We start from the raw sequence: 115,343 nt of genomic DNA, 5'->3' as shown, positions 1-115,343 counted from the left end.
TGCGTTTAAGCACAGTGTTTTTTTAGATGATATTGATGAGCGCTTTACAGTTAGGTGGTTTACCGAAGACGGTGTAATCATGACTGACGCACATTGGCATGAAAATACGCGTCAGTTTTTAATGTACAGCTTGCTCGATAAGCAAAATAAACATGCACTTTTAATAATATTTAATGCGAGTAAAAAAGTAATGTCCTGCCAATTGCCGCAATCTCCAATAAGTGCGCCTTGGCAAATGGTTTTATCAAGTGTAAATAATGCATCTGTAAGTAGTAACAACGATGCGATGGTTGAAATTTCTGCACAAAGTAGCTGGGTTTTCAGTTCAAATTTAGAGGAAGTCGGTCATGGCTAAGCAAGATGAACAAGTGTGTGTAGTAAAGGGTTGGCAAGAAGGCCCTGTTATTGATGAAAGTACGTTAAAAGATGATTTAACACGTCACTTTTATTACACCCTCGGCCGAGATAAGGTCGGCGAATCACAGTTATATTTATATCATGCATTAGCGCTCACTATTCGCGATCGACTTGTTGCTCGTTGCAGAGAAACCAATCAACAAATTAGACAGCAAAAGCGCCGTAAAACGGCTTACCTTTCTCTTGAGTTTTTAATGGGACGAGCACTGGGTAACGCTATTTTAAATCTAGATTTAGATGATCAAGTTTCTTCTGCATTACAAGAATATTGTACAACAGTCGAAACGCTTGAAGATGCCGAACATGATGCAGGGCTAGGTAATGGTGGTTTAGGGCGTTTAGCAGCCTGTTTTTTAGATAGCTGTGCAAGTTTGGCCCTGCCTGTCATTGGGTATGGCCTTCGTTATGAATACGGTATGTTTAATCAGTCTATAAATGACGGAAATCAAATAGAACAACCCGACAACTGGCTTCGTGAAGGGCATCCATGGGAACTGAGTGCCCCAGAGCATGCAAAGCGCGTTAAATTTAGTGGCTATGTGCAAAGCTATACAGATAAATATGGCCGAGAGCATCGTCAATGGATGAGTTCACACGATGTATTAGCTGTGCCATATGATGTACCAATTCCTGGCTATAAAAATAATATTGTTAATACACTTCGTCTGTGGAAGTCAGAAGCGACAGATGAATTTAATCTAACTGAGTTTAATGCCGGTAGTTACTCAGAAGCTGTAGCACAAAAAAATCTAGCTGAACAAATTACTATGGTGCTTTACCCAAACGACAGTAGCGAAAATGGTAAAGAACTTAGGTTACGCCAACAGTATTTTTTATCGTCTGCGAGTATTCAAGACATTGTTGATCAATGGGTTGCACAACACGGTGAGAGTTTTTCTGATTTTTCTGATTTTCATGTGTTTCAATTAAACGACACACATCCAAGTATTGCTGTTGCAGAGCTGATGCGTATTTTAATTGATGACTACGAACTTGATTGGGAAGATGCTTGGCAAATTACGACTAAAACAATGGCCTATACAAATCATACCTTACTTCCTGAGGCACTTGAAAAGTGGTCAGTATCTTTGTTTGCAAGGTTATTACCGCGTATTTTAGAAATAGTTTACGAGATAAATGCACGTTTTTTAGCCCAAGTTGCACAGCAGTGGCCAGGGGATGTTAACAAACAGCGAGCGCTATCGCTTATTGAAGAAGGTGATGAACCGCAAATTCGTATGGCTTATTTAGCAATAGTCGGTAGTTACTCCGTAAATGGAGTCGCGGCACTGCATACTGAGTTACTAAAAGCAGGCTTGTTTAAAGAGTTTTATGCACTGTGGCCAGATAAGTTTAATAACAAAACAAATGGCGTAACACCACGTCGTTGGCTTGCTCACTGCAACCCTATTCTAAGCAAATTAATTAGCGAAAAAATTGGTAACGATTGGGTAGGCGATTTTAGTCAAATTAGTCAACTACGTCGATTTTTTGATGACCAAACCTTTCATATTCAGTGGCAATCAGCTAAACGCGAAAACAAACAACGCCTTGTTGATTTAGTCAAAGCGCGTTGCGGTGTTGAGTTCGATGTATCGATGATGTTTGACGTACAAGTTAAGCGAATTCATGAATACAAACGCCAACTACTTAATGTGTTGCATGTAATTCATCTATATGACCGTATTCGTCGCGGTGATACGCATGGGCTTGTTCCGCGTTGTGTGTTACTCGGTGGTAAAGCCGCGCCAGGCTATTACATGGCTAAAAAAATTATTAAGCTAATCAACAATGTGGCTGAGGTTATTAATAAAGATCCATTAGCAGCACCGTATTTACGTGTAGCATTTTTACCAAATTATAACGTAACAGCAATGGAAGTTATTTGCCCTGCAACCGATTTGTCAGAGCAAGTGTCTACCGCAGGTAAAGAAGCATCAGGTACAGGTAACATGAAGTTCATGATGAATGGTGCATTGACGATAGGTACACTTGATGGCGCAAATATTGAAATTAGAGATGCCGTGGGTGCTGATAATTTCTTTTTGTTTGGTGCTCAAGCACATCAAATTGATGATATTAAATCACGTTATAATCCAGAGCATTTAATTTCACAAAATAGTGACTTGGCAAACGTAATGCAGCTTTTAGAAAGTGGCCATTTTAATTTATTCGAACCATGCTTATTTGATGACGTGATCAATGCGATTAAGAGCCCGAACGATCCTTGGTTGGTCGCGCATGATTTTGAAAGCTATGTTGATGCTCAAAAACAAGTAGATAAGACCTACACTGATCAAGCCTACTGGACACAAATGAGTATTTTAAATACAGCAGCCAGTGGCATGTTTTCAAGTGATAGAACCATAAGCCAATACAGTGACGACATTTGGCATTTAGAACCCCTCAACATTAGTGCAACAGACTTAACGACAACTAAAAGTCATACCACTAACAGCAAAAACTAAATGGAGAGAGTATTATGCCCAACTACGAAAATCGTTATATAAGCAGCCTAACCAGAGAAACTTACGCACTAATACTGGCTGGAGGTCGCGGTTCACGCCTGCATGAACTGACTGACTGGCGAGCAAAGCCTGCGGTTTACTTTGGTGGTAAACATCGAATAATCGACTTTCCGTTATCTAACTGTATTAACTCAGGCGTTAGGCGCGTTGGTATTGCCACACAATATAAGTCTCATTCACTTATTAGGCACGTTAACCGTGCTTGGGGGCATTTTAAAAAGGAATTGGGAGAGTCGGTTGAAATTCTACCTGCATCGCAGCGTCAAGGCGATGATTGGTATTGTGGAACCGCCGATGCTGTTTTTCAAAATATAGATATTATTCGTCATGAATTACCAAAGTATGTGATGATTTTATCGGGCGATCATGTATATCGTATGGATTACGGTGCTCTTTTAGCTAAGCACGTAGAAAATGGCGCCGACATGACTGTTTGTTGCATCGAAGTACCTGTAGAAGAAGCCGCCGATACTTTTGGTGTAATGACCGTTAATGAGGAAAATCGTGTTTGCCGTTTTGACGAAAAGCCTGGAATGCCAAGTTCAGTACCTGGTAAGCCAGGTACGTGTTTAGCTTCAATGGGAAATTACGTATTTAACACCGAATTTTTGTTTGAACAGCTCAAAAAAGATGCGGAAAATGAAGGTTCTGGTCGCGATTTTGGCCACGATATTATTCCAGCAATAATAGAAGAGCATAACGTATTTGCCTTCCCATTTAGAGATCCAAACCAAGAAGGACAACCTTATTGGCGTGATGTGGGTACGCTAGATTCATTCTGGGAAGCTAATATGGAACTGGTAATGCCTGAGCCGCAACTTGATTTATACGATCCGATGTGGCCAATTTGGACCTATCAGGAACAATTACCGCCCGCTAAATTTATTTTTGATGACGATGATAGGCGCGGAATGGCCTTAGACTCAACAGTTTCTGGGGGTTGTATTATTTCGGGCTCTGCTGTTAGAAAGTCTTTATTGTTTTCAAATGTACATATTCGTTCATTTTGCGAGATAGAGCAGTCAGTCATATTGCCTGGTGCAATTATAAATAGAGGCTGCAAAATTAAGCGGGCGATAATAGATAGAAGCTGTGAGATACCAGCAGGACTAGAAATTGGTTTTGATCGTAAGACAGATGAAGACAATGGCTTTAGAGTGTCTAAAAAAGGCATCGTACTCGTGACCCGTGATATGCTCACTGAGCTTGCAATAAAGCTTGCGCGCCAAGCAAATGAAAATAAAAAGTTAGCTTAAATAAACTAGCTAACTAATTTTAAGCATGACAACAAGGCTTGCTCTTTATTGAGCAGGCTAATTAGGTTAAAGGAAGTAGTAAATTAATGCATGTATTAATGGTTGCAGCAGAGAACGACGCGTTACCAGGCGCTAAAGTAGGTGGAGTAGCTGATGTAGTGCGTGATGCACCAAAGGCGTTGGTAGAGCAAGGTGTAACTGTAGATGTTGTTATTCCTGATTACGGCTTTGCGTTTATTGAGCGTATTTATCTTGGTGAAGTAACGGTTGCTTTTAATGCACAGCCACATATTTTAACACTTTTTAAAGTACGACAAACGCAAAGTAATGTCAGCCAAATTATTATTAGCCACCCATTGTTTAGTGAATCAGGCACTGTTTACTGCAACGATGCACCCGGTAGGCCGTTTGCCACGGATGCAACCAAGTTTGCTTTATTTAATGGCGCAGTTTGTGAGGCTTTATTACAAGGGGTACTTACACGCCCTAATGCATTACATTTGCATGATTGGCACAGCGCGTGTGTTGCTGTTTTAATTAAATTTGAGCCACGTTATAGCGCACTAAATAACATACACATAGCCTACACTGTACATAACATAGCGCTGCAGGGAATAAGGCCTTTTAAACACGATGACTCGAGTCTAGAAGCATGGTTTCCTTCGCTTAGTTATAACGGTCAACATTTATGTGATCCACGTTATCCGCATTGTTTTAACCCAATGCGCAGTGCCATTAACCTATGCGATAAAGTACATGTTGTATCACCAACCTATAGCCAAGAAGTACTTAAACCAAGTAATTATGAACATGGTTTTTTTGGCGGCGAAGGGCTTGAGCAAGATCTGCAAAATGCGGTAGAACAAGGCAAGCTGGTTGGTATTTTAAATGGCTGTGAGTATCCTAAGTTAACAAATGAAAATGCAGACTTAAATACTTTATATAAAAAAATAGAGAACACTTTATTTAGCTGGATGAGTAACCATAAGCAGCTTCAAAGTGGTTATTATATTGCGCACCAGCGACTACAGCAATTTAAAGCAGCAAATAATGGCCCATTAGTAACAAGTGTAGGCCGACTTACAGAGCAAAAAGTCTTGTTGTTGTGCCAGCAGGTGAACGGTACTTTAGCGATTGATAACGTTTGCCAACTAGTTAATAAATACGGTGGTCGATTCATTGTTTTAGGTTCGGGTGACAAAGAACTTGAAAGTCTTTTTACTAAAGCGATGGCACGCAATTCTAACCTTTTATTTTTGCAAGGTTATGGTCAAGGTGTTGGTGATTTAATGTATCAACTAGGTGATTTGTTCTTAATGCCAAGTTCGTTTGAGCCATGTGGTATAAGTCAAATGCTTGCAATGCGAGCGGGACAGCCTTGCTTGGTGCATGGTGTTGGCGGATTAAAAGACACCGTTCAGCATAATGAAAATGGTTTTAGTTTTAGTGGCGACACATTAGCAATGCAAGCTAGTAATTTAATCACCTGTTTAGACGAAACACTCTCAATTAAAAAGCAAGAACCTCAAAAGTGGCATAAAGTAAAAAAGGGTGCTGAGCAAGCCCGTTTTTCATGGACGCAAATCGCAACTGCTTATATAACAACCTTATATAGGTAAATTATTACGTGCTTTGCAAAGTTCAGTGACAATTGTATCGCTTTAATGTTTAATGACTTAGTCTGATGTAAAAAACAAGAAGTAGGTAATGTGTCTGTATTTGTTGCAAGGCAAGCAATATTTAATCGTCGTCAAAATGTAGTAGCTTACGAGCTACTTTTTCGTGATAGCCCTAAAAATTATTTTCCTGATATTGCAGAAGGCCAAGCGACCGCTCGTCTTATTATGGAGAATCAACTTAACTTAGGTACTCGCCATATTACATCAGGTAAAAAAGCACTCATTAATATTGGTCCTGAATCATTGAAGCTCGACTTATGCGCTTTTTTGCCTTGCCAAGATGTTGTAATCGAACTACTTGAAACCATTGAGCCAAACGATGATAACTACGAACTATGCCGAGGTTTATTTCATAGTAATTATAAACTCGCACTCGATGATTTTGTGTATAAACCACAGTGGGATCGTTTTTTAAAGCTCGTCAAATTAATAAAATTTGATATAAGAATGACACCGCTTAACGAAATACAACCCATCGTTAAAAAGCTGCAAGCACATAAACAAATAAAAATATTAGCCGAAAAAATAGAAACACAAGACGACTATAAATTAGCCTTTGATATGGGGTTTGATTATTTCCAAGGTTATTTTTTTGCAAAACCCACTATGATCAAGCAAAACGATATCGATTATAATTATGGGTTAGTTGTCGCTATTTATGCTGAAATAATGAAGCCAAACCCAGATATAAAAGTTATATCTGGGTTGTTTGAGCTAGATGCCGCCCTTGCATATAAACTACTGCGTTTAATAAACAGTGGTGTTTTTCCTATACAAAGTCAAATATCGTCATTAAAGCAAGCACTTGTCTATTTAGGGCATGATCGTCTTAAAAAGTTTGTGAGCCTTATTGTTACCGCTCATACAGCAGGAAAAAAACCTGCTGAGCTAATGCAGGTTTGCGTTGTTCGTGCTCGTTTTTGTGAGCTTTTAGCAAAAAATGTAGCAAAGAGCCAAACTGGAGAGGCTTTTTTAACCGGTTTATTTTCATTGCTTGATGCAATACTTGATCAACCGATGAGCTTACTCGTTGAAAAGCTGCCTTTTCCAGATGAGATAAAAGCGGCATTATTAAATGATAAAAATAACCTTTACTATATTTTAAACGTTGTTAGAGCATACGAAACTGGAAGCTGGTGGGCGCTAGAGCAAGCTGGGCTTTTGTTGAATATAGACGATGCTATACTGCCTGCACTCTACCAGCAGTCGGTCAATTGGGCCGACTGCTATAAGAACAATATTTAACGGACACTAGCTTTAATGCGCAATTACAATATGGACTTCATTCGTGGCATAGCTGTACTGGGCTTAGTTTACATGAATAGCTATGCTTTTGGTGTTTTTGAATTAGGCTACATTGCGCACAGTAATGCCCCTGTTAGTGACTCTATTATTTATATTTTTAGTACCTTATTTGTAGACGGTCGTTTTAGAACGCTGTTTAGTTTGCTGTTTGGGGCTGGGCTTTATATTCAATGGCAACGTTATAAGTCTGATGTGCAGTTAAAAAGTAGGCTTTACTGGTTAATACTGTTTGGTTTAGCACATGGGTTTTTACTTTGGGCTGGTGATATTTTATTTGTTTATGGCATTTCAGGTTGGTTTACTCTGAAATACCTACAAAGCGATAATGCGTTACTTTTGAAGCGAGGTCTTGCATTTATTTTACTGTGTGGCATCACCACTGGGCTGGTTATGTATAGTGCACCTGTGGATATTATTTATCGCGACTCTCAAGATTTTATTTCTTTATATAGCCCACATTATTTTGATTATTTTATTTCTAACTTAGGTATGAATGCATTAATGGTATTTATAGTGCCGATAATGACCTTGTGGATGTGTGCAGGGATTATGCTCATTGGTATTTACTTGTATAAACAGGGGGTATTTAGTGAAGGCTTAAGCACAAAACAGCTAGTAACAATCGTTATTGCAACCACGATCTTGAGTGCATTTAGGCTCTATACCTCGCAATACAGTAGTGGCTTTATGTATGCCATACAAGAGTTAATAAATATGTTTGCGGCACTTGGAATGGCGACGTTGTATATTCATTTAATTGTTAAATTTTGCAATAACAGCGCACACGTTGGCAAGCTTATTCAGCAAACAGGGCGCTTAGCATTTACCTTGTATATTAGCCAAACACTCATGCAACTATTGTTATATAAAGTGCTATTTACACACTGGGTGCTCGGTTTTGATCGTATTGATTACTGGGTGCTGGCAACGGCATTAGTTGTAATGCAGCTCATATTTACCTTTATATACAGCCGCTATTTTAATCAAGGCCCGCTTGAATTTGTATGGCGTAAATTAACGAAAGCAAAAATTAATGCTTAAACACCTATAAATTCTAAATTAGGGGCGAAAAAATAGTGTGGGTGGTTTACACTACTCGCCTTAAAAATTACTACGCTATAAGTGCCATGACCGAATTAAAACGTTTAAATAAATTTATTAGTGAAACAGGATTTTGTTCACGCCGCGAAGCCGATAAATATATTGAGCAGGGTCGTGTCAGCGTTAATGGCTACTCTCCAGAAATGGGCGTAAAAGTAGCCGCTACCGATGTTGTATTAATTGATGGCAAGCCACTTAAAGCCACACCAAAGCGCGTTTATATCGCTTACAACAAACCCGTTGGTATTACGTGTACTACCGAAAGTAAAATTCAAAGTAATATTATACGAGCAGTTAACTATCCTTCGCGTATATTTCCAATAGGGCGCTTAGATAGACCGTCTGAAGGGCTTATATTTTTAACTAACGAAGGCGACATCGTTAATAAAATTTTGCGTGCGGGCAATAATCACGAAAAAGAATACGTTGTTACGGTGGATAAACCGCTTAATCGTCAGTTTGTTACAAAAATGGCTAATGGTGTTCCTGTTTTAGATACCGTCACTAAGAAATGTAAAGTCACGCAAAGTGGCCCTAAAGAATTTAAAATAGTACTTACCCAAGGTTTAAACCGCCAAATACGCCGCATGTGTGAATATTTAGGTTACGAAGTGGTTACGTTAAAGCGCACTCGTATAATGAACGTAACACTAAAAGGTTTAAAGGTAGGGCAGTGGCGTCATTTGTCTGATACTGAAATGGCGCAAATAAACGACTCAATTTCTGACTCAGGTAAAACCCAAGAGCATTCGCTTGATACTAACAAACAATCAGAAAATAATACGCCGTCGGCTCCCAAAAAACGTGATTTTCAGGGTGAAAACCCTCGCCGTTTTAATAAAGGCGAACAAAGTGGCGAGCGTAATACTGAGCGAAGTTCAAATCGCAACTCTGAGCGTAGTAATGCTAATGGCGAGCGCAAAAATGAGCGCAGTAAAGCACCTTATCAAAAGCGTTCTACCACGTATGTTGGTAAGCCAAAAAGTATTAAAGAGAATAAGTCGTCTAATGCTAAATCAGACTCACAACCAAGCTCAGGCCGTATTCTCAGTTTAAAAAAATAATGTGCAGCTAAGTGGTGGTGTTATACCACTTAGCTTAATTAAGTGTGCTATTTTGAGGTAAGAAATAGTGTCGATAACAAGGCAAAAATTTCTTATTTAGTTGTTATCAGTAATTGCCCCTGCATTGCTCTACCTTCTGCATCCATGCAGTCGTATATCAGAAGTTTTTAACACAGTTAGCGTCAGGCTTAAGCCCTCAAATTGATCAAGTATTATTACGGATTGATATTAGATACTAAAATGTCTCTAAGCTGAGTCAGCGTAATTTCACTCTATTACGAATTTAAGGTTTGTCTAAATCTCTATTTTAAATCCATTAAATAGCTTATTTATGTCGTTATATGAGTTATTGTCAAATCTGGTGTATGAGCTCATCTTGATGCTCTGTTTGATCTTGAGTTATTCTTTCGCCGTCTTTAAATTTTACCCCTGTAATTACTTCAGCCAGTAGCTTAAATCCTCGCAAGCGGTACCATTTTTTCTCTGCCGACTGCGCGAGTTTAAAAACCATCATTAAGGTGGTTGTCCGGCTGCCACAACTCTTCACTTTATGCGTTCTCAGCCTTACCGTCGCAAACGTTGACTCTATCGGATTACTCGTTCTTATGTGCATCCAATGCTCAGCAGGATAATCATAAAATGCCAGCATTTCATCTTTATCCTTCATCAAGCAATCCGTCGCTTTTGGGTATTTGACTGAGTAATTTTTAACAAATAAATCATACGCTTTATAAGCAGAAGCTCGACTCTCTGCCATCCAGATATCTTGTAAATTCGCTTTGATTTTAGGTTGCATTGATTTCGGCACTTTGTTTAGCACATTCGCGATTTTATGCACCCAGCAACGTTGATGTTGGGTTGTTGGCCATACTTTGGTGAGGGCATTCCAAAACCCCAGCGCACCATCCCCTATGGCCAATTTTGGTGGTATTGTTAGACCCTGTGAGCGCAGTTGATTTAACACTTCAGTCCAGCTCTGCTCAGACTCACGAACCCCGTCAACCACCGCCAATAGCTCCTTTCTGCCCGTTTCATCTACCCCCATAATTACCAGTAAGCACAGCTTATCATCCATTCGAATTTTACTGTAAATCCCATCGGCCCAGATATACACATATCGACGTTTAGCCAAGGAACGTTTAGACCACTGCTGATACTCCGTTTCCCAGGTGGATTTCAACCGAGAGACACTATTGGCCGACAAACCTTTGGCTTGCTCGCCTAAAAGAGACACTAAAGCGGGCTGCATATCACCCGTCGAAATTCCTCGTAAATAGAGCCATGGGATCAGCTCTTCGATATTTTTTGTCCGTTTCAGATAAGGCGGGATCAAGGCACTATTGAATTTAATGCCTTCCTTTTTTCGATCCCTGACTTTAGGTATTTTGACCTCAATATCACCAAGGCCTGTTTGGATCGTACGCTCAGGCTGGTGACCATTTTTGACGATCCGCTGAAGTCCCTCGACGGTCTCATGCTGGTATTGAGCCAATAAAACAGCCAACTCAGCCTCAATCGCTTGAGCTAACAACTGCTGCGCCCCGCTTTTAAGCAACTGCTCTAACGGATTGTCTGGTTTTTCAATGGAAATAACATTATCATTTTCAGTCATTGCGATGTCTCTCTGGTTAATTGTTGATCCGGTCAAGATCAATTAACAGATTACATCGCAATGACTTTTTCTCATACACCAGAAACGACTATAGCTCTCGTTATATTAGGGCGTGTTGATCTTTGCGGTATAAAAAACAAACAGCATAAGGATAAGGTATAATTGAATTCGCTAAAAAACATTACACGAACCCTCATGCCAAGATTAATGTTAACAGACGCGACATGGAATGTCTTATCAAAAGTAATGCACTTAAGTGGTCGAATTTATAATAAGCCTGAGCATAGAAAAACGCTCGAAGGCATACTCTATAAGATGCGTACCGGTATTCCTTGGCGAGATTTACCGTCTTATTTCGGCTCGTGGAGTGCTATTTATAGACGATTTAATTTATGGTCCAAAAAAGATATTTTGAATGAATTATTTCGAGTGTTATCCCACTATGCTGATATGGATTGGATCTTTATTGATGGCAGTTGACGTGGTCAACTAAATTCAGTCACCCTAGTTAAGAAACCATATCTAATGTTTCGATTCGTTCTTCAAAGTCATTTGGGCTTTGATAATTTAAGTACGAATGTAAGCGACGACTGTTGTACCACATACAGATGTAATTCATTACATCCTGTTGAGCCTCATAACGCGTTGGGTAGTTTTTCCAATGCACGCGCTCTTGCTTCAAACTACCGAAGAAGCTTTCTGCAACAGCATTATCCCAGCAACAGCCTTTCTTACTCATGCTACCAATGAAGTCATTTGACTTGAGCAATTTACGATATTGGTGGCTTGCATATTGAACCCCTTGATCTGAATGGATAATTAACCCTGTTTTGGGCTGGCGTTGCCACATCGCCATAGTCAGTGCGTCACAGACAAGCTGCGCTTTCATTCGTGAGCCCATGCTCCAACCAACGACTTTTCGCGAATATAAATCAATCACTACCGCCAGATACAACCAACCTTCTGCAGTCCAAACATAAGTGATATCTTGTACCCAGGCTTGATCAGCTGCTTCAACGTTGAAGTTTTGCTCAAGTACATTGGGATAAATAGGCTTATTATGCTCACTATTCGTTGTCACTTTGTATCTCTTTTTATAACGCACCCAGACATTTGCCTCTTTCATTAGCTGTGCTGTTTTGTAACGACTCACCGGAAAACCGAGTGCATTTAAGACTTTCTGAATACGCCTTTCACCGTAAGTATTATCACTGAAGTGCGCTATGTCCTTGACACAATCAATCATTTCTTGATGTGTTGGATCCTCTGATTTAGTTGAGAATCGCTTTTGATAACTATAGTAATTGTTACTTTTTACACCCAGTATTCGGCACATTGTCGCCACAGGCCAGGTCTTCTTGTATTGGGTTATGAACGAATATTTCACTTCGTTTCTTTGGCAAAGAAGACCGTCGCTTTTTTTAATATTTCACGCTCCATTTCTAGGCGTTTCACTTGCGCTTTTAGCTCTCTGATCTCTTCTTGCTCAGGGGTTAAATTACCGTTCCCTCTAAAAGCATGCCCATCATCATTTTCAGCTTCTTTTATCCAGCGACCAAGCATGTTGGGATTTACCCCTAAATTTCTAGAGGCTTCTGCTTGTGAGTAGTTTTGCTCAACAACTAATGCGATAGCATCAAGTTTAAATTCTTTGGAATACTTTTTACGTTTTGTCATTATCGATCTCCAGTTAAGTTGATTATCTCTTAACTGGGGTAGTCGAATCCATTAAACCACGTCAAGTATTGTCAGGGCTCACCAGCATAGTTGCGGTGCAAGAACCGCTGACAATGAATCAATCGGTAAGAGTCGAGGTGGTAATTCGACTAAAATTCATCTTGCAGTAGATAGCGGAGGATTGCCTGTTTATTATGAATTATCCTGTGGAAATACGCATGATATCGTCCATGCAGAGTCACTTGTAGCCAATTGCCCAACGAGTAATGTTGTTGTCGCAGATAAAGGCTACGATAGTGAAAAACTAAGAGAGTTTATTCGTGACAATAGCGCTACACCCGTTATTCCACGCAAGGATAACAGTTTAGTGGGTAATGAAGATATTGACTGGTGCATGTACAAATATAGGCACTTAGTTGAGAATGCCTTTGGTCGGATCAAACAATATAGAGGGATAGCCACACGGTATGAAAAGCTTGAGCGGAATTATCATTCCATGCTCGCTTTAGCATTCACTATGATGTGGCTACCAATATGGGCTGATTAATATATATACTACAAAGATCAACAGCCCCTAGGCGTATATACAGTAAAGCCTAATTTATATTGTGCATTAACAAGTACACTTAGTTATATGTTGGGTAAGCTGTTAAGATGCGCCGTCTTAATAATGTAGAAAGGTTATAGAAGTAGCATGTCAAAGTTTTTCTTTATGGGTAAGCCCGATATAATGGGTAAAAATAACAGTAGCGGATTTTCGCCAAAACGTACCGCAAAGGTAGGGACAGAGTTACATCCGCTAACATTAATTGTAAACTCGGCTGAACGACAATCTGAAGTACAAGCAATATTAGCAGAGCATTCGCTGTTTGCTTCGATTGAAGTTAAAGCAGACGTACCAGAAGATATTCGCGAACTAGACTTTGCGCTTAGCAAGTCAACACCACAAGTATTTGATAAAGTACCAGAGCGTAACACACCTTGTGTATGTGGTAGCGGCAAAAAATACAAAAAGTGTTGCGGCTAATTTATTAACCACTCAATATGTGGCCTTTCTTTTTTCATCGGTATTAAATAAAAATGCCACTGACCTTGAGCCAGTGGCATTTTTTTATGTTAACCGATTAGATGTTTAACTACTTACGCGGTTCGTAATCAATTCTAAATATAACCGTGTAAAGTACTGGCACTACAATGAGGGTTAGTATGGTGGCAAAGCCTAAACCGAACATTATGGTTACCGCCATTGACTGGAAGAACACGTCAAATAGCAGCGGGATCATACCTAAAATAGTGGTTATAGCGGCCATAGCAACTGGGCGTACACGACTCACACCAGAGTCAAATACGGCTTCATAAGGCGATTTACCTTCACTCAATTCGAGATTTATTTGATCGACCAGCACAATCCCATTTTTGATCAACATACCGCTTAAGCTTAACAAACCAAGCAAACCCATAAAGCTAAATGGTGTATTCATAATCAATAACCCTGCACTTACGCCAATAATAGCAAGAGGCACGGTTGCCCAAATTACCAAAGGTTGTTTAACTGAGTTGAATAATAATACAGTTACTGCAAACATAGCTAAGTAACCTAATGGTAAAGAGCCAAATATTGCTTTTTGAGCTTTGCTTGATGACTCAAACTCGCCGCCCCATTCCAGTTGGTAACCACGTGGCAGTTCCATATTCTCTATTGGGCCGCGAATACGCGCAAATAGTTTAGCTGGGGTTTCATCGCCGAGTACATTATGATCGGCCATCACAGTAATAGTACGTTTACGGTCGCGGCGCATTATTAGGCTGTCTTCCCATTGTACAATAAACTCGTCTACTACTTGGGTTACTGGTACAAATACACCAAGTACTGGGCTGTATATTTGAAGGTCGTGAACGCTTTCTACGTTTAAGCGCTCGTTAGCCGGGGATCGTGCAATAATAGGCAGCAACTGCGTACCATCACGATATACACCTACTTGCTTACCTGACAAACTGGTGAGTAATATATCATCCAAGTCTGATTTGCTAATGCCTAAGCGGCGTGCTTTTTGTTCGTTAAACTGTGGGCGAATCATTTTGGTACGTGCGCGCCAGTCATTACGAATATTGTATGCGCCATCATCGTTACCAATCAGTTCTTCGGCTTTAGCGGCCAGTTGCCTTAAAATAACAGGATCAGGGCCCGAAAAACGGGCTTCTATTTTGGCATCGGTAGAAGGGCCTATTTCCATTGGTTTAATTTTAAGTTGTGCAGAAAGCGCATACTGATTTGAATAATCACGGACTTTTTGCATTATAGTGGCAACAGCTTCCCTATCGGCAACACGAACAATCAATTGGCCATAAGCTGGGTATGACTTTTCTGGCGCGTAGGTAAGCATAAAGCGCGGTGCGCCTTGCCCTGTGGTACTTGTTACTTCTTCAACGAGTTCTTCTTTTTGTAAAAACGCCTCAAGCTGTTTAACTCCCTCAAGGGTTGAGCGAACATCAGAACCTTGTGCTTGCCAGTAATCTACATAAAACATAGGTGTATTAGAGGCAGGAAAGAATGACTGTTTTACAGAGCCAAAACCAACAACCGCAGTACACAGTAAAACAACCATTAATATAAGCGTGGTTTTTCTAAAGTGTAGAGAAAAATCTAATACAGCCTTATAGCCATTAAAAATAAAGCCTTTGTATGGGTCTTCATCTTCTTGGTCATTTTCGCCTTTGAATTGAGTTTCTTTAAACATCAAATTGGCAAAAAATGGCGTTAATGTAATAGCTGTTATCCAACTTAATAAAAGCGAAATAAACAGCACCCAAAATAAGCTACCGGCAAATTCACCACTGGCATCAGAGCTTAAACCTATTGGTGCAAACGCGGTTACCGCAATGACTGTTGCACCTAGTAAAGGCCACTTAGTTTGTTCAACAATATTAACTGCTGCTTTGAGTTTTGTTTGGCCACGTTTAAGGTTTATTAGTATCCCTTCGGTTACTACTATTGCGTTATCAACCAGCATCCCTAGTGCAATAATAAGTGCCCCAAGCGATATGCGCTGTAAATCGATAGCAAACAACTTCATAAATATAAACGTACCTAGTACGGTCAGTAGTAAAATACCACCAATTAAAATGCCGCTTTTTAGCCCCATAAACAAAAGCAAAACCACAATTACAATCGCAATAGCTTCAACCAAGCTGATAATAAATCCATCAACTGACTTTTCAACTTCTTTAGGTTGATTGTATACCGAACTAATATCAATGCCATGTGGTCGTTGATACTCAAGCGATGCCAAGTGTTCATCTATATGCTTGCCTATATCAACCACGTTAACACCAGAGGTAAATGACACACCTATTAATAATGCTTGTTCATTATTGTAGCGAATAATATTACTTGGTACTTCGGCATATTCTCTGTGTACCTTGGCTACATCACCTAAGTAAATTAGCTCACTTGCGCCTGTTTTTGAAATCAGTAGCGTTTCAAGCTCTTTTACATTTTTAAACTCACCCGTTGGATGAAAACGGATTGATTCATCGCCTACGCGAATTTTACCCGCGTTTGATACCGTGTTTTGCGATTGTAAAAGTTGAAATATATGACTAGGAGCTATGCCTAATTGCGCTAATTTACGAGTCGATATCTCTACCATAACCTGTGCTTGCTGCTCTCCAGCAACGGTAACTTTACTAACCCCCTTAACAAGTACCAGCTCGCGCTTTAAATAGTCTACGTAATCTTTAAGTTCATCATACGAATAGCCATCGCCTGTAACCGAATACATCACACCGTATACGTCGGCAAAATCATCTAAAATTATACTTGGGTAGACACCGGTAGGTAATGAGGGGGAGAGATCATTAATTTTACGACGCATTTCATCCCATATTTGTCGCAGTTGTTCTTTACGGTAGGTGCTTTTCATTTCTACTGTAATTTGCGATTTTCCATTTGACGAAATTGACGTTACATAATCGACATAAGGTAATTGCTGAATCGCATTTTCGATAGGGAAGGTTACTTCTTCTTCAACTTGTTGCGGTGAAGCACCTGGGTACATGGTTATAACCATGGCCTTTTTGAGTGTAAATTCAGGGTCTTCTAATTGCCCTAAATCAAAATACGATACGCTACCACCAATTAATAGCAGCAACGTAAACATCCAGCTGATTACTTTTTTTTCTATAGAGAGTTGTGCAAAGCTCATTGTTATAAGCCTCGCTCTTTATTCCACGCGCGTACCTTCATTCCTTCTTTTATTGAGTGTACACCCGCAGCCACAACTATTTGACCTTCTTTAATGCCGCTTAGTACTTCAATGCCGTCGCGATGAAGTTGACCAATTTCTACCGCTTGCTTATGAACCTGACCTGTTTGCTCGTCGTAAAGCCAAACATATGCATTGTTTTTAATGGTTTCTTGAGGATCAGAAAAAACGGATTCTATAGGTAAAATTGTGTAAGCAACTTGTGAGTTAGTTACTTTACTCAAATCAATTAGTACACTGCCTGTCATGCCAGCAAGTAAATTAAAGTCATCGGGTACAGGCAGAGAAAAAACAACTTTATAAGTAAGTGTTGCAGGGTCTGCTTGCGTATCCCATTCTTTTATCGTTAAGGTGTATTCTTTGTCGTCGTAACCGTCAAATTTAACAGTAGGTTGGTAGCTAGTGCCTTTATTAAAGCGTGCAACTATTTTTTCAGGAACTTGTATTTCAACGTCCATTAAATCGCGGGTTTCTAAACGTAATATATTTTGCTTCGCTTGAATATTTTCAAAGTTTTTAACAAATACTTTAGCGACGATGCCACTAAAAGGAGCACGTAATTCACTGTACTCAAGGTTTGTTTCAGCTATTTTGAATGCTGATTCAGCAACTTGCATATCAGCAGTTGCTTTATCGAGCTCTGATTGGCTAGTAATTCGTTTTTCAAATAATTGTTCTATCCGGTTAAGTTGAGATTTTGCAAGTTCATACCTAGCTTTTCTATCATCATATTGCAATTCAAAATCTTCAGGATCGAGCTTTGCCAATAGTTGGCCTTTCTCTACATGTTCGCCTGCTAAGACAGGAAATTTTACAAGCTCGCCATTTACTCTAAAAGCAAGGTATGACCCTTGGTTTGCAACAACTTCAGCAGGAAAGCTGCGAATGTTAATTTGAGAATCATGACCTATGTTGAATAATTTAACAGGGCGAATGGGCTCTTCTTTAACTTGTTGTTCTGGCTCAGAACAGGCTATTAAGCTAAGTAAGGTCGTTGTTAATAAACATAGACGAAAGAGTTTCATGTCTTCTCCGTTGCAGTGATGGCAAAATAATTAAGTGCAGCATACGCTGCAAACATATAAAATAAAAATCATTAAATTTTAGAAACTCAATAAGTTTTACTTATAATGTTGCAGAGCGGTATATGAAGCTGAATCAATTAATAATTTTAGATGCCATAGTGCAAAGCGCAAGCTTAAGTGGGGCAGCACTAAAGCTACATAAAACGCAGCCCGCGCTTACACTTGCTATTAAAAAACTAGAAGAAAAAATAGGATTTGAGTTACTAGATAGAAGTAAGTACCGATTACAGCTTACTGAAAAAGGGCGTATTTTTCACCGCGAGGCGCAGCAACTCCTGCATGCGAACGGCGAGTTAGCACAGCTTGCTAAAGAATTAGCACTCGGGAATGAGCCCCAATTTAGAATTTGTTACGAACAACTTTGCCATATGCAAAGTTACAACGAGATCATAAGTAATACTTTTAGGTTGTTTACCAGCACGGAATTTAGCTTAACAAGCGGGAAGCGCTTTATTTCGTTAGAGCAAGTAAATAATGGGCAAGCCGAATTAGGCATTGGCCCGTGGTTTGATTTATTCCATGCGACAGGCGATTTAGAAAGTGTACCCATAGGCAGGCTCGATATTGGCATTGTCAGCGCTAAAGGCGTACTTCCTCAAAAGCTAACCTATAGCGAACTGCAAACGTATCCGTGTTTAGCCATGTTTGAAAGTGACTTGAGTATCGACAGTGACAGACTATCGTACTCAAAAGGCTCGGCCATGATGAAAATTGATGATGTATCGACCTTAAAATCGTTTTTACTCTCAGGCGCGGGTTGGGCAATGATGAGCCTAGAGCACTGCGACCCTGAAATAAAAGCAGGCTTACTTCAAGAAATACACATAACTGACCGTGAGCATAAGTTTAGTGCACAAATTAGAGCCTTTAGACAACATGCAGTGCACCATGGCCCTGTAGCGCGCACTATATGGGAGCAATTTAGAGTACTTAGTGAGGCGTATTTAAATGAACGCTGATATTGATAAAGAAACACTCATTTATACTGTTATCGCAGGCATACCAACAGGAAAAGTAGCAAGCTACGGGCAAGTTGCAGCTCTTGCGGGCTACCCGCAAAACTCACGGTTGGTGGGGCGCTTATTAAAAATGATGCCAAACGACTCAATTATACCTTGGCACAGGGTAGTGAATAGCCAAGGTAAAATATCATTCCCTGCAGGTAGCGAAAAATACCAAGAACAACGCGAAAAGTTATTATCAGAAGGCGTACTGTTTAAAAACGACAAAGTGAATATGCGCGAGTGCAGGTGGGAGTGATATGACTATTATTGGCAGGTAAGTGCCATAGCTGACCTCTAGGCGTGAATTGATACTCTGTTGGGTGGCGCCTTCGGCTTAAGCAATCTACCTTTTGACGTAGGTCGGATAAGTGGCTTCGCCATGCCATCCGACACAGTAAAATACCTTGCCAATTATTATCAATATTTTATGTTGTCAACTGGCTGGAGAGTGCCAGAAGCAGACGTTTAACAACTTTCTAAAAATTTGTTTTATGAAGTGCAGCAATTTCCCATCCAGAAAATTCAAGACCATCATCAACTAAAAAGCTGCTTGGCTCGAATTCCATTGGGTTAACACCTGACATTATAAGTTTTTGTATTTTATCTTTTTGTTCACTCGTTAACGTCTTCCACCATAAAGGGGAAGTAAAAGTATTTTCTGCTACTGCGAAAAAGAACCTAATTAGTGCGCTAAAAATTTTACTTTCATCTATGGCCAATAGTGAATTAATGAAGCCTAAAACTTTTTTTGATTCTTTTACCCAACTAAAAACTACATACCCTTTCCCGTCACTAGAAAATGAATTGAAAATCAGTTGCTGAGCATCAACACTTAAATCTCCTAAATCTTGAATAAAGTTGCCAGAAAAATCACTTATTGGTGCAACAATTGATGAAACAGCCACAGGCATAGGTTCTGACGATTCGATAATCAGATGAGATAAATTACCAGTTGTGTTACCAAGAAGTTGATCATCAAGTTGATGCTTTAGCTCGGAAAGCTCCTTGATAGCAGCATTAATACCCAGCTGTTGAACAGCTGCAAACTTCTGCAGGAACATTTGCTCTAATGGTTGCCTACCTCTATCACCACCTTTAATAAACTCAGATGTATTAAGCATGCCCTCTTTAGCATACAGCTCTTTTGCAACTGAACGGTACATCAGAGCTAAACATTGCTCTTCATCTCCAACAAACACCCTGTCTTCTATACAAGCAAAAAGCGTCTTATCATGAGTAGAACAAAACCCTTTAAACGTCGAAGCTTGATTAATTCCGATTTTCTCTGGGATTAATTTACCTTTATTTATCATTATATTTGGTAAGTTTATTTTTAAGCCCAATACATGGTTACTTTCATCTGCAATTTCTTCCAAGCTACCGCTTTTCGATATGGTATGAGCGTTAATAATTTTTTTACTACATTCATGTTTTAAATCAGGCGAAACGTAACATAATTTTCTTGATGAGTTTTTCTTTGTATGCCCAATTGCTTCACCTTTACTAATAGGAGCTTCATTTTCACGACCATAATGGCAATGTTTAAACTTCTTACCAGAATTACACCAACACTTTTCATTTCGTCCTATTTTCATGTATTCCCACTCACTTCCTGTCTGCTTGCAAAATATGTGATGATTGAACCAAATCTCTTACAATTTTAAAATGCGTAAATCGTACATATTTCTGCCGATATCACGCTCATTTTCTACTTTCTACAGTTTAAACAAATTACCTAAGATATTGCTATCAAATGCTATTTAACCAATCAATTAACGACGATATTAAGCAAATCTCAATGTCCGGTTATCGCTCGAACCAGACCATTCTAATTGGCTTTACCTGCCTAATAAACATAATTACTAATTGAAATATAATGGCAAACACACCCAGCAATAACAAATAAGTGCCAAATAGCGTGGCTAAATTGGGTGCTTTTAGCGCTGTAAAAAAAAGTGCCTAAACTATAAAAAATACCGCCGGCAAGTAGCCAGTAAAGTGCTTTTACATCAACACTTGAATAAAGCGGATATACAATAGCCAGTGCAAACCAACCCATGAGCAAGTAGGTGGCGAGTGATATTTTTTTATTGCCGTTTTTTACAAATACTTTGTACGCAACGCCCGCCAGTGCCACAGTCCAAATAAATGTAAGTGTGGCCCATGACCAAGCACCGGTTAATGAGATTAATAAAAAGGGAGTGTAGGTGCCGGCAATTAATAAGTATATGGCGCAGTGATCGCACTTTTTATAAAAAGCTCTTAAGCGTGGTTGAATACTGGCGTGGTACAAAGTGGACGACAAAAACAGCACAAATAAGCTGCTGCCATAAATTGCAGTACTAATATACGCTTTAGTGCTGGTGGCTTGGCTAAATAAATCCCACATAACAAATGCGGCAAATACAATACCAAGTGCATGACTAATTACGTTTAGTTGTTCTTCTTTTTTAGAATAGGGCGCTTCTAACGACATGACAGATCCTACCACTATTTGAATGAATTTTAGTGTACAAGTGTACGCTGAGTTTTTCAATCTTATAATTTTTATATAAATATAATAATTTATTATTTTTCATAAAGTTGAAACATCAATTTAACCAATGCGTAATTAATAAGACGTAAAAAAGTCGTAATAGTTCGTTAGATTACCGGTAATTCCTAAAAACAATTAACCGGACGAACAGTGAAAAACATGAAAAATAAATTAACAACACGGCCTTTTCTTAAACTTACTAAATTGTCTGTGGCGATGATTTGCGTTACATCAACAAATAGTTTTGCAGATCAAACCATAAATAAAGAACTTGATGAAATAGTGGTTGTTGCTCAAAAGCGTGCGCAATCAATACAAGATGTGCCTGTAACAATAAGTGCCTACGATGGCGACTTTTTAGAAAGCTTAGGTATTGGCGAACTCGACACTTTATCTGAAATAACACCGGGGCTTGTTATTCAAGAGCAAAGCCCTAACAACCCAGGCTTTGTAATTCGTGGTATTACGTCTGATAGTGGGTCGTCTCAATCATCCCCTCGTGTGTCTATTTATTATAACGGAGCAGATGTATCACGCTCTCGTGGCTCATACTTTGAGCTTTTTGATGTAGAAGGGATTGAAGTTGTTAAGGGACCACAAGCGACACTGTTTGGAACAGCAGCTTCTGTGGGGGCTATTAGTGTAGCAACACGTAAACCAGAAAAAGGTTTTTCGGCTCAATTAAAAGCATCCGTTGGTAATTACTCGGCCAAAGGTGTTAGTGGTTTTGTAACGGGTGGTAATGATTTAATGCAAGGCCGTGTTGCTTTTACTTATCGTGAACGTGATGGGTTTATAAAAAATATTGCAGGAGATAGTAACTCCCAAAATCCGGCTGGGTTTAAGCAAGATGATATGCATGCTATTGAGCGTTTTTCTTATCGTCCGTCTTTACGTATTACACCTAGTGACGATGTAACGATTGATTTGGTGTATACGTATGAAAAAAATGATGACTCGGGTACATCTTTTAAAAATGGGCTTTATGCACCAACCGGTGGTGATACAAGTCCATATAGTTTTGTTGAAATGCCAGGTAGTCCGTATGCAGAGTCTGTGTTTGGAAAAAAAGACTTAGGTGTAGAGCGCACAGTTAACGATTTAAATTTAACTGTAAATTGGGATGTAAGTAACGATTTAACAATCACCTCAATTACTGCAGGGCGTAATTTTGACTCTTTAGAAGTGTTTGATGCTGATGGTACACAAGCATGGTTTTTAGAATTTGCAGAAGCTGCAGAGGGCGACCAATTTAGCCAAGAATTACGCGCTGTTTATACGCAGAATAAGTTTACTAGTATTTTTGGTGTGAGTTACTTTGAAGAAGAGGGTAGCCAGCGTATTCCATTTAGTACAGAGGAGTCTATATTCTTAAATTGCTTAGGCGTATTGGGTTCAGGTGTTCCTTGTATTAATAATGATGGTAGCGTTAATATTTTAACGCCAGCATTAACAGGTGGTGCAATAAACGAGTTGCCATATTCATTAGAGTTTACAAACTATGGTGAAAACAAAGCGTACTCAGCGTTTGCTGATGTAACTTATGCTGCAACTGAGGCACTGGAGTTAACAGCGGGTCTTCGTTATATAAAAGAAGAAAAGCGCAGTGGTTATAGCTCTGCTGCACCCAATAGTGTTTTGACGCAAGCGCCATTGTTTACGGTTGATACTAATGGTGAAACATTCTATGGCGATGCTGATTATGATGATTGGCTGCCACGTTTTAATGCGCTTTATATAATAAACCCTACTACAAATATGTATGCGACTATTTCAAAAGGGCGTCGTTCGGAAGTACTTGAAGTAAGTTCAGCTAACGACGAACAAGGGAATGTTGAAGCCTCAATATCAGAAGTTCCAGCGGAAATTATTTGGAACTACGAAACTGGTATTAAAGGCAAAGCGCTTGACGGGCGTTTAGATTACTCTGTCGCTGTATTTTATCAAGATTACTCTAACTTTCAGGTTACGCTACAGGATGATGAAGGCGTTGCGTTTTCTGCTGATGCGGGCTCTGCCACTAATGTTGGCGCAGAGGCTGAAGTAAGGGCGTTAATTAATAATGAGTTTGAGATATTTGCCAATGCGGCTTACCTTGATGCTGAAATAGATGATGACAGTAATAACGGTAACCTCGCAGGCAATAAATTTAGATTACAACCAGAGTGGACGTTTAGTACGGGGCTGTTTTATTCAACAGAATTGTCAAACTCATTTAATTTAACGAGCTCTTTAATATATAGCTACCGCTCTGAAGTGTTTTTTGAGCCAGCAAATGCGCCAATATCAGGCTTAGATATTAGCCAATCTGGGCTTGGATTAGTCAGTGCGCGCTTAGGAATTGCAAGTGGTGATGATTGGGCTGTTAGTGTATTTGCCAGTAATTTATTAAATAAAGAGTACTTAGTTGATGCTGGTAATACTGGAGGAGGATTTGGCAACCCAACATTTGTTGCAGGAGCACCTCGCTTTGTTGGTATTGAGTTAACTCTTGGGTTTGGCGAACAATAATACATTTAACTACTTGATATTTTAATTGAGCCACTGCAAAGTGGCTTTTTTTATGTGACCACTTTAAAAAGTATAATTTCTATATTGGATAAATATGAAACCAGATCTTAAAGCTGCTTTACTTACCGCCATTGTTTATCCTGGAGCGGGGCATTTTTCTTTAAAAAAACACCTTATAGGCGCTATTTTTGCGGGTGTTTTTTCTGTTCTTTTAATTTTAACCCTTCAAGATATATTTGCGATTGCACAGTGTACTGCAAATGAAATTGTACACGGAAAAATCCCCATGTCGGTTACGGCTATTTTAAAAGCCGCGCAACAACCATCTAACGCCTGCGCTCAGCTCGCTGAATATAAGTACGTACCTTTAATGATTGTTATTTGGATATTGAGTATTGCAGATGCCTATCGTTTAGGACGTAAGGTGTTGCCCAATATAATTGACTAAAATGTATGCAAGGTGGTGTTTCTCAATCGATGGCTACCTATTTACTCTACTTAAACATTTTATTTTTACCTAATGTAAAAAAAGTGTAAAAAACAATATATCCCAGACAAAATCTTCGAACTTCGTTAAACATGCCTTTTATTCGAGCTATAGTCGTTTCTGGTGTATGAGAAAAAGTCATTGCGATGTAATCTGTTAATTGATCTTGACCGGATCAACAATTAACCAGAGAGACATCGCAATGACTGAAAATGATAATGTTATTTCCATTGAAAAACCAGACAATCCGTTAGAGCAGTTGCTTAAAAGCGGGGCGCAGCAGTTGTTAGCTCAAGCGATTGAGGCTGAGTTGGCTGTTTTATTGGCTCAATACCAGCATGAGACCGTCGAGGGACTTCAGCGGATCGTCAAAAATGGTCACCAGCCTGAGCGTACGATCCAAACAGGCCTTGGTGATATTGAGGTCAAAATACCTAAAGTCAGGGATCGAAAAAAGGAAGGCATTAAATTCAATAGTGCCTTGATCCCGCCTTATCTGAAACGGACAAAAAATATCGAAGAGCTGATCCCATGGCTCTATTTACGAGGAATTTCGACGGGTGATATGCAGCCCGCTTTAGTGTCTCTTTTAGGCGAGCAAGCCAAAGGTTTGTCGGCCAATAGTGTCTCTCGGTTGAAATCCACCTGGGAAACGGAGTATCAGCAGTGGTCTAAACGTTCCTTGGCTAAACGTCGATATGTGTATATCTGGGCCGATGGGATTTACAGTAAAATTCGAATGGATGATAAGCTGTGCTTACTGGTAATTATGGGGGTAGATGAAACGGGCAGAAAGGAGCTATTGGCGGTGGTTGACGGGGTTCGTGAGTCTGAGCAGAGCTGGACTGAAGTGTTAAATCAACTGCGCTCACAGGGTCTAACAATACCACCAAAATTGGCCATAGGGGATGGTGCGCTGGGGTTTTGGAATGCCCTCACCAAAGTATGGCCAACAACCCAACATCAACGTTGCTGGGTGCATAAAATCGCGAATGTGCTAAACAAAGTGCCGAAATCAATGCAACCTAAAATCAAAGCGAATTTACAAGATATCTGGATGGCAGAGAGTCGAGCTTCTGCTTATAAAGCGTATGATTTATTTGTTAAAAATTACTCAGTCAAATACCCAAAAGCGACGGATTGCTTGATGAAGGATAAAGATGAAATGCTGGCATTTTATGATTATCCTGCTGAGCATTGGATGCACATAAGAACGAGTAATCCGATAGAGTCAACGTTTGCGACGGTAAGGCTGAGAACGCATAAAGTGAAGAGTTGTGGCAGCCGGACAACCACCTTAATGATGGTTTTTAAACTCGCGCAGTCGGCAGAGAAAAAATGGTACCGCTTGCGAGGATTTAAGCTACTGGCTGAAGTAATTACAGGGGTAAAATTTAAAGACGGCGAAAGAATAACTCAAGATCAAACAGAGCATCAAGATGAGCTCATACACCAGATTTGACAATAACTCCTTTTATTCTCCTTTTCCTAATTCACGGCAGTGCTTCGTGAATTTTTTTGTTCAGTTAATGTTAATAATAAGTTGGTACTTTTAACTTACGTAAAATATAATGGGCAATTACTTTGTATTGCTTTTGCGGTTTTACTTTATTACATCAGCGAAATGACGACTGATAACTTCAATTTAAGGAAATATTATGGATAACAGTTTAATTAATCACAACAAAAGGAACTTTAAAGTGACGAGCTTATCGTTAGCTTTATTATTAGGTTGTTCAACAATGGCTAATGCCGCTGTTGAGAAATTAACGGTTAGCGGTAATCAAATTCTTGCTGGTGGTGAAAATACGAGCTTTGCAGGTACCAGCTTATTCTGGAGTAACACGGGGTGGGGGGCTGAAAAATTTTATACCGCAGAAACAGTAGCACGTGCTCATAGCTTAGTTCTTAAGGAACACAGACCGTGTGACTTCCTATCTTAAAACGGCAAATATCATTGTTTTTCTCAATGCTTTGCCGCTTACAATTTACCGCTAGTAGCTCAAATACACGATGTATCTTATGGCTGCACCGTGTTTGTTCTATGCAATCCAGAATATCATCCAACCAAAGATAACTGCACTTACTCGCTCTAAATGTCGAGATCGCACACTTAAACATACCCGCTGCACTATGGCAGATAAAACGCTTGATAAGTGTTTGCAGTATGCTCAGCCAAACCAATGATTCGGCAATATGAGGATCTCGTGTGATGAACCCTTTAAGGTTATTCCATGACTTTAGTTCTTTGAAAAACAACTCAATTTGCCAACGAGTTGCATATATATCGAGTAGTTCGTCAAAGCTAAACTGTGCCTCTTTTAAATTAGTAACAAGGAAAACGGGGCGCTTTTCATTCGGTAAATAGATAAGCCTGTACTCGGGCCCATTTTTCTTCCAACGTACTGTTAATTCAAGTGGTTGGCTTGCGAATTTATCGAGTAACGTTTTGATTTTAATGTTCTTTTCTTTAAGTTCTATACCCGCGCAATAAGCTGATGTAACGATTGGGTTAATGTTTTTATTTGCTCTGATCAAAAAATATCCGCCATCTTGAGCTACTTGCTCAAAGTAATCTAAGTCAAAATACCCAGCATCAGCAAGTAATAACGTATCTTCAAGTGTGTGGCTACCTGGTAAAAAGGCGCGCTCAGTTTCAACATCAGGACGAATATCTATTTCGCAGGGTTGTTCATTAAATAGGTCATAGGTAACGTGCAACTCAATTGCGGCAGGACTTACAGCAGTAAAACGACCAGCAAAAACCTGCGCTAATTCATCATGTAGAGCAAATGAAGAACCATCTTGCAATAACACTCGCTGTATTCCTCGCTGGGTAAAAAAGGTTTTATCCAGCGTGTTTACAGTCAATTTAGACATCGCTTGAATAACGAGCTCACGGACAAGCTCAGTCAAGGCTGGTTTTCGAATTTGATTATGAAAGGGTTTATAACTTATCGTGCAATCAGCCTGCGTTCGCAAGTTTTGATGGATATCTGACAAGTTAGCGTCTTGCAGGCAAGATAAGCTTTTAAATACGGCTTTGAGCAGAGAAACGATCGACAGGCAACGGTGTCGAACTTGAAATCCAGAGGTTTTTGCAAGCTCAATGAGGTGTTTTTCTGAGATAAGGGCTTTTAATTGGTTTGAAACTTGGTTAATCTGCATGTGAACTCTGTTTTTAGTCATGTTTTTATTGGCGTAACTATTTGATCATTAACAGAGTTCAACTTCAAGTTTTCTTAAGATCCAACCTATGAGCACGTGCTAAGTCTGAATTTAATGCAACATTGATTCGCGCGGCAATAGGCCATGGGTCAAGTGCTGGTGGTAGCTTAAATTATGACTGGGATGGGAATATGAGCCGTCTTGATACTGTTGTAAATGCTGCTATTAGCGAAGATATGTACGTTATTATTGACTTTCATAGCCATGAAGCACATACAGAACAGGCTACTGCCGTTCGATTCTTTGAAGACGTAGCTACAAAGTATGGGCAATACGATAATGTTATTTATGAGATTTATAACGAGCCGTTACAAATTTCATGGGCTAACGATATTAAGCCTTACGCCGAAACTGTAATTGATAAAATTAGAGCAATCGATCCTGATAATTTAATTGTGGTTGGTACACCAACATGGTCTCAAGACGTTGATGTGGCATCACAAGATCCGATAGATCGCGCCAATATTGCTTACACTCTGCACTTTTATGCTGGCACGCACGGACAATCATATCGAAATAAAGCGCAAACAGCACTCGACAACGGTATTGCATTGTTTGCTACAGAGTGGGGGACAGTTAATGCTGATGGCAATGGTGGTGTTAATGCTAATGAAACAGATGCATGGATGGCATTTTTTAAAACAAACAATATTAGTCACGCTAACTGGTCTATTAATGATAAAAACGAAGGGGCTTCGTTATTCACCCCTGGCGGCAGTTGGAATTCATTAACCGCTTCAGGCACTAAAGTTAAAGAGATCATTCAAGGTTGGGTTGGCAGTACCGTTGCTTTAGACTCTGATGGCGATGGTATAAGTGACAGCCTTGATCAGTGTGATAATACTCCTGCCGATACAGTGGTTGATAGTATTGGTTGTGCGGTAACTGATGCCGATGCTGATGGTATTAGCGATAGTGTTGATCAATGTCCAAATACACCTGCAGGGGAAACCGTTAATGATGTGGGTTGTGCTGTTGAAGTAGTTGAACCACAAAGTGATGCGGATAATGATGGAGTGAATGATGATATTGATCAGTGCCCAGATACACCCGCTGGTACAAATGTTGATGCAAATGGATGTAGCGTTGTAAGTTCAACCGATTGTAATGGTATTAATACATACCCTAATTGGGTGAAAAAGGATTATTCGGCCGGTCCATTTACACACAATAACACCGACGACAAAATACAATATCAAGGCAATGCATACAGTGCAAATTGGTATACAAACAGCCTTCCAGGAAGTGATGCTTCGTGGACGCTTCTTTATACTTGTAATTAAGCGCGTTTTATAAAATATGCGAAGAAGGTAAATAATACATTTACCTTCTTTTTATACAAAATGTTAGCCCTTATAAACACTTTGATGTTGATTAACAATGCTGTAGCTTGAAGTGTTAATGTTATCTACATAGCGCCAATCGGTTGTGATTTGCTCTTTAGTAATAGTCAGCAACATATAGCCACGGTGTGATAAGTCACAATAGTTTAAGTCGTTTATTAACAATGAAAGCGAGTCAGCCATCTGCTTTGCTTGTGCTGTATTAAGCGCTAAATAATGCTCCATACCCGGGGATGTAACACCAGGTGTTGCAAACTCTACTCCTACGCTTTCGCCTTTTGCATTTTTTAATGTGCCATGCCACGCATTGTGCGTATCACCTGCAACCACCACTAATTTTTTATTTAATGCGGTAACGCTTTTGTACAATGCTTCGCGCTCGCTTGGGTAACCATCCCACGCATCTAAATTATAAGGCATTAAAGTATTTACGCGTGCGAGTTGCTCGGGTGTTACCGCTTTATTTGCTAACACGGTTTTTTTAATTGCAACAAGCTCTTTTAATACCATCGGGATTTTAGTGCGATCGGATTGCGAGAATATTTCAGTAGGCAGCCACATTTTGCTCATGAGTACTTGCTGCCCTAATACTTGCCACTTTGCATTTGACTCAGTTATTGCACTCGTGAGCCAGTTTAGTTGTGTTTTACCTAGTAACTGCCTTTTTGGATTATTTAAATCACTGACAAAGCGCGCAATATCCATTTACTTGGTCTCGGGGTTTTTGTAATCGCTGTAGGCGAGTTGTTTATCGCGTGCTATTACGCGAGTATCTAGCATGTGTAAGCTTATTAAATTACCAAAATCAAACGTGCGATATATTTGCGGGCTTTGTTCGCCCATAGGCGGTCTAATTGGCAGCCATTCGTAATAAGCTTGAATAGCCGCTGCACGACGTTTAAAAAAATCACCTTCGTTAGTGTTGTGATTTTCCGCGCCATTTTTGTATGTATCATTAGCAACTTCGTGGTCATCCCATATTGCAATAAAAGGCGCTGCTGCGTGAAGTGCTTGTAGACCTTTGTCTGTTCTGTAAATTGCATAGCGTTTGCGGTAGTCGCTTAAAGTAATAATTTCACCGCTGTTATCGGCGGCTAATTGGCGGCCAATTTTTTCAGCATTTTCAGTGGCGTATCCACCCATTGGGTACTCGTAAATATAGTCTCCTAAATGCAGTACTACATCTAAATCCTTTTGCTTGGCGGCATCAGTGTAGGCATTAAAGTACCCAGCAGGGTAGTTTGAGCACGACACAACAGCCATTTTTATTTGTTCAATATTACTTATTGGTAGTGTTTTAGCCCGGCCAATAGGGCTTTGTGTTTGCAAACCCATAAAACGGTAAAAGTATTCGGTATTTGGTGCAAGATCTTGCACGTCTATTTTTATAGTAAAGTCGCGGCTTTTATCTGTTTGTTCGTAACCGCTGCGTAATATATTTTTAAAATCAGGATCACTTGCCAGCTCCCATGAAACAGTCGCAATGGAAGATGGTTGAGAGGTTGTGGCTCGCGTCCAAATTATTAAAGCATTACTTAGTGGATCACCACTGGCAACACCATGCTTAAACTCAATTGCTGATAATGGTCTGTCAGCTAGTGTTTGAGCGCAGCCTGTTATAGCGCTGGAAATAGCAACGGTAAATACACTGGCTACTGATGTTTTTAAAAAACCACGACGAGATAAGATAGACATACTGCACTTTTCAATTATTTATAGTAATGGAACTTTAACGTTTAGATATGACGTTTTTATAAACGCTAAATGTATTTACTGTGACTTTTATTAACGTGGGTAAATTGATCTTAATTATTAACCAAATATTGGTCAAAAAATAAAATTAAGTGGTTAGATTAATAGAGTGTGAATTTTTGAAATTAATTAAATTTATAAAAAACTATTTAATTACAATACTTTAATTTTTATTTTCATGTTGGCACAACCCTTGATTATATAACTTCGTCTAATCAAACAATATACAAACAAGGAATACCATTATGAAACATTCAATTAAAATCGCTATGGCAAGTTTATTAGTATTAGGTTCTGCGCAAGTACACGCAACAGAAGTGGACCTAGATGTTACTGATATATTAGCTCAAAGTGTAACAAGCTACGTTAAGCAAACAACATTCGAACTTGAAAAGTCATTAAAAGAAACGCTTTATTTTGATGCTAAAACTGTTTTAGTTGGAATATTAGATGAGGCTGTTTTAACCGAGAATACTGCGTCTAAAAATACTGACGCGAGTGTTAAAAACGTTAAATAAACCATTTAAAGGATTAAAACGATGAGCAGTGAATTTGGGTTATTTGCTTTAATGTTAGCGCCAGTAGCCAGTATGATAAGTGCATATTACTCAGTCCAAGTACTAAAAAGCATGGGGAGCTGGTTTAATATTTAACCAATGGTGGAGTAGGTAATTAATTCGATTCATGCAAAGCTGATCGACTTAGCAAAAGCGCACGTAAGTAAAGGCAGAGTGTTTGAAATAAGTAGACTTTATGAAACGTGCGATTTTTCCATTACCCATTTTTATGTTACCTGAAGGTTATACGCGATTACGCATATTTGAGCCTCGCTATTTAAATATGGTTAAAAACGCATTAAAAAATAATACAGGGTTTGTGCTTTGTACATTCGAGCATGACACGCCTTTTAATATAAGTGCGCAAGGTTGTCTTGTTGATATTATCGATTTTGATCAAGACGATAACGATGTATTATTAATTGATGTATATGCATCTAAAAACGTGCAAATTAATGATGCTTACCAAGACGAAGACGAACTGCGACATGGGCTGGTATCGCCTTGTAAGACGCCTTATTGGTACAAGGACATTAACAACTCAATTGGCAAACATTACCTATTACATGATGCGCTTTTAAACGTCTTTGAAAGTAATCCGGAACTTAGTTTACTGTACAAAAAAACTCATTTTGACAAGTTGCCTTGGATTGCAGCACGTTGGCTTGAGCTCCTGCCTATTTCTATCGAGAAAAAACAGCAACTTGCGTTTGAAACGAACTTTGATAACTTACTGAATTTCCTCCATACTGTGATTAATAACGAATTTGCCTAAATTTTATGATCCTAAATTAATTATTGCCCGTATTACTTAATACAAAAGCAATAACGGGATAAATTATTATGGTAAGTCAACAACAGTCACCACGTTGTGAACCTAATACAGGTAAGTACACTGCCATGCCAGATACGCCGAGTAAAGAGCTCATGCAAGCGCTTATAGACGTTGCGCAATCACGCGACAAAAAAGCGTTTTCCTATTTATTTGAATATTTTGCGCCAAAAATTAAACGCTTTGGAATTAAGCAGTTTGGTGTTGAAGCTCAAGCAATGGAGCTTGTTCAAGAGACGTTAACGTCTGTTTGGCGTAAAGCACATTTGTATCACAGTGATAAAGGTGCAGCGACTACGTGGGTTTATACCGTTATGCGTAATGCTTCATTCGATATGCTTCGCAAAATGAAAAGTAACAAAGAAGAAAACATAAGCGAAGATATTTGGCCGTTATTAAACGAATCACAAGATACACATCACGAATACAGTGATCATTTAGAAGATAAGCAAATTAAGCGCTATTTAGACAAGCTACCAATCGCTCAACGTGAAGTGGTAAGAGGCGTTTATTTTCAAGATATGTCGCAAGAGCAACTTGCACATCAACTTAACATCCCAGTAGGCACGGTAAAATCACGGTTACGTTTGGCCTTGCAAAAATTACGTAATGAAATGGGAGAACAGCATGATTAAACATCACCCGAGTGAAACTCTACTGACACAGTATTGCGATGCATCACTTGCTACATCACTGAGTTTAGCCGTTTCTATACATGTAGATATGTGCCCTGTGTGCCAAGCTAAAGTCGCTAAAATTGAAGCAAGTAATGCAGACGCGTTATTTAGTGAAGAGCCAGTCCAATTTGAGACAGTTCAAACTGAGCAATCTGAGTTATTTGAAGACTTTGAATTGAATGTTCTTGATATGATCACATCTGATGATTCTATCGACGAAGTTTATGAGGTAGAGCCTGTTTCTATTAAAGTAAATGAACATAACTACCAGCTTCCACGTGCTTTAACGCGTATTTCTCATAGTAAATTTACACAAGTTGGTAAGTTAGCGCGATCTCGAGTTTCGCTTGATGATGGTGCGCTACGTTCTAGCCTGTTACACATTGATGCGGGTGGTGAAATACCAGAGCACACGCATACTGGATTTGAAGTTACTCTACTCCTAGATGGTGAGTTTAGTGACGAAGATGGTAGTTACGTACCAGGCGACTTTATATGGCAAGATGGTAGTCATCAGCATACACCTTTAACGAAAGACGGGTGTTTGTGCTTTACAGTTGTCAGTAGTGCGCTACATTTTAATAAGGGCTTCAGCAAGTTACTAAATCCAATAGGTAATTTGATTTACTAAGAGAATATATGCACACAGATATAATAAAAATAGGTATAAGCGCCTGTTTAGCAGGCGAAAAAGTTAGATTTGATACGGGTCATAAAAAATCAAATTTTTGTATGGATGAGCTAGGTAAACACGTTGAATACACACGGTTTTGTCCGGAAGTAGCTGTTGGTTTACCGATACCTCGCCCAACTATTCGCCAAGTTAAAGTGGGCGATACTATTAAAGTATGTCGCCCAGATGGCACTGGCGAAGTAGGTCAGCAACTTACCGAATATGGTAAAAAAGTTGCAACAGAACAAGCTAAAGAGTTGAGTGGATTTGTATTTTGCGCGAAAAGTCCAAGTTGCGGTATGGAACGCATTAAAATATACAATGAAGCAGGCACGGGTAATACCTCAGAAGGCGTTGGTTTTTTTGCTGAGCAAATAATGAAGCACAACCCATTATTGCCATGTGAAGAAAACGGGCGTTTAAACGATATGCATTTACGTGAAAACTTTGTAATGAGAATTTACGTATTTAAAAACTGGCAAAAGTTAGTACAAGAGCCGCTTACGGTTCACAAGCTTACTCAATTTCACTCTCAGTATAAGTATTTGTTGATGGCTCACAATTATCAAGCTTATCGTGATTTGGGTAACCTGCTTGGAACGTTTGTAGGTGACGATATAAATGCAGTTGCTGATGAATATATTTTAGGTTTGATGACAGGTCTTAAAAAGCCAGCTTCTCGCAGAAATAATTGCAACACGCTAATGCACTTACAAGGTTACTTTAAAACTGATTTATCGAAGGTTGAAAAACAAGAACTTCGTGATGCGATAGATGAATACCGCGAAGGATTGGTGCCATTGTATGTACCACTTACCTTGTTAAAGCATCATTTGAAAGTTCATCCAAATGAGTACCTCGAAAAACAAGTGTTTTTTAACCCATACCCTCACGATTTAAAACTACGATTTGGTATTTAATGGATACATTATTTTGGTTTAGGCGCGATTTGCGCCTTTTTTCTAACGAAGCGTTAATTCAAGCGCTAAATGATGGCGCTAAACACGCCATTTTTTTTGTGTCTGAAAAGCAGTGGCAACAACACCAAGCTGCGCCTATTCAGATTGACTTACTCAAGCGCCGAGTTACTTATCTTCAATCACAACTTGCTGATTACGGTATTACTTTACATATTATTGAAGCGCCTAGCTTTTGTGATTGTACGCGCGAGCTTATTAACTTTTGTAAAGCAAACGATGTAAAACACGTAATTGCTAATACAGAATATGAGCTTAATGAAGTAAACCGCGATAAAGCAATTTTGCATGAATGCGATGAGCTTTCTATTACTTTTACTTTGTACGAAGGTGATTTAATTGCGCCTGCAGGCTCAGTCAAAAATCAAAGTAATGAAATGTATAAAGTGTTTACTCCATTTAAACGTGCATGGTTAAAGCAGTATCAAGATACACACTTTAGTTTGCCACAATGGCCTTTAACTTCTGACCCTATTGAATTTGACGAGAGTGATTTACTAAAAAGTGATGGGTGCTCAGATAAGTGGCCGGTTGACGACGAAACATTCTCTACCGTAGTTGATAATTTTATATGCGACAAACTTACAAGTTACGACGACCAGCGTGATATTCCTAGTGTAAAAGGCACATCGGGTTTAAGCCCGTATTTAGCACTAGGTATTGTAAGCACAAAGCAACTGCTTATTAATATTCAGCAGCGTTATCCTGATATTTTAACTACATCAAAAAGCAAAACGTTTACGTGGATTAACGAGCTTGTTTGGCGCGAATTTTACAGGCATTTAATTGCTGAATTTCCGAAGCTTTCGCGTGGCGATAACTTTAACGAAAAGTATAACGCTGTAGTGTGGCGTAAAAGCGAAAGCGATTTTAAAGCATGGTGCGAAGGGCGTACAGGTTACCCGTTAGTGGATGCAGCAATGCTACAACTTAAGCAAACCGGTTGGATGCATAATCGTTTACGAATGGTTGTTGCAAGCTTTTTAACTAAGCATTTATTAATAGACTGGCGTGAAGGTGAACGCTTTTTTATGCAGCACTTAATTGATGGCGATTTAGCCTCAAATAATGGTGGTTGGCAGTGGGCTGCAAGTACGGGCTGTGATGCTCAGCCTTATTTTAGAGTTTTTAATCCTATCAGACAAAGCGAGCGCTTTGATCCAACGGGCAAGTTTATCCGTAAGTACTTGCCAGAGCTTGAAAACGTGCCAGATAAACACATTCATTTTCCACACACTTATTTAGCCGCAACAGGCAAAGATAAGGAATGTTACTGGCCAGCAATAGTTGATCATAAAGCGGCACGAGAACGTGCACTTGCTGCATTTAAGGTGTGATATGGATAACCAGTTACCAGTAGATAAATTTGTTGAAATATACCAACAGCTTAATAGCACTAATCTTGATTTATTGAGTGATATTTACTGCGACAACATACAGTTTATAGATCCGATGCATGAAATTAACGGCATTGTAGAATTGCGCAGGTACTTTGCTAATTTATACAGCAATGTTAAGCATTGCCAGTTTGATATTAGTGATTCGTTTAATAGCGGTAACAATGCTTTTATTTATTGGACTATGCATTATGCACATCCAAAGCTCTCATCAGGTAAAACTATTTCGGTAGAAGGTCATAGCAAGCTTATTTTTAAAGATGGCAAAATTATCAAGCACAGAGACTACTTTAATGTGGGCGAGTTGTTATACAAACACATTCCTTTACTTGGTAGCGTTATAAAGCTAATTGATAAAAGGACAGGTTAATTATGATCACACTTATAACGGGTGCTACATCAGGTATTGGCGAGCAGCTAGCAATTAAATATGCGCAGCTAGGAGACACTGTTATAGCTTGCGGACGTAATAGTGAAAAGCTCGCCGAGCTTGCTAAATACGACAATATTCAAGCTTGTAAATTTGATGCAACTAACCTGCAAGATATAAAAGAGTCTACTATTGGCTTTCCTCATTTTGATCGAGTTATCTTAAACGCTGGTAACTGTGAATATATAGATGATGCGCGAAATTTTGATAGTGCATTATTTGAACGTGTAATAAACGTCAACTTACTTTCTATGGGGTATTGCCTTGAGGCGTTACTTCCTAAAATAAATCCAGGCGGCCAGCTTGTTTTAGTTAGCTCAAGTATTACTTATCTTGCGCTACCTCGTTCAGAAGCTTATGGTGCATCAAAAGCGGGTGTAAGTTACTTAGCAAAAAGCTTAGCTGTTGATTTAAATGATGTTGATGTGACTTTAGTTCATCCAGGTTTTGTAAAAACCCCGCTCACTAGTAAAAATGATTTCCCGATGCCTATGGCCGTTACCGCTGAAAAAGCCGCTGACTACATGATTAAGGGTATTCAAAAACGCCGCAAAGACGTTCATTTCCCTTATCGTTTTACACTTATATTAAAAGCATTACGTATTTTACCACTCCCACTTTGGCTTAGAATCGCAAAAGGATTAGCCCGTTGAAAAAAGTAGCAATAATAGGAACTGGTGTATCTGGTTTAACATGTGGGCATTTGCTTCACAAACATTATGATGTAACCATTTTTGAAAAAAATGATTACATAGGTGGCCACACTGCAACAGTTGATGTTGATGTAAGCGGCATCAAATACGCAATAGACACAGGCTTTATTGTGTTTAATGACCGAACTTACCCATACTTTGAAAAGCTGCTAAAGCGTATTGGTGTTAATAAACAAAAAACAGAAATGAGCTTTAGTGTTCACAACGAAGCCACTGGTTTTGAATATAATGGCCATACGTTTACAAGTTTGTTTGCACAGCGACGTAATATTTTCAGACCAAAATTTTGGCGTTTATTGTACGACATTGTTAGGTTTAACAAATTGTGCAAAGCAATGCATGAAAAAGGTGACTATCAATCTGAACAATCATTAGGACAATTGCTTAACGATAACCAGTTTAACGACTTTTTTAAATACCATTATATTCTTCCTATGGGCGCGGCTATTTGGTCTACCAGTATTAAAGAAATGGAAAACGTAGGCGTTGAGTTTTTTGTTAAGTTTTTCTTTAATCATGGGCTTTTAGATGTAACCAATAGACCACAGTGGTATGTAGTACCAGGAGGCTCTCGTCAGTACATTAAGCCGCTGATCAGAGGCTTTGCTGATAAAATTAACCTCAATACAAATATTAAATCTGTTACGCGTCAAAATGATGAAGTAACAATAGAGTTTGCCAATGGTGAGCAAAGTAAATTTGATAAAGTAATATTTGCTTGTCATTCAGATCAGGCGCTTGCACTACTTGGTGATGCTACGGAGCAAGAAAAGTCAGTATTGGGTGCAATAGCTTACACTGAGAACTCAGTGGTGCTGCACACCGATACAAATCTTTTACCAGATAGAAAAGCGGCATGGGCAAGCTGGAACTACCTACTTAATAACAACACTGATAAAGCAGCTGTTGTCACTTACCAAATGAATATTTTGCAAGGTATACAATCGGATACACAGTTTTGTGTAACGCTTAATCATCTTGAAGGAATAAGTCAAAGTAAAATTTTGCGCGAGTTTACCTATCATCACCCTGTATTTAACCAAGAATCTATTGCTGCTCAAAAATTAAAACACAGTATTGATGGGAACAATAATAGTTATTTTTGTGGTGCTTATTGGTACAATGGCTTCCATGAAGATGGTGTACACAGTGGTGTAGATGTGGCTAAACAGCTTGGGGTCGAATTTGACTAGTGCAGTTTATTTAGGCGATGTAAAACATCGCCGTTTTGCTGTTAAAGAACATCGTTTTAGCTATCCTTTGTATATGATGTGGGTCGATCTAAACAATCCTCAGCAATTAAATGGTGTACATAAAAACTTAGGTACATCAGGCTTAAAAGCCTTAAAGTTTAACGAGGCAGATTACCTACAAAGTTTATCAGCTTCTGACCAATCTCACATTATTGAACGTGCTCATAAGCAACTTTCTTCATTAGGTATAAAGGAAACATTTACTCATGTTTATATGCTTGGGCAACTACGCTGTTTAGGGGTTTATTTTAGCCCTGTTAATTTTTACTTTTTTGGTAATAGCGATAATAGCTTTACGTATATGATTGCTGAAGTAAGTAATACACCGTGGAATGAACGCCATTACTATTTAGTCTCCCTAGAAAAAAAAGTGAACTTTAAGAAGGTTTTTTCCGTATCACCTTTTATGAATTTAGATATGAACTATCATTGGCATATTCGACAGTCGTCTGATAAAACATTGATACATATTGAAAATAAACGAGATGAAGTATTATTATTTGATGCAACACTTCGTTTGAAACGTGCAGAGCTTACTAATCAAGAAGTCAGTAAGTTACTAAAACGTTTTCCGGCCATGACGTGGTCGATCTTTAAAGGTATTTACCATCAAGCGCTAAAGTTATTCATAAAGCGAGTGCCTTTTTTAGGTCACTCAGGTAGGCCATAAAACATATACAGATAGTTAGAACAATAAATAGGTATTTTAATGGATAAAGTGTCGAGCTTAAATTGTGAACAAAGCACGAGTTGGTTAACTAACATATATAAAAAATTAGTAACTAAAGCCTTTTCGTCAATTAAAACTGGTCAAATAGTTTTGATTGAGGGAAACGAAAGAACTATTTTTGGGGATTCATCTTCAGAACTAAAAGCAACTGTTACAGTAAATGATAAAGCAATGTATAAAGCATTTGCTCTGTCAGGCAGCGTTGGCGCAGGCGAAGCGTATATTCTTGGGCATTGGTCTTGCGATAACTTAACCTCATTTATAGAAATATTTGCTATAAATGAAAAGCAACTTGATGAGTTTGAAAAAAAATTCGCATTTTTTAGCAATGTCGCACACCGGTTCAATCATATAAAAAATAAAAATTCTGAATCAGGATCTAAAAAGAATATTGTTGCTCATTACGACTTAGGTAATGATTTGTACGAATCATTTTTAAGTAAAGAAATGCTTTACTCAAGTGCTGTATATCCTACAAAAGAAGCGACACTTGAAGAGGCTCAACTATACAAGCTTAAACGCATTTGTGAGCAAGTTGAGCTTCAAAAAAATGACTCAGTTATTGAGATTGGTACAGGGTGGGGGGCTTTTGCTATATATGCAGCCACGCATTATGATTGCCATGTTACAACAACAACTATATCTGACGAACAACACGATTACGTAGCAAATAAAATTATTGAGCTTGGTCTTGAAAATAAAATAACGTTACTCAAGCTCGATTACAGACTATTAAAAGGCAAGTACGACAAGCTTGTTTCTATTGAGATGATAGAAGCGGTGGGCCATGAGTACTTACCTAGCTTTTTCACCCAATGTGGTGAACTGTTGAAAGATGATGGTGCTATGCTCATACAAGCTATAACTATTGGCGATCAGCGTTATAAGCACTACTTAAAAAATTCTGACTTTATCCAACAGTATATTTTTCCGGGCGGATGTTTGCCATCACTTAACGAAATGAGTGAGCAGATTAAAAATAATACCGACATGGTAATTCATACTGTTAATGATATTGGTGCTCACTACGCACGAACATTAGCTGATTGGCGAACCCGTTTTATAAAAAGCTGGCCTGACTTGGATCGTTCAAAATTTGATGAACGCTTTTATCGCTTGTGGTTATTTTACTTTGCTTATTGCGAAGGTGCGTTTAGAGCGAGAGCTACAAGCACAGTGCATTTAATGGCACGTAAACCGAGGTTTATGAGCGATAACGATGATATTGCGCTCGGTTATTAATTTTGTTTTATTTCAAGCAGTGTGGTTTTTATCACTGCTGCTTGAGGCTGATTCGCTATTTTTTAGCGGATTGATTATTGTTTTAATGTTTTGTTTGTCAAAGCAGAAAAAACAAGACACCTTACTACTAATTAAAGCCCTACCTTTAGCAATGTTGTTAGAGTTTATAGCGGTAAAGTTAGGCTTGTTGGAATTTAAAGTTTATCCCTTTTCTTTATGGCTCGCCTTTTTATGGGTTGCATTATTACTTTCTTTAAACACCTCAATGATCTTTTTAGGTAGGTTAAAACTTTGGCAGGCCTTTTTAGTATGCATGGCTTTTGCGCCAGCAAGTTATTGTGCTGGGGCGCGCTTTGAAGTAATAAGCTTAGGCTTACCTTTATGGCAGTTTTGGCTCGTTTACGGTGCGCTTTGGTCTACTATGTTTACTGTTATTCTTTTTATAAACCAAAAAATCAAGTTATTCATCAATCGCTGATCGCCCACAATTCCCACTTCGTAACATTACTCATTGACTTGAGGGAGCTTATTTTGAAACTTATACTAAAGGCAGTTACTTTTTATTTGCTTACAACTTCAATTGTTTTAGCTGACACACAGTTTAATAAAGTAGGCGAAGCACGAATGGAGTATTTATTTTGGGATGTATATGACGCGGTTTTATTTACCCCTTCAGGTAATTACAGCGCAGGAACGCATCCTATTAAATTTAAACTTACCTATTTACGTGACTTTGAAGCTAAAGAAATCGTAAAAGCAACAAATGAGCAGTGGGAGCATATTGGAAAAAAAGAGCTAGCAGACAAATACGACAGTAAATTATTGTCTATTTGGCCTGATATTAGAAAAGGCGATTCGCTAACGCTGATCACTAATGAGCAGGGAATGAGTGTTTTTTATCATAATGATGAACAAATTGGTGAGATAAACGAACTTCAATTTTCGAGTGACTTTTTAGCCATTTGGCTTGACGAAAAAACTTCCGAGCCAAAACTACGAAAGCAATTATTAGGGAATTAATATGAATATATTAAACACGTTAAAAACAGCATTAATCTGCTTATCGGCTCTACTTTTAATCAGCTGTTCAGCGCCAAATGTTGAACATTATAAAAATACATCGCCAAATTTCGACTTTAAAACATTTTTTAGTGGAAATTTAAAAGCCTATGGCGTTGTACAAGACTTTAAGGGCGAATTGACCCGTAAGCTAGTTGTTGATATGAATGCAACTTGGGATGGTAACCAGGGCGTTATTGAGGAAGATTTTGTTTACGATGATGGTGAAACACAAAAACGTATTTGGAAAGTAACGCTTAATAACGATAACAGCCTAACGGGCACTGCTGATGATGTTATTGGTGTAGCTAAAGGGAAAAGTAATGGCAGTGTATTTCATTGGAACTATAATGTTGAACTTGCATATGATGACAGTACCTTAAACGTTAATTTTGACGATTGGATGTACTTGGTTACACAAACGCGCTTGATAAACCGCACATCTATTGTTAAGTTTGGTGTCGAGGTTGGGGAAGTGACCTTAGTTATCGAAAAAATATAGTTTATTATGTTGCCTAAGTTGCACCAAAATTGTACTTAAATTAAGTTGTTGTTAACCCAACATGCTGTATTTTACCGAGAATTATTTAAATTTTATGTGTTTTTGAAGATTTTAAACAAAAAATGCAATTTGCTGTTGCTAACTGTTTAAAAATGCATAAAGATAGGATTTGCGAAGGCAAAATAATAACGAATAGGAATCTAACAATGAATAAAGCTCAATTAGTTGAAAAAATTGCTACTGATGCAGAAATCTCTAAAGCTGCCGCTACTCGTGCTCTTGACGCGTTTACCGGTGCTGTAACTTCTTCTTTAAAAGAAGGTGATTCAGTAGCGTTAGTTGGTTTTGGTACTTTCTCAGTAAAAGAACGTGCAGCACGTACTGGTCGTAACCCGCAAACGGGTGCTGAGATCCAAATCGCAGCAGCAACTATCCCAAGCTTTAAAGCAGGTAAAGGTCTTAAAGACCAAGTAAACCCTTAATAGGTTTAACAAATTAAATAAAAAAAGGGCTAATTAGCCCTTTTTTTTATCTATTAAAAAGCCAAATTTCAATGGCTTAATTATAGGTAAGTTATGCTTTTAAGGCTTTATCGCCTCTTCCTATGCCTACAGCACCTGAGCGCACAACTTCAATAATGTCAGTTTCATGTCGCAACGTATCTAAAAATGACTCTATCTTATCTGTGCTACTAACAAGTTGTAGGCTGTAACTTTGACGTCCCATATCTAAAATAGCGCCTTGGAAAACATCGACCACACGGGTTACTGCGGCACGGGTTGATTCATCTTGCGCGAATACTTTAACTAATAAAAGCTCGCGTTCGATGTGACTCATCTCGGTTAAATCTATAATCTTTAATACATCAACAAGTTTATTAACTTGCTTTGTTATCTGCTCAACAACACGGTCATCACCCATGGTGGTAATAGTGATACGCGACAATGATTGATCATCAGTTGTACCTACAGTCAGGCTATCAATATTGTATGCACGTTGTGAAAAAAGCCCAACAATACGTGATAGAGCACCGGGTTCATTTTCTAATAATATAGATAAAATACGACGCATTATGCTTTTACTCCTTTACGTAACCACATCTCATCAATGCCACCTAATTTAATTTGCATTGGATATACATGCTCTTTTTCGTTGACAAGAATATCTAAAAAGACTAAGCGGTCGTTTATGCTCATCGCCCTGTCAATTGCAGGTTGTAGTTCATCAAGCGTATTTACTTGAATACCTACATGTCCGTAGCTTTCAACTAACTTAACAAAATCAGGGAGGGAATCCATATAAGATGATGAATGGCGTCCGCCGTAAACCATATCTTGCCATTGACGTACCATACCTAAAGAGCGGTTATTAAGTGATACAACTTTTACCGCAAGGTTGTACTGTAAACAGGTAGATAGTTCTTGGATATTCATTTGAATAGAGCCATCACCTGTAATACATACAGATTCTTTATCCGGAAAGGCTAGCTTTACACCCATTGCAGCAGGTAAACCAAAGCCCATAGTGCCTAGACCGCCTGAATTTATCCACTGACGAGGATGTTTAAATGGGTAGTATTGCGCAGCAAACATTTGGTGCTGACCAACGTCAGAACTTACGTAAGCATCGCCATTAGTGGCTTTATAAACAGCTTCTATCACGGCTTGTGGCTTAATTTTGTCGCCACCAGTGTTGTAGCTTAAACATTTTTGTTCGCGCCAGCTGATAATTTGACGCCACCAATCTTCTTGTGCGCTGCGGTCGATTTTAATTGGGCTTTTATCGATACCTGCTTGTAGTTGCTCCAGCACCGTTGCTAAGCAACCCACAACGGGAATATGCGCTTTGATTGTTTTAGAAATAGAGGTTGGGTCTACATCTACATGTACAATTGTGGCATTAGGGCAAAATTTTTGAACATTATTAGTTACCCTGTCATCAAATCGGGCACCTAATGCCAAAATAACATCGGCGTTAGCCATTGCTTTGTTTGCTTCTAGTGTACCGTGCATGCCTAACATACCGACAAAGTTAGGGTGCACACCTGAAATACCACCCAATCCCATTAGTGTGTTTGTAATTGGCGCATTTAACGATTCAACTAAGTGTGTTAATTGCTCTGACGTGTTTGAAATAACAATGCCGCCACCCGAATAAATAACGAGCTTTTTAGCTTCTAAAATGGCAGTAACCGCTTTTCGAATTTGCTTAGAGTGACCTTTAGTATTAGGGCTGTATGTTCTAAGTTCTGTTGTTTGAGGAAATTCGTATTCAAACTTAATAGCAGGGTTTAGCATGTCTTTAGGGAGTTCAACTACAACTGGGCCTGGACGACCTGTACTGGCTATATAAAAGGCTTTAGCGAGTATTGCAGGGATGTCTTTAGCACTTCTACAATTAAAGCTGTGTTTAACTATAGGGCGAGAACAGCCAACAATATCAGTTTCTTGGAATGCATCGTCACCAATTAAATTTGTAGGTACTTGGCCTGATAATACAACCATAGGAATTGAATCCATGTAGGCCGTTGCAATACCTGTAATACAGTTTGTAGCGCCAGGGCCTGAGGTTGCAAGCACAACACCCACGTCACCAGTTGCTCGTGCATAGCCGTCGGCCATATGCGTAGCAGCTTGCTCGTGACGCACGAGTATGTGTTCAATATCATCTTGTTGAAAAAGTGCATCGTATAAATCTAATACTGAACCACCGGGGTAGCCAAATATGTATTTAACCTTTAAATCTTTTAATGCCTGAACAACTAGTTCAGAACCATTATATTCTTGTTTGCTCATCCTCATTCCTCTGTGCGCTTTTTATGCATAAAAAAACCCCCGCGTAGTGCGAGGGTTTTTAAAAAGCAGTATCACCTTTTAATACATCCCCGCTGGGCTTATAACCAAGACCAGTACGAGTACGACTAAAAGATTAATGTGTGTGTTCATAGTTTTTACTCTACTTAGCAAAACACTGCTTTTAAATTAAGAATTCTGTATAGGTTTATTTTTAAGGGTTTTGAGCCTTTATGTCAACCTTGAAAGCGGTTTTTTGCATTTTAAATTCGTTTTGTGGCTTTTTTAAATTTAAATCTGCAGAAACTCTGTGTTTAACTGAGTTTACTAGCAGAAATTATGCACTTTAGGTTGTGGGTTCGATTTTAGATATAAAAATAGTGAGAGACCATTAACTTTTATTGCATATGTTAACTATATGTTTTTATCGCATGTTTAAATTCCTATTATTAGGGGCTGTTGATCTTTGTAGTATATATATTAATCAGCCCATATTGGTAGCCACATCATAGTGAATGCTAAAGCGAGCATGGAATGATAATTCCGCTCAAGCTTTTCATACCGTGTGGCTATCCCTCTATATTGTTTGATCCGACCAAAGGCATTCTCAACTAAGTGCCTATATTTGTACATGCACCAGTCAATATCTTCATTACCCACTAAACTGTTATCCTTGCGTGGAATAACGGGTGTAGCGCTATTGTCACGAATAAACTCTCTTAGTTTTTCACTATCGTAGCCTTTATCTGCGACAACAACATTACTCGTTGGGCAATTGGCTACAAGTGACTCTGCATGGACGATATCATGCGTATTTCCACAGGATAATTCATAATAAACAGGCAATCCTCCGCTATCTACTGCAAGATGAATTTTAGTCGAATTACCACCTCGACTCTTACCGATTGATTCATTGTCAGCGGTTCTTGCACCGCAACTATGCTGGTGAGCCCTGACAATACTGCCATCAATAAAGATCCAATCCATATCAGCATAGTGGGATAACACTCGAAATAATTCATTCAAAATATCTTTTTTGGACCATAAATTAAATCGTCTATAAATAGCACTCCACGAGCCGAAATAAGACGGTAAATCTCGCCAAGGAATACCGGTACGCATCCTATAGAGTATGCCTTCGAGCGTTTTTCTATGCTCAGGCTTATTATAAATTCGACCACTTAAGTGCATTACTTTTGATAAGACATTCCATGTCGCGTCTGTTAACATTAATCTTGGCATGAGGGTTCGGTGTAACGTTTTTTAGCGAATTCAATTATACCTTATCCTTATGCTGTTTGTTTTTTATACCGCAAAGATCAACACGCCCTAGGTATGATTACTACATAATTATGTTTGAGGAAGACACAGTGAAAAAAGTGATGTTAATTGCGCTTTTAACTACGCTATTAAGCCCAATAGTGGCAGCTAATAATATAAGTCCGCATGATGTTGGTATAACTAACGAAGAACGTATTTTATATTGGCTTAAAAAAAGAGACCAAATATCTTCAAGTGAGTTAGATAGTTCATTTAAGTCATATATGAGTAATAAAGAAGCTGCCAATCACTCAATTAAAAATGGCTTTAGGCAATTTAAATCCTCATCTAACGTTTTTTCAAACACAAATAAACAGCAGGTTGCTTTTTCAACGTCACTAGTGCCAGATCAAAGTGTTAATGATGTAAAAGTGTTAGCTATCTTAATTGATTTTCCTGATCTAAAACATGACGACAATCAGCTTGTAGAGCAAGACACCGACATGTTTTACGCTGAATATTCAACTGAGCACTATCAGCAAATGCTTTTTAATACTCAAGGTTATACGGGCCCTGATGGACAAAGCTTAAAAACGGCTGCTGATTATTATAAAGTGGCTTCGGGGAACAGCTTAAACTTTAACGGACAGGTATATGGCTGGGTAACCGCTGATAGCAATGCAAAAATATATGGTGAGCGCCAAGGCAGTACACGGGATATAAATGCACCCGCTTTAATTAAAGAGGCTGTGGAGAAGGCGGTTGCAAAGTTTAATATTAATTTAGCGGATTATGATTTAACCGATTTAGATGATATTGATGGCGACGGTATTTTTAATGAACCTAATGGCATCATTGACCATGTAATGATTTTTCATTCAAGTATTGGTGAGGAAGCAGGTGGCGGTTACCTAAGCACCGATGCTATTTGGTCGCACCGCTACTATGTGTTTGATGAAAATAGCGGGCCGAGCGAGATTGCAGGCAGCAATATTAAGCTCTTTGGTTATACCATTAACCCTATTGATGCAGGGATTGGTGTGGTAGTGCATGAGTTTGGACATGACTTAGGATTATTGGATGAATACGACTTGCAATCTAACACGGTTGGTGAGCCCGTCGCGTCTTGGTCAGTTATGTTGACAGGAAGTTGGGCTGGTTCGCCAAGAGGCTCAGAGCCGGTTATGTTTAGTCCTTATGCGCTTGAGTATTTACAAAAACGATACCGGGGTAACTGGGTTAACCAGCTTACACTTGATATGGATGAGATAGAGGCTAACTCACAGCAAACATTAATTAATACTGCGAGTACTTCACAACTGCAAAATCAAATAAAAATAACACTGCCACCAAGGCTCGAAAAATTTAGGGCTCCAGTAGAAGGCGATTTTCAATACTATTCAAATACGGGCGACAATATTAGCAACAGCTTAGCGAATACAATAGCGCTACCAAGCACAACTGAGACACTTACTTTAAGCTTTATTGCTTATTATAGTATTGAGCGCGATTACGATTTAGTTCAAGTAAAAGTAAATGGCGAGCCAATCGCGAGTAATTATACGCAAGCTCTGAATCCATACTACGGTGATATTGGTCCGTATATTTCAGGTGATTCATTTCTTAATAGTGATGCTAAGCAACCTAACGGCTATTTAACCCATAAGTTTGATTTATCAGCTTATGCTGGGCAAACAATTGATTTAAAAATTGAATACATAACAGATGCGAACACACATTATTATGGTTTTGTTGTTGATGATATGCGCATTGAGCAAAGTGATACTTTAATTTGGCAAAATAATGCACAAGATCAAGTTAACACTGAGTTTAATGGCTTTGAAAAAATTGGTAATTACACATATGCATCGCCATCACATTACTATTTACAATTGCGTTCATACACAGACGTTGACAGTAGCTTACAAGCAGAGCAGTACTCACCGGGGTTATTATTGTGGTACAGCAATGAATCTCAAGCAGATAATAACACTACCGAGCATCCAGGCAGTGGTTTTGCATTAGTGGTAGATGCCGATCAGCGCTCAATAAATAAAGGCAGTACGCAAACTCCGGCTGCTTCAGCAATTCAAATACGTGATGCTGCTTTTAGTCTATACCAACAAAGGGCAGGATTAGGTGATGATGATTTATCAGCTATCACCCAGTTCACTGATAAAAACGATTATAGCTTTTCAGCACAAAAACCATCGGGTGTTATGCTTCCACAGGTTGGTTTTGGGTTTAATATTATAAATCAGTCAGCTGATAGTGAAGACATAGAAGTAGAGCTTAATTACGATGTTACTAAGGGTATTAATTTTACCAAAACAGGTTTAACCGTTAATTTTAATGTAGAAGGTTTTGCACTCACGCCTTCGGATATATTTACGTGGAATTTTGATGATGGTAGCTCAAGCATAGAGTTAACCCCTACTCATGAATACCAAGACTATGGCATTTACAACGTTGAGTTTATGGCAAGTAATGGTACTTCAGATCAAGTAGCTGTAGTTCAAGTTACACTAGCTGAACCATTATCTGTAAATGAAATTGAATATGAAATAAACCAAGGAACTTTAACAGCTGAGGCTTCGCTTACAGGTGGGGTCGCACCGTATACTTATAATTGGCAGCTAGGGGATGGAAGTACTTTAACTACGCAATCGCTTACTTATAATTATTTATACTCTGGTGATTACCAAGTAACGCTTACAGTGACAGATAACGAAGGCACGGAGCAAACTAAAGCGATTGATGTAACTGCAACTGTTCCGCTTAGCATAAACGCAAACGCTACAGTTAGTGATTTAAGCGCACAATTTAATGCCCAAGTAACCGGCGGCTTTAATAGTTATACTTACAGTTGGGATTTTGGTGATGGCAGTGCGTTATCAAGTTTACAAAACCCAATACATACTTATCAAACTGACGGGACATATAACGTAACGTTGAATGTTACTGATACTCAAACCAATGATACTTTTACTAAAGAGTTATCTGCTAGTGTGCAAAAACAACAAAGTAGTTCGGGTTCAAGTGGCGGATCACTGGCGGGTTTATTAGGATTACTACTGTTAAGTTTATTTAGGTTTAATACTAATACCAATCCGCAAAATAGATCACTTAATTAAGCGAATTGGTATAACCTGCATAAATACACTAGGTTAGTGAACGTAGTTAGCAAACATAAAAAAGCCCGCTAAATTAGCGGGCTTTTTAAATTAATAACAAATATTAATTATAAACGGTCAATTACTGATTGAGTGAAATCAGTTGTACCGTGGCTGCCACCTAAATCGCGAGTTGTACGGTCGCCTGATTTAATTACATCAGCAACAGCACTACGAATACGCTCTGCTGTATCGCCCATATTTAAATGCTCAAGCATTTGAATAGATGCTAAAATTACAGATGTTGGGTTAGCTAGATTTTTGCCTGCAATATCAGGCGCGCTACCATGTACAGCTTCAAAAATTGCTGCATCTTCACCAATATTAGCACCTGGTGCCATGCCTAAACCGCCAACTAAACCAGCACAAAGGTCAGATAAAATATCACCAAATAAGTTAGTCGTAACAATTACGTCAAACTCTTCAGGTGTCATTACCAGTTTCATACATGTTGCATCAACAATCATTTCATTTGATTCAATTTGTGGGTAACGCTCTGCTACTTCACGTGCTACTTTTAAAAACAAACCAGATGTTGATTTTAAAATGTTAGCTTTATGAACGGCAGTTACTTTTTTACGACCTTCGCGTACCGCTAGCTCGTATGCAAAAGTTACGATTTTTTCTGCGCCTTCACGCGTAATTATCGATTTTGCTTGTGCTTCATTTCCGTCTTCACTTACTACTTGGCCAGCACCTGAGTACATACCTTGGGTGTTTTCACGAATAGTAATGATATCAATATCGTCGTAACGCGCTTTAGTACCAACAAATGATTTAACTGGGCGTACGTTAGCGTATAAACCAAATTGCTTACGAAGCGTTACGTTAATAGACGTAAAACCTTCACCTACAGGCGTAGTTAAAGGACCTTTAAGAGTGATTTTGTTTTTAGCAATGGTATCAACCGTTTCTTGCGGAAGTAACTCACCTGTTTTTTCAAGTGCTGCAAGGCCTGCATCAACAAATTCATAATCAAAGTCGCAACCTGCGGCTTTTAATATTTCAAGTGCTGAGTCGATAATGCTCGGACCGATGCCGTCGCCTTTGATCACTGTGATGGTTTGTTTGGCCATTGACTTTTCCTTTAAAGATTTTGATTTGCACATAAATTATTACTCTGAGAGAGTAACAGCTTGTTAGGTCATTTATGTGAATGGGATTGAAAATTGTAAGGGCGCATTTATACCAACTTATCGCCCATTTTGCTAGTTTATACTACAAATACTGGGTATAAATTGTATTTATAATGGAAATAAAAAGACTAAATAACCTGAACACAGATATAAGATATTTACTAACATATTGAACCATAATGATATTTAAAATTATTTTTCTAGCCAGAGATTTTCAATGAAAAAAGGCGAATTTGCGCGTCATTAGCTTGCTTATTGCAAGTAGATTAAACGCAGTTAGCGTCAGATTTAATCCCTCAAATTGATTAAGTATTATTACGGATTGGTATTAAATAGTATTAGATAAGGCAAGCTCTTGGAGCTGTTCATTAAATAAGTGATGGTTTTCCCATTTTTGAGTAGTTAATTGCTGATCTAATATTTGCTGTTGCCAAGTGCTTAGCTTTAGCTGCGGTTTAAATACGGTTTGTGTAAGCGCCTTTATTGCTACCCATAGTTTACTGCGTTCGTTGAGCTGCTTTTTTGGAAGATGTTCAGCTTCCAATAATGCGATTGCCCAAGGGTTATCACTTAATAGTAATGTAAGTTGTGCTTTTAGCTGCTCAGTGTCTAATGAACTAACACCAAAAAAGGCACTAATAGGCGTATTCAATGTGGTGTTAGGTGTTTCATCAATCATTATTTTTCTAGATATATGTGTACTGCATTGTGTTAATAAAAAATAAGCATAGCCATAAAGAGGCAGTGCGATATGTTCAAATTGAATCATTTTATTTTTACTAACCAATAGAGCAATAATTTCTACTATGCACTCTAGTCGCGTTAAAACAAATTGTTGTAAAGGGTGAGGAGTTACCTTAACCAGTTGCTCAAATATAACTCGCTGAATAATTGCAGGGGCATTAAAATAACCAACCATAGATAGACTATGTTTCAAATTTTTAGCCGCTTGATGTTCATTATTATAAGGTTTTACAGCCTCACATAGATTTTCTATTACATTAGGATAAGGCGCCATAATTTGGCTTAACGCTTTGTAGCTGTATTCATGCTGCAACTTAAGACGACTAATTAACTCTATCAAAGCTAGCGACCCATTATTTAGTATATTGGCAGTGGAAGTTATATGCTCACTGTCCCATACACTAATTTGGATACGTGAATCATTTGATTGCCACTGGATAGCGTTGCTGTTTAGCAATGCCTTGACTCTATACCACGCTATTTTATTTTTATTCTCGGCGTTTATTAGTATATGGCGCTGCTGATTGTCGCTGGCCAAATACACCATTAATTGATCATTATATATAACTCGGCTACCCGGTAATAATGGGCCTATATGTGCGATTAAAAATTTTATTAGCTGTTGCGCAAATAGGTTAGGTGTACGTATATATAAATCGCCAAGAGCTTTAAAAAGACTAATATGTTGTTTAGAAGGGCTATAAGTAATGTTCATTGCAATTATATTAGCGATAGCAACAAGCGTAATGCCACCATCATAAAGCATTATTTTTGGTGTAGTGACTAATGCTTGCTTGTACTTACTTAGTTTTGCAAGAACTTGCGTTATTGCTTTTGCTGAATCACCGCCAGTTAAGATTATTTTAGCGGTGAGCTGGTGGCGTAATTGCCATATTTTTTTATCACTATCACTAAACTTTAACTGTTTGGAAAGCTTGTTTAGTTGCTCACCCACGCATAAATGATCAACAAGTGCAGCACAGATATATAATTCACTAAGCTGATTATTGTATTGCTGGCTTTTACACAAAGCAGTGGTTAAAACACATTGATTGATAACCAAATTAACAGAGTAACTATATTTAGGGTTAAATACAGCACACCTAGCTTGTAAAGCTACAGGGTATTGTTCATATAATTCTCTGTATTGCTCAGAAAGTTTACATACTGCAGGGTAGACTGTCTGCCATTGTTTTTTTACATTATATAAAGTTAAAAATAGTTTTGTATTTTCAAGTAATTGGTTTAGTTTGACAGAAATAGGCTCATTCATTATGCCTTCACCTAGTTTTAATCCTGATATTTTTTATAAGCACTAGGCCCCCACAAAATAAGTTGACCATTTTTAAATAACAGTCCGGTACATTCATCTATGGTTGTTATGCCATCGGACGTTTTATGTTGCGTGCGATAAAAAATGATTTGAAGTACTTCATCACTATTGCGTTTTGCAAAAGTAAGATCTGGGCTGCCTAAGTAGTCAAGTACACTATTAATAGTAGTAGGCTGCTCTAGTGAAAGCTTTTCGATATAACGTTTATTAAATGCTTCGCGGTCTTGCCAAATCATCGCTTGGGGGTCATCTTTATAGAAAGTGATCACCAATGTTGCTATTAGCGCATATAGCCCTAAACCTAGAATTAAATACCTAAAAAACTTTTTCAACATTATTTACTCTGGTCACAGAATCTAATAATAGTATACGTATTGTAATTAGCACACGCTATAAACATGCGACTAACTAAGCCTTAATTGCTTTAAACTAAAACCCAAGTTTATATCCGTGCGTAAACTAACCAGTTGTTTTGAGATTACATACATATCCATATTTGCTTCTAGCTTTTTATGAATACTTGGGCTTAGTAATTTATCTTCTAGCGCTTGCTCAACAGTATTATAATTATTAATAAGTTGTTGAGCCGACTTTATCCCTATGCCTTTTACGCCTGGAATATCATTGGTTTTATCACCAGCGAGTGCCCAAAAGTCTACTAACCTACTTTGTTGAACTCCAAAACGTTCTTTTATACTGTGCTCATCAAGATATTGCTTTTTAAAGTAATCATAAATAGTTATGTATTGACCTAAATGAGGTAAGAAACCTTTGTCAGTAGATACAATTGTGTTGCTTACATTATTCGTTGCAGCTTTGCACGCAAGGGTGGTAATAATGTCGTCAGCTTCGTCATTAATAGGTTCAAATACTACAATACCTGTTTCTTCAATGGCTGTTTTGAAATGTATTAATGCATCCTTCAAAATTTGTGGCATTGGCGAGCGTGAATGTTTGTAATTTTTATAGAAATGGTAACGCCAACTTCTGTCACCATCAAACACAGCAATAGCATGGGTGGCGTTGGTAGTGTTAAGTAGTTTTTTGCATGCATGAGCTACTCTAGCACAACATGCTTCGATCATTTGATCATCACTGTGGTGTTTTTGGTTTACGTCAACCGCGTAAATGCGCCTAATTAGATTAAGCGCATCTATAAGAAGTAAATGTGGTTTCAAATTATAAAACTCATGCTTTTATTTCATAACATGGAGTGTACTTACTACCAGGGAGTTTCATACGTCCTTGGTCAACAAATGCCTGAAGCAGTTTATCCATATCTTTCATCAAAGCGGGCTCACCGCTTAAAATATAACGGCCATTTTGTTTAATCGCTTTTATACCTTCGTCTTTTACATTGCCGGCAACAATTCCTGAAAATGCTCGTCGTAAATTAGCTGCTAATAACTGTTTTGGTTGATTAAGGTGTAAATCAAGACCAGCCATATTTTCATGGGTTGGTGCAAAAGGTTGCTGAAAATCGTTATCAATCTTTAGCGTCCAGTTAAAGTAATACGCATCACCTTCGCTTTTACGATAATTGCGTACATCAGTCATTGCTGACTTTAATGTTTGTCCAACTAATTTAGGGTCATCAATAATTACTTCAAATTTGTTGAGCGCTTCTTTACCTAATGTCATTTCAACAAATTCGCACAGTTCTTTAAAATAAGCTTCGCTTTCTTTTGGGCCCGTTAAAATCACAGGCATGCATTGTTTGGCGTTGTCAGGATGTAACAATATACCTAATAAATACAAAAGCTCTTCTGCGGTGCCAGCTCCACCAGGAAAAATAATTATAGCGTGAGCGGTGCGTATAAATGCCTCTAAACGCTTTTCTATATCAGGTAAAATTACCAGCTCATTTACAATTGGGTTCGGTGGTTCAGCAGCAATAATACTTGGTTCAGTCAAGCCTAAGTAACGATTATCTTTAATGCGTTGTTTCGCGTGGCCAATGGTGGCTCCTTTCATAGGGCCTTTCATTGCGCCAGGTCCACAGCCTGTGCAAATATTTAAACCGCGTAAGCCTAATTCGTATCCCACTTGCTTAGTATATTTGTATTCAACTTCATTAATAGAATGTCCGCCCCAACAAACTACCATGCTAGGTTCGCTATTTACGCGCAATGCATCGGCATTTCTTAGCATGTCAAACACCATATGAGTAATGGCTTTTTGTTCTTTAAGATTTTTTTCGTATTTTTGACATATAAATAAAATATCGCGGATAACAGAGAAAATATGTTCGTGAATACCGGTGATGATCTCACCATCTACAAAAGCAGTTAAGGGTGGATTTTCAAGCTCAATTTTAATCCCGCGTTCACGGCTCAATAGGCGTATATCAAAATCTTGATATTTATCATAAATTTCGTTGCTGGCGTCCGTATGACTCCCTACGTTTAGCACAGCAAGTGCACAATTTCTAAATAGTTTATAGCGCTCGCTAGTGGATGATTGCTCTAATAAATCAACTTCTAGTTGTGACAATAAATCTAAAACCCCAGTTGGGTTTAATTGTATTAGCATCGGCGTTCTCCTTGCTATTCTTTTATGTAAATTACCACTTCGTGATATCTTTTATTTTAAATAAAAAATATAACATTATTTACTTATACAAAGACGATCCCGACCTGTATTTTTCGCTTCATAAAGAGCATCATCTGCTCGGTCAAAAGCGATTATAGGTGTATCGCCTTTCTTTAACTGAGTAACACCTAGAGAAATAGTTATTTCAATTTGTTTATCTTTAAATTTAAAAGGAATACTTTTAATTATCTTCCTCAGTTTATCAAGAGGGGCCGTAGCATTTATGAGCGAAGTACTAGGCATAAGTAAAACAAACTCTTCACCGCCATAACGGGCAATAAAATCTGATTTTCTAACAGATTTTTGTAGTGCTTTGGCTATAACTTGTAGTGTTATATCCCCAGCAGTATGACCAAATCTATCATTAATGGATTTAAAATGGTCAACATCAATCACCGCAAGAGTGACATCCGATGACTGAACATTAAATAGGTGTATTTCATGGTTGTAACGTTCATCAAATGCAGCACGATTAGGCAGTTTTGTTAAACTATCCAATAGACTTTTGAAACGTTGTTCGTTTAAGCGTTTTTTATATTTTGTTAGTTTGCTTTCAAGGCTACCAATACGACCATTAATTTCATCAAAGCTAGAAACCAGCATTTCTCTGTCAGTGCGTTCAAGTTTTTCTTTTGCAATAAAGTCTTCACTAAGCGATTTTAATTCGTTATCAACCAACTCTTTTAAAGATGATATAGAAGTTGCATTTTGAGTTTGCACATTAAGATTTTTAATTTTACTTTCAATGCTTTTATTTAGAACATCAAACTCAATTCCCATCGATTTTGAGTGTTTACTTGTTGATACAATTGAATGATGTAAATCTTCAAGTGTTTGGTTTAAAGAAGATAAAAAGCTTTGTGCCGATTTACGCTCTTTATTAATATTCTTTACAATAACACTAATTATACTAATAGAAGCTTTTAACAGTGCATCTAACGTGTCGCTTTCTGTAATACAATTTTTTATGTATTTAATTTCTTCAGTTGCTTCGTCTTCCAACACTAATTCGTTAGCTAATTTTAGTAATTTTTGTGCAAGCTCAGGTGTTGCAGTACATTCATCGTCAGACGCAGCTTCTAGTTTGAGACTTAATGTTTGATGATAAAAAGAAATTAGTTGGTCAAGTAAAGGTATAAAATCATGGGTAGAGTGCACTTGATTAATTTCGTGATCTAACAAATGGCGAAGTGTTCTACGTGTATCCTCTGGTAATCCTTTTGTTTTTTGCAGTTGTTTACCAGCATTCTGTACGCTGCTATACAAATCTCGTTGTTGGGAGAGTTGTACTGATTCTTGGTTTTTTAATAAAACAATTGTTTCACTTATCAATGGCGATAGATCTTCAAAGCTGACACCTTTAATGAGTGCAGCCCTGAACTTAGCAAGCCTATTATCTAATTCAGTATCAAGTCCTTTACAACTCAATGATAATTTAGCTGAGAAATCAGAAAGAGTGTCCACCTGATATTTACGCGCGTCTTCAACAGCCATTCGGGCGTCAATTGCTTGTTTTAGTTTCTTATCTGTAGCGTTAGATTTATCAGACACCTAAGCTTACCGCCATCGTATTAGTTATATTATCTTCAGTTTACAACAAATTTTTGTTATGTGTAGTTATCTAACTAAAAACTTAGTAATTTTAGTAAGCTAATGCGTATAAACTCATGTACAAGACTCTTTATCGTATTTAATTCACATTTAAATCCGAGCTTGTTAATCTAGCTAGTAATTAAGTTTCTATTAAGAGTTTTTATGAAAAAGTTATTAGCTTTATCGATTGTAGCTGCATGTTCTACTTCAGCTTTTGCTGATGTAAATTACGAATTAAAAATATCTGAACCACAGCATCATTTGAGTAATGTAAGTGTTGAATTTCCAAAATCAGCACAATCTCATATCGATGTAAAACTTCCTGCTTGGCGTACCGGGCGATACGAAATTTTAAACTTAGCCAATGGCGTACGTTACTTCAATGCAAAAGATGAAGATGGCAAAGAGTTAACGTGGGAAAAAGTTGACCATAGTACATGGCGTGTACATCTTAATAAGCCAACAGAAGTTAATGTTGATTATCAAGTGTATGCAAATGAACTAGGCAAACGCGCCCGTCATATTGACGACAGCCATGCATTTATTGATGCATCAGGTTTTTTTATGTTTAGCGAGTCGTTTCGTCAAGAGCCAGTAACAGTCAATTTAGATATACCTAAAAAATGGCGTTCTGTATCAGGTATGGATAATTTAGAAGGTAAAAATTCATTCAAAGCAGCTAACTACGATGTGCTTGTTGATTCGCCAATCGAAACAGGTATAAATCAATTACACACATTTGAAGTAGATGACCGGGAATATGACTTAGTTGTATGGGGCGATGGTAACTACGATGTAGATTTAATGCTTACAGATCTGAAAAAGCTAGTAGCGACAGGTAATGTAATTTGGGATGGCTATCCGTATGAGCGTTATGTATTTATGGTACATGCAACGTCGGGAGCGGGTGGTGCAACTGAGCATTTAAACTCTACTATTATACAACGCCCACGCGATCGATTTGGTAGCCGAGAAGATTACTTAGGTTTTATAAGCACAGCCGCACACGAATTTATTCATACATGGAATGTAAAAGCATACCGCCCACAGGGTTTAGTGCCGTACGATTACACGAATATGAATTACTCTAAACTACTTTGGATCGCAGAAGGTTCAACAAGTTACTTTGAAGATCATTTATTAGTGCGCTCAGGCATTCAAACAACAGATGAATTTTTTAAAGTAATGAGTAAAACAATTAATCGTCATTTACAAACACCGGGCCGTGAAGTGCAAAGCGCAAGCGAAACAAGTTTTGATAAATGGATTAATCAAGGTGGCGATCACGCACGTAATTACAGTACCAATATTTATTCAGAAGGTTCGTTACTTTCACTCGCTTTAGATATCGACTTACTAGAAAAAAGCCAAGGTACAATAAGCTACCGCGATGTGCACAAAGCACTTTATAACAATCATAAAATGCCAGCAGGGTTTACAGACGTAGATGTGCTTAACATTTTAAAAGATTTAACAGGGCGTGATTACTCAAGCTGGTGGCAAGAAAATGTAGAATCGCCTGCAAGTATCAACTTTGATGAGTTACTTGCTAAAGTGGGCTTAAAATATGAACGACCAGAAAAAGCAAAAGCGCTTGCGAGTATTGACGCCACCGCTAAAAATACCGGTGAGTTACTAACACTAAGTTACGTTCGTCGTGGCGGAAGTGCATGGGAAGCGGGTTTAACTACCAATGATAAAATTGTTGCTATAAATAAGCATCATGTAGGTAAAGATTTAAAAACGAGCCTAGAAACATTTAAAGCAGGCGAGAAAGTAACCGTTGACTATATTCGTCGCGATGCTCTTGATAGCTTAACATTAGTATTATCAGAAGATTTTGATAAACCTAAAAAAGTAGTTGCTAATAAAGACGCTACGCTTGAACAAAAAACGCTATTTAAAGCGTGGATCGGTGTAGAACACCCTGCAGATGTAAAAAAAGACTAAAAGTGATTTATACCAACCTGCATAAATACTTGAACAATTTAACGAATTAAATTTCACTATAACGTCGTTAAAAATTTTTTATTTAGAACAACTAGATACAAAAATTTTTGCCTAGTTCTAGCGTGATTTTCTTAACGTTAAATAGACTTCATATATAAGCAGATTGGTATTAAATCTAGTTTAAATACATTAATTTAAAGTAAGGGAGTGTGTGCTCCCTTTACTTTGTCATTTATCCATCTTAGTAATGGCTCAATTATTTAATAAGTAAATCGGTTACTATCGAACAAACAATAAAAAGGATTCTATAATGCGTTTAAAACCTCTTGTAGCTACATTAGCAGCCACATTTTCTTTATCACTTTCAAGTAGTGCCATAGCCGACGAAGGCATGTGGCAACCACACCAACTTCCAGAGTTAGAATCAATTTTAAAAGCCAAAGGGCTTGAAATTGATGTTGAGTCTATTTCTAAATTAACCGAATTCCCAATGAATGCGGTAATTAGCCTAGGTGGCTGTACAGCATCGTTTGTATCGCCAAAAGGCTTAGTGGTTACAAATCATCATTGTGTTTATGGCTCGGTTCAATACAATTCAACACCTGAAAACAACATATTAGAAAATGGCTTTTTAGCTAAAAGCCCTGCTGAGGACTTACCAGCAGCGCCGGGCTCACGTGTATATGTAACTAAAACGGTTACTAACGTAACAGATGAAGTAATTAAAGGTACTAACGAGCTAACAGCAAAAGCACGCTACGATGCACTCGAAGCAAACGAAAAAGCGCTAGTAGCCCAGTGTGAAGCCGACGAAAGCTATCGTTGTAACGTGTATTCGTTTCATGGTGGTTTAGAGTTTTACCTAATTAAGTCACTTGAAATAAAAGACGTACGCTTGACTTATGCACCGGCAATGGGCGTAGGTAAGTACGGTGGCGATATAGATAACTGGATGTGGCCGCGCCACACAGGCGACTTTGGTTTTTACCGCGCTTATGTAGGCAAAGATGGAAAACCAGCAGAGTACAGCGAAGACAACGTACCTTACGTACCAGACTCTTACCTAAAAGTAAGTGCAAAAGGCGTGCAAGAAGGCGACTTTGTAATGGTTACAGGCTACCCTGGGCGCACTAACCGCTACCGTATAGCAACAGAGGTAGATAACGTATTTAACGACAGCTACCCTAAAGCACGCGTTCATAACTCAAAATACGTGTCGCTTATTGAAGAAAACTCAGAAGACGGCAGTAAAGCGCGTATTGCTTACGAAAGCACCATTGCAGGTTATAATAACTACATTAAAAACTTTGGTTCGATGATCGAAAGCTTCAAAAAAGGCACTATGCTTGAGCGCAAAAAACAGTTTGAGCAAGAGTTAACACAATGGATCAATAGCGATAGTGAGCGTAAAGAACAATACGGAAGCGTATTAGGTGAGCTATCTGATCTAATTGCGCAATCACAAGAGCACAGTGAACGCGACCGAATGTTAGGTTATGTACATCGCTCACAAATGATCAGCACAGCACGACGTTTATACCGCCTAGCTTACGAAAAACAGAAGCCAAATAGTGAGCGTGAATCTGGCTATCAAGAACGTGACTTACCGCGCATTAAAGCAGGGCTTGAGCGCATGACGCGCCGTTATGATAGCAAAGTAGATAAAGCTATTTTACTGCACTTTTTAGAGCTGTATGCAGCACTTCCAAAAGAAGAGCGTTTTAGCGACGTTGATAACGTATTTAAAGTACAAAATGGGTTCGATAAAGCAACCCAAAGCGCGTTACTAGATAGCATGTATGAGCAGTCAAGGCTCGATAATGCCACGGTTCGCAATTCATTGTTTGAGCAATCGTTTAGCCAGCTAAATCAAAGCCAAGACCCATTTTTGCAGTACGCTAAAGCCATATTTAAAGTAATGAAAGCAGAGGAGGGTAAATCAAAAGCACTTGCAGGTAAATTACAAGCAGCTCGCCCAGAGCTAATGAGCGCAATCATTGCGTTTAACAAAGCTAAAAACAAACCTGTCTACGCCGATGCCAACAGCACACTCCGTGTAACCTATGGCACCGTAGGTGGCTACTCACCTCAAGATGGCTTGGTAGCAACGCCGTTTACATCGCTTGAAGGGTTACTAGCTAAAAACACTGATGTTGACCCATTTAATGCACCTAAAAAGTTACAAGAGCAAATTAAAGCCAAGCTTTACGGTGATTACACCGGCGGCATGAATACAGTACCCGTTAACTTTTTATCAAATGTAGACACTACTGGTGGTAACTCAGGTTCGCCAACACTTAACGGTAAAGCAGAGCTTGTAGGCTTACTGTTCGACGGTGTTTACGAAAGTATTATTGGTGACTGGGATTACAACCCTGAGCTTAATCGCTCAATCCACGTTGATTCACGCTACATGTTGTGGGTAATGGATAAAGTAGATAATGCACAAAACTTGTTAGACGAAATGACAATCGTAAAATAAGCCATTAGTGAGATAACAGAAGGGCGCTTACCGTAAAGGAAGCGCCTTTTTTGTAGGTATTTGATTCGCTTATTTATGACTGCTAAGTGCCATCAGCAGACAGTGGTAACGCCCTCAAAACAGTTGGTTATAATTAGCGACGAAGGAGCAAAACCAACTGGAGGATGTAACTAATTTTGTCCTTGTTTAACAGCTTATAGTTACTCCGTTCCATTAATTAATGTATTTACCTATCTCATTAATACATGGAATATGCTTCTGTTGATCACGAATATTTGAGCGGAAACAATCAATGTTTGTAACAAGACTTTCGGATCAACAGAAGTTATTTGTTTCAATACGCATACTCAGGGATTGTCGTAATGCCGACTATCTATAAGACCTGCGAGAAACACTATTAGCCTCTATCTATTCTTTCACTTTACCTCTAGGAGGCCCAAAATGGAAGCCTTTAACGTCTCAGATTTTGCTGCCCTTATCGGGATCGATTGGGCCGACCGTAAACACGATATTTGTGAAATAAATCGCGACACAAATACACAACATTTAAGTGTGATTTCCTCTGAGCCTAAGTCAATTAATGCATGGGCGCTTGGGTTAAAACAACGCTACAACGGCAGATCTGTTGCTGTCGCGTGTGAGCTAAAAAAAGGCCCACTTATATATGCACTCAGTAAATTTAAGCACATTGTATTATTTGTGATTAACCCATCAAGTGTTGCTAAATACCGTGCTGCATTTACGCACAGCGGGGCGAAAGATGATCCTACTGATGCAATTATTCAAGTTGAAATCTTACAACTTCATATGGATAAATTAACGGTTATTAGGCCGGATTCAGAGGACGTTAGGTGTCTTGCGCAGCTTGTCGAATACAGACGTAAACTAGTACAAGATCGTGTTAATTTAACCAATAAAATAGCCACAACGCTAAAAAATTATTATCCCCACGTGATTGATTGGTTTAAAGAAAAAGACACTCAAATATTCTGTGACTTCTTACTGCGCTGGCCCTCTCTTGCTCACGCTAAAAAAGCGAGGAAACAAACACTACTCGACTTCTTTAATCAACATAATTCCCGCTACCCACTCGTTAATGAAAAGCGGATAAAAGAAATAAAAGATGCTGAAATTCTCACCGAAGATATGGCGGTGATCACGCCAAACTTATTACTTATTGAATGCCTCGTTCCGCAACTTAAACAGCTAATGTTGGCAATAACACGATTTGATGACGAAATTAAAACACTTTATAAGCAACATACAGATCGCGCTATTTTTGATAGTTTACCTGGGGCGGGGCCACAATTAGCACCTCGATTATTAGCCGCTATGGGGTCAAATCGTGACCGCTATAAGTGCGCCGCTGACATACAAAAATACGCAGGCATTGCTCCAGTAACCGAACGCAGTGGCAAAAAGGAATGGATACACTGGCGATACTCATGCACTAAATTTTTAAGGCAAACATTTGTGGAATGGGCTGGATTATCTGTGCGTTATTCATTTTGGGCTAAAGCCTATTATCGGCAGCAAGAAGCCAAAGGAAAACCTCATAATACCATCATCAGATCATTGGCATTTAAGTGGATACGAATCCTATTTAGGTGCTGGAAAACACATACGCCCTACGATGAATCAACTTACTTAACCGCATTGAAAAGTAAGGGATCACCGCTGTTAAAATTTGCGGTGGAAAGTGAGCTTTAGCGCTTGCTGTCCACCTCAGGGCGTGTTGTTAGGCTAACTTATCTCGCACTCTCTTTTACAAAGTCGTGGTTTGATGCTAGGTTTATTCTACTTTCTCGTATATAGCCGATCCCTGAGCCGCTACTATACACAAACCCTTTCCGTTTCCAACCTATAGTATGCGGCCATGCAGATGGAATAGGGTTAACCATTTGTGTATGAATCATTGCTTCTTGGTGATCTTTAGCTTCGCGCCAATCAACTACTTTATACCTTTTGCTTCCCTCAAATTCTTCGTCTAAGACAGCATAATTAATTTTATGTCTTGATTCTGGTCGACTATGTTTAATTGGAGTAAATAAATCAAACAACTGTTTTTCTGATTTTTTGTTTTTGAAGAATATATTTGCCCGACTGTTTAAAAACTGGTGCTCATTAAATAATATTATCTCACGCTCACTCTTTACATGAACCCAACCATTTTTATGAGGTATGCTATAAACATGAGGATCAAACCCTACACATAAAATATCTGGGGTTAATGGAAGCAAAAAAATAACTCCCGCAGAACCTAGTCCAAAATTACTTCCTGAGACTCTTTCATCAATAATATGCCACTTATTAGTTAAGACAGCAGGATCATCAGAGGTAATAAAGTCCATTTTTGTTTTATTTTTAATGAGGCATACTTTTAAGTCATTTAATAAAAACCTTTCTTGAACAAAGTTTTTCATTGAAAGCTGTACAGCTTCTTTCATCTCCATCTTAAAGTCTTTAGGATCTATGCCTGCAACTTCGCCCATGCCGTCAGTCATTTCGACGCTACGCTTAGAAGCAGCTTCAGTTCTCATATACTGTAACTGCCAAAAGAAGATTAAAAATTCACGATGATCGTTTGTTAATTTATATCCAGCACTAGTTATTTCTCTAATTACACCAGAATAACGACCTTCTATGGGTTGTAGAGCTTTCTCTAATTCAAGATCGTCCCCATAAAAATAACTTTTGGAACATTGACTTTTAATAGGGGCGCAGTTAATAAATTTTTCTCGATCAATATTAAATATATTAATTGAGGCTGTTGAGTTCTCATCAGAAAATTGTTTTAGGTAACATTGAGGGACATAATGTTGGTTTTTATTTGATGCCATATACACCTTAATATACGAATTAGCCTAACACTTTAGTATTTATGCGACACGCAGTTTGTGTTGCATAATCGCTTGTTGGACTGAGGCGCTACCTGCTCGGTGTGTCAGAGTTGGTGTTGTTTATGCTATGGGAATTTGCTTTTTAGAGGCTCTAGCTAAATCAGCTAATTTAATCAGCTTACCTATTATAATTTAAGCTATCCCTGCGTTGCTCAGCATTTATTATGTCCCTATTAAACCTAATATTTAACCGTTAAGCAATGATATTTTTCACTCACACAGCCGCTACTAGCCTGAACAATTAAGCAGGTTAACTCATTGATTCTATTTAGCAGGCTAGCTAGCCGCTAACTCGTTCGCCCTGTTGTAAGAATTGCTGTCTCCGACGCTGATATACCAATAAATCGTAAGATGCCAACCGTGATTCTGACATCACGCCTTTTCGGGTATAACGTGCAAGGTAACTGACTAATTTTTCACTGTACGTTAAACAGGCTTTGTTATAAATATTATGCTTTCTGATATTTATATAAACATGTAAAAAAGAGGAAAGTGTCCCTTTATTCTTACTAAATTAAGGACGATTCCCTGAATGACCGCTCATCGCTCTTTGCCGAAGTTCGGCTCAGTGCCAATCTCAGACATTGAGCCGCCGCAATAAAAGGCGAGTGTATTGAGTCCGCCCCACGGCTTTTGTGAGCGTTTTTTCATTGCCTTGTTATATTACTAGTTCGACTTTCTTTGCGTAAACCATTCCTTGAGTCGTAGTTATTGGAACTTTGTTTGGTGTGCAATACATATCTATTTGATTAATGTTGTTTGATACTGAGAATTCATTACCTAGCTCTTTGATGATAGGTTTGCATGCTAATTCATCTATTTTTTGGCATTTTTCAGCAATCAAGTTTGTAACGTTAAAGATAAACCTGAATAGATCGCACCCAAGTTCATAGACCTCACCATCAAGTTTTAGTGAAGGCTTGTTACAAAATATCTTCATATTATTTAGAAGGTCTTCATTGTACGAATAGCATCCAGAAATTGAAGCCATCTCTTTTTTCACAAAGTTTAACTTTTTCTCATACTGCCTATTACTTTCTGGCACCATTGCATTATCGATAAACGACTTAACACTTTTTGCGAAAGTTTCAAATGGAATGATTAAATGTTGCACACGATCAAAATATACATTTTCCTCTATAGAAACTAGCATTCGAACATCGTCTACATCACCCACATGATGAAAGTAGTTTCTAATAATTCTTAATAGCTTAAATTCAGGAAAGTCTTTGATATTGCAATCAAATAACTCTTTGAGCTTATCTGCTGTTGAATGCAGGTTGTTCAAGTACGTGAACAAGCTATTTACATCATGCTTATCGATTGATTCAAGCCCTAACAATGTACGCTGGCTCTCAAAATATCTATCTATAAATGTATGATTCATCGAAAACCTCAATTGCGGTTGGTTTGGTGCGCAGCGGAAAACCAATCCGACAATATGCGTTTGTTAAATTGTAATTACTGCTGGCTTTAGAGTAACGAAACAATAAGGGAGCCAATTGAAGCTATGGATGCTGCTGTTGGCAAAGACTTAATCAGTGCGCTTACAACAACCTTACTTGGACGTTCATTTTTACACTGTTCTTCTATTGCGCTAACGACCTCTATTGCTTCAGATTTCTCTTCGGCCGATAATTCAAGGCGGTTTATTTCAGCCTTTAAAGCCTCAACACTTTCAGATAATTCATTATTTATATTTACAACGTTATTAGAGTTATCCGTTGAGTTATTATTTACGCGAGCATTATGACCATGAATATTATAAGTTATATTTTTAATTGCGGCTTCAGCTTCAGGAATTCCTAGTTTCTTGTAAGAAATTTTGTACCCAGAGGATAATCCACTCATGCCTTGATAAAAGCCGGGATCTATAATTTTAAAAGTTTCCTCAAGCCCACTAGGAAGTTTACGGACTAAGAGGTCACCCGATTCAATTGGTACATCATAACGCTCAGTTATTATTACATTAGGGGTTACAGCTGATTTTATACCTTCTACGACTTTACCACTTTGTTTACGCAACAATAATTGATCATTCATCATGTCTGAAAATGACATACATTACCTCCTTGCAATTTAATAGTGCGCTCATCTCGCATATTCCTGCCGAGTCCACGCTCATTTATATACTTTATATATGTTTTAACAAATTACCTAAGGTATTACTATCACTAAGTTTTCTAAATTTTTTAGGTAAAGTTAAGTGAATCAATATGCGCGCAGCGCTCATTTCCATAAATATATGCGCAAAGAGTAGTTTAACAAATCAATTAACGACGATATTTAGCAAACCTCAGTGTCCGCTTCTCGCTCTGAGCTGCCTTTAACTTAAATCAAACCACCTCAACACCCTTTAATATATTTCATGTGCATTTTATAACCAAGAAGTGCTAGGTTAGTGGTAAATTAATTGAAGGAAATAATTATGAAATTAGAGTCATTAGCACTGCACCACGGTTACGAATCCGAGGCTACGACCAAATCGGCAGCCGTGCCTATCTATCACACTTCTTCTTATACATTTGATAACACACAGCATGGTGCTGATTTATTCGATTTAAAAGTAGCTGGGAATATTTACACCCGCATAATGAACCCAACCAATGCCGTACTTGAACAACGTATTGCCGCGATGGAAGGGGGCATTGGTGGGCTGGCTGTTGCCTCTGGGATGGCTGCTATTACGTATGCTATTCAATGCTTGTGTGAAGTTGGTACTAATATTGTAAGCACCAGCCAAGTATATGGTGGCACGTATAACTTATTTGCACATACTCTACCTAGGCAAGGTATTGAAGCACGCATGATAAAGGCCGATGACTTTACCGCGTTCGAGAATGCAATTGACGACAACACTCGCGCTGTTTTTTGTGAATCTATTGGTAATCCGGCAGGCAATATTGTTGATATTGAACGTTTAGCACGTATTGCACACAGCAAAGGTGTGCCGCTTATTGTTGATAATACCGTGGCTACGCCGTATTTATGCCGCCCATTTGAGCTGGGCGCCGATATAGTGGTTCACTCACTGACAAAGTATATAAACGGGCACGGTACTGCTATTGGCGGCATGATTGTCAACTCAGGAAAATTTGATTGGAAAGCGAATGCCACGCGTTTTGCAATGATGAACGAGCCTGATCCGTCGTATCATAATGTGGTTTATACCGAAGCCTTTGCTGAAGCTGCATTTATCGGTCGCTGCAGAGTAGTGCCACTTAGAAATACTGGCGCAGCGCTTGCGCCTAAAAACGCATCTGACATTTTAATTGGCCTTGAAACCTTAGGCTTAAGAATGGATCGCCACTGCGAAAATGCACAGCAGTTAGCTGAGTATTTAGAAAACCATCCAAAAGTGCTTTGGGTTAACTACGCAGGACTTAAATCAAGCCCGTATAACGCAATGAGTCAAAAAATTACCAGTGGTAAAGCATCGGGTATTTTAAGTTTTGGTATTGAAGGTGGTCTAGAAGCAGGTACTCGTTTTATTGATGCGCTAAACATGATTTTGCGCTTAGTTAATATTGGCGATGCAAAGTCGCTTGCGTGTCATCCTGCGTCAACCACACACCGCCAATTAAACGATGAAGAGCTTGCTAATGCGGGCGTAAGTCGCGATTTAATTCGTTTGTCAGTCGGTATTGAAAACATTACAGACATAATTGCTGATGTAAGCCAAGCGTTCGATAAAGCATGACGTTAATTTATAGCCTCGGGATATCGAGGCTTTTAGCTCCATTACGCTTTTGAGATATCGGCTCGTGGTGTTTCTAAAATCGCTTTTTTTTCATCTTCAGATAATATTATCCAATCAAAAATTTCTTCGTTGGTACGTCCGCAGCCAGTGCAAAAACCACTGCGGCGTTCACATATGCCTAAACAGTCGGTTTTTAATTTAGATGGTTTTTTGTTTTGATTTGATTTGCGCATTGTTAAAGTCCTAACGGTGGTGCAATTTCAAAGCGAGTAGAAAACCCGTTGCCTTCTTGAATTGTAGAAAGTGTAATAACAGGGGTTTTAGTATCAAGTACAAAGGTGCTGTAAATTGAACTTGCTGTTTCTTTTTGGCTTTCAAACCAACCTGTTTTGGTTAAGCATTGGCGTAATTGCTTAGCCAGTTTTTGATGAGACTTTACAGTTTGCGTTTGTGTTTTAACAGGTGTTTGGCATTGGTAGCTTGATTGCTCTGACTTATTTAAAGTAACTGTACAGTTTGCTCCAATCATATGAGTATTAGTACGCCATTGATTAGTAAATTGGTTATTTACTTTATCTGTTTTTATTGAATTAAAACCAGATTCATAACCATTTATTAGGTTATTAATGGTGCTGCATTCATCGGGTATTACTGTGGTTTTTACAGACTGATTTGTTGTATTAGTGGTTGCTGTAGTTGTAGTCTGATTAGTTTTGCTGGTACAGCCCGCTAAGATAAATGCGACAACTAAAACAAATGCGACAATAGAAGGAGTAATATAGTTTTTCATAGTTCACAGTAACCGATTAATTGAGCCTCGCACTATACCATACATAATTTACTCAACTAAAAGCGAAAAACAAAAAGGCCCATAAAATATGGGCCTTTTGTAATTTGCTTTAGCAAGTGCTATTTATGGCGACCTTGCAAGCATTTAACTACATCTTCAAGGGCTAAGCCTTGGCGTTGTAGCAATACAGTCAGATGATAAATTAAATCAGCAGACTCGTTTGTTAGCTCATCGTTATCGTGTTTCATAGCGGCAAGGGCAACTTCTACGCCTTCTTCACCTACTTTTTGACAACTACGGCTTAAGTCTTTAGCAAACAATGAAGCGGTGTAGCTTTTTGATGGGTCGTCGTTTTTACGCTCAACAATCACATCTTCTAATTGCGCTAAAAAGCTCAGGCTTGGTTTTGCATCATCGCCAAAGCAGCTTTGTGTGCCTAAGTGGCACGTTGGGCCTTCTGGGTTAGCAAGGACTAAAATTGAATCGTAGTCACAATCGGTATGCACAGATACTACGTTTAAGTAGTTTTCTGATGACTCGCCTTTAGTCCATAAACGCGATTTTGAACGCGAGTAAAACGTTACTTTATTACTCTCAAGCGTAACGTTTAGTGCTTCGCTGTTCATAAAGCCTTGCATTAAAATAACACCAGAGCGGGCATCTTGAATAATAGCAGGGATCATTTCGCTTTTAGCAAAATCAACTTGGGTTTGGTTTTGTTGTGTTACTTGCATAATCTTGCTGCCACTTGGTTATCTGTTAAAAATTGTTTTAGTTCGCCAATGTTAATCACATTTTTATGAAAAACGCTGGCGGCTAGTGCACCATCTACTTTGCTTTGTTTAAATACATCAACAAAATCTTGCATACTACCCGCACCGCCAGAGGCGATTAAAGGAATGTCACACAGCTCGCGAATTTTACTTAGTTGCTCGTTGTCGTAACCGTTACGAACGCCATCTTGGTTCATACAGTTTAATACAATTTCGCCTGCGCCTAGGTCTTGTACGCGTTTAACCCATTCTTGTGTTTTATAGCGTGTACGGCTTGATGCATTAGGATCGCCGGTCAATTGATACACTAAATACTCGCCGGTAATTTCATCAAAAAAGCTGTCAATGCCGACTACAACACATTGCTTACCAAACTCATCGTGTAATTCTTTAATAAGTTCAGGGCGCGCAATAGCAGGGCTGTTAATGCTTATTTTGTCAGCGCCGCGCTCAAGTACCCGCGCTGCATCAGCCACTGATTTAATACCGCCCGCTACACAAAATGGAATATCGATATTTCGTGCAATACTTTCTACCCAATTTACATCAAGTAGGCGTTTTTCAACGCTTGCACTGATTTCGTAAAAAACCAGTTCATCGGCGCCAGCTTCGCTGTAGGCTTTAGCCATTGTTAAAATGTCGCCAACTATTTCATGGCCTTTAAACTTAACGCCTTTAACTACTTGGCCGTCTTTAACGTCTAAACACGGGATTATGCGTTTTGATAACATGCCAATGCCTCCTCAACGCTAAATGCGCCATCAAGCAATGATTTACCTAAAATAACGCCGCCAACACCTAGCTCTTTAAGCTTTTTAATGTCATCTAGTGAGCTTACGCCCCCTGAGGCTTGCACTTTAATTGTGCTGTTATGGCGAGTTAAATCTTCATATAATTCAAACGATGGGCCCGTCATAGTGCCATCTTTACTGATGTCCGTGCATAAAAAATCGATAACACCTAAGCCTACATAAAAATCTACCAGCTCAAGTAAACCAAACTCCGATTCACTTAACCAACCGTGTGTTGCTGGCGCCCAGCCCGTGGCTGTTTTATTTACATCAAGGGCAATTACAAAATGCTCTGCGCCAAATTGCTCAATCCAGGCTTTTACTTGTTCGCGTTTTTCTACTGCCATTGAACCAATAACAACTTGGTTTGCACCGGCTTTTAGCCAATCACTTACATCTTGCTCTGAGCGAATACCGCCGCCCACTTGATATGGTACGTTAAGTGCTTTGGTTGCAGCTTGAATATGTTTCCACTGTTTTTTACTTGGATCGCGTGCACCTTCTAAATCTACAAGGTGTAGTTTACCTGCGCCACTGTCGGCGTATTCTTTTAAACGCGCGCCAAGTTCGAAAGGGTAAAACTGTGCTGTGTCGTATTTACCTTGGTACAAGCGCACAATTTGATTTTGTAATAGGTCTAATGCTGGAATAATCACAAATAATCTCTTTTTTGTTAGTTAATGGACAGCTTACAACTGCCAATCAACAAAATTTTGTAATAAACGTGCGCCAACTTTTGCGCTGCGCTCTGGGTGAAATTGCATGCCTGCGTAATTGTCTTTGGCAACAATGGCTGAAAAGGTTTGACCGTACTCGCCGCTTACTAGTGTGGCGTCGTTTACGGTGTGCGCAAAGCTATGAACAAAATACACTTGCTCATCAAGCGTTAGCCCTTTAGTTAATGCATGCTCTTTATTAACGCTCAAGTTATTCCAACCCATATGCGGCGACGTTAAATTGCCTACATCAAGCGCTTTTACTTGCCCAGGTATTTTACCCAAGCACTGTACGTTACCTTCTTCGGTGCTTTCGCACAGTAACTGCATACCTAAACAAATACCCATAAGCGGGCGCTGGTATTCATTTATAGCTTGTTGCCAGCCGTTATCTACTAGGCGTTTCATAGCAACCGACGCATGACCTACACCTGGCAATATAGCGCGCTCAAAACCCGCTAATTGCTCTGGTGATGTAATTACTGTTGGCGTTTGCCCTAAGCGTTCAAACGCAAAGCGTACTGAATTTATATTGGCACAACCGGTATTAATTATGGCAATCATAAACATCCCTTAGAGCTGGCTGTTTGTTGGGTCGTGTCTTGTGCTACTGCCATACGAAGAGCACGTGAAAACGCTTTAAATAAGCCTTCTACTTGGTGATGACAGTTACCGTCGCTCACCGATAAAATAAGGCTAATGGCGGCGTTATCACTTAAGCTTTTGAAAAAGTGCTCAACCATTTGCACGTCTAAGTCGCCTGCTTTTTCGCGGCTAAAGTTAGCGTTTAATACAAATGATGCACGGCCCGATAAATCAATTTGTGCTTCGGCTTTACATTCATCCATAGGAAGCGCAAAACCATAGCGTGCAATTTGCGATTTAGTGCCAAGCGCTTGTTTAAGTGCAACACCAAGAGCAATACCAATATCTTCAACAAGGTGGTGCTCATCTATGTGTAAATCGCCTTTGGCTTTAATGTTTAAACCAATGTTTGCGTGGGTGCGAATTTGATCAAGCATGTGATCAAAAAAGCCAAGTCCGGTGTCTATGCTGCCATTTTTAGTTTGATCTAAATTTATGGCTACATCAATTTGGGTTTCTTTAGTGTTGCGTGTAACACGACCTTCGCGGTTTGCGGTAGTTAATTTTGTCACTATCGCACTCCAATCGCCGTCGTATAAAATACCTTCACAACATAAGTTTTGAGCAAGGCCAATATCAGTCTGGCGATCGCCAATAACAAAAGAGCGCGCTAAGTCTACTTTGCCAGAGCGCATAAGCTCGGTAAGTAAGCCCGTTTTAGGTTTACGGCAGTCACAATTTTGCTCGTCAAAGTGTGGGCAAATTAATACGGTCTCAAAGCTAATGCCTTGGCTTTGCATTATGTCCATCATTTTATCTTGTGCTATGTCAAAATCAGCAGTCGGGAAGCTGTCTGTGCCTAAGCCATCTTGGTTAGATACCATTACTAAACGGTAACCTGCGGCTTGTAATTGTAATAACGCAGGAATAACACCAGGTAAAAATGCTAGCTTTTCAAGGCTATCTACCTGTTTGTCGGTAATTGGCTCTTCAATAATAGTGCCGTCGCGGTCTATAAATAAATAGGGGTTACTCATGATACTTCGTTTCCTGCTAAAGATGCTGCGGTAGCCGGCGTTTGTAAGCCATCTAACCAAATTTTTACTTGTTCAAGTTCTTGTTCACTGCCAATTGAAATTCGTAGCCAGTCGTCTTCACCGTATAGTGTAAAAGCGCGCATAACCAAACCTTGCTCAAGTGCAATTTTAAAGTAGTTTTTATCGGCTAATTTTAAAGTAACAAAGTTACCTTCACCAGTGAGAATTTTTAATGCAGCAGGAGAGGCGTTTAGCCAATCTACCAACTTAGCTTTTAAGCTATTTAAAATAGTAACTTGGCGGCGCATTGATGTAATTGCATCGGGTGCAATTGCTTGCGCTGCAATACTAGCTACAACGCCCGATACCGGATACGGCGCAATGACTTTACGAATTGGCGCTAGTACGCTCTCTTGTGCAAGGGTAAAGCCCGTTCTGAGCCCTGCCAGCGCAAAGGCTTTAGAAAGCGTACGCAAAACCACTACATTACTAAACTCATTAATAAGTTTAGTGGCGCTTTGCTCTGGGCAAAACTCTATATAGGCTTCATCAACAATTACTAAGGCTTTACCCGCAAGGGCTGTTGCAATTGCTTTTACTTTATCAAGAGGCGTTAAGCTACCCGTTGGATTATTTGGGTTACAAATAAATACCAATTTTGAGCTGCCAACAGCTGCAACTATTTCATCCACACTACCATCAAGTAATAGCGCTTGCGTTAGGCTATTAATAGCAACGTTATGAGTATCAGCCGTTACTTTGTACATACCGTAGGTTGGTAAAAATAACGCAATGCTGTCTTTTGCAGGTTCGCAATAAGTGCGTACTAAAAGCTCAATGCCTTCATCTGCACCGCGCGTCATTAATACATTTTCGCTTTTAAGCTCTGTATAAGCTGCGTAGCGGTCAATCACCAGTTGCGGTTGTGGATCAGGGTAGCGATTTAAATCTTCAATACTCAGTTCAAGGTTTTTAGCATACGGGCTTTCGTTAGCATTTAGCCACGTAGTACCCGTTAGCTTTTCACTTTTAGCAGAGCTATAGGCAGCAAGAGCTGCAATATTTTTAGGTAATAAGCTAGACGCTTGTGCGCTTTCATTGCTCATTTTTAATTGCCTCTAAACGAATTGAAACCGCATTAGCGTGGGCATCGAGGCCTTCTGCATCTGCAAGTGGTAAAATTGCTTTTGAAAGCTGCGTTAAACCACTTTTATTAATCGTTTGTACTGTGTATGTACGGAAAAAATCAAGCAAGTTTAAACTCGAGTAAGTTGCACTGTAACCATATGTTGGTAACACGTGGTTAGTACCCGATGCGTAATCGCCTGCAGATTCTGGAGTGTAGTCACCTACAAATACTGAGCCTGCATTTTTAACTTTATCTAGGTAAGGAGTTGCATCGCCTAGTTGTAAAATTAAGTGCTCTGGGCCATATTGCGCCGATACTTCAAATGCTTGCTCAACTGAATCAACCAAAATAAGTGAAGAATTAGCAAGCGCTTGCTCGGCTGTTTCTTTGCGGCTCAAATTAGCTAACTGGCGTGTAAGTGCCTGCTGAGTTTGTTCTATAATACTTTCGCTGTTACATAGTAAAATAACTTGCGAATCTGCGCCGTGCTCTGCTTGTGAGAGTAAATCGGCGGCTATAAATTCTGGGTTTGCACGTTCATCTGCAATAACTAATACTTCAGAAGGACCTGCTGGCATATCAATCGCCATACCTGGGATAGTTTGCGCAACGAGCTGTTTAGCCATTGTTACGAAGCTATTACCTGGGCCAAAAATTTTGTTTACTTTCGGAACTGATTCGGTGCCATATGCCATTGCTGCAATTGCGCCTGCGCCACCACTTTCTATTAAAGTAGTAATACCACATAACTTAGCCGCATATAAAATAGCAGGGTTAATTGCTTTGTCACCTTGTACCGGTGTAGCAAGTACGACGGTTTTAGCGCCGCTTAACTGTGCTAATACACCTTGCATAATAACCGACGATGGCAGTGGAGCACTGCCACCGGGTACATAAATACCGACTGCTTCGATGGCTTGATATTTCAGTTCACATATAACGCCTGGTTGGGTTGATAATTTAATATCTTTTGGCAACTGCGCTTCGTGAAAACGTTTAACATTTGCATAAGCGGTGTCAATTGCGTATTTAAGCTCAGCACTTAGTGCTTGCTCAGATGCGTTAATTTCATCTAGCGGTACGCGCAAACGTGGGTTAGCTCTATTATCAAACTCTTTTGCCATGCTAAGTAAGGCCTCATCGCCTTGCTCTTTTACGTTAGCTAAAATAGTTTTGCATATTGCTTCAACCTTTGCGCTTACAGAAACTGCAGGGCGCATTAGCGCCGCGGCTTGTACTTGTGAAGATTCCTCATTCCAACGAAGCATGGTACTTACTCCATCATTTTTTCAATTGGCATAACTAAAATAGAGTTGGCGCCTAGGGCTTTTAACTGCTCCATTGTTTCCCAAAATAATGTTTCGCTGCTTACCATGTGCAGTGCTACGTATTCTTCATTACCCGCAAGGGCAAGTAGAGTCGGTTGACCAGAACCAGGTAAAATTTCACAAATTTCATCAAGTTTATTTTTTGGTGCGTGTAGCATGATGTATTTGCTTTCTTTAGCTTGTCTAACACCACGTAGGCGCGGCATAAGCTTATTGATTAGTGCTAGTTTGTCAGCGTCTTGCAGATCTTTATTTTGAATTAAACATGCGTTTGACTCTAAAATTGTATCACCTTGAATTAAGCCGTTAGCTTCAAGTGTTGCGCCAGTAGATACTAAATCACAAATTGCATCAGATAAACCCGCACGTGGTGCTACTTCAACAGAGCCAGTAAGCATTACTGTACTTGCGTTAATGCCTTCGCGCTTTAACCACTGAGTTAAAATTTCTGGGTAGGTAGTTGCAATACGTTTGCCTTCAAACCAGCTCTTATCGCGAGCGCCTAGCTCTTGTGGCCATGCAAGTGCAAGACGACAGTAACCAAAATCTAGTTTTGAGAGTTTGTTTACTTCGCTGGGAACACCTTGACGTTCACGTTCTGCTTGAACTTCTACTAGTACGTTTTCGCCAACTATACCTAAGTCACATACACCGTCCATTACTAAACCCGGAATATCGTCATCGCGCACACGTAGTACGTCAATTGGCATATTAGTTGAGTGTGCAATTAAGCGTTGTTCACGAAGGTTAAGTTTAACACCTAACTGTTTTAGTAGATCTTGACAATCTTTAGATAGACGGCCGCCTTTTTGGATGGCGATACGTAGACGATTACTGTTGTTCATTATTCATTTTCCTTTAATTTAAAAACTAAAAACCCCGAGTGGAACCTCAGGGCGAAAATGAATCAATGTTATTTGAATCGCCAGAGGTTCCTTTTAGGAATAACCTCTCAGCGAAAGACCTGACAGGTTATTCCGGTGAATGGTGGTGATGATGTACTGTTGTCAGGTTTAAGCGCATTTTTTATCCTATATAACTGCCCGTTGCTTTGTTAACGTGCAGTTGTTATCTGTTTAAATAAATTTCGTATTCATAAAAACATAAACAGCTATATTATGGCAAGTTTTTTTTAGCTTAATTAAAGCATATGTTATAACTGTCGATAATATTAAGATAATAAGCGCAATTTTAGCGAATAATTGTTTGTTTATCATTCAAATTTAGCATTTTGATAATCAAACAGTTAAATAAGGAAGTACGTATGGATATCATGATCCCTTATTTAGGAAGAATCACCAGGCTAGAAGTTGAGTCAAAAGGCGCTTTCCATATTGCGGGTGTGCAAAGTGGATCGGCTACTGAAAAAGTTGAACTAGAGAATAAAAAAAGGCGTGAGTTACAAAAAAAGAAAAAGCTCAATATGCTTGATGATCAAAATAGTAAAAAAAAGTCTAACGTAGACGATGACGAAAACCCCCATTTAGATACATGGGCATAGGTTACGGTTAATAGGTAACAGTTACTTATATATTGCTCATAGGTTGGATCTTAAGAAAGCTTGAAGTTGAACTCTGTTAATGATCAAATAGTTACGCCAATAAAAACATGACTAAAAACAGAGTTCACATGCAGATTAACCAAGTTTCAAACCAATTAAAAGCCCTTATCTCAGAAAAACACCTCATTGAGCTTGCAAAAACCTCTGGATTTCAAGTTCGACACCGTTGCCTGTCGATCGTTTCTCTGCTCAAAGCCGTATTTAAAAGCTTATCTTGCCTGCAAGACGCTAACTTGTCAGATATCCATCAAAACTTGCGAACGCAGGCTGATTGCACGATAAGTTATAAACCCTTTCATAATCAAATTCGAAAACCAGCCTTGACTGAGCTTGTCCGTGAGCTCGTTATTCAAGCGATGTCTAAATTGACTGTAAACACGCTGGATAAAACCTTTTTTACCCAGCGAGGAATACAGCGAGTGTTATTGCAAGATGGTTCTTCATTTGCTCTACATGATGAATTAGCGCAGGTTTTTGCTGGTCGTTTTACTGCTGTAAGTCCTGCCGCAATTGAGTTGCACGTTACCTATGACCTATTTAATGAACAACCCTGCGAAATAGATATTCGTCCTGATGTTGAAACTGAGCGCGCCTTTTTACCAGGTAGCCACACACTTGAAGATACGTTATTACTTGCTGATGCTGGGTATTTTGACTTAGATTACTTTGAGCAAGTAGCTCAAGATGGCGGATATTTTTTGATCAGAGCAAATAAAAACATTAACCCAATCGTTACATCAGCCTATTGCGCGGGTATAGAACTTAAAGAAAAGAACATTAAACTCAAAATGTTACTCGATAAATTCGCAAGCCAACCACTTGAATTAACAGTACGTTGGAAGAAAAATGGGCCCGAGTACAGGCTTATCTATTTACCGAATGAAAAGCGCCCCGTTTTCCTTGTTACTAATTTAAAAGAGGCACAGTTTAGCTTTGACGAGCTACTCGATATATATGCAACTCGTTGGCAAATTGAGTTGTTTTTCAAAGAACTAAAGTCATGGAATAACCTTAAAGGGTTCATCACACGAGATCCTCATATTGCCGAATCATTGGTTTGGCTGAGTATACTGCAAACACTTATCAAGCGTTTTATCTGCCATAGTGCAGCGGGTATGTTTAAGTGTGCGATCTCGACATTTAGAGCGAGTAAGTGCAGTTATCTTTGGTTGGATGATATTCTGGATTGCATAGAACAAACACGGTGCAGCCATAAGATACATCGTGTATTTGAGCTACTAGCGGTAAATTGTAAGCGGCAAAGCATTGAGAAAAACAATGATATTTGCCGTTTTAAGATAGGAAGTCACACGGTCTGTGTTCCTTAAGAACTAAGCTATGATATATTGCTAGAGTTTAAAAAGGGAAGCCTATAAATAGGCTTCCCTTTTCTGTTGAACTAATTAGTTTTGACTTTTACTTTTTAATAGATAAAAGCTAAATATTGCAAACACACATACCTGAGCCACAATACCTTGCCATGTCGATTTTATACCAAGCCATGCAATATCAAAGCTCATCGGCAGCGACGCAATACCTATTATATCGGCCTCTTGTAATGCAATAACGGCTTTGCCCATAAGCACAAACGAGAGTGCAAATAGTAGGTAAGTGGTAATGGCAAAAAACTTAGCCACCGGTAATTTAATTGAGTATTTAATTAATACCCACGTAATAATAGCCAGTATTGCTATAGCTATCGCAAAACCCGATGCAATAGATGAATATTGAGCAGGTGAGCTTTGCGTTAATAATGACTGATAAAACAATACGGTTTCGAATACTTCTCGGTATACGGCAATAAAAGAAAGCCCCGCTAATCCCCATAATGTACCCGACTCAAGGCGCTTATCTATATTGTCTTTTATGTATTTTTGCCATTGCTGCGCACTTGTTTTACTGTGCATCCATACGCCAACATACAGTAAAATTACAGCGGCAAACAATGCGCCAACACCTTCCATTACTTCGCGGCTCGCACCACTTATTTCTATTAATGTTTGCGCAGCAGCCCACGTTAAACCACCAGCAATAAGTGCTGTTATCCAACCAATATGTACATATTTTAGCGCATCTTTGCGTTTAGTTTTAATAAGCACAGTCATAAGGGCAATAATAACTAAGAGTGCTTCTAAGCCTTCTCGCAGTAATATAACTAAACTTGCTGAGAGTAGCGCGCCGTCAGTTAGCTTAGTTTCGTTTAGCATGCTATCTGCTTTAGCGAGTTGAGTTAGTGCGGCACTTACTTTTTCGGCAACAACAGCCGTATCTTTTTCGTTTTTGAATGTTTGGCGCAGGTTCATCAGTTGTACTTCGATGTTTTTACGCAGTGTTTCATCGTAGGCATTTAAGTTGTTTTCAACAAGCTCAAAGCCATCTAAGTATGCGCTAATTGCTAAATCACTTGCTTGTGAGTAATTGCCTTTAGCATGCGCTGCTTGCGCTGCAAGTAACTGCGTGCGAGTAACTGTTATCGGATTTTTGTTAGCGCTAAATAATTGCTCTGGATTACCACGAAGCCATTTAACGTAATGTGCTTGTGCTTCACTTTGACCTGCCGATAATTGTGCGGGGTTTAGGTTTACAATCTGCGAAGCGGTAATGTTTTGTTCTACAGTTTGTGGTTTTTGAACATCTTTAAATGCCAAGCTACCTACATAAAAAGCTAAAGACCATCGTTGTTGTTCATTAAATTGGGTAAAAGCAACCATAGGTGTGTCGTCAATGCCGTTACTTACAGCGTCAAACAACCCCATTAAAGAGCGGTTTGTTGCGCGTTCTTCATCGGTAAAGTTGGTAGGCTCTGGCGATAAGTTTTTTGCAAGCGGGCCGTCGCCTTGACCATTTGGGCCGTGGCACATTGAACAGTTAGCAGCAAAAAGCGCTTTGGTTTGCTCAACGGGAAGTAGTGATGTAGGTAACGATAATTGCGGCATAAAGGTAAGTAGTGACTCACGAAGTGCTGAGCTTGCTGCACGTACATCTACAACACTCGCTTTATTAGCAATCGCTGTATGCAGTGCTTTAGCTTGTGCCTTTACTGTATCAAACTCATTGGTTTGGCTTGATAGCTGTCCAGCTTGCTCAATAATGACGTGCGAAAATTCAGTCATTTCTTGATATTCGTCAGGGTCTAGTATTTCACCATTTCCAACAGCTGCCACGTAATCTACACCTACATACTCTGCAAGCTGTGCAATTTGTTTTATTTTTGTTTGCTCATTAGGTGAGGCCGACACATTAAAGCTTGCCATAGCCATTATAAAAAACACAAAAAAACAATGAAATTGATGTTTGCCTAGAGATACAAAATTAAAAAACACGTGAGAATTATTTTTGGACATTGAAAAGCCCTACAGAGGAAAAGCCAAAATTATAATTGTTTTCATTTGTATTTCAAGCGGATTAATTTAAACAAAGCAGATAAATAAAAAGGATAACAATTTATAGAACTTTAAAGTGTTTTTGTAACACGAGAGTAACAGTAACCAAGTGATTTATATAATAACTTGGTTACTGATTTGATTGCTCACAAAGCATTTATTACTTTGCTTGCTCAGCTGACTTAATGCTGCTTTGAATAAGCGGCGAGATAGTTAAACCTTGTACAATAATAGAAAATATAACCACAACGTAAGTAACAATAACAATAAGGTTGTGTAAGTCAGAGCCGCCTACAAAAACTTGCTCGCGAGGGATTGCTGCCGCCATTGCAAGTGCAAGTCCGCCACGTAAACCACCCCAGGTTAAAATTTTAACACTGTGTTTATCGTAACTTCTAAAGCGTTTAAAGATAACAAAAGGTGCGCCTACGCTAATAAAGCGTGCTAGTAATACAGCCGGTACCATTAACAACCCTAAGCCAATTTCCCCGATTGTAATAGGCATAGTCACAATTAGCATACCAATTATTAAAAACAGTAGGGCATTTAAAAAGCTATCGGTTGCATGCCAAAAATCTTTTACGTAACGAGTGTCTTCAGGCCCCGTGCGCTCGGTTGCTTTAGTACGAGTAATGTTACCCATTAATATGCCGCTCGTTACCATGGCAAGTGCGCCTGATATTTCCCAAATATTTGCAGCAGCAAAACCTGCAGTAGGAATAGTTAAGGTTATCAATAAACGAATATTTACATCGCGGCTGTTAATAATTAAAAAGTGGCCAACCAAAGCAATAACCAAACCAAACGCAATACCGCCTAGGGCGTCTACAAAAAAGAGTTCTGCTATATCGCCAAATTGTGCATCGGTGCCATAAAAAGCAACCGAAAAAATGGTCGTAAATATTACTAAACCAATACCGTCGTTAAATAGCGACTCACCTTCTACTTGAATTGAGATTCCTTCTGGCGCTCGCATTTGTTTAATAATAGCAAGTACAGCAATAGGGTCGGTTGGGCTAATAAGCGCACCAAATAATAAACAATAAATAAAAGGCACTGGCCAGCCAAGAAAAGCAAATAAGTAAAAGCTTAAGTAGCCAACAATAAAAGTAGAAACAAGAGTGGAAAACAGTACCAACACCGTTATTTCCCAGCGTTGTTTTCTAAGTGCTAACAGGTTTATTTCCAGTGCACCTGCATAAAGCAAGAAACCTAACATACCTTTGAGGAGTAATTCGTTAAAGTTAATACTCGAGACGATTTTTGTCATTTCAAGTGCGTTTTGATCGCCTAATAATTTTACTGCAACAATCAAAAGTAAAGAAATAACAACCGAGCCTGTAGTTATTGCAATAGTAGTTTGCATTTTGAGGATGTACTGATTTGCAAATGCAATAAAAATTGCAAGTGCAGAGAGAAAACAAATGAGGTACCAAGCATTCATTTAATAACCTTAATTAACGAGAAAAACATATGATTAAGCGGGATCTAAACATGCCTATGTTACTCCCGAGATATAGCTATGTCACAGTGTTTGTTAGACAATTTGTATTTTTATTTTTAATAAAAATAGTTTTGGTAAATAACAAATTAAAGATGTTAAAGCTTCAGCCGCGCCTTTAAAAATAGGTTTGTTTTTTAGGCCTTTTGTTAACTTTAATAGTGTTTGTATTGTAAAAATCACTTTATTAAATTTATACACTTAATTGTATTATTTTTATTTCAATATGTTACTCAAAGTAAATAAATGTTTACATTATGTTAATTAAGTGTTTTTAATATTCAGCGCGTTTTTATTAATCTGTTGAATTAAAGGCTTTTAATTTATTTTTTAATACTTTAATTGTAAATTTTTTGTTTCATTTTCAATTGTATGATTTGTAGCCTAGGGTTGCTTTAATCGGGAACAAGATGTACCGATTAATAAAAGTATATTCAAACAAATAAACAAATGGAGCGTAAACGTGAATTTATCAAAAATCACAATAGCAACACTTGCTGCCTTTACTTTGGTACAAGCAACAAGCGCAGTAGCTGCAAATAAAAAATATTTAAATCAACAAGCAAATATAAATAATTCAGCACAAAATGGTGTGTCTTCTGTATTGATGGTTAGCCCTGATCAGTTAGTAGGTTTAGAGGCAGGAAATGAGCTGGTTGTATTAAAAGAAATAAAAAGTAATAACGGTGATACAACTCGTCGTTATCAACAAGTATATAATGGATTACCGGTAATTGGAGATACGGTGAGCTTGACGTTTAACAATAATGGGCAACTTAAACGTGCTCATGGTGCTGCTGTATATGATATATCAAGCGATATTGACACAGTTACTCCAAAGTTAAATCAAAAATTGGCAGTAGCTAAGGGATTGCAAAAATCATCTGCAGCGATAAAGTCTGTTGGCTTAGAAAAACATAATGAAAAATCACAATTAGCCATTTGGGTTGATGAGCAAGGTGAAGCGCATTTGGTTTATGAAGTGTCTTATGTTACTTACGGAAGTAACCCATCACGTCCATATCAAATCATAGATGCAAATTCTGGAGATGTACTTTTTAGCTTTGATAACCTTCAACATGCTGATGCGACAGGCCCAGGTGGTAATCTAAAAACCGGGAAATACATTTATGGCACTGATTTTGATAGCTTAAATGTAAGTCAGACGGGCAATAACTGTTCAATGAATACCACAAATGTAAAAACCATTAACCTAAATGGTGGTACTAGTGGCTCAAGTGCATATTCATTTACATGTCCTGAAAATACCTTTAAAGAAATTAATGGTGCCTATTCGCCACTTAATGATGCACATTATTTTGGTAACGTAATTTTTAATATGTATAACGATTGGATTGGTACGCCGCCGCTTTCATTCCAACTGCAAATGCGAGTTCACTATAGTAGTAACTATGAAAATGCATTTTGGGATGGCAGTGCGATGACCTTTGGTGATGGCCAAAATACGTTTTATCCACTTGTTAGCCTAGACGTATCAGCTCATGAAGTAAGCCACGGCTTTACTGAACAAAACTCAGGTTTAGTTTACAGTGGAAAGTCAGGTGGTTTAAACGAAGCATTCTCTGATATGGCTGGTGAAGCGGCTGAATTTTACATGAAAGGCACAAACGATTGGTTAGTTGGTAAAGATATATTTAAAGGCAACGGTGCTCTTCGTTACATGAATAATCCAACACAAGATGGTAGATCAATTGATAATCAATCAAGCTACTCTTCAGGAATGGATGTTCATTATAGTTCTGGGGTGTTTAATAAAGCATTTTATAACTTAGCAACTACATCTGGTTGGGATACTGAAAAGGCATTTAAAGTGATGGCACGTGCAAACCAATTATATTGGACTGCAAGCACTAACTGGGATCTTGCTGGTAACGGCGTTATGGATGCAGCTTGTGATTTAAATTACGATCCAAGTGCTGTTAAAGCAGCCCTAAGTGCTGTTGGCGTAAACTCTAATTTAAGTTCGGGTAGTTCATGTGGCACAACCACTCCGCCAGCGGAAGATGAAGCGTTATCTAATGGCGTTACTCGTACTGGTATAAGTGGCTCAGCTAAAGAGCAGTTGTTTTTTACACTTGATGTACCAGCGGGTGCTAGCAATTTAGTATTTAATACTAATGGCGGCTCTGGTGATGCAGATTTATACGTACGATTTGGAAGCAAACCCACACTTAGCACTTATGATTGCAACAGTACAACTTCTACAAGTACTGAAAGCTGCTCTATAGGTAGTGCTCAAGCGGGTACATACTACGTTATGGTAGAGGCATGGAATGCTATTTCAGGCGTTTCATTAACAGGTAGTTATGACGGGTCTACTGGCGGAGGTGTTTCGCCAATTAACCGTACAGAAAGCAATGTGAGTGTTGCTTCAGGTGGTTGGACACGCTTTACGCAAAATTTAGATGCAGGGTATTCTTCACTCGATATTTCAATGGCCGGTGGTTCTGGTGATGCTGATTTATATGTAAATTTTGGTTCAGCATCTAGTACTAGCTCTTATGAGTGCCGCCCATATAAAAATGGAAACGTTGAAACGTGTACGATAGAAAATCCTCAAGCAGGTACATGGTATATAGACTTACAAGGTTATAGCGCGGCAAGCGGTATAACATTAAGTATTTCAGCCAATTAAGTTAATTTCTAGGGAGCATTCGCTCCCTTTTTTATTTTTCAAAACTCCCTCGTCTCAAAGGCAATACTCGACTTAAAAGGTATCAATTAATGAAACACGCGATAAAAATTATGCTATTCAGTGCTAGTACTTTATTACTTACCCAACCCTCATACGCACAAGACACTGAAAGTGTTTGGGTAACGATAGATCCCGTTGCAGCCAAACATTATAAACAGGTTCAAAACTCGTTTAAACCAAATGATGAATTATTGAGTATACAAGATACAACATTACAAACAGTGAATTTGTTAAAAATAAGGCCTGCAAATATTGCTCATTTAAGTGAGTTTATGCATGATAATTATCATCGCTGTGGAGGGTTTGTTGCTCACGATTCGTTAATCGAGGCTAATGAATACACTCAGCAGTTAGCTGCCGTTCAAAATCAAAATCTAAGTGCGTTAGCTGCTACATATAGCATTGACAATCCGCAAACAACTCAGCAATTAATAAATAGTATTAGTCCAAATAATTTGACGAACACAGTTAATTCGATGAGTAGCTTTTATAATCGCTATTACACGGCTCAAACTGGGGTAGATGCCTCACAATGGCTAAAAGATTACTGGCAACAGTTAGCAGCTACACGTAATGATATAAATGTTGATTACTTTACTCATAGCTGGGCGCAGTCGTCGGTCATTGTTACTATTGCAGGAGATGAAGAGGCTGATGAAATTGTCATTATTGGTGGGCATTTAGACTCAATTAATCAATCAAATCCAAGCAACGGTCGCTCACCAGGGGCTGATGATAATGCATCGGGGATTGCTGTATTATCTGAAGTGTTAAGATCGATTGTTGAAAATGATTATAAACCGCAAAAAACAATTCATATAATGGCTTTTGCTGCAGAGGAAGTTGGTTTAAGAGGTTCAAAAGATATTGCTTCATCTTATAAATCACAAGGAAAAAATGTGATCGGCATGGTGCAATTTGATATGACTGGAAACAATGGCAGTAGCGAAGATATTGTAATGATGACTGATTACACTACAAATGCTCAAAACCAATTTTTAGGTCAGTTAATTGATACCTACTTACCTAACATTACCTATGGTTTTGACCAATGTGGGTATGGGTGTTCTGATCATGCATCATGGTATCAACAAGGCTTTGCAGCATCAATGCCATTTGAATCTAGGATGGCTGATATTAATCCGCTAATTCATACACAGAATGACGCTAATTTTGATGCTGACCACGCTAGTAAATTTGCAAAACTTGCTGTGAGTTATTTAGCTGAAATGGCAAAAAATGCTGGTGATATAGTGCCACCAGCTAATAATGAGTTACAAAATGGTGTTGCAGTTTCTGGCCTTGCAGGTGATGCTAAAGCGCAGCTTATCTATACGCTACAGGTACCTAATAATGCAAGTAACTTAAACTTTACTACCTCAGGTGGCAGCGGTGATGCAGACCTATATGTTAAATTTAATACAGCGCCTACATTAGGGGCTGTTGATCTTTGTTTGAATTTTGTGCGTAAGCGGTAATCTCGTATAATTTACTTCGCCAAAAACAAACCTTACGAGATTACCATGCCCCGATTAATGCTCACTGATAAGTTGTGGTCGAAGCTAAAATCAATTTTGCTTGAAGATAGAGTTTATAACAAGCTTGAACACAGACAAACGATGGAAGGAATTTTATATCGCTTACGTGTTGGTTGCCCATGGCGTGACCTCCCTGAGTGTTTTGGTTTATGGAATACTATTTACCGCCGATTTCTACTTTGGTCTAAAAAAGGAATATTAATAAGGTTGTTCAAATCATTATCCGCCAATAGTGACACTGAGTGGGAATTCATTGATGGCAGTTATGTTAAAGCACATCAACACAGTACAGGTGCTGCGTCTCAACAAGAACAAGCGATAGCATTAAGTCGTGGCGGTAATACAAGTAAAATTCATTTAGCTGTTGATAGTTATGGCTTACCAATTGAATTTATTATTACAGGCGGCGATGTTCATGATAGTAAAGTGGCAAATGAACTGATTGAATTATTGCCCCAAGGCGATTTTGTTATCGCAGACAAAGGCTATGATAGTGAAGTCATTAGAAATAAGGTTCGAGAGAGAAACTCAAGCCCAGTGATCCCTAGAAAGAAAAATTCAAAAACAGGTAATGGTGATATTGATTGGTGCTTATATAAATATAGGCATTTAGTTGAAAATGCCTTTGCAAGGCTAAAGCACTTCCGTGCTATAGCGACAAGGTACGATAAATTGAAATTACAGTTTGAGAGTATGTTAGCGCTGGCATGTGCAATGATTTGGCTACCAATGTGAAAGATCAACAGCCCCTAGAAAATTTTGATTGTAAAAGTACAACATCATCGAGCAATGAAAGTTGTGATATTGCGAGTGCCCAAAACGGTATTTATTACGTTATGGTAGAAGCATGGAACGCTATTGCTAATGTTTCTCTTATTGCCAGTTATAGTGAAACAACAGCGATTGAACCCATTAATCGAACAGAAACTGATATTAGTGTTGCTACGGGAGATTGGGGGCGGTTTACACAAGACTTAGAAGCAGGGTATTCCTCTTTAAATATAACTATGGCTGGTGGCTCAGGCGATGCCGATTTATATGTGAATTTTGCCAGTCAATCAACTGAATCTGTATATCAATGTAGACCGTATAAAAATGGTAATGCTGAAACGTGTAGTATTACCAGCCCGCAAGCGGGCAAGTGGTATATTGACTTAAAGGGGTACAGCGCAGCTAGTGGAATAACCTTAACTATAAATGCGCAATAATAACTAATGGGAGCTCTGCTCCCTTATTTATATACTCAAACCGATTACTTAATTACTTGCCCTTGATGTTTAGCTTACGTAAAATCCCGCTATTATTTATTGTAAAGTGATTGGTATTATCAAACAACTGTTTAGCGCAACCGGACCTTTGGCGTTGTCTTTAGATGGATACACTCCTCGCCAACCTCAAATAGATATGGCTGTCGCCGTTGCTGATGCATTAAAAAACAGTTCGCAATTGGTCGTTGAAGCCGGTACTGGTACGGGTAAAACGTTTGCATATTTAGCCCCAGCACTTAAATCAAAAGGCCGAACGATAATATCGACAGGCTCTAAAGCCCTACAAGAGCAGCTGTACCATCGCGATTTACCTCAATTAGTGAAAGCGCTCAGCGCCTCTAAAAAAACGGCCCTATTAAAAGGTCGTGCAAACTATCTATGTACATACAGGCTTAATCAGCATGTTGCACATGTACCTACGGACGACTCTGATGTTATGCATCAACTAGCCATGGTTGCTAAATTTGCCAGCGAAACGCAATCAGGCGATTTAGCTGATTGTATTGGTATAGAAGATGATGCCAAAGTACTGCCTTATGTAAATTCAACAGCCGATAATTGTTTAGGTAAAGAATGCCCAGACTTTCAAAGTTGTTATATACGCAAAGCACGTTTAACTGCGGCCGATGCCGATGTTGTCGTGATTAACCATCATTTGTTTTTTGCCGATATGGCCGTAAAAGAAAGCGGCTTTGCCGAGCTTATGCCAAAAGCAGATGCTTACATATTTGATGAAGCCCATCAGTTAAGCGAAATTGCCAGCGATTACTTTGGTGAAAGTGTTAGCACTAAAAAGCTGGTGGACTTAATTAATGACTTACGTGCTATTTATAGAGCCGAAATTCCCGATATGCTGCAGCTCGGTAAAAGCTTAAATAAGCTTGAGACAAGCGTTGCTGATTTACGATTACAGTTTGGCGTTGATGGCAGCCGTGGCGATTGGCGTGAAAAGCTCAGTGATAAACAAATATGCGCAGCACTTCATCGTGTGATCAGTGATTTAGATTTTGTTTACCAAGTACTTAAGCTTTGCCTAGATAGAAGCGACAAAATTGAGCATCCATTTGAACGTGCACTTGCGTTTAAAGGGCAGTTAGAGCGGGTTTTTGATACAGCCCAAACCGGCTTTAGTTATTGGTATGAAACAACGCGCCGTTATTTAACGATTAATATAACGCCATTAAATGTATCAGCTAAGTTTGCTCAAATGATGCAAGACACGGGCGCAGGTTTTGTATTCACTTCAGCAACACTTTCGGTTGACAACAAACTAGCGCATTTTAATGCAAGCCTAGGTTTAAAACCAAAACAAAGCATGATGGTAGATAGCCCATTTGATTACCCTAATCAGGCGCTGCTGTGTTTACCTCGCTACTTACCCGAATCACACGCTGATAATATGCCCCATGCAATTGTAAAATTAACGCTTGAGCTTATAAAATCAGCACAAGGGCGTTGTTTTGTATTATTTACTAGCTATCGAATGATGCATTTGGTAGCCGAAGGGCTAACTACACAAATAGACTACCCAGTTTATATGCAAGGGCAAATGTCTAAGCGTATTATTTTAGAGAAATTTACCCGCCATGGTAATGCGGTATTACTCGGCACGGCTTCTTTTTGGGAAGGTGTTGATGTACGCGGCAGTACGTTAAGTTGTGTTATTATTGATAAATTGCCATTTGCAGCACCCGATGACCCATTATTACAAGCTAAAATGCAAGATTGCCAAATGCAGGGGAAAGACCCTTTTGCGCATATACAATTGCCACAAGCTGTTATTGCACTTAAACAAGGTGTTGGGCGTTTAATACGCGATAGCAAAGATAAAGGTGTACTTGTCATATGTGATAATCGCTTAGTTACACGACAATATGGCCAAGTATTTTTAAAAAGCTTACCGCCAATGCGCCGAACACGAAGTTTAGAAGATGCCAATAAATTTTTACAACAAATTAATTAGAGTAATAAAATGATAAAAAGTAACATTCTAGCCCTTGATGCTTCTACTGAGGCGCTTTCAATTGTTTTACATTTTCAGGGCCAAACATTTCATCATTTTGAAGAGTGTCCGCAGCAGCACAGCCAAAAAATACTTCCACTCGTGGATGAGCTGTTAACTAAAGCAAACTGCAAATTAAAAGATTTAGATGTAATCGGTTTTGGCCAAGGGCCAGGTAGTTTCACTGGTGTACGTATTAGTGTAGCAATAGCGCAGGGTTTAGCGTACTCAACTAACTTACCGCTAGTAGGTGTTTCGACACTGGCTATTATGGCGCAACAAGCGTTTGAACAAAACGGCAGTCTTAGTGTTTACCCAAGTATAGATGCGCGTATGGGTGAAATATATTTTGCCCATTACCAAGCGCAAAATAATTTAATGCTTTTAGTTAACCAAGAATGCGTTATAAAACCTGATTTACTAAATAATGATTATATAGCAACCACTGAGCCATCTGTAGCGGTGGGCACGGGTTTTAAAACCTATTCTGATGCGCTTAATGACTTTGAAAATGTGACAATTAATAGTGAAATTACATTACCCGATGCACGTTATATGCTAGCGCATGTTGAAGCCGCTTTTTTAGCGGGTGATGTTGTAAAAGCGAGCGACGCTCAACCTAAATATGTGCGCGATACGGTGACTTGGAAAAAGCTACCAGGACGTGAGTAATCATATTATTTGCAAATTGGTTGTTTTTAAATCATAATTTTATGCATTATTAAGGTTGGAGACGCGTAATGACGCTGCCTATTGGTTCAGGTTTTTTTACCGGAGATATTCCGGGTAGGGTTAGCTCTACCAAAGTTGTTACTAATAAACCACAGAGCTTATTAGACCAACCGGCTGCTAAAAAAACGAATACCGATTATGTAAAAAGCAGTGTCGAGGGTGTTGAACTGGCTAATCAGCTGTTTAAAAGCAGTGCTAAAAGCAATGAGTACAGGCAAACAATTTACGACCAACCGACAGCTCAAGTAAGCAAAGCGATTTCTACTTATACTGAATTTGCTAATTTAGAACGCAGAGCAGAAGTACAAAATTTAATAGGCGTTGATATATACGCTTAAAGTGCATTACCGCGCTTTACTTGAATATAGCTATAAGATTTAATAAAAAGCCCGAACATGTGTTCGGGCTTTTTGTCATTCAAAATGAAATACAATTTTTATTTTTCAATAAAGCCGATGAGTTTATCAGCAATATCGGTATTGTTTTGCGATCCAATAAATTGTTCACTGCCTTTACCATAAGCAAATACCTGCACGTCTACAGCGGTGTGTCCGCCGGTTGTCCAGCCAGTAAAGCTTGCATCGCTAATAATGCTTTTAACAGCTAAATTAAGCGCTTTTTCACCCATTTTTTTAGCTTGCTCAAGTTTTATTTGATTTTCAGTTGTAAATTCAATATTGGTGTTAGCAGTCCATACTGGCTTTAAATCATCAGAATCCAGTAAAAGTTGAGTTAGTTTACCAGCAGTTGCTTTAACACCTTTTACTACATCAGTTTCCCATTTGTATTGACCATGTGCGCCAAGGGTTAAACCGCCTGTTGAATGATCGGCCGTTATGACTAATATAGTGTCTTTGTTTTTATCAACATACGCTTTTGCTTGTTCTATTGATTTAGCAAAATCATCCATCTCAGCCATTGCACAGGCTATATCGTTTGCGTGACCACACCAATCAATTTGGCTGCCTTCAATCATTACAAAAAAACCATTCTTGTTTTGGTCATCTAGCAAATTGAGCGCTTTAGATGTGAGTTGAGTTAGGCGAGTTGGATTTTCATCAAGTGCGAAAGGCAGTCCTTTAGGTGCGTATAAGCCAATGGCTGGTATTTTTGTTATCTGGCCAAGGTTTTTAATATCGTCACCGTATTGATAACCAGCAGCTTTAAACTCATCAACTAAGTTACGGTCGTCTCTAATAAAGTATTGAGTACCACCACCGAGCATTAAATCGACAGGTAATTTACCTACAATTTTATTATCAATGTAATCGTTGGCGATATCGTCGTAGTTATTACGCGATTCATTATGTGCAGCAAAGCTTGCTGGAGTGGCATGATTTATTTGTGATGTTGCTACAAGCGCTGTTGTCATACCGCGCTCTTTTGCTATTTCAAGCATGGTTTTAACTGATTTTTTGTCTGTATCTACTGCAATTGCGCCATTGTAACTTTTATGACCGCTACTCAGTGCTGTTGCACCTGCTGCGCTGTCGGTTACATAAGTATGATCGTCAGGGTAAGTATGTGCCATACCTTTCAAAATTGTATCGAAAACAGTACCTTCAATCTCTTTAGTCGCAGGGTCATCTTTAAAATAGCGATAAGCAGTGGTGTAAGCCGGACCCATGCCGTCACCAATCATATAAATTACATTTTTAGGTGTTGATTCTGCGTAAACACCTGATGTGGCGCATAAAAGTGCCAATAAGCTGATCTGTTTTTTCATGGTTGTACCTTATGAGTGTACCTTATTTAATAGCCGCTTTTATTGTATAGACTTAGTATGATAAATAAATGAATATTTGTAAGAAACCATTTCGGTTGGTGGATTATTTAAGCCGATAGGTTATAAATAGTAATTAAAGCTGTCATTCACAGTATTTATACTTGTTATTATTTATAAAAACATGCAATAGATTAAAACGCTGTTTAGTTTTTAGAAAATTGATCTTTTCTTAAATTTAGGGTTTATTTAACTTATTGAAAATTAATGGTTACTTTGTTTTTTATTTATTGAGTGAAAGTCTCATCAAGGCTGAACAAATAGGGAGATGTTAGTGGTCTGACAACTTGTATGCTATAAATGACAATGCATTAAAAACAACAAGAGGTTTGGTATGCAGCCATTTAATATTCAAACCAACAATTTAAATATTCGTGGTCAAAAGAAAGGGTCGGGCGCTGATGTTGTAATTGCACTGCACGGTTGGCTCGATAATAGTAATAGCTTTGCTCCTATGCTTGATGGCGTTGAACCTGAGCATACTTGGTACTGTATTGACTTTGCAGGCCACGGTTTGTCATCTTGGCGAAGTCAAGATGCTCACTATTATTTTGTTGATTATATTGATGATTTATACCAGTTTATAAATGCGCTTGGTGTAAAAAAAGTACATTTAGTTGGTCACTCGATGGGAGCCATGGTGGCAGGACTTTTTGCTAGCTGTTTTAACGATTATGTTAAGTCGGTTACCTTTATTGAAGGCATTGGCTGCGTTACAACCCCTAGCCAAGATGTATGCGAACAGTTAAAAAATGCGGTATTAAATAGAGCAAGATTAAAAAATAAGAAATCGAGAATTTATAAATCGAAAACGCTAATTTATGAAGCACGCTCACAAACTACCGATTTGAATAATGAACTAATTATGCTTTTAATGAATCGAAACATAAAAGCAATCGATGGAGGGTTTGAATTAACGACTGACCCAAAGCTTAAAAATCACTCAGGTTTTAGGTTTGATGAAGCGCAATGTATTGGTGCAATAAAAGATTTAATTGCACCATGTCAATTAATTATAGGTAATGAAGGTTATACGTTTGTAAAACAGAATTTAGCTAAGTATATTAGTTATTACAGTAACTTAAGTGTAATTAATGTTAGTGGTGGACATCATTGTCATATGCAAAGTAGTAACGAATGTTTTGAATATATTCAAGCATTTATGGTGCAAAGTGGTGCACGTTAATTGTATATTGTCGATAAATGTGGGATTATTCCCGCATTAGAGTATTTGCTCAATTGTTAAAGTGCCTTACTTAGATTAAGGTTAATAAAAATATAATTATAAACAGGGGCTAAGAGTGGAAAAAATCTGGCTTAAGCGCTACCCAGAGGGTATGCCTGAAACAATCGATCCTGAGCATTACAACTCGTTACTCGAAGTGTTCGAAAAAAGTTTTAGTGACTACAAAGATTTACCTGCATTTACTAATATGGGTAAAACACTGTCTTATGACGAAATTGATACAGCAACCAAAAAAGTTGCTTCTTACATTCAAAATAATTTAGGTCTCAAAAAAGGCGACAAAGTCGCTGTTATGATGCCCAATTTATTGCAAACGCCGATATCAATTTTAGGTATTTTACGTGCGGGTTGTGTGGTTGTTAACGTTAATCCACTTTATACCGTGCGTGAGTTAGAGCATCAATTAAAAGACTCTGATACCACCGCAATTTTTATTCTTGCAAACTTTGCAGATACGCTTGAAAAATCACTTGCACATACTGATGTTAAACATATCGTAGTTACGCAAGTAGGCGATTTGGTTGGTGGCTTTAAAAAATACATTGTAAACTTTGTTGTTAAGCACGTTAAAAAAATGGTGCCTACATACAATTTACCTAATACGATTAAGTTTTCTGACTTGTTAGAAGCAGATGCAGATGCATATAAACGCCCGGAAATGAACTTAAGCGATTTAGCTTTTTTACAATACACTGGTGGTACAACGGGTGTATCTAAAGGAGCAATGCTGAGCCACGGTAATATGGTGGGGAATCTTGAGCAAGTATCGGGCTGTTTAGATAAAGTATTGGAACGAGGTAAAGAAGTTGTTGTTACCGCATTGCCGCTTTATCATATTTTTGCATTAACGGCTAACTGCTTAACCTTTATGAAATATGGTGGTTTAAACTTATTAATTACTAATCCGCGCGATATGCCCGGGTTTGTTAAAGAATTAGGACAAACAAAATTTACTGCCATTACGGGTGTTAATACGTTATTTAATGGCTTGTTAAATACTCCAGGTTTTGCTGAACTTGATTTTAGCCATTTGAAAATGTCATTAGGCGGCGGTATGGCCGTTCAACGTCCAGTCGCTGAAAAATGGCAAAAAGTAACTGGCTCAAAATTAATGGAAGGCTACGGCCTTACTGAATGTGCTCCTTTAGTGACTATCAGTCCTTACGATTTGAAAGCGTACAACGGTTCTATTGGCTTACCAGCGCCAAATACTGATATAAAGTTAATTCTTGATAATGGTGAAGAGGCTGCACAAGGTGAGCCTGGTGAGCTATGCGTTAAGGGACCTCAGGTAATGCTTGGTTACTACAAGCGACCAGATGCAACCGCTGAATGTTTAAAAGATGGTTGGTTTGCAACAGGTGATATTGCAACCTATGATGAGGAAGGTTTCTTTTTTATCGTCGATCGTAAAAAAGACATGATTATTGTTTCTGGTTTCAATGTTTTCCCAAATGAAATTGAAGAAGTTATCGCTATGCACGAAGGTGTGCTTGAAGTAGCAGCTATTGGTATTCCACATGATGCAAGCGGTGAACAAGTTAAAGTTTTTGTTGTAAAAAAAGACCCTTCTTTGACTGAAAAAGATATAATAAATCACTGTCGTGATAATTTAACTAATTATAAGGTTCCCAAGCTCGTTGAGTTTAGGGATGAATTACCTAAAACTAATGTAGGTAAAATACTCAGAAGAGCCTTGAAAGATTAGCAACCTATAAAAAAGCCGGCAATAGCCGGCTTTTTTATTGTAGGAGACTAAGTGCAATATCAATTAATCGAAACACAAAATCAACTGAACACTTTTGTTGAACAAATAAAAAACAAGCCTATTTTAGCTATTGATACCGAGTTTATGCGTCGTCGCACTTTGTATCCAGAAGTTGCACTTATCCAAGTATTTGATGGCGAGCATTTAGCTCTGATTGATCCACTGGCTGAACTTTCTTTGTTTGATTTTTGGCAAATATTAAAAGACCCCACCGTACTAAAAGTATTACATTCACCTTCAGAGGATATTGAAGTATTTCAAAAATACGCAGGCTTTGTCCCTGCGCCGTTATTTGATACACAATTTGCACTGCAATTGCTAGGTGAAGGCAACTGTATGGGTTTTGCGCTTATGGTAAAAGAGCTGCTGGGTATTGAAATAGATAAAAGTGAATCGCGTACTAATTGGTTGCAACGTCCGTTAACGACTAAACAACTTGATTATGCAGCAGCTGACACATTTCATTTGCTGCCGTGTTTTAAATTAATTATTGAACGTATCAAAGCAGCTGATTTATTTGATATTGTTATTAATGAAAGCGAATTAATTGCTAATAAACGTGCGTTTCAAACACCCGATGAGCTTTTATATAAAGATATTAAAAATGCATGGCAACTTAAACCACATGAGCTGGCTGTATTAAAAGAGCTTGCTGTATGGCGACGAAATAAAGCAATTAGAAAAAATTTAGCGCTTAATTTTGTTTTAAAAGAACATAACATGACTGAAATTGCAAAACGTGGCCCTTCTAGTCTAAATGCTCTTCGTCAAATTCCTGGTGTTGAAGCTATAGAAGTTAATCGTTCTGGTGTTGAGGTACTAAAATGTATTGAAGCAGCTAAAGCAATACCTGAGAGCGAGCACCCCGAAGTACTTAAGCGCTTAATTGATTTTCCTACTTACAAAAAAGTTGCTAAAGATATAAAGCAAAAAATCACCAAAGTAGCTAAAGAGCACAATATACCAGAAGACGTTATGGCTTCTAAAAAGCAAATTAATCAATTGATCAGTTGGAATTGGAAGCTTACTAATGAGCAAAAAAAGAGTCATATAAAGCCTGACTTACTTAGCTCTTGGCGTTATTCATATGTTCAAGATGCACTAAAAGAGTGGGATACTTAAGATTAAATATACCCTTTAATTGTGTGACATTTATCTGTTGATTTGCATGGTGAAAAACTTTTAGTTCAGCGCAGAGGATCAAAGCATAGGTATTTAGAGCCGCTATTACAAAGCAGATATAAATAAAATGGGCGCTTTAAGCGCCCATTTTATATTTACTTCTTTTCTTCATCAGGTAACGTAACGTTTAGCTCAAGAACAGCTAGATCATCTTCGTTTTGATCGAATTGAACTTGTACCGCATCGCTACTTACGTTCACGTATTTACGGATCACATCTAAAATATCTTGTTTTAATTGTGGTAAGTAATCCGGCGTTCCTCGTTGAGAACGCTCGTGCGCGACAATGATCTGCAATCGCTCTTTTGCTAATGACGCACTGTTTTTCTTTTCTGAGCGGAAGTAGTCAAGTAAAGACACGTTAACCTCCAAAAATCCGTTTAAATAAGCCTTTTTTCTCTACATCTAAGAAGCGAAAATCGACGGTTTCACCGAGTAAGCGGTTAATAGCATCTGCATAAGCTTGCCCAGCGTCAGATTCACTGTCTAATATAACTGGCTGACCTGAGTTAGATGCACTTAGTACCGCTTGAGATTCTGGAATAACACCTAATAAATCAATAGCTAAAATGTCTTGTACGTCTTCGACTGATAACATTTCACCTTTAGCAACTCGATCAGGATTGTAGCGTGTTAATAGTAAGTGTTCTTTAATGTTTTCTAGGCCTTCTTCAGCACGTTTCGATTTGCTGTGTAAAATACCTAAAATACGATCCGAATCTCGAACTGACGACACTTCTGGATTAGTTGTCACAATTGCTTCGTCAGCAAAATACATTGCCATCATTGCACCGGCTTCAATACCAGCTGGCGAGTCACAAACAATGTAATCAAAGTCTTCTTTTAATTCGTTTAGTACGCGTTCAACACCTTCACGTGTTAATGCGTCTTTATCACGCGTTTGCGATGCAGGGAGTAAAAACAATTTATCAACACGCTTGTCTTTAATAAGCGCCTGATTAAGTTTTGCTTCACCGTTGATTACGTTTACAAAGTCATAAACCACACGGCGTTCACAACCCATAATTAAATCTAGGTTACGTAAACCAATATCAAAATCTATAATAACAGTTTTATAGCCTTTTAGTGCTAAGCCTGTGCCGATTGCAGCACTTGATGTTGTTTTTCCAACACCGCCTTTACCTGAGGTAACGACAATTACTTTTGCCATGAGATTTATCCTTTAACCAAAGCTGAAATTTCTAATGATTCATTTTTTTGTTGTATTTGCACGGCGTTTCCCCAATGCTCACCTTGGAGTGAATCACTGATCCAATAATTACCATTAATGGAAACAAGCTCTGCCTCTAATTTTTGGCAGAATATATGTGCATTTTTTAATCCTTTTGCACCGGCGATAGCCCGCCCGCGAAGAGTTCCGTATATATGCACATTACCATCGGCAATAACTTCGGCGCCATGACTTACAGCACCTAACACAATTAGGTCTCTGTCTTTTGCATAAACTTGCTGTCCAGAACGAACTGTACCGCTAATAATTTGCGCTGGTAAATGCACTGTTTTTTCTACAATCGACGTATTAGCCTCTTGTTTAACAGGCTCGCTCTTAACGTCTTGTGAATAATTCAAAACAGATAAGCCAGCAGCTTTAGCTTGTGTATGTTGCTCATCTGAGCCATTACATACACCAACAGCGTTAAAGCTCATCCGCTCGATTAATGATTTTAAGTGAACAAAATCGAGTGAACTATTTTTTATCTCAATTAAGTTAACAACAATAGGTGCACCCTCAAAAAACTTAGGTGCTTGGGCTATTTTTATATACAGTTGTTCTGCTAAAAGGTTTATATCAGTAGTATAGAGATGCAAAACTGATAACGTAAAAAGATTCCCTTTTAACTCAAAAATTTGGTCCGACATACACGCTCAATTGAATTGTCTGATCAGAAATTAATCTTAGATAAACATAGGCTGAATAAGGCCTTTAATGAAATTTCTAATCTAATTTTTCTAACTTATTATTACTCTCATGTTATAGTGTGCGGCATTGTTAAGCAAGAATTTATAGGGCCATAATGCTCACTGCAGTATATAAAAGTAAGAAAAAAGCGGATACGTTCTTATTTGTTGAAAAAAGAGATGATTTTAGTAAAGTTCCGGAACCTTTGATGACTATGTTTGGTCAACCTGTTTATGTGATGATCATCAATTTAGCAAAACGTGAGCATTTAGGTGGGGCAGATTTAGAAACTGTAAAAGCAGCGTTATCAAACCCTGATAAAGGCTACTACTTACAAATTCCACCACCTGAGCAAAATTTGCTAAGCCAATTACGAAAAGACAATGGAGTCGATAGTGATTAAAAAACTTATCGTTATATTATGTGGTGTATGTTTAAACTCACCTGTGATTGCAAAAACTCAGGCTGATTTTCAAGATTATTTAGCTAATTTAAAGCAAGAAGCTATTGCAAAAGGTTATGAGGCCAAACTTATTGACGATGCGTTTGCAACAGCAACGTATAAAGAAAAAGTGGTTTCGGCTGACAAAAACCAGCCAGAAGTAAAAGAAACCCTTGAAACGTATTTACCAAAACGTGTACCACAATGGAAAATTGACCGTGCACGTAAGCTTTACGCAGAAAACAAAGAGGTACTTGAAAAAGTAGCGAAAGAGTTTGGCGTACAAGCACGCTTTATAGTCGCGCTTTGGGGACTTGAAAGTAACTTTGGCACTATACAAGGTGGTCATAACGTTATTTCATCATTAGTGACGCTTGCTTTTGATGGACGCCGAGAAGCACTTTATAAACGCCAGCTTTGGGCTGCACTGGATATTTTAAAATCAGGTCATATAACGCTTGATAAATTTAAAGGCTCATGGGCAGGCGCAATGGGGCAAACGCAATTTATGCCTACCTCTTTTAATGCTTACGCGGTTGATTACAATAACGATGGTCGTAAAGATATTTGGACTACAAAGGAAGATGCATTTGCTTCAATCGCTAATTATTTAAAGCAAGAGGGTTGGAATGACTCACTTACTTGGGGTCGCCAAGTTCAGTTACCTGAAAATTTTGATAGTAAATTTGTTTTAGTTCGTGGAACAAAAACACGCAAGAAGTGGTTAGAATATTGGAACGACTCAGAGCGCTCATTAGCTGATTGGCAAGCACTGGGTGTTCGTAAAGCTGATGGTTCTGATTTACCTAATGTAGACGTACGTGCTGCGCTGGTTATGCCTGATGACATAAATGGTCGTATGTATTTAGCCTACGATAACTACAAAGTGTTTATGCATTGGAATCGCTCGTATTACTTTGCTACTAGCGTAGGTTACTTGTCGGATAGAATTGGTTATCCAAAAATCTAATTTTTGAAATATACCTATAAATAAAGCCGCAATTGCGGCTTTATTCTTTTTTGAATATCTTATCTTTTAGGTCAATAACTTTACCAATTCCAGAACCTAGCTTCATCAGTTTATTAAGTTGCTCTGGCGTTAAACGTTGCAGCTCTGATGACCATTTAGTGACGGTTTCAAGTAGGTTGTGAATTTCCCCCATTTGTTTTTGCGCGTAAAGTTCATCGTCATTACTGGCTTCGTCTAATAAGTTATCGCGTAGAAGCGTAAGCGTTGGCTCTATTTCTCGTTTTTTTCGTTCTTCGAAAACACGATTAGCCATATCCCAAATCTCACCTGCAGGGGCGTAGTATTCTTTTCGATCTCCAGGTATATGTTGCACCTTAATTAACTGCCACGATTGCAGCTCTTTAATGCCCATACTTACATTACCACGAGAAATACTAAGCGCATCTGCAATCTCATTAGCTGTCATTGGGTTTTTAGTAATAATCAACAAACCACACATTTGTCCGATGGTACGATTGAATCCCCATCGGCTGCCCATCTCACCACAATGCATTACAAAGGCAAAATTTTTTTCGGATAAACTCATAGCTTAGTAACTTTCAGTAATTTCAGAAAGTAAATGCTAGCACGCTCATTATGGATAGCAAGATCTTACGCAGTGTAAAATTTGTTTTTCGCTACTAAAGTTTGATTTAGATTAACTTGTATCCGCCTATATTAGGTTATGTTATTTAAATAACCTGACGAAAATACTTTTTTTAACTTACGACTTCTTACATACGATGGAATGATTATGAAAGCTGCAATAAATAATGAATATAAAGGTAAATTAGAAATTACTGACCTGCCAATTCCTGAGGTTGGAACTAACGATGTACTAGTAAAAATAGCAGTCTGTGGTGTTTGCCATACTGATTTACATGCCTGTCATGGTGATTGGCCTGTAAAACCCAAAATGCCACTAGTACCAGGGCATGAAGGGGTTGGTGTTATTGAAAAGCTAGGCAGTAACATAAAACACCTTAAAGTTGGCGATAGAGTGGGTATTCCTTGGTTATATAGTGCATGTGGGCATTGTGAGTTTTGTTTAGATGGTAAAGAAACACTGTGTTTATCGCAGCACAATACTGGTTATTCTATTGATGGTAGTTATGCAGAGTATTGCTTGGCCCATGGCGATTACGTTGTAAAAATACCAGAGGGGTTAGGATTTTCTGAGGCGGCTCCATTATTTTGTGCAGGCGTTACAACCTATAAAGCATTAAAAGTATCCGGTGCTAAACCAAGGCAGTGGGTTGCTATTGTTGGCGTCGGTGGTCTTGGGCACCTAGCGGTTCAATACGCCAAAGCAATGGGTTTGAATGTAATAGCTGTTGATACAGGCAAAGAAAAACTCGCGCTTGCTAAAGAGCTTGGCGCAGATATAACACTCGATTTTAAAGACGTGGTTCCGAGTGAAGCTATTTTCGAACAAGTAGGTGGCGCGCATGGTGTTGTGTGTACTGCGGTCTCTAAAGCAGGGTTTGAACAAGCTTATAAAAGTGTACGCCGTGGCGGTAAATGTGTATTAGTGGGATTACCTCCAGAGGATATGCCACTTCCTATTTTTGATACAGTGCTCAATGGCGTGTCAGTAGTGGGCTCTATTGTTGGTACACGTAAAGATTTGCAAGAATGTTTAGAATTTGCTGCTCAAGGTAAAGTAAAAGCAATTATTGAAGAAAAGCGCTTAGAGGACATTAACGAAATTTTTGACGATATGCTCAAAGGTGAAATTAACGGTCGCATAGTGGTTACTATCTAACTTAAATTAAACGCTCATCAAACAAAAAAGCACGGTTTCTAAAAAACCGTGCTTTTTAAGTATTTAACTAGGGGCTGTTGATCTTTGTAGTATATATATTAATCAGCCCATATTGGTAGCCACATCATAGTGAATGCTAAAGCGAGCATGGAATGATAATTCCGCTCAAGCTTTTCATACCGTGTGGCTATCCCTCTATATTGTTTGATCCGACCAAAGGCATTCTCAACTAAGTGCCTATATTTGTACATGCACCAGTCAATATCTTCATTACCCACTAAACTGTTATCCTTGCGTGGAATAACGGGTGTAGCGCTATTGTCACGAATAAACTCTCTTAGTTTTTCACTATCGTAGCCTTTATCTGCGACAACAACATTACTCGTTGGGCAATTGGCTACAAGTGACTCTGCATGGACGATATCATGCGTATTTCCACAGGATAATTCATAATAAACAGGCAATCCTCCGCTATCTACTGCAAGATGAATTTTAGTCGAATTACCACCTCGACTCTTACCGATTGATTCATTGTCAGCGGTTCTTGCACCGCAACTATGCTGGTGAGCCCTGACAATACTGCCATCAATAAAGATCCAATCCATATCAGCATAGTGGGATAACACTCGAAATAATTCATTCAAAATATCTTTTTTGGACCATAAATTAAATCGTCTATAAATAGCACTCCACGAGCCGAAATAAGACGGTAAATCTCGCCAAGGAATACCGGTACGCATCCTATAGAGTATGCCTTCGAGCGTTTTTCTATGCTCAGGCTTATTATAAATTCGACCACTTAAGTGCATTACTTTTGATAAGACATTCCATGTCGCGTCTGTTAACATTAATCTTGGCATGAGGGTTCGTGTAATGTTTTTTAGCGAATTCAATTATACCTTATCCTTATGCTGTTTGTTTTTTATACCGCAAAGATCAACACGCCCTAGTTATAGTGTGTAACTAAAACTTAGTTTTGCATTACGCTCTTCCCCTGGCATACCACCTAAAAACATTGCTTTTGAGTAATACTTTTTATTGAACAAATTATTTAAGTTTAACTGCATATGCCATTTATCTGTGGTGTACGATACTGCTGTATCGTAAATCGTGTAGCTTGTTACATAACCATCAGGAATAGAGAACGAACTTGAATTAGTACTTCTGTTATCTACAAACGTAATACCACCACTTATATTTACTGCTTTAGGTAAGTTAAACATATCTGCGTAGTAGGTTACCCACGTACTTGCTGTTACGTAAGGCACACCTTTTTGGCGTGTGTCGTAACTGCTGCTGTTAGGATTACTTTTGTCACGGGCATCTTGATAAATACCGTTTACGTTTACTTTCCATTTATCGTTCAAGTAAGCGTTTAAATCAAGCTCAATACCTTTTGTTTGCTCTTTACCATCATAATAGCTTTCAGGTACATTTGAGCTTGATGTTACAGCGTCATAAAGCGGGTTTGCGTATTCTAAATTAGTACGAGAGCTTTCAAATACAACAACAGAAGCCAGTAGTTGGTCATCAAATGCTTTAAATCTAAAGCCTAAGTCGTTACTTATAGACTCTGAGTCTTCTCGGTCAGCTTCATTACCCGCCACAGAGCCTAATACACTATACGCTGTACGGCCTTTTGAATGATTTACAAATACAGATAAATCTTCAGATGGCTGATAAGTCGCACCAAGATTATACGTTAAGCCAGAATCTGACGTACTTGCTTCGGGTGTTGGTTCTGCACGGCTTGCGCTATAGCGCTCATCTACACCAAAGTGCTCGTAAGTTTGCTCAATCCGGTTATATGCCACGCCAATGCGTGTTGTAAGCTCTTCAGTTAGATAACCTACATGTTGAATGCCTAAACCCCATGCTTGTACTTTTTTATTATAATTGCTTGTTTTAAGCGGATCGTAATCATCAAAGCTACCCGATGGCCAATTTGGTTCTCTGATATCGTAAATATATGGTAATGAACCTTGGTACGTTACATCACCATCATTGTTTGTGAGTACGTAATCTTGATCCCATATTGAGAATTGTTTAAAACGAATATCTCTATCTTCGTAGTTTGCGTTAACAAGTAGTTCGTTATCTACGTCGCCTAGCATAAAGTCATAGCGTAAATCTAAAAAGTACTGCCATGATTTTTCATCGGCTTCTACTTGGCGGTATTCTTGGCGGCGTGCTGCAAACGGGTAAAGTACGCCGTCTTCAACTAAAGGTGCACGAGGGTCATTATTAATAATGCTACTGCGCGTTGAATAAACGTAGTTATAAGCACCGGTTTGGCGTGCAAAACTTGATGTGTAGTTGCGGTACTGTAGCTGCTGGTTTAAAAACAAATCGTCAGTAATGTAATAGTTATGCGTTAATTTAAAACGCAGTTCTTCACCTTCATTAGCATCTGCCATTGGCGAAATTATACCATTTGTGCCAAAGCTGTAAGGTGTTAAACCATCAGATGCCGATAGTGAATTAGCAAGTTGGTCGCGTTGTGCATCACTTAACTGTACGCCGCTTCCTGTCGGATCGTTTACTAAATCGGCACCAGTTACTTCACCCGCGCTTAAGCCGTTTGCAGTTTCTGCATTGTAAATACGAATAGGGTGACCAATAGAATCAACCGCTATTTCATCTTTTATATAGGCTGCAGAAAGCATGATGTTTTGTCTGTCATTAAGCACGTATTTAAGTGAGGTATAAATTTCGTCGCGATCTTCTTTTAAATCACGAAAGCCGTCACTTGACGCTGTTTTAGCCATTACACGATAAGCTAAATCATCTGTTATAGCGTTAGTGCTATCAAATGATAATGAATAGCTATCCCACTGGCCAAGCTCAGCCGCTACTTTGTGTTTTTCTTCAAACTCTGGTTTTTTTTCAATTAGGTTAATTACACCACCCGCACTGCCAATGCCATATAAACCGGTTGCAGGGCCTTTTAAAACCTCAACAGATTCAACATTTGTAAGTGAACGAGTAGGATTAAATGTATTGCCTAAACCTGCGCCACCGTACATGCCATCGTAGGTGTAGTTTGCGTCTAAACCACGAATTACTAAATTATCACCAATACCATAGTTATTGCCAGCCTGCGTTAAGCCACTTACGTTCCTTACTAAATCTTGAAGGCTATCTACACCTTGAGATTCAATTAATTCACGGTCAATAACAACAACCGGTGCGGGTGTTTGCATTAAAGACATGTCTGACTTAGTCGCAAGTTCTGAACTCATAACCACGCGGTTTTGTTTTTCGTATACGCTTATACGTTCAATGTCTTCTTCCGCTGTGGTAACTGCAATAGCTGCCTGTGCATTTAAGCATGCAAGAGTAAGTAGTGAGTATTTAAATTTTTTCATGGGGTGATAATTATTCGCATTTAACTATTTGCGCGAATGATAATGGTTATTGTTTTTAAAGTGAATAAAAAATTCAATAATTTTTATTTAATAGAGTTGATTGCTTTATATTTGAGCTTTAAGTGATTTTTTATAAACATTAATGCAAATTTGTTAACATTTAGTTTGGGAGCAGTTTGGTAAAATAGAAAATGTATATGTTAAAAAATAATTAAGGCTGAGTTTTAATTATTCAGCCTTTTATTAGGTTTTGTGGCCTATGGTAAGTAAGTTCAACACAGTTAGCGCTGAAAATAGCGGCTTTACCCAAAGCTCGGTATTATTTTTTAGCTCTATACACAACACCTGCTTTCATAACAAAAGGGATTTGCTCTAAAAGGGATATGTTTGTTAATGGATTGCCTTTAACGGCAATTATATCTGCGGCAAAGCCTGCTTTAATTTGTCCTAACTGATCATCCACTTTTAATAGTTTCGCGCTATTAATCGTTGATGCTTGGATTGCTTGCAGCTCTGTCATGCCAAACTCAACCATGCGGCTAAACTGTTTTGCATTATCTCCGTGCGGGTAAATTGCTGCATCAGTACCGAACACCATTTTCACACCCGCTTTTACAGCACGGCTAAAACTATCACGCTGCCTTTTAGACACTTGGCGCTCTTTATTTAGGTTTTCTTCGTCTACGCCGTTTTGCTCGCCATAAGTTAGCGTGTATTCGGTATTATAAATATCCATAGAAAGCCAAGTACCGTGCTTTTTGGCAAGCGCTATGGCCTCGTCATCTAAAAAGCTGGCGTGCTCTACGCTATCAACACCTGCTTTAATGGCTGTTTTAATCCCGCTTGTACCGTGTGCATGGGCTGCAACTGGTAAATCTCGCATATGTGCTTCATCAACAATGGCTTTCATTTCTTCAAAAGAATATTGCTGTGCACCTACTTTAGTCCCTTTTGAAAATACTCCACCTGTGGCGCAAAACTTAATAGCGTTTGCCCCGTATTTAATGTTTTCGCGTACTTTTATACGCGCAGCCCATGGACCGTCTGCGACGCCACTTGAAGTATATTTAAGCTCAGGAGGTAATCGGTTGTTATCACAGTGCCCGCCAGTAATTCCGAGTGATGGGCCTGCAGCCCAAATACGAGGGCCAACTATGTCACCCGCATTTATGCCGTCACGCACGGCTATAACGCTGTAACCTTCTGCGCCAACATTACGTACTGTTGTAAATCCAGCTTCTAAGGTTTTTTTGGCAAAATGAGCCGCTTTAATCGCCATTCTAGGAACTGACTGGCCTAAACGTTCACTGCGTGGAACCGTAGGATCGCTCGTTAAATGCACATGCATATCCATTAAACCTGGCATAAGGGTTAAATCAGGTAGTTGAATATGTTTATCATCTTTAGTAAGCGTTGGTTTTTTATTTTGTTCAATATTAGTGATCACGCCATCATCAATAGTAATTAAGGGGGATTTAATGAGCTTGCCATCTTCAACATCAACCATGGCTTTAGCTGATAGGTATGTAACTGCATAGGTATTAAAAGTGGTTAAGCAAAGTAAGGCAATAGAGGTGCTGAGTAGTTGTTTTTTCATTTTATTTTTCTTTTAAATCATATTTGAATTAATAGAAATGTAACAAGTTCAGATAAAAGTGCAAATTTAATACGATGAATGCAATCTATCGTAATTTCTTTATTAAGCACGGTTTAATGCGCATAATTAAAAAACGATATTAAAAAGGATTATCATGAAATCAATTAAATTAGCATTAGTTGCCAGCGGCGTTATGTTTGCTTTAAGTGGCTGTATGAATACTGGGTTTAGTACAAGCACTAATACCAGTGCGCAGCCAAACAGAGTTAACGCATCGGCAGGTATTGTTTCAGAGCTTTCGGCAGAGCAACAACTCGATGTACTTGTTGCACAGTATTACGATGAATCGCTCACATATAGCCCCATCAGAGCAACGTACAATGGTCGTAATGAGTTTAACGATCAATTTACGCCTGTGATTTCAAAAGAAAATAGAGCAAAGAAAGCGGCTTTTTATAAAAAATATCAACAGCGCTTAAACTTTATTGATAAAGCACAGTTAACAGGGCAGTCGCTTTTAAGTTTTGAAATATTAGAGCGCGACCTCGCTCTTAAATTAGAAGGTATGCAGTTCCCTGATTATTTACTACCAATTAACCAAATGGCGGGTGCGCATAACACCTTTGCAGGTTTTGGTTCAGGCCAAAGTGCTCAGCCGTTTAATACCGTTGAAGATTACACGGCTTTTATCTCGCGTAGCGAAGGTTTTGTAAAGTGGCTTGCCAGTGTAGAGCGCTCAATGGCGCAAGGCATTAAACTAGGTATTACGTTACCAAAACCACTTGCTGAAAAATTGCAGCCACAATTTGCAGCTCATGTAGTTAAAAATGCCGAAGATTCATTGTTTTGGGGACCAATTAAAAAATTACCAGAATCGTTTAGCGCACAGCAAAAGCAAAAAATTACAGCGCAGTATCGTCAATTGATTATGCAGCACTTAGTACCGGCTTATAAAAGCATGAGTGACTTTTTAGCTAATCAGTATATTCCTAATAGTCGAGAAAGCGTAGGTTACAGTGATTTACCAAACGGTAAGGCGTGGTACGAATACCAAATTAAGAAAAACACAACGCTTAGCTTATCTGCAGATGAAATTCATGACATTGGTTTAAGTGAAGTGTCGCGCATTTTAAGCGAAATGAAAAAAGTAAAAGAAACCGTAGGCTTTAAAGGTGAACTATCTGAATTTTTTGATCATTTACGTGATTCAGATGAATTTTACTACGACACGCCCGAGGAGTTAATTGCGGCATATGAAAACGTTAAGAAAAAAATAGACGCGCGTTTGCCTCTGCTTTTTAACATAGCACCCAAAGCCCCTTACGTTGTAAAAGCTGTTGAAGCATACAGAGCACAGTCGGCAGCAGGTGCATCATATGCATCTCCGGCACCTGATGGCTCTCGCCCTGGTATTTTTTATATCAATGCTTATAACTTAAAAGCGCAGCCTAAATTTTTACTCGAAACTTTATCGATTCACGAAGCAGCCCCAGGTCATCACTTTCAAATAGCACTTCAGCAAGAAATAGAGGGCTTACCTGATTTTCGTAAATTTGGTGGTTACACTGTGTTTGCAGAAGGTTGGGCGCTTTACGCAGAAAGCTTAGGTAAAGAGCTAGGCTTATTTACCGACCCTTATATGTGGTACGGGCGTTTATCGGATGAGCAATTACGTGCAATGCGTTTAGTGCTTGATACCGGTTTTCATGCAAAAGGATGGACGCGTCAGCAGGGAATAGATTACATGCTTACAAATTCGTCTATGGCAAAGAGCGATGTAATTGCAGAGGTTGAGCGATATATTGCATGGCCAGGACAAGCGCTTTCTTACAAGTTAGGGCAATTTAAAATTCAAGAATTACGTGATTTTTCTAAAAAACAACTCGGCAATAAACTTGATATTAAAGCGTTCCACACGCAAATATTAATTGATGGCGCATTGCCAATGCCAATATTAGAGGAAAAAATTAAGCGTTGGGTTAAATCTCAAAGCTAATTTGTAGCGCAAAGCCTGTACTTTGAAAGGGTATTGACTTTGCGCCATTTACAGCAATACGTTAGAATGCGCGCTCTTTAGGGGGCACGAGTAAACTATGTTTGATCAACAATTAGCAAATACACAATTTTGGCTTAAAAAAAGCTTAAGCGACATGAGTCAAAACGAATGGGAAGCCATTTGTGATGGATGCGGAAAATGTTGTTTAAATACGTTTATTGATAGCGAAGATGAAGACGAATTTACCGCCACCGATCAGTTACGCGAAGGTGAGCAATTAATATTTACTAATATTGTATGTCAGTATCTTGATAACAACACCTGTGGTTGTAGCGAGTACGAAAACCGCCAAACGCTTGTTCCTTCTTGTGTAAAACTCACAAAAGAAAACCTTAAAGACATCTTTTTTATGCCACAAAGCTGCAGTTACCGTCGTTTACACGAAGGTCGTGGTTTGGCTTCTTGGCACCCGTTATTAAATAATGGCGATAAAACGAGTATGCATGAGTTAGGTATTTCTGTAAAAGACAAAACAGTTAAAGATTGTGATGTTAAGCTCGATGACTTTGATTTGTACATTGCAGAATGGCCAACAAAGGACGTAGATTAATGAGTAAGCAACAAGCCGTAATTGGTTTAATCAATCCTAAAAGCCCGACTAATGTTGGCGGTGTATTGCGTGCAGCAGGTTGTTACGATGCTAAACAAGTTTTTTTTACAGGCAATCGTTACTTAAATGCTAAAAAATTTCATACAGATACAAAAAATGTGGTTGAACGTATCCCTTTAACTGAAACCGACAGTTTAGAGACGGTAAAACCAGAGGGCGCTACCGTTGTTGTTATTGAGCTTATTGAAGGTGCAACACCTTTACCTGAGTTTAAACACCCTGAAAATGCATTTTATGTATTTGGCCCCGAAGATGGCTCTGTATCAAAAGACGTTCTAAAGTGGTGTGATGAAGTTGTGTATATTCCAACTATTGGCTGTATGAACCTAGCGGCTACTTGTAATGTGGTTTTGTACGACCGCTTAGCTAAATTAGGTGGTGTTGAGAGCAGCGATACAACAATTATAAGCTCACGTGATACCAACAATAAAATGAAATGGGTGAAATCTTAGTTCATCTTTTTTCTTATGTAAATAATTATAAGTTATTGAATTTAATGATTTATTAAGCTTTCCGCATCTAAATAGGTTGGTGTTTATTTTGCCTATTTAAAAATGATAACCCTAATTCAGTATGCCGTAGTTAATATATTTGTGCTTAAAAGATTTGGACATAGAGTAAACGAATTACACTTGCTTGCTCTCACTTGCGTAGAAGTTGGCTTCGATGATTTAAGTAAGCTGGTAAGTATTAAGTAAAGTCGTGTTTAACATTATTAACTTTTTAATTAGGCTAATTAAAGAGAATATAAATACACAAGGCTAAATTTTCTCCTACACTTATTGCTATTAATACTATTTTTTTAATAGGTATGCCATGCGATTTTTGTTTATTCTCCTTTTGATCTTTACTGCGGAGACGGCTGCTGAAATACCGATTACTTATCAAAGTAGCGGTAATAATATTATGCTGCACGGTGAACCTTATAAATCAGGGACGCTCTATAAAGCAAATAACAGTAAACAAACGCTTCATATTGCGACATTAGATTGGCCCCCGTACATTGGTGATAAATTATGCAATAAAGGGTGGGTGTACCAATTTGCAGTTTCACTACTTAATAGTCAAGGTTATAGCGTCCATATTGAATTTTTACCTTGGGCACGAGCGGTAAGAAATGTTGAGTTAGGCAAAGCAGATATTTTAATGCCTGAATATTTTATTGAAGACACAGCACCTTCTGATTATGTATTAGGAAAAACTCGCAGCGACTTATTAGGTTTATCAAATTCATTTAAAGATGGCGAAATTGCGTTTCTAAAAAGAAAGCATGAGGCTGACCGCTTTTCTGGCAATTTGAAATCACTCAAAGGTCAACGGATTGGTGTGGTCCGTGGCTATCAAAATACGCCTGAGTTTGATGCAATGATGGACAATAATGAATTTCAAATGTAACTATTCACCATGGTAAATTATTTTCAAAGGATCTTTTTTAACTATTGACCGATCCCGCCAGTATGCCAAGCTAGGGCTATGACCTAATAGCCCTAGCTTCAATGAATTTAAACAGCATCAACATCGACGAAATCGTTGAGAAAACCAAAGCTCAATTACAAGAAGGTAAAACTCTCACGCCTGCGCTGAAGATGTCTATTGAACTCATTCTGGTTGTCGTTGTTATGTTAGCAAGTAAATTAGGACTTAACAGTAACAATAGCAGTATCCCGCCATCAAAAGACATCAACCGAAAAAAACAAAACAAAGAGAAATCAGCCAAGTCAGCGGGTGGTCAAAAAGGCCGTGCAGGTAAAACACTAACCCAAACACAGACGCCTGATGAGATCAAAATCATCCTAGTTGAACGTGATTTTTTACCGAAAGGTCACTACCGTGAAATTGGCTTTCAAAAACGACAGGTTGTCGATATAGATATCAGGAAAGTGGTCACTGAATACCAAGCACAAATTCTGGAAAATGAGCAAGGTAAGCGTTTTATTGGTGAATTTCCAGAAGACGTTAACAGTCCTATTCAATATGGGGTTGGTGTAAAAGCCCATGCAGTTTACCTATCCCAATATCAATTACTCCCTTACAACCGCATTGAAGAATATTTTTGTGATCAACTCGGTATTCCAATCAGTGCGGGTAGTTTATTTAACTTTAATGAACAAGCAGCGGCCTTGGTAAAGTCCTCCGGCGCAGAAGCCGCGCTCAAGAAAGCCCTGAAAACGACTTATCAAGCCTTACACGTTGATGAAACGGGGATTAATATAGGTGGTAAACGACGATGGCTTCATGGTGCATCAACGACGTGGTGGACGTATTTTTACCCGCATGAGAAAAGAGGGAAAATAGCGATGGATGACGCCGATATTTTACCTCACTTTACTGGGGTACTATGCCACGACCACTGGAAACCGTATTATCAATATACACAGTGCCAACATGCCTTGTGTAATGCACATCATATCCGAGAGTTAGAAAGGGCATGGGAGCAAGACGGTATGCAATGGGCAAAGGATTTGCAAACCCTACTGACTGAAATCAATAAACATCAAATAGATAACCCCGAGCTAGATGCAGACACAAAAGCTCACTATATAGAGAAATATCAACAAATATTGGCTCAAGGTGACATTAAATGCCCTCCACCGGATAGAAACAGCCGAGTAAAAGGCCAGCGAGGCAGATTGAAACGAACAAAGTCTAGAGCGTTGTTAGAGCGGTTAAGAGATTATCAAGATGATGTCTTACGGTTCATGACGGAAACAGCGGTGCCTTTTAGCAACAACCAAGGTGAGAATGATATTAGGATGACCAAGGTTCATCAAAAGATATCTGGGTGCTTCAGAAGCATGCAAGGTGCAGAGATGTTTTGTTTAATCAGAAGCTACCTCTCGACTTGCAGAAAACAGCATGTATCAGCAAGCCTAGCCCTTGAATTACTCTTCAAAAATCAGTTACCTGATATATTTATTGAAAATGTGGCTGAATAGTTACTTTCAAATAATGCATTCAGTTGATGACTTACAGCTTGTTCAGCTATTAGTGGCGAAAAGAGTTGATTTAATTATTGGCGATCCGACAGTGTTAAAGTTTTCAGTTCAATACTCATCGTTAAGTCATTCACAAAAACAATTTTTATTAAATTCAATCGAAGAAGAAAGTATTCCACTACAAAATAACCCTCTGTATTTTGCAATAAGTAAATTGAGTCATAATTGGCTTGGTGTTTTGAAGGATATTAATAAGGGATTATATAAATTTAATAATAGCGGCGAAACTCAACGTTTAATTGATAGCCTTAATTCTGAGTGTGGATACTAGTTAACCTGAACTCTGATAAATCTATCTCGAGCAGCTATTTTCAGCGCTAAATGCGTTGGGTTACTGCAATAGGTCAGCTATTGACGCGTAAATTCGCCTTGTTTCCACTGAAAATCTCCGGTTAGAGAAAATAAATTTATTCATGATTCAATACGTTAGTAAATCTCTTAACCAGAGTTTAGGTTAGTAACAATAGATGCTGTAGTGGAACGTTCCTATTAGGTGGCGTATTATTTACAAATAAACATGTAAAATCGTTTTTAATTTGTTAATGGAGTGAAAACGACGTGAGTGAAATAAATACAAAACAATCATTTTCGGTCAACGAACAGCAAAAGAAAAATTATCTGTTTCCGCTGACTGCAATGACAACCCTATTTTTTTTATGGGGTTTTATAACGGTATTAAATGATGTACTAATACCCCGCTTAAAGAGCGTATTTGATTTAAGCTACTTTGAAGCAATGCTTGTGCAATTTTGCTTTTTTGGTGCTTATTTTATTGTATCGTTACCCGCTGGAATTTTAGTTAAACAACTAGGCTATAAAAAAGGTATTTTAACAGGCTTAGTTGTGGCATCGATTGGGTGCATGTTATTTTATCCTGCTGTGGTTGTGCATGAATATTGGCTTTTTTTAAGTGCGCTATTTGTCCTTGCTTCAGGTATTACAGTTTTACAGGTATCTGCAAACCCTTATGTGGCCGCTCTTGGTCCTGAAAAAACAGCATCGTCGCGCTTAAACTTAGCACAAGCACTTAATGCATTAGGTACCACCGTTGGTCCTTATGTTGGTGGGTTATTGTTTTTTGGCGCTGCAGGTAGCCTTGCTGTTTCAGCAGGTTCTGCAGAATCAGTGAAAATTCCTTATTTACTGCTAGCAGCAGCTCTGTTGTCAATTGCTATTATTTTTGCCTTTATTAAATTACCAGAAATAGAAGCGCATAAAGACAATAACGATCAACAAACTCAAACTCGCTCATTAACTCAAGCGCCTCATTTAACAATGGGTGTGTTAGCTATATTTTGTTATGTAGGAGGAGAGGTTGCTATAGGAAGCTTCTTAGTTAATTACTTTGGCGAGGCACATATTGCAGGTCTTGAAGAACACTCAGCAGCTAAACTCATTAGTTATTACTGGGGAGGTGCTATGGTCGGCCGCTTTATTGGTTCTGCACTTTTACAAAAAATTGCACCATCTAAAGCTATTGCTTTTAATGCATGCAGTGTCATTGTTTTATTATTGATAACAATATTTAGCGACGGCGACGTTGCATTATATTCAGTATTAGCAGTTGGTTTATTTAATTCTATTATGTTTCCAACCATCTTTTCTGTTGCAATAGAACGATTAGGCTCATTAACGAGTAAAGGATCTGGTTGGTTGTGTCTTGCAATTGTCGGTGGCGCGTTGATCCCTCTGATACAAGGGTACTTTGCTGACACGGTTAATATACAAACTAGTTTCTTTGTCCCAATGTTGTGTTATGTATTTATTGCTTGGTACGGTTTGAACGTAGTTAAACTAGCGAAAAAATGGTGATTGAGCCGTTGTACTTAATCTTTTTAATTTCATAAGTTTAAGCTTTATCATATTTGGTTTAAATAATACCAATCTGCTTAGATATGAGGTAATTTAATTTGTTAAGTTGTCCAAATACCTATACAGATTGGTACAAGTAAACTAGCTCAGCTTGTTGCCTTTATAAAAGGCGATTGAAGATTTTGTTAGGGCTTACTAACTTTTACAATTCGAAAGTTGCTCTAACAAGTAAATTTAATTACCGCGCTGCTTTACACTGTATTCTCGGTTATTTACGGGAAATAACGACACCACATAGGTCTGCCTGAAAATAAGCCGACCATAATAAATACTCCTCGGTAATGATTAAGCCTTATTTAGTTAACGTACATTCTTCCCTTAATGCACAATGTTTTTAGTGATTGAATACGTATTCAATTACTAATCAAACCGTTACTTTGTGGAACGTTCCAATTTTATGTTTAACTCATCACACAGAAAATCCACGTTCTGTCAGTTAGTCCTTTACTCTTATTTTTAATGAAATCGCAGCTTACAGGGGTTATTAAGTAAGAAAACTTTCTAAATTTTGCTAAAATTAACTGGCTAACGAATATAAGAATAATGCATTTATGTCCGCTAAGCCTGAACTTTATAGCAAGGTGACTATTGCAGCGTTATGCACTTAAGCTTTCGTATTTTAGCCGTATTCGATTAATTACATGTATGTGAATAAATTTAGTCAGTTATTTTTACTAAATGATGAAGCGGTTTTATTTTTGATAGGCTATACGTATAAATAAGTTGAAGAAAAATTAAAAGTGGCTTTCGCTTTACTTTATACCAGTATGATGACGAGTGAAAACCCTCCTTGTCAACGTATTCTTATTGAAATACAAGGCATTTAACAACTCCCATAAAGTATTAAAGCAATAAAATAATGGTGAATAAAATTTCTAACAAACAAAGCTGGCTAAACTTAATTAACATTGACAGTGTTTATAGTTCTGACAAACAACGTCAAGCGTTTTCTTTATTCACTATGATTGCTATATCTATTGTTGTTATTAGCATTCTAATTTTTTTGAATTATGATGTTTACTCACCAATATTAACAAGTGCATTAATTGCAGTTAATGTAACCATTATTTGTAGTATGTTTTACTTTATAAAAACTGGGAAATTAGAAACTGTCGCATTAATTTGTATGAGTATTGTTTTTATATTGTGTATTGTCCTTACTTATACTGGAGGAAAGGAAAATACTGCATTGTATTGGCTCATGTTTTACCCTGTTGTTACCTTTTCTTCTTTAGGTGTAAGACTGGGCACATGGCTAGGTTTAACTTTATTACTGTGTTGTATCGCCATTTTATATGGTCCAAATTTCGGTCAAGTTGTGTATGGTGATATTGAAAAAACACGATTTATAGCATCGTTTACCTTAGTGTACATATTCTCATTTATTGGTGAATTTTTTAGGTATCGAAGTCATATGGCAATTGCTGATATTACACTGGAACAAAAACAAGATGCTTATATCGATCAACTTACAGGGATTGCTAATAGACGCTTTATTACTTCTCATTTTTTAAAGCTTGTTGATAGTTGACCGAATGAATACCTTCCATTTTCATTATTATTACTGGATTTAGATCATTTTAAACGACTTAACGATACGTACGTCCATGATTTTGGTGATATTGTGTTAATTGAATTTACCAAAATACTCGAATCACAATTTCCTACATCAGCAGTAAAAGCACGGTACGGCGGTGAAGAGTTTGTTGTTATTTTACCAAAAGAAACAAGTGCGAATGCTGTTGATATTGCTAACAGCTTTCGTGAACACGTAGCAGCACAAGTGTTATTAGCTGAAGATAAACTACAAATATTACTTACCTGTAGTATTGGTGTGGTACAAGTTGATAAAGTAGGTGATTATAATAGCTTGTTAAAACAAGCTGATGAGTATCTTTATAAGGCCAAAGCGCTTGGTCGTAACAAGGTTGTTTCTACATAAGATTAAGGATCAATATGAACCAATGTAAACTTATTTATATCCATGACCCAATGTGCAGCTGGTGTTGGGGCTACACACCCACCTGGCTTAAATTAAAAGCTGAGCTTGGAAATAAACTGACGGTTGAATATAAAGTAGGTGGTTTAGCCCCTGATAGCCAAACTGCAATGACGCAAAATATGAAAGACCGGCTTGAAAGTATATGGCATAAAATAGAGAACGAATTAGGCACACAATTTAATTTCGATTTTTGGAAGAAAAACCAACCAAGACGTTCAACATACCCAGCATGTAGAGCTGCATTAATTGCACGAAAAAAAAATAAAGAAAGTGAAATGATTGAAGCAATTCAACATGCTTATTATTTAAATGCACAAAACCCGTCAGATG

Annotated in this window: 92 protein-coding genes and 10 pseudogenes (2 of these 102 cut by a window edge); 61 read left to right on the top strand and 41 right to left on the bottom strand. The window is 38.5% G+C overall.

The genetic code is table 11. The annotated features are described in order from the left end of the window. From glgX to rluF, 7 genes are all read left to right on the top strand, one after another. Nucleotides 1-355: the final stretch of a glycogen debranching protein GlgX gene (gene glgX / locus AC0VZ4_RS21095; RefSeq protein ID WP_475442032.1), read on the top strand. 1,709 nt of this gene lie to the left of the window's left edge; the window shows 355 of its 2,064 coding nt (coding positions 1,710-2,064); its start codon lies beyond the left edge, outside the window; its stop codon occupies nt 353-355. Further along, nucleotides 348-2,885: a glycogen/starch/alpha-glucan phosphorylase gene (locus tag AC0VZ4_RS21090; RefSeq protein WP_475442031.1), complete on the top strand. Its 2,538-nt coding sequence runs from the start codon at nt 348-350 to the stop codon at nt 2,883-2,885. The genes glgX and AC0VZ4_RS21090 overlap by 8 nt, the downstream gene beginning before the upstream one ends. A 14-nt stretch (nt 2,886-2,899) precedes the next feature. Continuing rightward, nucleotides 2,900-4,201 (top strand): glucose-1-phosphate adenylyltransferase, encoded by a 1,302-nt coding sequence (glgC, locus tag AC0VZ4_RS21085; protein ID WP_475442030.1) that lies wholly within the window; start codon nt 2,900-2,902, stop codon nt 4,199-4,201. An 86-nt stretch (nt 4,202-4,287) separates the two neighbouring features. Then, nucleotides 4,288-5,820: a glycogen synthase gene (locus AC0VZ4_RS21080; RefSeq protein ID WP_475442029.1), complete on the top strand. Its 1,533-nt coding sequence runs from the start codon at nt 4,288-4,290 to the stop codon at nt 5,818-5,820. Nucleotides 5,821-5,910: 90 nt separating this feature from the next. Further along, nucleotides 5,911-7,125, top strand: coding sequence for an EAL and HDOD domain-containing protein (locus AC0VZ4_RS21075; RefSeq protein ID WP_475442028.1), 1,215 nt, complete (start codon nt 5,911-5,913; stop codon nt 7,123-7,125). 30 nt (nt 7,126-7,155) lie between these two features. Continuing rightward, nucleotides 7,156-8,226, top strand: coding sequence for a DUF418 domain-containing protein (locus tag AC0VZ4_RS21070; RefSeq protein ID WP_007376347.1), 1,071 nt, complete (start codon nt 7,156-7,158; stop codon nt 8,224-8,226). An 86-nt stretch (nt 8,227-8,312) separates the two neighbouring features. Beyond that, complete coding sequence (rluF, locus tag AC0VZ4_RS21065; RefSeq protein ID WP_475442027.1) at nt 8,313-9,350, top strand: 23S rRNA pseudouridine(2604) synthase RluF; 1,038 nt, start codon at nt 8,313-8,315, stop codon at nt 9,348-9,350. A gap of 352 nt (nt 9,351-9,702) precedes the next feature. Here rluF and AC0VZ4_RS21060 read toward each other — a convergent pair whose 3' ends face one another. Then, nucleotides 9,703-10,962 (bottom strand): IS256 family transposase, encoded by a 1,260-nt coding sequence (locus tag AC0VZ4_RS21060; protein WP_475439694.1) that lies wholly within the window; start codon nt 10,960-10,962, stop codon nt 9,703-9,705. 195 nt (nt 10,963-11,157) lie between these two features. On the opposite strand from AC0VZ4_RS21060, the pseudogene AC0VZ4_RS21055 reads away from it, so the two are divergent. Next, nucleotides 11,158-11,439, top strand: a pseudogene (locus AC0VZ4_RS21055) (transposase); the annotation flags it as partial. Nucleotides 11,440-11,470: 31 nt separating this feature from the next. Here the strand turns inward: AC0VZ4_RS21055 and AC0VZ4_RS21050 are convergent. Beyond that, a protein-coding gene (locus AC0VZ4_RS21050; protein ID WP_420713787.1) for an IS3 family transposase occupies nt 11,471-12,639 on the bottom strand; the annotation gives its coding sequence in 2 pieces (ribosomal slippage) (nt 11,471-12,393 and nt 12,393-12,639; 1,170 coding nt in all). A 64-nt stretch (nt 12,640-12,703) separates the two neighbouring features. Between AC0VZ4_RS21050 and AC0VZ4_RS21045 the strand changes: the two are divergent. Continuing rightward, nucleotides 12,704-13,186 (top strand): annotated as a pseudogene (locus AC0VZ4_RS21045) (IS5 family transposase); the annotation flags it as partial. Nucleotides 13,187-13,333: 147 nt separating this feature from the next. Further along, on the top strand, nt 13,334-13,666 hold the full coding sequence (locus AC0VZ4_RS21040; RefSeq protein WP_007376345.1) for a PBPRA1643 family SWIM/SEC-C metal-binding motif protein: 333 nt from the start codon (nt 13,334-13,336) through the stop codon (nt 13,664-13,666). A 109-nt stretch (nt 13,667-13,775) separates the two neighbouring features. Here the strand turns inward: AC0VZ4_RS21040 and AC0VZ4_RS21035 are convergent, their stop codons facing one another. Beyond that, nucleotides 13,776-16,844 carry an efflux RND transporter permease subunit gene (locus AC0VZ4_RS21035; RefSeq protein ID WP_475442026.1) on the bottom strand — a complete coding sequence of 1,023 codons (3,069 nt, stop codon included), beginning with the start codon at nt 16,842-16,844 and terminating at the stop codon, nt 13,776-13,778. A gap of 2 nt (nt 16,845-16,846) precedes the next feature. Beyond that, nucleotides 16,847-17,929, bottom strand: a complete 1,083-nt coding sequence (locus AC0VZ4_RS21030; protein WP_007376342.1) for an efflux RND transporter periplasmic adaptor subunit — start codon at nt 17,927-17,929, stop codon at nt 16,847-16,849. 122 nt (nt 17,930-18,051) lie between these two features. Between AC0VZ4_RS21030 and AC0VZ4_RS21025 the strand changes: the two genes are divergently transcribed. Both AC0VZ4_RS21025 and AC0VZ4_RS21020 read left to right on the top strand, forming a co-directional pair. Next, a complete protein-coding gene (locus AC0VZ4_RS21025; RefSeq protein ID WP_475442025.1) occupies nt 18,052-18,948 on the top strand; it encodes a LysR family transcriptional regulator in 897 nt (298 codons plus the stop codon). After that, nucleotides 18,938-19,249: an MGMT family protein gene (locus tag AC0VZ4_RS21020; RefSeq protein ID WP_475442024.1), complete on the top strand. Its 312-nt coding sequence runs from the start codon at nt 18,938-18,940 to the stop codon at nt 19,247-19,249. The genes AC0VZ4_RS21025 and AC0VZ4_RS21020 overlap by 11 nt, the downstream gene beginning before the upstream one ends. Before the next feature lie 220 nt (nt 19,250-19,469). On the opposite strand, the gene AC0VZ4_RS21015 is transcribed toward AC0VZ4_RS21020, so the two are convergent. Further along, on the bottom strand, nt 19,470-20,588 hold the full coding sequence (locus AC0VZ4_RS21015) for an SEC-C domain-containing protein (RefSeq protein WP_475442023.1): 1,119 nt from the start codon (nt 20,586-20,588) through the stop codon (nt 19,470-19,472). Nucleotides 20,589-20,839: 251 nt separating this feature from the next. Continuing rightward, the gene (trhA, locus tag AC0VZ4_RS21010; protein ID WP_197121451.1) at nt 20,840-21,469 is read right to left on the bottom strand and encodes a PAQR family membrane homeostasis protein TrhA; all 630 of its coding nucleotides are present in this window, start codon (nt 21,467-21,469) and stop codon (nt 20,840-20,842) included. A gap of 219 nt (nt 21,470-21,688) precedes the next feature. Between trhA and AC0VZ4_RS21005 the strand changes: the two genes are divergently transcribed. The 4 genes and pseudogenes from AC0VZ4_RS21005 to AC0VZ4_RS20990 all read left to right on the top strand — a co-directional run. Next, the gene (locus tag AC0VZ4_RS21005; protein ID WP_475442022.1) at nt 21,689-24,040 is read left to right on the top strand and encodes a TonB-dependent receptor; all 2,352 of its coding nucleotides are present in this window, start codon (nt 21,689-21,691) and stop codon (nt 24,038-24,040) included. Nucleotides 24,041-24,134: 94 nt separating this feature from the next. Continuing rightward, complete coding sequence (locus tag AC0VZ4_RS21000) at nt 24,135-24,488, top strand: hypothetical protein (protein ID WP_033030187.1); 354 nt, start codon at nt 24,135-24,137, stop codon at nt 24,486-24,488. Between the two features lie 241 nt (nt 24,489-24,729). Then, nucleotides 24,730-25,989, top strand: coding sequence for an IS256 family transposase (locus AC0VZ4_RS20995; protein ID WP_475439694.1), 1,260 nt, complete (start codon nt 24,730-24,732; stop codon nt 25,987-25,989). 196 nt (nt 25,990-26,185) lie between these two features. After that, a pseudogene (locus AC0VZ4_RS20990) lies at nt 26,186-26,422 on the top strand (cellulase family glycosylhydrolase); the annotation flags it as partial. 13 nt (nt 26,423-26,435) lie between these two features. Here AC0VZ4_RS20990 and AC0VZ4_RS20985 read toward each other — a convergent pair. Next, complete coding sequence (locus tag AC0VZ4_RS20985; RefSeq protein WP_337119945.1) at nt 26,436-27,695, bottom strand: IS4 family transposase; 1,260 nt, start codon at nt 27,693-27,695, stop codon at nt 26,436-26,438. Nucleotides 27,696-27,787: 92 nt separating this feature from the next. Here AC0VZ4_RS20985 and AC0VZ4_RS20980 point away from each other — a divergent pair. Then, nucleotides 27,788-29,038, top strand: a pseudogene (locus tag AC0VZ4_RS20980) (cellulase family glycosylhydrolase); the annotation flags it as partial. 63 nt (nt 29,039-29,101) lie between these two features. On the opposite strand, the pseudogene AC0VZ4_RS20975 reads toward AC0VZ4_RS20980, so the two are convergent. Continuing rightward, nucleotides 29,102-30,793: pseudogene (locus AC0VZ4_RS20975) on the bottom strand (alkaline phosphatase D family protein). A 302-nt stretch (nt 30,794-31,095) separates the two neighbouring features. Between AC0VZ4_RS20975 and AC0VZ4_RS20970 the strand changes: the two are divergent. From AC0VZ4_RS20970 to AC0VZ4_RS20900, 15 genes are all read left to right on the top strand, one after another. Further along, nucleotides 31,096-31,368 carry a hypothetical protein gene (locus tag AC0VZ4_RS20970; protein ID WP_007376333.1) on the top strand — a complete coding sequence of 91 codons (273 nt, stop codon included), beginning with the start codon at nt 31,096-31,098 and terminating at the stop codon, nt 31,366-31,368. A gap of 235 nt (nt 31,369-31,603) precedes the next feature. Continuing rightward, entirely contained in the window at nt 31,604-32,182 is a 579-nt protein-coding gene (locus AC0VZ4_RS20965) for an LON peptidase substrate-binding domain-containing protein (RefSeq protein WP_008137099.1), read from the top strand. Nucleotides 32,183-32,250: 68 nt separating this feature from the next. Beyond that, nucleotides 32,251-32,874 carry a sigma-70 family RNA polymerase sigma factor gene (locus AC0VZ4_RS20960; protein ID WP_475442021.1) on the top strand — a complete coding sequence of 208 codons (624 nt, stop codon included), beginning with the start codon at nt 32,251-32,253 and terminating at the stop codon, nt 32,872-32,874. Beyond that, nucleotides 32,867-33,547 carry a ChrR family anti-sigma-E factor gene (locus tag AC0VZ4_RS20955; protein WP_007376330.1) on the top strand — a complete coding sequence of 227 codons (681 nt, stop codon included), beginning with the start codon at nt 32,867-32,869 and terminating at the stop codon, nt 33,545-33,547. Before AC0VZ4_RS20960 ends, AC0VZ4_RS20955 begins: the two co-directional genes overlap by 8 nt. A gap of 8 nt (nt 33,548-33,555) precedes the next feature. Further along, nucleotides 33,556-34,509: a YbgA family protein gene (locus AC0VZ4_RS20950; protein WP_007376329.1), complete on the top strand. Its 954-nt coding sequence runs from the start codon at nt 33,556-33,558 to the stop codon at nt 34,507-34,509. Beyond that, entirely contained in the window at nt 34,509-35,903 is a 1,395-nt protein-coding gene (phrB, locus tag AC0VZ4_RS20945) for a deoxyribodipyrimidine photo-lyase (protein WP_475442020.1), read from the top strand. The genes AC0VZ4_RS20950 and phrB overlap by 1 nt, the downstream gene beginning before the upstream one ends. Nucleotide 35,904: 1 nt before the next feature. Then, nucleotides 35,905-36,333: a nuclear transport factor 2 family protein gene (locus AC0VZ4_RS20940; protein WP_096794583.1), complete on the top strand. Its 429-nt coding sequence runs from the start codon at nt 35,905-35,907 to the stop codon at nt 36,331-36,333. A 2-nt stretch (nt 36,334-36,335) separates the two neighbouring features. Continuing rightward, complete coding sequence (locus tag AC0VZ4_RS20935) at nt 36,336-37,046, top strand: SDR family NAD(P)-dependent oxidoreductase (RefSeq protein ID WP_475442019.1); 711 nt, start codon at nt 36,336-36,338, stop codon at nt 37,044-37,046. Further along, a complete protein-coding gene (locus tag AC0VZ4_RS20930) occupies nt 37,043-38,299 on the top strand; it encodes an NAD(P)/FAD-dependent oxidoreductase (RefSeq protein WP_475442018.1) in 1,257 nt (418 codons plus the stop codon). The genes AC0VZ4_RS20935 and AC0VZ4_RS20930 overlap by 4 nt, the downstream gene beginning before the upstream one ends. Beyond that, a complete protein-coding gene (locus tag AC0VZ4_RS20925) occupies nt 38,292-39,029 on the top strand; it encodes a DUF1365 domain-containing protein (protein ID WP_475442215.1) in 738 nt (245 codons plus the stop codon). The genes AC0VZ4_RS20930 and AC0VZ4_RS20925 overlap by 8 nt, the downstream gene beginning before the upstream one ends. A gap of 39 nt (nt 39,030-39,068) precedes the next feature. After that, entirely contained in the window at nt 39,069-40,331 is a 1,263-nt protein-coding gene (locus tag AC0VZ4_RS20920; RefSeq protein ID WP_008137087.1) for an SAM-dependent methyltransferase, read from the top strand. Continuing rightward, on the top strand, nt 40,309-40,809 hold the full coding sequence (locus AC0VZ4_RS20915; RefSeq protein WP_475442017.1) for a DUF2878 domain-containing protein: 501 nt from the start codon (nt 40,309-40,311) through the stop codon (nt 40,807-40,809). The genes AC0VZ4_RS20920 and AC0VZ4_RS20915 overlap by 23 nt, the downstream gene beginning before the upstream one ends. 53 nt (nt 40,810-40,862) lie before the next feature. Continuing rightward, entirely contained in the window at nt 40,863-41,351 is a 489-nt protein-coding gene (locus AC0VZ4_RS20910; RefSeq protein ID WP_149614918.1) for a chalcone isomerase family protein, read from the top strand. Between the two features lies 1 nt (nt 41,352). Next, nucleotides 41,353-41,892 carry a DUF3833 domain-containing protein gene (locus tag AC0VZ4_RS20905; protein WP_007376320.1) on the top strand — a complete coding sequence of 180 codons (540 nt, stop codon included), beginning with the start codon at nt 41,353-41,355 and terminating at the stop codon, nt 41,890-41,892. A gap of 206 nt (nt 41,893-42,098) precedes the next feature. Further along, the gene (locus tag AC0VZ4_RS20900) at nt 42,099-42,374 is read left to right on the top strand and encodes an HU family DNA-binding protein (RefSeq protein WP_002962474.1); all 276 of its coding nucleotides are present in this window, start codon (nt 42,099-42,101) and stop codon (nt 42,372-42,374) included. Between the two features lie 91 nt (nt 42,375-42,465). Here the strand turns inward: AC0VZ4_RS20900 and ilvN are convergent, their stop codons facing one another. The 3 genes from ilvN to AC0VZ4_RS20885 form a co-directional block, all read right to left on the bottom strand. Beyond that, entirely contained in the window at nt 42,466-42,963 is a 498-nt protein-coding gene (gene ilvN, locus AC0VZ4_RS20895; RefSeq protein ID WP_007376319.1) for an acetolactate synthase small subunit, read from the bottom strand. Then, nucleotides 42,963-44,687 (bottom strand): acetolactate synthase 3 large subunit, encoded by a 1,725-nt coding sequence (locus AC0VZ4_RS20890; protein WP_475442016.1) that lies wholly within the window; start codon nt 44,685-44,687, stop codon nt 42,963-42,965. The genes ilvN and AC0VZ4_RS20890 overlap by 1 nt, the downstream gene beginning before the upstream one ends. Nucleotides 44,688-45,164: 477 nt before the next feature. After that, on the bottom strand, nt 45,165-45,926 hold the full coding sequence (locus tag AC0VZ4_RS20885; RefSeq protein ID WP_475439680.1) for an IS5 family transposase: 762 nt from the start codon (nt 45,924-45,926) through the stop codon (nt 45,165-45,167). 128 nt (nt 45,927-46,054) lie between these two features. Here AC0VZ4_RS20885 and AC0VZ4_RS20880 point away from each other — a divergent pair, with 128 nt between their 5' ends. After that, nucleotides 46,055-49,078 carry an immune inhibitor A domain-containing protein gene (locus AC0VZ4_RS20880; RefSeq protein WP_475442015.1) on the top strand — a complete coding sequence of 1,008 codons (3,024 nt, stop codon included), beginning with the start codon at nt 46,055-46,057 and terminating at the stop codon, nt 49,076-49,078. Nucleotides 49,079-49,185: 107 nt separating this feature from the next. Here AC0VZ4_RS20880 and AC0VZ4_RS20875 read toward each other — a convergent pair whose 3' ends face one another. The 6 genes from AC0VZ4_RS20875 to AC0VZ4_RS20850 all read right to left on the bottom strand — a co-directional run bounded on the left by AC0VZ4_RS20875 (nt 49,186) and on the right by AC0VZ4_RS20850 (nt 56,473). Further along, a complete protein-coding gene (locus AC0VZ4_RS20875; RefSeq protein WP_002960311.1) occupies nt 49,186-50,193 on the bottom strand; it encodes an isocitrate dehydrogenase in 1,008 nt (335 codons plus the stop codon). A 388-nt stretch (nt 50,194-50,581) separates the two neighbouring features. Further along, nucleotides 50,582-52,270: a hypothetical protein gene (locus AC0VZ4_RS20870; protein ID WP_475442014.1), complete on the bottom strand. Its 1,689-nt coding sequence runs from the start codon at nt 52,268-52,270 to the stop codon at nt 50,582-50,584. A gap of 17 nt (nt 52,271-52,287) precedes the next feature. Continuing rightward, nucleotides 52,288-52,665, bottom strand: coding sequence for a DUF3192 domain-containing protein (locus tag AC0VZ4_RS20865; protein WP_007376313.1), 378 nt, complete (start codon nt 52,663-52,665; stop codon nt 52,288-52,290). A 69-nt stretch (nt 52,666-52,734) separates the two neighbouring features. Continuing rightward, nucleotides 52,735-53,508, bottom strand: coding sequence for a flap endonuclease Xni (gene xni, locus AC0VZ4_RS20860; RefSeq protein ID WP_096794594.1), 774 nt, complete (start codon nt 53,506-53,508; stop codon nt 52,735-52,737). 10 nt (nt 53,509-53,518) lie between these two features. Continuing rightward, complete coding sequence (gene ppnN, locus AC0VZ4_RS20855) at nt 53,519-54,862, bottom strand: nucleotide 5'-monophosphate nucleosidase PpnN (protein ID WP_007376311.1); 1,344 nt, start codon at nt 54,860-54,862, stop codon at nt 53,519-53,521. A 75-nt stretch (nt 54,863-54,937) separates the two neighbouring features. After that, the gene (locus AC0VZ4_RS20850; protein WP_475442013.1) at nt 54,938-56,473 is read right to left on the bottom strand and encodes a GGDEF domain-containing protein; all 1,536 of its coding nucleotides are present in this window, start codon (nt 56,471-56,473) and stop codon (nt 54,938-54,940) included. A 204-nt stretch (nt 56,474-56,677) separates the two neighbouring features. Between AC0VZ4_RS20850 and AC0VZ4_RS20845 the strand changes: the two genes are divergently transcribed. From AC0VZ4_RS20845 to AC0VZ4_RS20835, 3 genes are all read left to right on the top strand, one after another. Next, nucleotides 56,678-58,465 carry a M61 family metallopeptidase gene (locus AC0VZ4_RS20845; RefSeq protein WP_475442012.1) on the top strand — a complete coding sequence of 596 codons (1,788 nt, stop codon included), beginning with the start codon at nt 56,678-56,680 and terminating at the stop codon, nt 58,463-58,465. Between the two features lie 310 nt (nt 58,466-58,775). Further along, nucleotides 58,776-60,947, top strand: coding sequence for a S46 family peptidase (locus AC0VZ4_RS20840; protein ID WP_475442011.1), 2,172 nt, complete (start codon nt 58,776-58,778; stop codon nt 60,945-60,947). A gap of 441 nt (nt 60,948-61,388) precedes the next feature. Continuing rightward, the gene (locus AC0VZ4_RS20835; RefSeq protein WP_475439589.1) at nt 61,389-62,657 is read left to right on the top strand and encodes an IS110 family RNA-guided transposase; all 1,269 of its coding nucleotides are present in this window, start codon (nt 61,389-61,391) and stop codon (nt 62,655-62,657) included. 38 nt (nt 62,658-62,695) lie between these two features. Here the strand turns inward: AC0VZ4_RS20835 and AC0VZ4_RS20830 are convergent, their stop codons facing one another. The 4 genes and pseudogenes from AC0VZ4_RS20830 to AC0VZ4_RS20815 all read right to left on the bottom strand — a co-directional run bounded on the left by AC0VZ4_RS20830 (nt 62,696) and on the right by AC0VZ4_RS20815 (nt 65,908). Then, complete coding sequence (locus tag AC0VZ4_RS20830; protein ID WP_475442010.1) at nt 62,696-63,787, bottom strand: DUF4238 domain-containing protein; 1,092 nt, start codon at nt 63,785-63,787, stop codon at nt 62,696-62,698. A 409-nt stretch (nt 63,788-64,196) separates the two neighbouring features. Then, a pseudogene (locus AC0VZ4_RS20825) lies at nt 64,197-64,295 on the bottom strand (transposase); the annotation flags it as partial. A gap of 210 nt (nt 64,296-64,505) precedes the next feature. After that, nucleotides 64,506-65,234 (bottom strand): hypothetical protein, encoded by a 729-nt coding sequence (locus AC0VZ4_RS20820; protein WP_128583189.1) that lies wholly within the window; start codon nt 65,232-65,234, stop codon nt 64,506-64,508. 86 nt (nt 65,235-65,320) lie between these two features. Continuing rightward, nucleotides 65,321-65,908, bottom strand: coding sequence for a hypothetical protein (locus tag AC0VZ4_RS20815; protein WP_350655040.1), 588 nt, complete (start codon nt 65,906-65,908; stop codon nt 65,321-65,323). Between the two features lie 367 nt (nt 65,909-66,275). Here AC0VZ4_RS20815 and AC0VZ4_RS20810 point away from each other — a divergent pair, with 367 nt between their 5' ends. Beyond that, the gene (locus tag AC0VZ4_RS20810) at nt 66,276-67,547 is read left to right on the top strand and encodes an O-acetylhomoserine aminocarboxypropyltransferase/cysteine synthase family protein (protein ID WP_475442009.1); all 1,272 of its coding nucleotides are present in this window, start codon (nt 66,276-66,278) and stop codon (nt 67,545-67,547) included. Between the two features lie 41 nt (nt 67,548-67,588). Here AC0VZ4_RS20810 and AC0VZ4_RS20805 read toward each other — a convergent pair whose 3' ends face one another. The 10 genes from AC0VZ4_RS20805 to hisG all read right to left on the bottom strand — a co-directional run bounded on the left by AC0VZ4_RS20805 (nt 67,589) and on the right by hisG (nt 75,541). After that, nucleotides 67,589-67,780 (bottom strand): DUF1289 domain-containing protein, encoded by a 192-nt coding sequence (locus AC0VZ4_RS20805; protein ID WP_475442008.1) that lies wholly within the window; start codon nt 67,778-67,780, stop codon nt 67,589-67,591. Nucleotides 67,781-67,782: 2 nt separating this feature from the next. Then, complete coding sequence (locus tag AC0VZ4_RS20800; protein ID WP_475442007.1) at nt 67,783-68,337, bottom strand: hypothetical protein; 555 nt, start codon at nt 68,335-68,337, stop codon at nt 67,783-67,785. A gap of 119 nt (nt 68,338-68,456) precedes the next feature. Then, the gene (gene hisIE / locus AC0VZ4_RS20795; protein ID WP_475442006.1) at nt 68,457-69,071 is read right to left on the bottom strand and encodes a bifunctional phosphoribosyl-AMP cyclohydrolase/phosphoribosyl-ATP diphosphatase HisIE; all 615 of its coding nucleotides are present in this window, start codon (nt 69,069-69,071) and stop codon (nt 68,457-68,459) included. Then, on the bottom strand, nt 69,062-69,841 hold the full coding sequence (gene hisF / locus AC0VZ4_RS20790; protein ID WP_002960269.1) for an imidazole glycerol phosphate synthase subunit HisF: 780 nt from the start codon (nt 69,839-69,841) through the stop codon (nt 69,062-69,064). Before hisF ends, hisIE begins: the two co-directional genes overlap by 10 nt. Continuing rightward, entirely contained in the window at nt 69,823-70,557 is a 735-nt protein-coding gene (locus AC0VZ4_RS20785; protein ID WP_475442005.1) for a 1-(5-phosphoribosyl)-5-[(5-phosphoribosylamino)methylideneamino] imidazole-4-carboxamide isomerase, read from the bottom strand. Before AC0VZ4_RS20785 ends, hisF begins: the two co-directional genes overlap by 19 nt. A 33-nt stretch (nt 70,558-70,590) precedes the next feature. Continuing rightward, entirely contained in the window at nt 70,591-71,181 is a 591-nt protein-coding gene (gene hisH / locus AC0VZ4_RS20780) for an imidazole glycerol phosphate synthase subunit HisH (protein ID WP_002960265.1), read from the bottom strand. Then, entirely contained in the window at nt 71,178-72,239 is a 1,062-nt protein-coding gene (hisB, locus tag AC0VZ4_RS20775) for a bifunctional histidinol-phosphatase/imidazoleglycerol-phosphate dehydratase HisB (protein ID WP_002960263.1), read from the bottom strand. The genes hisH and hisB overlap by 4 nt, the downstream gene beginning before the upstream one ends. Continuing rightward, nucleotides 72,236-73,345: a histidinol-phosphate transaminase gene (hisC, locus tag AC0VZ4_RS20770; protein ID WP_182702822.1), complete on the bottom strand. Its 1,110-nt coding sequence runs from the start codon at nt 73,343-73,345 to the stop codon at nt 72,236-72,238. Before hisC ends, hisB begins: the two co-directional genes overlap by 4 nt. Further along, nucleotides 73,335-74,636 (bottom strand): histidinol dehydrogenase, encoded by a 1,302-nt coding sequence (gene hisD, locus AC0VZ4_RS20765; RefSeq protein WP_475442004.1) that lies wholly within the window; start codon nt 74,634-74,636, stop codon nt 73,335-73,337. Before hisD ends, hisC begins: the two co-directional genes overlap by 11 nt. A gap of 5 nt (nt 74,637-74,641) precedes the next feature. Further along, nucleotides 74,642-75,541: an ATP phosphoribosyltransferase gene (hisG, locus tag AC0VZ4_RS20760; protein WP_007376294.1), complete on the bottom strand. Its 900-nt coding sequence runs from the start codon at nt 75,539-75,541 to the stop codon at nt 74,642-74,644. Between the two features lie 419 nt (nt 75,542-75,960). Here hisG and AC0VZ4_RS20755 point away from each other — a divergent pair, with 419 nt between their 5' ends. Then, nucleotides 75,961-76,197 carry a hypothetical protein gene (locus AC0VZ4_RS20755; RefSeq protein ID WP_306723923.1) on the top strand — a complete coding sequence of 79 codons (237 nt, stop codon included), beginning with the start codon at nt 75,961-75,963 and terminating at the stop codon, nt 76,195-76,197. A 128-nt stretch (nt 76,198-76,325) separates the two neighbouring features. Continuing rightward, nucleotides 76,326-77,585: an IS4 family transposase gene (locus tag AC0VZ4_RS20750; RefSeq protein WP_475442002.1), complete on the top strand. Its 1,260-nt coding sequence runs from the start codon at nt 76,326-76,328 to the stop codon at nt 77,583-77,585. 75 nt (nt 77,586-77,660) lie between these two features. Here the strand turns inward: AC0VZ4_RS20750 and AC0VZ4_RS20745 are convergent, their stop codons facing one another. Together AC0VZ4_RS20745 and AC0VZ4_RS20740 are read right to left on the bottom strand one after the other, a co-directional pair. Beyond that, nucleotides 77,661-79,517 (bottom strand): cytochrome c/FTR1 family iron permease, encoded by a 1,857-nt coding sequence (locus tag AC0VZ4_RS20745; protein WP_475442214.1) that lies wholly within the window; start codon nt 79,515-79,517, stop codon nt 77,661-77,663. 283 nt (nt 79,518-79,800) lie between these two features. Beyond that, nucleotides 79,801-81,084 carry a cation:proton antiporter gene (locus tag AC0VZ4_RS20740; protein ID WP_475442001.1) on the bottom strand — a complete coding sequence of 428 codons (1,284 nt, stop codon included), beginning with the start codon at nt 81,082-81,084 and terminating at the stop codon, nt 79,801-79,803. Between the two features lie 520 nt (nt 81,085-81,604). Between AC0VZ4_RS20740 and AC0VZ4_RS20735 the strand changes: the two genes are divergently transcribed. The 7 genes and pseudogenes from AC0VZ4_RS20735 (at nt 81,605) to AC0VZ4_RS20705 (ending at nt 89,735) form a co-directional block, all read left to right on the top strand. Continuing rightward, a complete protein-coding gene (locus tag AC0VZ4_RS20735) occupies nt 81,605-83,797 on the top strand; it encodes a M4 family metallopeptidase (RefSeq protein ID WP_008138583.1) in 2,193 nt (730 codons plus the stop codon). Between the two features lie 89 nt (nt 83,798-83,886). Continuing rightward, a pseudogene (locus tag AC0VZ4_RS20730) lies at nt 83,887-85,305 on the top strand (M28 family metallopeptidase); the annotation flags it as partial. A 75-nt stretch (nt 85,306-85,380) separates the two neighbouring features. Further along, entirely contained in the window at nt 85,381-86,130 is a 750-nt protein-coding gene (locus tag AC0VZ4_RS20725; RefSeq protein ID WP_475439649.1) for an IS5 family transposase, read from the top strand. A 14-nt stretch (nt 86,131-86,144) separates the two neighbouring features. Further along, a pseudogene (locus AC0VZ4_RS20720) lies at nt 86,145-86,603 on the top strand (PPC domain-containing protein); the annotation flags it as partial. A gap of 106 nt (nt 86,604-86,709) precedes the next feature. Continuing rightward, entirely contained in the window at nt 86,710-88,626 is a 1,917-nt protein-coding gene (locus AC0VZ4_RS20715) for a DNA repair helicase YoaA (RefSeq protein ID WP_008138579.1), read from the top strand. Nucleotides 88,627-88,635: 9 nt separating this feature from the next. Then, complete coding sequence (gene tsaB / locus AC0VZ4_RS20710; RefSeq protein WP_149614936.1) at nt 88,636-89,337, top strand: tRNA (adenosine(37)-N6)-threonylcarbamoyltransferase complex dimerization subunit type 1 TsaB; 702 nt, start codon at nt 88,636-88,638, stop codon at nt 89,335-89,337. 68 nt (nt 89,338-89,405) lie between these two features. After that, nucleotides 89,406-89,735, top strand: a complete 330-nt coding sequence (locus AC0VZ4_RS20705) for a hypothetical protein (protein WP_033029686.1) — start codon at nt 89,406-89,408, stop codon at nt 89,733-89,735. Between the two features lie 98 nt (nt 89,736-89,833). Here the strand turns inward: AC0VZ4_RS20705 and AC0VZ4_RS20700 are convergent, their stop codons facing one another. Then, nucleotides 89,834-91,123 carry an alkaline phosphatase gene (locus AC0VZ4_RS20700; protein ID WP_475442000.1) on the bottom strand — a complete coding sequence of 430 codons (1,290 nt, stop codon included), beginning with the start codon at nt 91,121-91,123 and terminating at the stop codon, nt 89,834-89,836. A gap of 391 nt (nt 91,124-91,514) precedes the next feature. On the opposite strand from AC0VZ4_RS20700, the gene AC0VZ4_RS20695 reads away from it, so the two are divergent. From AC0VZ4_RS20695 to rnd, 3 genes are all read left to right on the top strand, one after another. Next, the gene (locus AC0VZ4_RS20695; protein WP_475441999.1) at nt 91,515-92,366 is read left to right on the top strand and encodes an alpha/beta hydrolase; all 852 of its coding nucleotides are present in this window, start codon (nt 91,515-91,517) and stop codon (nt 92,364-92,366) included. Between the two features lie 115 nt (nt 92,367-92,481). Further along, nucleotides 92,482-94,134 carry a long-chain-fatty-acid--CoA ligase FadD gene (fadD, locus tag AC0VZ4_RS20690; protein ID WP_475441998.1) on the top strand — a complete coding sequence of 551 codons (1,653 nt, stop codon included), beginning with the start codon at nt 92,482-92,484 and terminating at the stop codon, nt 94,132-94,134. Between the two features lie 51 nt (nt 94,135-94,185). Beyond that, a complete protein-coding gene (gene rnd / locus AC0VZ4_RS20685; protein WP_033039985.1) occupies nt 94,186-95,316 on the top strand; it encodes a ribonuclease D in 1,131 nt (376 codons plus the stop codon). A gap of 155 nt (nt 95,317-95,471) precedes the next feature. Here the strand turns inward: rnd and minE are convergent, their stop codons facing one another. From minE to minC, 3 genes are read right to left on the bottom strand one after another with little or no spacing between them, the layout of a single operon-like run. After that, on the bottom strand, nt 95,472-95,735 hold the full coding sequence (gene minE, locus AC0VZ4_RS20680; protein ID WP_007377619.1) for a cell division topological specificity factor MinE: 264 nt from the start codon (nt 95,733-95,735) through the stop codon (nt 95,472-95,474). 1 nt (nt 95,736) lies between these two features. Then, the gene (minD, locus tag AC0VZ4_RS20675) at nt 95,737-96,546 is read right to left on the bottom strand and encodes a septum site-determining protein MinD (RefSeq protein ID WP_007377618.1); all 810 of its coding nucleotides are present in this window, start codon (nt 96,544-96,546) and stop codon (nt 95,737-95,739) included. 5 nt (nt 96,547-96,551) lie between these two features. Beyond that, a complete protein-coding gene (gene minC / locus AC0VZ4_RS20670) occupies nt 96,552-97,256 on the bottom strand; it encodes a septum site-determining protein MinC (protein ID WP_475441997.1) in 705 nt (234 codons plus the stop codon). Between the two features lie 155 nt (nt 97,257-97,411). On the opposite strand from minC, the gene AC0VZ4_RS20665 reads away from it, so the two are divergent. Beyond that, on the top strand, nt 97,412-97,699 hold the full coding sequence (locus AC0VZ4_RS20665; RefSeq protein ID WP_008134235.1) for a YcgL domain-containing protein: 288 nt from the start codon (nt 97,412-97,414) through the stop codon (nt 97,697-97,699). Then, nucleotides 97,692-98,708 carry a lytic murein transglycosylase gene (locus AC0VZ4_RS20660; protein WP_475441996.1) on the top strand — a complete coding sequence of 339 codons (1,017 nt, stop codon included), beginning with the start codon at nt 97,692-97,694 and terminating at the stop codon, nt 98,706-98,708. The genes AC0VZ4_RS20665 and AC0VZ4_RS20660 overlap by 8 nt, the downstream gene beginning before the upstream one ends. 40 nt (nt 98,709-98,748) lie before the next feature. Here AC0VZ4_RS20660 and AC0VZ4_RS20655 read toward each other — a convergent pair whose 3' ends face one another. Continuing rightward, nucleotides 98,749-99,294, bottom strand: coding sequence for a GbsR/MarR family transcriptional regulator (locus AC0VZ4_RS20655; protein WP_033015088.1), 546 nt, complete (start codon nt 99,292-99,294; stop codon nt 98,749-98,751). Between the two features lie 207 nt (nt 99,295-99,501). Between AC0VZ4_RS20655 and adhP the strand changes: the two genes are divergently transcribed. Next, nucleotides 99,502-100,512 carry an alcohol dehydrogenase AdhP gene (adhP, locus tag AC0VZ4_RS20650; RefSeq protein ID WP_475441995.1) on the top strand — a complete coding sequence of 337 codons (1,011 nt, stop codon included), beginning with the start codon at nt 99,502-99,504 and terminating at the stop codon, nt 100,510-100,512. Nucleotides 100,513-100,610: 98 nt separating this feature from the next. On the opposite strand, the gene AC0VZ4_RS20645 is transcribed toward adhP, so the two are convergent. From AC0VZ4_RS20645 to AC0VZ4_RS20635, 3 genes are all read right to left on the bottom strand, one after another. Then, on the bottom strand, nt 100,611-101,372 hold the full coding sequence (locus tag AC0VZ4_RS20645; RefSeq protein WP_475439680.1) for an IS5 family transposase: 762 nt from the start codon (nt 101,370-101,372) through the stop codon (nt 100,611-100,613). A 90-nt stretch (nt 101,373-101,462) separates the two neighbouring features. Beyond that, a complete protein-coding gene (locus AC0VZ4_RS20640) occupies nt 101,463-103,880 on the bottom strand; it encodes a TonB-dependent receptor (RefSeq protein WP_475441994.1) in 2,418 nt (805 codons plus the stop codon). A gap of 319 nt (nt 103,881-104,199) precedes the next feature. Beyond that, entirely contained in the window at nt 104,200-105,477 is a 1,278-nt protein-coding gene (locus AC0VZ4_RS20635) for a Xaa-Pro dipeptidase (RefSeq protein ID WP_475441993.1), read from the bottom strand. A 154-nt stretch (nt 105,478-105,631) separates the two neighbouring features. Here AC0VZ4_RS20635 and AC0VZ4_RS20630 point away from each other — a divergent pair, with 154 nt between their 5' ends. The 9 genes and pseudogenes from AC0VZ4_RS20630 to AC0VZ4_RS20590 all read left to right on the top strand — a co-directional run. After that, nucleotides 105,632-107,473, top strand: a complete 1,842-nt coding sequence (locus AC0VZ4_RS20630) for a DUF885 domain-containing protein (protein ID WP_475441992.1) — start codon at nt 105,632-105,634, stop codon at nt 107,471-107,473. A gap of 97 nt (nt 107,474-107,570) precedes the next feature. Beyond that, entirely contained in the window at nt 107,571-108,083 is a 513-nt protein-coding gene (locus AC0VZ4_RS20625) for a YcgN family cysteine cluster protein (protein WP_096794619.1), read from the top strand. Continuing rightward, complete coding sequence (locus tag AC0VZ4_RS20620) at nt 108,083-108,595, top strand: RNA methyltransferase (RefSeq protein ID WP_337121024.1); 513 nt, start codon at nt 108,083-108,085, stop codon at nt 108,593-108,595. The genes AC0VZ4_RS20625 and AC0VZ4_RS20620 overlap by 1 nt, the downstream gene beginning before the upstream one ends. A gap of 454 nt (nt 108,596-109,049) precedes the next feature. Continuing rightward, nucleotides 109,050-109,535 (top strand): annotated as a pseudogene (locus AC0VZ4_RS20615) (type 2 periplasmic-binding domain-containing protein); the annotation flags it as partial. A 104-nt stretch (nt 109,536-109,639) separates the two neighbouring features. Then, on the top strand, nt 109,640-111,079 hold the full coding sequence (tnpC, locus tag AC0VZ4_RS20610; RefSeq protein ID WP_475439674.1) for an IS66 family transposase: 1,440 nt from the start codon (nt 109,640-109,642) through the stop codon (nt 111,077-111,079). A gap of 13 nt (nt 111,080-111,092) precedes the next feature. Next, nucleotides 111,093-111,410, top strand: coding sequence for a hypothetical protein (locus AC0VZ4_RS20605; protein ID WP_475441991.1), 318 nt, complete (start codon nt 111,093-111,095; stop codon nt 111,408-111,410). Between the two features lie 287 nt (nt 111,411-111,697). Then, a complete protein-coding gene (locus AC0VZ4_RS20600) occupies nt 111,698-112,951 on the top strand; it encodes a sugar MFS transporter (RefSeq protein ID WP_475441990.1) in 1,254 nt (417 codons plus the stop codon). A 919-nt stretch (nt 112,952-113,870) separates the two neighbouring features. Next, a pseudogene (locus AC0VZ4_RS20595) lies at nt 113,871-114,953 on the top strand (GGDEF domain-containing protein). 14 nt (nt 114,954-114,967) lie between these two features. Then, nucleotides 114,968-115,343: the 5' portion of a DsbA family protein gene (locus AC0VZ4_RS20590; protein WP_475441989.1), read on the top strand. 239 nt of this gene lie beyond the right edge of the window; 376 of the gene's 615 nt are visible here — the first part of the coding sequence; its start codon is at nt 114,968-114,970; its stop codon lies beyond the right edge, outside the window.

Source organism: Pseudoalteromonas sp. QJM3NY_22, assembly GCF_056173065.1.
This window is presented reverse-complemented; position numbering and strand designations above follow the sequence as displayed.

Bases quoted from the DNA above. Each gene is read 5' to 3' on its own strand.
- AC0VZ4_RS21090 (WP_475442031.1), top strand. From the start codon at position 348: ATGGCTAAGCAAGATGAACAAGTGTGTGTAGTAAAGGGTTGGCAAGAA.
- glgC (WP_475442030.1), top strand. From the start codon at position 2,900: ATGCCCAACTACGAAAATCGTTATATAAGCAGCCTAACCAGAGAAACT.
- AC0VZ4_RS21080 (WP_475442029.1), top strand. From the start codon at position 4,288: ATGCATGTATTAATGGTTGCAGCAGAGAACGACGCGTTACCAGGCGCT.
- AC0VZ4_RS21070 (WP_007376347.1), top strand. From the start codon at position 7,156: ATGGACTTCATTCGTGGCATAGCTGTACTGGGCTTAGTTTACATGAAT.
- rluF (WP_475442027.1), top strand. From the start codon at position 8,313: ATGACCGAATTAAAACGTTTAAATAAATTTATTAGTGAAACAGGATTT.
- AC0VZ4_RS21060 (WP_475439694.1), bottom strand. From the start codon at position 10,962: ATGACTGAAAATGATAATGTTATTTCCATTGAAAAACCAGACAATCCG.
- AC0VZ4_RS21040 (WP_007376345.1), top strand. From the start codon at position 13,334: ATGTCAAAGTTTTTCTTTATGGGTAAGCCCGATATAATGGGTAAAAAT.
- AC0VZ4_RS21035 (WP_475442026.1), bottom strand. From the start codon at position 16,844: ATGAGCTTTGCACAACTCTCTATAGAAAAAAAAGTAATCAGCTGGATG.
- AC0VZ4_RS21030 (WP_007376342.1), bottom strand. From the start codon at position 17,929: ATGAAACTCTTTCGTCTATGTTTATTAACAACGACCTTACTTAGCTTA.
- AC0VZ4_RS21025 (WP_475442025.1), top strand. From the start codon at position 18,052: ATGAAGCTGAATCAATTAATAATTTTAGATGCCATAGTGCAAAGCGCA.
- AC0VZ4_RS21020 (WP_475442024.1), top strand. From the start codon at position 18,938: ATGAACGCTGATATTGATAAAGAAACACTCATTTATACTGTTATCGCA.
- AC0VZ4_RS21015 (WP_475442023.1), bottom strand. From the start codon at position 20,588: ATGAAAATAGGACGAAATGAAAAGTGTTGGTGTAATTCTGGTAAGAAG.
- trhA (WP_197121451.1), bottom strand. From the start codon at position 21,469: ATGTCGTTAGAAGCGCCCTATTCTAAAAAAGAAGAACAACTAAACGTA.
- AC0VZ4_RS21005 (WP_475442022.1), top strand. From the start codon at position 21,689: ATGAAAAATAAATTAACAACACGGCCTTTTCTTAAACTTACTAAATTG.
- AC0VZ4_RS21000 (WP_033030187.1), top strand. From the start codon at position 24,135: ATGAAACCAGATCTTAAAGCTGCTTTACTTACCGCCATTGTTTATCCT.
- AC0VZ4_RS20995 (WP_475439694.1), top strand. From the start codon at position 24,730: ATGACTGAAAATGATAATGTTATTTCCATTGAAAAACCAGACAATCCG.
- AC0VZ4_RS20985 (WP_337119945.1), bottom strand. From the start codon at position 27,695: ATGCAGATTAACCAAGTTTCAAACCAATTAAAAGCCCTTATCTCAGAA.
- AC0VZ4_RS20970 (WP_007376333.1), top strand. From the start codon at position 31,096: ATGAAACATTCAATTAAAATCGCTATGGCAAGTTTATTAGTATTAGGT.
- AC0VZ4_RS20965 (WP_008137099.1), top strand. From the start codon at position 31,604: ATGAAACGTGCGATTTTTCCATTACCCATTTTTATGTTACCTGAAGGT.
- AC0VZ4_RS20960 (WP_475442021.1), top strand. From the start codon at position 32,251: ATGGTAAGTCAACAACAGTCACCACGTTGTGAACCTAATACAGGTAAG.
- AC0VZ4_RS20955 (WP_007376330.1), top strand. From the start codon at position 32,867: ATGATTAAACATCACCCGAGTGAAACTCTACTGACACAGTATTGCGAT.
- AC0VZ4_RS20950 (WP_007376329.1), top strand. From the start codon at position 33,556: ATGCACACAGATATAATAAAAATAGGTATAAGCGCCTGTTTAGCAGGC.
- phrB (WP_475442020.1), top strand. From the start codon at position 34,509: ATGGATACATTATTTTGGTTTAGGCGCGATTTGCGCCTTTTTTCTAAC.
- AC0VZ4_RS20940 (WP_096794583.1), top strand. From the start codon at position 35,905: ATGGATAACCAGTTACCAGTAGATAAATTTGTTGAAATATACCAACAG.
- AC0VZ4_RS20935 (WP_475442019.1), top strand. From the start codon at position 36,336: ATGATCACACTTATAACGGGTGCTACATCAGGTATTGGCGAGCAGCTA.
- AC0VZ4_RS20920 (WP_008137087.1), top strand. From the start codon at position 39,069: ATGGATAAAGTGTCGAGCTTAAATTGTGAACAAAGCACGAGTTGGTTA.
- AC0VZ4_RS20915 (WP_475442017.1), top strand. From the start codon at position 40,309: ATGATATTGCGCTCGGTTATTAATTTTGTTTTATTTCAAGCAGTGTGG.
- AC0VZ4_RS20905 (WP_007376320.1), top strand. From the start codon at position 41,353: ATGAATATATTAAACACGTTAAAAACAGCATTAATCTGCTTATCGGCT.
- AC0VZ4_RS20900 (WP_002962474.1), top strand. From the start codon at position 42,099: ATGAATAAAGCTCAATTAGTTGAAAAAATTGCTACTGATGCAGAAATC.
- ilvN (WP_007376319.1), bottom strand. From the start codon at position 42,963: ATGCGTCGTATTTTATCTATATTATTAGAAAATGAACCCGGTGCTCTA.
- AC0VZ4_RS20890 (WP_475442016.1), bottom strand. From the start codon at position 44,687: ATGAGCAAACAAGAATATAATGGTTCTGAACTAGTTGTTCAGGCATTA.
- AC0VZ4_RS20885 (WP_475439680.1), bottom strand. From the start codon at position 45,926: ATGCCAAGATTAATGTTAACAGACGCGACATGGAATGTCTTATCAAAA.
- AC0VZ4_RS20875 (WP_002960311.1), bottom strand. From the start codon at position 50,193: ATGGCCAAACAAACCATCACAGTGATCAAAGGCGACGGCATCGGTCCG.
- AC0VZ4_RS20870 (WP_475442014.1), bottom strand. From the start codon at position 52,270: ATGAATGAGCCTATTTCTGTCAAACTAAACCAATTACTTGAAAATACA.
- AC0VZ4_RS20865 (WP_007376313.1), bottom strand. From the start codon at position 52,665: ATGTTGAAAAAGTTTTTTAGGTATTTAATTCTAGGTTTAGGGCTATAT.
- ppnN (WP_007376311.1), bottom strand. From the start codon at position 54,862: ATGCTAATACAATTAAACCCAACTGGGGTTTTAGATTTATTGTCACAA.
- AC0VZ4_RS20845 (WP_475442012.1), top strand. From the start codon at position 56,678: ATGAAAAAGTTATTAGCTTTATCGATTGTAGCTGCATGTTCTACTTCA.
- AC0VZ4_RS20840 (WP_475442011.1), top strand. From the start codon at position 58,776: ATGCGTTTAAAACCTCTTGTAGCTACATTAGCAGCCACATTTTCTTTA.
- AC0VZ4_RS20835 (WP_475439589.1), top strand. From the start codon at position 61,389: ATGGAAGCCTTTAACGTCTCAGATTTTGCTGCCCTTATCGGGATCGAT.
- AC0VZ4_RS20830 (WP_475442010.1), bottom strand. From the start codon at position 63,787: ATGGCATCAAATAAAAACCAACATTATGTCCCTCAATGTTACCTAAAA.
- AC0VZ4_RS20820 (WP_128583189.1), bottom strand. From the start codon at position 65,234: ATGAATCATACATTTATAGATAGATATTTTGAGAGCCAGCGTACATTG.
- AC0VZ4_RS20815 (WP_350655040.1), bottom strand. From the start codon at position 65,908: ATGTCATTTTCAGACATGATGAATGATCAATTATTGTTGCGTAAACAA.
- AC0VZ4_RS20810 (WP_475442009.1), top strand. From the start codon at position 66,276: ATGAAATTAGAGTCATTAGCACTGCACCACGGTTACGAATCCGAGGCT.
- AC0VZ4_RS20805 (WP_475442008.1), bottom strand. From the start codon at position 67,780: ATGCGCAAATCAAATCAAAACAAAAAACCATCTAAATTAAAAACCGAC.
- AC0VZ4_RS20800 (WP_475442007.1), bottom strand. From the start codon at position 68,337: ATGAAAAACTATATTACTCCTTCTATTGTCGCATTTGTTTTAGTTGTC.
- hisIE (WP_475442006.1), bottom strand. From the start codon at position 69,071: ATGCAAGTAACACAACAAAACCAAACCCAAGTTGATTTTGCTAAAAGC.
- hisF (WP_002960269.1), bottom strand. From the start codon at position 69,841: ATGTTATCAAAACGCATAATCCCGTGTTTAGACGTTAAAGACGGCCAA.
- hisH (WP_002960265.1), bottom strand. From the start codon at position 71,181: ATGATTGCCATAATTAATACCGGTTGTGCCAATATAAATTCAGTACGC.
- hisB (WP_002960263.1), bottom strand. From the start codon at position 72,239: ATGAGTAACCCCTATTTATTTATAGACCGCGACGGCACTATTATTGAA.
- hisC (WP_182702822.1), bottom strand. From the start codon at position 73,345: ATGAGCAATGAAAGCGCACAAGCGTCTAGCTTATTACCTAAAAATATT.
- hisD (WP_475442004.1), bottom strand. From the start codon at position 74,636: ATGCTTCGTTGGAATGAGGAATCTTCACAAGTACAAGCCGCGGCGCTA.
- hisG (WP_007376294.1), bottom strand. From the start codon at position 75,541: ATGAACAACAGTAATCGTCTACGTATCGCCATCCAAAAAGGCGGCCGT.
- AC0VZ4_RS20755 (WP_306723923.1), top strand. From the start codon at position 75,961: ATGGATATCATGATCCCTTATTTAGGAAGAATCACCAGGCTAGAAGTT.
- AC0VZ4_RS20750 (WP_475442002.1), top strand. From the start codon at position 76,326: ATGCAGATTAACCAAGTTTCAAACCAATTAAAAGCCCTTATCTCAGAA.
- AC0VZ4_RS20745 (WP_475442214.1), bottom strand. From the start codon at position 79,517: ATGGCTATGGCAAGCTTTAATGTGTCGGCCTCACCTAATGAGCAAACA.
- AC0VZ4_RS20740 (WP_475442001.1), bottom strand. From the start codon at position 81,084: ATGAATGCTTGGTACCTCATTTGTTTTCTCTCTGCACTTGCAATTTTT.
- AC0VZ4_RS20725 (WP_475439649.1), top strand. From the start codon at position 85,381: ATGCCCCGATTAATGCTCACTGATAAGTTGTGGTCGAAGCTAAAATCA.
- tsaB (WP_149614936.1), top strand. From the start codon at position 88,636: ATGATAAAAAGTAACATTCTAGCCCTTGATGCTTCTACTGAGGCGCTT.
- AC0VZ4_RS20705 (WP_033029686.1), top strand. From the start codon at position 89,406: ATGACGCTGCCTATTGGTTCAGGTTTTTTTACCGGAGATATTCCGGGT.
- AC0VZ4_RS20700 (WP_475442000.1), bottom strand. From the start codon at position 91,123: ATGAAAAAACAGATCAGCTTATTGGCACTTTTATGCGCCACATCAGGT.
- AC0VZ4_RS20695 (WP_475441999.1), top strand. From the start codon at position 91,515: ATGCAGCCATTTAATATTCAAACCAACAATTTAAATATTCGTGGTCAA.
- minD (WP_007377618.1), bottom strand. From the start codon at position 96,546: ATGGCAAAAGTAATTGTCGTTACCTCAGGTAAAGGCGGTGTTGGAAAA.
- minC (WP_475441997.1), bottom strand. From the start codon at position 97,256: ATGTCGGACCAAATTTTTGAGTTAAAAGGGAATCTTTTTACGTTATCA.
- AC0VZ4_RS20665 (WP_008134235.1), top strand. From the start codon at position 97,412: ATGCTCACTGCAGTATATAAAAGTAAGAAAAAAGCGGATACGTTCTTA.
- AC0VZ4_RS20655 (WP_033015088.1), bottom strand. From the start codon at position 99,294: ATGAGTTTATCCGAAAAAAATTTTGCCTTTGTAATGCATTGTGGTGAG.
- adhP (WP_475441995.1), top strand. From the start codon at position 99,502: ATGAAAGCTGCAATAAATAATGAATATAAAGGTAAATTAGAAATTACT.
- AC0VZ4_RS20645 (WP_475439680.1), bottom strand. From the start codon at position 101,372: ATGCCAAGATTAATGTTAACAGACGCGACATGGAATGTCTTATCAAAA.
- AC0VZ4_RS20640 (WP_475441994.1), bottom strand. From the start codon at position 103,880: ATGAAAAAATTTAAATACTCACTACTTACTCTTGCATGCTTAAATGCA.
- AC0VZ4_RS20635 (WP_475441993.1), bottom strand. From the start codon at position 105,477: ATGAAAAAACAACTACTCAGCACCTCTATTGCCTTACTTTGCTTAACC.
- AC0VZ4_RS20630 (WP_475441992.1), top strand. From the start codon at position 105,632: ATGAAATCAATTAAATTAGCATTAGTTGCCAGCGGCGTTATGTTTGCT.
- AC0VZ4_RS20625 (WP_096794619.1), top strand. From the start codon at position 107,571: ATGTTTGATCAACAATTAGCAAATACACAATTTTGGCTTAAAAAAAGC.
- AC0VZ4_RS20620 (WP_337121024.1), top strand. From the start codon at position 108,083: ATGAGTAAGCAACAAGCCGTAATTGGTTTAATCAATCCTAAAAGCCCG.
- tnpC (WP_475439674.1), top strand. From the start codon at position 109,640: ATGAATTTAAACAGCATCAACATCGACGAAATCGTTGAGAAAACCAAA.
- AC0VZ4_RS20605 (WP_475441991.1), top strand. From the start codon at position 111,093: ATGCATTCAGTTGATGACTTACAGCTTGTTCAGCTATTAGTGGCGAAA.